This window comes from Cobetia sp. Dlab-2-AX, assembly GCF_024124625.1.
GTDB lineage: Bacteria > Pseudomonadota > Gammaproteobacteria > Pseudomonadales > Halomonadaceae > Cobetia.
Genome location: NZ_JAMXRV010000012.1, coordinates 1 through 111,218, shown reverse-complemented (window position 1 = coordinate 111,218; position 111,218 = coordinate 1). Strand labels below are relative to the sequence as shown.

At 61.4% G+C, this 111,218-nt stretch carries 87 protein-coding genes, 1 tRNA gene and 3 pseudogenes; 48 read left to right on the top strand and 43 right to left on the bottom strand.

What is annotated here, in order from left to right; translation table 11 throughout:
- Window positions 1-16 precede the first annotated feature (16 nt).
- Complete coding sequence (locus NH396_RS16000) at window positions 17-850, bottom strand: hypothetical protein (protein ID WP_253064869.1); 834 nt, start codon at window positions 848-850, stop codon at window positions 17-19.
- A gap of 175 nt (window positions 851-1,025) precedes the next feature.
- Window positions 1,026-1,691 (bottom strand): GntR family transcriptional regulator, encoded by a 666-nt coding sequence (locus NH396_RS15995; RefSeq protein ID WP_253064867.1) that lies wholly within the window; start codon window positions 1,689-1,691, stop codon window positions 1,026-1,028.
- Window positions 1,692-2,091: 400 nt separating this feature from the next.
- On the opposite strand from NH396_RS15995, the gene NH396_RS15990 reads away from it, so the two are divergent.
- The 4 genes from NH396_RS15990 to madM all read left to right on the top strand — a co-directional run bounded on the left by NH396_RS15990 (window position 2,092) and on the right by madM (window position 6,739).
- A complete protein-coding gene (locus NH396_RS15990) occupies window positions 2,092-3,561 on the top strand; it encodes a malonyl-CoA decarboxylase (RefSeq protein ID WP_290441818.1) in 1,470 nt (489 codons plus the stop codon).
- Between the two features lie 100 nt (window positions 3,562-3,661).
- A complete protein-coding gene (locus tag NH396_RS15985) occupies window positions 3,662-5,221 on the top strand; it encodes a malonyl-CoA synthase (protein WP_253064865.1) in 1,560 nt (519 codons plus the stop codon).
- A 263-nt stretch (window positions 5,222-5,484) separates the two neighbouring features.
- The gene (madL, locus tag NH396_RS15980) at window positions 5,485-5,967 is read left to right on the top strand and encodes a malonate transporter subunit MadL (RefSeq protein ID WP_176677216.1); all 483 of its coding nucleotides are present in this window, start codon (window positions 5,485-5,487) and stop codon (window positions 5,965-5,967) included.
- Between the two features lie 10 nt (window positions 5,968-5,977).
- Window positions 5,978-6,739, top strand: a complete 762-nt coding sequence (gene madM / locus NH396_RS15975; RefSeq protein ID WP_176677217.1) for a malonate transporter subunit MadM — start codon at window positions 5,978-5,980, stop codon at window positions 6,737-6,739.
- Between the two features lie 288 nt (window positions 6,740-7,027).
- On the opposite strand, the gene NH396_RS15970 is transcribed toward madM, so the two are convergent.
- Window positions 7,028-7,534 (bottom strand): OsmC family protein, encoded by a 507-nt coding sequence (locus tag NH396_RS15970; protein ID WP_253064863.1) that lies wholly within the window; start codon window positions 7,532-7,534, stop codon window positions 7,028-7,030.
- A 289-nt stretch (window positions 7,535-7,823) separates the two neighbouring features.
- On the opposite strand from NH396_RS15970, the gene NH396_RS15965 reads away from it, so the two are divergent.
- Window positions 7,824-8,846 (top strand): hypothetical protein, encoded by a 1,023-nt coding sequence (locus NH396_RS15965; protein ID WP_253064861.1) that lies wholly within the window; start codon window positions 7,824-7,826, stop codon window positions 8,844-8,846.
- Window positions 8,847-8,891: 45 nt separating this feature from the next.
- Here the strand turns inward: NH396_RS15965 and NH396_RS15960 are convergent.
- Window positions 8,892-9,071: pseudogene (locus NH396_RS15960) on the bottom strand (IS481 family transposase); the annotation flags it as partial.
- 9 nt (window positions 9,072-9,080) lie between these two features.
- Window positions 9,081-10,258: pseudogene (locus NH396_RS15955) on the bottom strand (IS3 family transposase).
- 70 nt (window positions 10,259-10,328) lie between these two features.
- Between NH396_RS15955 and NH396_RS17220 the strand changes: the two are divergent.
- The 9 genes and pseudogenes from NH396_RS17220 to NH396_RS15920 all read left to right on the top strand — a co-directional run.
- Window positions 10,329-10,439 (top strand): annotated as a pseudogene (locus NH396_RS17220) (IS3 family transposase); the annotation flags it as partial.
- 173 nt (window positions 10,440-10,612) lie between these two features.
- Entirely contained in the window at window positions 10,613-11,896 is a 1,284-nt protein-coding gene (locus tag NH396_RS15950) for a hypothetical protein (RefSeq protein ID WP_253064859.1), read from the top strand.
- Between the two features lie 85 nt (window positions 11,897-11,981).
- A complete protein-coding gene (locus NH396_RS17215) occupies window positions 11,982-12,200 on the top strand; it encodes a transposase (protein ID WP_366071753.1) in 219 nt (72 codons plus the stop codon).
- Window positions 12,201-12,345: 145 nt separating this feature from the next.
- On the top strand, window positions 12,346-12,681 hold the full coding sequence (gene tnpB, locus NH396_RS15945; protein ID WP_253064857.1) for an IS66 family insertion sequence element accessory protein TnpB: 336 nt from the start codon (window positions 12,346-12,348) through the stop codon (window positions 12,679-12,681).
- A gap of 80 nt (window positions 12,682-12,761) precedes the next feature.
- Window positions 12,762-14,291: an IS66 family transposase gene (locus tag NH396_RS15940; protein ID WP_253064877.1), complete on the top strand. Its 1,530-nt coding sequence runs from the start codon at window positions 12,762-12,764 to the stop codon at window positions 14,289-14,291.
- A 166-nt stretch (window positions 14,292-14,457) separates the two neighbouring features.
- On the top strand, window positions 14,458-18,240 hold the full coding sequence (locus tag NH396_RS15935; protein WP_253064855.1) for an ATP-binding protein: 3,783 nt from the start codon (window positions 14,458-14,460) through the stop codon (window positions 18,238-18,240).
- Window positions 18,237-18,899 (top strand): hypothetical protein, encoded by a 663-nt coding sequence (locus NH396_RS15930; RefSeq protein WP_253064853.1) that lies wholly within the window; start codon window positions 18,237-18,239, stop codon window positions 18,897-18,899. Before NH396_RS15935 ends, NH396_RS15930 begins: the two co-directional genes overlap by 4 nt.
- On the top strand, window positions 18,886-20,151 hold the full coding sequence (locus NH396_RS15925) for a hypothetical protein (protein WP_253064851.1): 1,266 nt from the start codon (window positions 18,886-18,888) through the stop codon (window positions 20,149-20,151). The genes NH396_RS15930 and NH396_RS15925 overlap by 14 nt, the downstream gene beginning before the upstream one ends.
- Window positions 20,148-21,044, top strand: a complete 897-nt coding sequence (locus tag NH396_RS15920) for a DUF2399 domain-containing protein (RefSeq protein WP_253064849.1) — start codon at window positions 20,148-20,150, stop codon at window positions 21,042-21,044. The genes NH396_RS15925 and NH396_RS15920 overlap by 4 nt, the downstream gene beginning before the upstream one ends.
- Before the next feature lie 462 nt (window positions 21,045-21,506).
- Here the strand turns inward: NH396_RS15920 and NH396_RS15915 are convergent, their stop codons facing one another.
- Entirely contained in the window at window positions 21,507-23,174 is a 1,668-nt protein-coding gene (locus NH396_RS15915; protein ID WP_253064847.1) for a sigma 54-interacting transcriptional regulator, read from the bottom strand.
- A 374-nt stretch (window positions 23,175-23,548) separates the two neighbouring features.
- On the opposite strand from NH396_RS15915, the gene speB reads away from it, so the two are divergent.
- The 7 genes from speB to NH396_RS15880 all read left to right on the top strand — a co-directional run bounded on the left by speB (window position 23,549) and on the right by NH396_RS15880 (window position 32,417).
- Window positions 23,549-24,499, top strand: a complete 951-nt coding sequence (gene speB / locus NH396_RS15910; RefSeq protein WP_253064845.1) for an agmatinase — start codon at window positions 23,549-23,551, stop codon at window positions 24,497-24,499.
- 160 nt (window positions 24,500-24,659) lie between these two features.
- Entirely contained in the window at window positions 24,660-26,126 is a 1,467-nt protein-coding gene (locus NH396_RS15905; protein ID WP_253064843.1) for a YjiH family protein, read from the top strand.
- A gap of 75 nt (window positions 26,127-26,201) precedes the next feature.
- Window positions 26,202-27,878: a 5-guanidino-2-oxopentanoate decarboxylase gene (locus NH396_RS15900; RefSeq protein WP_253064841.1), complete on the top strand. Its 1,677-nt coding sequence runs from the start codon at window positions 26,202-26,204 to the stop codon at window positions 27,876-27,878.
- A gap of 146 nt (window positions 27,879-28,024) precedes the next feature.
- Window positions 28,025-29,389, top strand: coding sequence for a cytosine permease (locus tag NH396_RS15895; protein WP_253064839.1), 1,365 nt, complete (start codon window positions 28,025-28,027; stop codon window positions 29,387-29,389).
- Window positions 29,386-30,162, top strand: coding sequence for a carbon-nitrogen hydrolase family protein (locus tag NH396_RS15890; protein WP_253064837.1), 777 nt, complete (start codon window positions 29,386-29,388; stop codon window positions 30,160-30,162). The genes NH396_RS15895 and NH396_RS15890 overlap by 4 nt, the downstream gene beginning before the upstream one ends.
- On the top strand, window positions 30,159-30,902 hold the full coding sequence (locus NH396_RS15885; protein WP_253064835.1) for an MBL fold metallo-hydrolase: 744 nt from the start codon (window positions 30,159-30,161) through the stop codon (window positions 30,900-30,902). The genes NH396_RS15890 and NH396_RS15885 overlap by 4 nt, the downstream gene beginning before the upstream one ends.
- 63 nt (window positions 30,903-30,965) lie before the next feature.
- Window positions 30,966-32,417, top strand: a complete 1,452-nt coding sequence (locus NH396_RS15880) for an aldehyde dehydrogenase family protein (RefSeq protein ID WP_253064833.1) — start codon at window positions 30,966-30,968, stop codon at window positions 32,415-32,417.
- A 113-nt stretch (window positions 32,418-32,530) separates the two neighbouring features.
- On the opposite strand, the gene sulP is transcribed toward NH396_RS15880, so the two are convergent.
- The 3 genes from sulP to NH396_RS15865 all read right to left on the bottom strand — a co-directional run bounded on the left by sulP (window position 32,531) and on the right by NH396_RS15865 (window position 36,696).
- The gene (sulP, locus tag NH396_RS15875; RefSeq protein ID WP_253064831.1) at window positions 32,531-34,345 is read right to left on the bottom strand and encodes a sulfate permease; all 1,815 of its coding nucleotides are present in this window, start codon (window positions 34,343-34,345) and stop codon (window positions 32,531-32,533) included.
- The gene (locus tag NH396_RS15870; protein ID WP_253064829.1) at window positions 34,338-35,693 is read right to left on the bottom strand and encodes an FAD/NAD(P)-binding oxidoreductase; all 1,356 of its coding nucleotides are present in this window, start codon (window positions 35,691-35,693) and stop codon (window positions 34,338-34,340) included. Before NH396_RS15870 ends, sulP begins: the two co-directional genes overlap by 8 nt.
- Before the next feature lie 100 nt (window positions 35,694-35,793).
- Window positions 35,794-36,696 carry an MBL fold metallo-hydrolase gene (locus NH396_RS15865; protein ID WP_253064827.1) on the bottom strand — a complete coding sequence of 301 codons (903 nt, stop codon included), beginning with the start codon at window positions 36,694-36,696 and terminating at the stop codon, window positions 35,794-35,796.
- A gap of 201 nt (window positions 36,697-36,897) precedes the next feature.
- Between NH396_RS15865 and NH396_RS15860 the strand changes: the two genes are divergently transcribed.
- From NH396_RS15860 to NH396_RS15810, 11 genes are all read left to right on the top strand, one after another.
- On the top strand, window positions 36,898-38,412 hold the full coding sequence (locus tag NH396_RS15860) for a sugar porter family MFS transporter (protein WP_290441817.1): 1,515 nt from the start codon (window positions 36,898-36,900) through the stop codon (window positions 38,410-38,412).
- A gap of 412 nt (window positions 38,413-38,824) precedes the next feature.
- Complete coding sequence (locus tag NH396_RS15855) at window positions 38,825-39,826, top strand: substrate-binding domain-containing protein (RefSeq protein ID WP_253064825.1); 1,002 nt, start codon at window positions 38,825-38,827, stop codon at window positions 39,824-39,826.
- A 97-nt stretch (window positions 39,827-39,923) separates the two neighbouring features.
- A complete protein-coding gene (locus NH396_RS15850; protein ID WP_253064824.1) occupies window positions 39,924-41,192 on the top strand; it encodes an ABC transporter substrate-binding protein in 1,269 nt (422 codons plus the stop codon).
- Between the two features lie 202 nt (window positions 41,193-41,394).
- Window positions 41,395-42,243 carry a sugar ABC transporter permease gene (locus tag NH396_RS15845; RefSeq protein WP_253064823.1) on the top strand — a complete coding sequence of 283 codons (849 nt, stop codon included), beginning with the start codon at window positions 41,395-41,397 and terminating at the stop codon, window positions 42,241-42,243.
- Window positions 42,243-43,160, top strand: a complete 918-nt coding sequence (locus NH396_RS15840; RefSeq protein ID WP_199852322.1) for a carbohydrate ABC transporter permease — start codon at window positions 42,243-42,245, stop codon at window positions 43,158-43,160. Before NH396_RS15845 ends, NH396_RS15840 begins: the two co-directional genes overlap by 1 nt.
- Window positions 43,161-43,258: 98 nt before the next feature.
- A complete protein-coding gene (locus tag NH396_RS15835) occupies window positions 43,259-44,293 on the top strand; it encodes an ABC transporter ATP-binding protein (RefSeq protein WP_253064822.1) in 1,035 nt (344 codons plus the stop codon).
- A gap of 67 nt (window positions 44,294-44,360) precedes the next feature.
- Window positions 44,361-45,704, top strand: coding sequence for a trehalase family glycosidase (locus NH396_RS15830; protein WP_253064821.1), 1,344 nt, complete (start codon window positions 44,361-44,363; stop codon window positions 45,702-45,704).
- A 131-nt stretch (window positions 45,705-45,835) separates the two neighbouring features.
- Complete coding sequence (locus tag NH396_RS15825; RefSeq protein WP_253064820.1) at window positions 45,836-47,026, top strand: AGE family epimerase/isomerase; 1,191 nt, start codon at window positions 45,836-45,838, stop codon at window positions 47,024-47,026.
- Window positions 47,027-47,295: 269 nt separating this feature from the next.
- Entirely contained in the window at window positions 47,296-48,591 is a 1,296-nt protein-coding gene (locus NH396_RS15820) for a DUF3100 domain-containing protein (protein WP_253064819.1), read from the top strand.
- A gap of 114 nt (window positions 48,592-48,705) precedes the next feature.
- Window positions 48,706-49,866 carry a M20 aminoacylase family protein gene (locus NH396_RS15815; RefSeq protein ID WP_253064817.1) on the top strand — a complete coding sequence of 387 codons (1,161 nt, stop codon included), beginning with the start codon at window positions 48,706-48,708 and terminating at the stop codon, window positions 49,864-49,866.
- Between the two features lie 25 nt (window positions 49,867-49,891).
- A complete protein-coding gene (locus tag NH396_RS15810) occupies window positions 49,892-50,785 on the top strand; it encodes an NAD-binding protein (protein WP_366071749.1) in 894 nt (297 codons plus the stop codon).
- Between the two features lie 9 nt (window positions 50,786-50,794).
- On the opposite strand, the gene NH396_RS15805 is transcribed toward NH396_RS15810, so the two are convergent.
- Window positions 50,795-51,721 carry a LysR family transcriptional regulator gene (locus tag NH396_RS15805; RefSeq protein ID WP_253064813.1) on the bottom strand — a complete coding sequence of 309 codons (927 nt, stop codon included), beginning with the start codon at window positions 51,719-51,721 and terminating at the stop codon, window positions 50,795-50,797.
- Between the two features lie 403 nt (window positions 51,722-52,124).
- Between NH396_RS15805 and arfB the strand changes: the two genes are divergently transcribed.
- The 4 genes from arfB to NH396_RS15785 all read left to right on the top strand — a co-directional run bounded on the left by arfB (window position 52,125) and on the right by NH396_RS15785 (window position 54,046).
- Window positions 52,125-52,538 carry an alternative ribosome rescue aminoacyl-tRNA hydrolase ArfB gene (arfB, locus tag NH396_RS15800; protein ID WP_253064811.1) on the top strand — a complete coding sequence of 138 codons (414 nt, stop codon included), beginning with the start codon at window positions 52,125-52,127 and terminating at the stop codon, window positions 52,536-52,538.
- A gap of 51 nt (window positions 52,539-52,589) precedes the next feature.
- Window positions 52,590-53,297 carry an SIMPL domain-containing protein gene (locus NH396_RS15795; protein WP_253064809.1) on the top strand — a complete coding sequence of 236 codons (708 nt, stop codon included), beginning with the start codon at window positions 52,590-52,592 and terminating at the stop codon, window positions 53,295-53,297.
- A 41-nt stretch (window positions 53,298-53,338) separates the two neighbouring features.
- Window positions 53,339-53,641, top strand: coding sequence for a winged helix-turn-helix domain-containing protein (locus NH396_RS15790; protein WP_253064807.1), 303 nt, complete (start codon window positions 53,339-53,341; stop codon window positions 53,639-53,641).
- A 102-nt stretch (window positions 53,642-53,743) separates the two neighbouring features.
- The gene (locus NH396_RS15785; protein ID WP_253064805.1) at window positions 53,744-54,046 is read left to right on the top strand and encodes a hypothetical protein; all 303 of its coding nucleotides are present in this window, start codon (window positions 53,744-53,746) and stop codon (window positions 54,044-54,046) included.
- Window positions 54,047-54,140: 94 nt separating this feature from the next.
- Here NH396_RS15785 and NH396_RS15780 read toward each other — a convergent pair whose 3' ends face one another.
- Window positions 54,141-54,425, bottom strand: a complete 285-nt coding sequence (locus NH396_RS15780; RefSeq protein WP_253064803.1) for a hypothetical protein — start codon at window positions 54,423-54,425, stop codon at window positions 54,141-54,143.
- A gap of 478 nt (window positions 54,426-54,903) precedes the next feature.
- A tRNA-Pro gene (locus NH396_RS15775) sits at window positions 54,904-54,980 on the bottom strand.
- Window positions 54,981-55,224: 244 nt separating this feature from the next.
- On the opposite strand from NH396_RS15775, the gene NH396_RS15770 reads away from it, so the two are divergent.
- Both NH396_RS15770 and NH396_RS15765 read left to right on the top strand, forming a co-directional pair.
- Complete coding sequence (locus tag NH396_RS15770; protein ID WP_253064801.1) at window positions 55,225-55,494, top strand: hypothetical protein; 270 nt, start codon at window positions 55,225-55,227, stop codon at window positions 55,492-55,494.
- A gap of 267 nt (window positions 55,495-55,761) precedes the next feature.
- On the top strand, window positions 55,762-56,865 hold the full coding sequence (locus tag NH396_RS15765) for a GGDEF domain-containing protein (RefSeq protein ID WP_253064799.1): 1,104 nt from the start codon (window positions 55,762-55,764) through the stop codon (window positions 56,863-56,865).
- A gap of 127 nt (window positions 56,866-56,992) precedes the next feature.
- On the opposite strand, the gene NH396_RS15760 is transcribed toward NH396_RS15765, so the two are convergent.
- The 4 genes from NH396_RS15760 to NH396_RS15745 all read right to left on the bottom strand — a co-directional run bounded on the left by NH396_RS15760 (window position 56,993) and on the right by NH396_RS15745 (window position 62,358).
- The gene (locus NH396_RS15760) at window positions 56,993-57,532 is read right to left on the bottom strand and encodes a YaeQ family protein (RefSeq protein WP_253064798.1); all 540 of its coding nucleotides are present in this window, start codon (window positions 57,530-57,532) and stop codon (window positions 56,993-56,995) included.
- 182 nt (window positions 57,533-57,714) lie between these two features.
- A complete protein-coding gene (gene mtnK, locus NH396_RS15755; RefSeq protein WP_253064797.1) occupies window positions 57,715-58,965 on the bottom strand; it encodes an S-methyl-5-thioribose kinase in 1,251 nt (416 codons plus the stop codon).
- 243 nt (window positions 58,966-59,208) lie between these two features.
- Entirely contained in the window at window positions 59,209-60,636 is a 1,428-nt protein-coding gene (gene cls / locus NH396_RS15750) for a cardiolipin synthase (RefSeq protein ID WP_253064796.1), read from the bottom strand.
- A 216-nt stretch (window positions 60,637-60,852) separates the two neighbouring features.
- Window positions 60,853-62,358, bottom strand: a complete 1,506-nt coding sequence (locus tag NH396_RS15745; RefSeq protein WP_054556993.1) for a fumarate hydratase — start codon at window positions 62,356-62,358, stop codon at window positions 60,853-60,855.
- 347 nt (window positions 62,359-62,705) lie between these two features.
- Here NH396_RS15745 and NH396_RS15740 point away from each other — a divergent pair, with 347 nt between their 5' ends.
- On the top strand, window positions 62,706-63,719 hold the full coding sequence (locus NH396_RS15740) for an N-acetylmuramoyl-L-alanine amidase (protein WP_253064795.1): 1,014 nt from the start codon (window positions 62,706-62,708) through the stop codon (window positions 63,717-63,719).
- Window positions 63,720-63,938: 219 nt separating this feature from the next.
- Complete coding sequence (locus tag NH396_RS15735; protein ID WP_253064794.1) at window positions 63,939-64,298, top strand: hypothetical protein; 360 nt, start codon at window positions 63,939-63,941, stop codon at window positions 64,296-64,298.
- 142 nt (window positions 64,299-64,440) lie between these two features.
- Here the strand turns inward: NH396_RS15735 and NH396_RS15730 are convergent, their stop codons facing one another.
- From NH396_RS15730 to NH396_RS17210, 8 genes are all read right to left on the bottom strand, one after another.
- On the bottom strand, window positions 64,441-65,142 hold the full coding sequence (locus NH396_RS15730; RefSeq protein WP_043336899.1) for an ABC transporter ATP-binding protein: 702 nt from the start codon (window positions 65,140-65,142) through the stop codon (window positions 64,441-64,443).
- Between the two features lie 74 nt (window positions 65,143-65,216).
- On the bottom strand, window positions 65,217-65,972 hold the full coding sequence (gene livG, locus NH396_RS15725; RefSeq protein WP_290441820.1) for a high-affinity branched-chain amino acid ABC transporter ATP-binding protein LivG: 756 nt from the start codon (window positions 65,970-65,972) through the stop codon (window positions 65,217-65,219).
- A 97-nt stretch (window positions 65,973-66,069) separates the two neighbouring features.
- Entirely contained in the window at window positions 66,070-67,395 is a 1,326-nt protein-coding gene (gene livM, locus NH396_RS15720) for a high-affinity branched-chain amino acid ABC transporter permease LivM (protein WP_176677245.1), read from the bottom strand.
- Entirely contained in the window at window positions 67,395-68,315 is a 921-nt protein-coding gene (livH, locus tag NH396_RS15715; protein ID WP_253064793.1) for a high-affinity branched-chain amino acid ABC transporter permease LivH, read from the bottom strand. Before livH ends, livM begins: the two co-directional genes overlap by 1 nt.
- A 258-nt stretch (window positions 68,316-68,573) precedes the next feature.
- The gene (locus NH396_RS15710; RefSeq protein ID WP_253064792.1) at window positions 68,574-69,677 is read right to left on the bottom strand and encodes a branched-chain amino acid ABC transporter substrate-binding protein; all 1,104 of its coding nucleotides are present in this window, start codon (window positions 69,675-69,677) and stop codon (window positions 68,574-68,576) included.
- A gap of 661 nt (window positions 69,678-70,338) precedes the next feature.
- Window positions 70,339-72,366: an excinuclease ABC subunit UvrB gene (uvrB, locus tag NH396_RS15705; RefSeq protein WP_253064790.1), complete on the bottom strand. Its 2,028-nt coding sequence runs from the start codon at window positions 72,364-72,366 to the stop codon at window positions 70,339-70,341.
- Between the two features lie 66 nt (window positions 72,367-72,432).
- Window positions 72,433-72,867: an OsmC family protein gene (locus NH396_RS15700; protein WP_253064788.1), complete on the bottom strand. Its 435-nt coding sequence runs from the start codon at window positions 72,865-72,867 to the stop codon at window positions 72,433-72,435.
- A gap of 87 nt (window positions 72,868-72,954) precedes the next feature.
- Complete coding sequence (locus NH396_RS17210; protein WP_306424424.1) at window positions 72,955-73,395, bottom strand: hypothetical protein; 441 nt, start codon at window positions 73,393-73,395, stop codon at window positions 72,955-72,957.
- Window positions 73,396-73,430: 35 nt separating this feature from the next.
- On the opposite strand from NH396_RS17210, the gene NH396_RS15690 reads away from it, so the two are divergent.
- On the top strand, window positions 73,431-74,567 hold the full coding sequence (locus NH396_RS15690) for a folate-binding protein (RefSeq protein ID WP_253064786.1): 1,137 nt from the start codon (window positions 73,431-73,433) through the stop codon (window positions 74,565-74,567).
- Between the two features lie 123 nt (window positions 74,568-74,690).
- On the opposite strand, the gene NH396_RS15685 is transcribed toward NH396_RS15690, so the two are convergent.
- From NH396_RS15685 to NH396_RS15665, 5 genes are all read right to left on the bottom strand, one after another.
- Entirely contained in the window at window positions 74,691-77,534 is a 2,844-nt protein-coding gene (locus NH396_RS15685) for a GGDEF domain-containing phosphodiesterase (RefSeq protein WP_253064784.1), read from the bottom strand.
- 74 nt (window positions 77,535-77,608) lie between these two features.
- Window positions 77,609-78,376, bottom strand: a complete 768-nt coding sequence (locus NH396_RS15680; RefSeq protein ID WP_253064783.1) for a TatD family hydrolase — start codon at window positions 78,374-78,376, stop codon at window positions 77,609-77,611.
- Window positions 78,377-78,515: 139 nt separating this feature from the next.
- The gene (gene mscL / locus NH396_RS15675) at window positions 78,516-78,998 is read right to left on the bottom strand and encodes a large conductance mechanosensitive channel protein MscL (RefSeq protein WP_253064782.1); all 483 of its coding nucleotides are present in this window, start codon (window positions 78,996-78,998) and stop codon (window positions 78,516-78,518) included.
- A gap of 389 nt (window positions 78,999-79,387) precedes the next feature.
- Window positions 79,388-80,977: a peptide chain release factor 3 gene (locus NH396_RS15670; protein ID WP_253064780.1), complete on the bottom strand. Its 1,590-nt coding sequence runs from the start codon at window positions 80,975-80,977 to the stop codon at window positions 79,388-79,390.
- Between the two features lie 168 nt (window positions 80,978-81,145).
- Window positions 81,146-81,541: a helix-turn-helix domain-containing protein gene (locus tag NH396_RS15665; RefSeq protein ID WP_253064778.1), complete on the bottom strand. Its 396-nt coding sequence runs from the start codon at window positions 81,539-81,541 to the stop codon at window positions 81,146-81,148.
- 167 nt (window positions 81,542-81,708) lie between these two features.
- Between NH396_RS15665 and NH396_RS15660 the strand changes: the two genes are divergently transcribed.
- Complete coding sequence (locus NH396_RS15660) at window positions 81,709-82,491, top strand: cation diffusion facilitator family transporter (RefSeq protein WP_253064776.1); 783 nt, start codon at window positions 81,709-81,711, stop codon at window positions 82,489-82,491.
- Window positions 82,492-82,565: 74 nt separating this feature from the next.
- On the opposite strand, the gene maiA is transcribed toward NH396_RS15660, so the two are convergent.
- The 3 genes from maiA to hmgA all read right to left on the bottom strand — a co-directional run bounded on the left by maiA (window position 82,566) and on the right by hmgA (window position 85,820).
- Window positions 82,566-83,216: a maleylacetoacetate isomerase gene (gene maiA / locus NH396_RS15655; protein WP_253064872.1), complete on the bottom strand. Its 651-nt coding sequence runs from the start codon at window positions 83,214-83,216 to the stop codon at window positions 82,566-82,568.
- 145 nt (window positions 83,217-83,361) lie between these two features.
- The gene (locus NH396_RS15650) at window positions 83,362-84,381 is read right to left on the bottom strand and encodes a fumarylacetoacetate hydrolase family protein (protein WP_176677257.1); all 1,020 of its coding nucleotides are present in this window, start codon (window positions 84,379-84,381) and stop codon (window positions 83,362-83,364) included.
- A gap of 98 nt (window positions 84,382-84,479) precedes the next feature.
- Complete coding sequence (gene hmgA, locus NH396_RS15645) at window positions 84,480-85,820, bottom strand: homogentisate 1,2-dioxygenase (protein ID WP_253064774.1); 1,341 nt, start codon at window positions 85,818-85,820, stop codon at window positions 84,480-84,482.
- A 248-nt stretch (window positions 85,821-86,068) separates the two neighbouring features.
- On the opposite strand from hmgA, the gene NH396_RS15640 reads away from it, so the two are divergent.
- The 5 genes from NH396_RS15640 (at window position 86,069) to NH396_RS15620 (ending at window position 90,413) form a co-directional block, all read left to right on the top strand.
- On the top strand, window positions 86,069-86,587 hold the full coding sequence (locus NH396_RS15640; protein ID WP_253064772.1) for a MarR family winged helix-turn-helix transcriptional regulator: 519 nt from the start codon (window positions 86,069-86,071) through the stop codon (window positions 86,585-86,587).
- Window positions 86,588-86,650: 63 nt separating this feature from the next.
- Window positions 86,651-86,869: a DUF2256 domain-containing protein gene (locus NH396_RS15635; protein ID WP_366071747.1), complete on the top strand. Its 219-nt coding sequence runs from the start codon at window positions 86,651-86,653 to the stop codon at window positions 86,867-86,869.
- Window positions 86,856-88,403, top strand: a complete 1,548-nt coding sequence (locus NH396_RS15630) for a DASH family cryptochrome (RefSeq protein WP_253064770.1) — start codon at window positions 86,856-86,858, stop codon at window positions 88,401-88,403. Before NH396_RS15635 ends, NH396_RS15630 begins: the two co-directional genes overlap by 14 nt.
- Window positions 88,404-88,572: 169 nt before the next feature.
- Complete coding sequence (locus NH396_RS15625; protein WP_176677262.1) at window positions 88,573-89,844, top strand: ATP-binding protein; 1,272 nt, start codon at window positions 88,573-88,575, stop codon at window positions 89,842-89,844.
- A gap of 32 nt (window positions 89,845-89,876) precedes the next feature.
- A complete protein-coding gene (locus tag NH396_RS15620; protein WP_253064768.1) occupies window positions 89,877-90,413 on the top strand; it encodes a response regulator transcription factor in 537 nt (178 codons plus the stop codon).
- A 150-nt stretch (window positions 90,414-90,563) separates the two neighbouring features.
- On the opposite strand, the gene NH396_RS15615 is transcribed toward NH396_RS15620, so the two are convergent.
- From NH396_RS15615 to NH396_RS15590, 6 genes are all read right to left on the bottom strand, one after another.
- Complete coding sequence (locus tag NH396_RS15615) at window positions 90,564-91,337, bottom strand: 3-hydroxybutyrate dehydrogenase (protein WP_253064766.1); 774 nt, start codon at window positions 91,335-91,337, stop codon at window positions 90,564-90,566.
- Between the two features lie 223 nt (window positions 91,338-91,560).
- Window positions 91,561-92,979, bottom strand: coding sequence for an ATP-binding protein (locus NH396_RS17205; RefSeq protein WP_253064764.1), 1,419 nt, complete (start codon window positions 92,977-92,979; stop codon window positions 91,561-91,563).
- A complete protein-coding gene (locus NH396_RS15605) occupies window positions 92,976-93,638 on the bottom strand; it encodes a response regulator (RefSeq protein WP_253064762.1) in 663 nt (220 codons plus the stop codon). The genes NH396_RS17205 and NH396_RS15605 overlap by 4 nt, the downstream gene beginning before the upstream one ends.
- Before the next feature lie 147 nt (window positions 93,639-93,785).
- On the bottom strand, window positions 93,786-94,391 hold the full coding sequence (locus NH396_RS15600; RefSeq protein WP_253064760.1) for a hypothetical protein: 606 nt from the start codon (window positions 94,389-94,391) through the stop codon (window positions 93,786-93,788).
- Window positions 94,392-94,985: 594 nt separating this feature from the next.
- Window positions 94,986-95,714: an LrgB family protein gene (locus NH396_RS15595; RefSeq protein WP_176677268.1), complete on the bottom strand. Its 729-nt coding sequence runs from the start codon at window positions 95,712-95,714 to the stop codon at window positions 94,986-94,988.
- On the bottom strand, window positions 95,711-96,232 hold the full coding sequence (locus NH396_RS15590; protein WP_253064758.1) for a CidA/LrgA family protein: 522 nt from the start codon (window positions 96,230-96,232) through the stop codon (window positions 95,711-95,713). The genes NH396_RS15595 and NH396_RS15590 overlap by 4 nt, the downstream gene beginning before the upstream one ends.
- 313 nt (window positions 96,233-96,545) lie before the next feature.
- Here NH396_RS15590 and NH396_RS15585 point away from each other — a divergent pair, with 313 nt between their 5' ends.
- Window positions 96,546-99,746 (top strand): EAL domain-containing protein, encoded by a 3,201-nt coding sequence (locus tag NH396_RS15585; RefSeq protein ID WP_253064757.1) that lies wholly within the window; start codon window positions 96,546-96,548, stop codon window positions 99,744-99,746.
- Between the two features lie 286 nt (window positions 99,747-100,032).
- Here NH396_RS15585 and NH396_RS15580 read toward each other — a convergent pair whose 3' ends face one another.
- The 5 genes from NH396_RS15580 to NH396_RS15560 all read right to left on the bottom strand — a co-directional run.
- Complete coding sequence (locus NH396_RS15580) at window positions 100,033-102,135, bottom strand: HlyD family efflux transporter periplasmic adaptor subunit (RefSeq protein WP_253064756.1); 2,103 nt, start codon at window positions 102,133-102,135, stop codon at window positions 100,033-100,035.
- A gap of 3 nt (window positions 102,136-102,138) precedes the next feature.
- Entirely contained in the window at window positions 102,139-103,497 is a 1,359-nt protein-coding gene (locus NH396_RS15575; protein ID WP_176677272.1) for an HlyD family efflux transporter periplasmic adaptor subunit, read from the bottom strand.
- A 14-nt stretch (window positions 103,498-103,511) separates the two neighbouring features.
- Window positions 103,512-104,324: an efflux RND transporter periplasmic adaptor subunit gene (locus NH396_RS15570; protein WP_253064755.1), complete on the bottom strand. Its 813-nt coding sequence runs from the start codon at window positions 104,322-104,324 to the stop codon at window positions 103,512-103,514.
- Between the two features lie 37 nt (window positions 104,325-104,361).
- Window positions 104,362-105,993 (bottom strand): TolC family protein, encoded by a 1,632-nt coding sequence (locus tag NH396_RS15565; RefSeq protein WP_253064754.1) that lies wholly within the window; start codon window positions 105,991-105,993, stop codon window positions 104,362-104,364.
- A gap of 129 nt (window positions 105,994-106,122) precedes the next feature.
- On the bottom strand, window positions 106,123-111,218 hold a 5,096-nt coding region (locus tag NH396_RS15560; protein WP_253064753.1), incomplete at its 5' end, for a VCBS domain-containing protein.

Genomic DNA, 111,218 nt, shown 5'->3' with positions numbered 1-111,218 from the left:
TGTCGTCGTCGCTTGCTTATGCAGCTTGATGTCCATGAAGCTTTTCCTGAATCAATTGCTTGATGAGCTCACGAGAGGCTAACAAAGGATAGCTTCGTTGTGAAATCCGATCATCCGGCACCCTACAATTATGATCAGCTACAAAGTTCCCTGACTCTTCTGCAATTTGTTCTTCAGTAAGCTCATTTTCCGCTTTCATATTTTCATCAGTTGCATTTCTTATCTCGCGAAATTCTCGATCAGCGACCTCAAAAAGAGCAGCCAGTGAATTTATCCTTCTTTTAAGCGAATTAGGAATAGACTTTTTATATTTGATCTTATGATCAAGCACACTCCAAGAATCTTGAATTATAGTTCTAATTTGAACTTCAAAGCTAAAGCCAGAAAAACTCTTGTACTCTGGAAGTTTAGCCCTATCATTGTTTAACTTAAGGTCTAGATGAAGCCCTTTATAGCCAAAGGAATTCTCTGTGCTTTCTATTTCTGAAATTTTGTCCGTTATTTCTATGACATCAAAGTGTTCGCAAAGAATGCACTTGATTTTCTCAATATCATCCTCATAAAGACAAACAATGCGAATACCTATTAAATCCGTAATATGATCCAAAATATCGTAATCTTTTTCATCTAACTCCAAAGCATCACGGTATTTACGACTAAACTTCTTAATACATTCATCTCTATTTTTCACTCTCCCCTCAACTTTGGATATAGCAATGCTACTATCAGATCTTATCAATGATGAAGTAAGCGTGCGAAATGATATTTCGGCATCGTTTAACAGCGTAAAGTTTTCATTGTAATAATCTTTAAACCTACTCTTCACTTTATCATAATCACGTGCTGACATTTTGCATCCCTGCATCTAATTAAAAACCAATTATATCCACCAGCTACAATCTTATAATAGCAGACAGATCCTTAGCTACACTATACGCATAAAACTTAAAGTTTGACACTAATCCGCTACTAAAGCTTCATACTTGGTTGACATCTGAACCATATAATAGATCAAAAAATCTAGCTTATGCAGAATCATGCAATCGCTCAATATTCGCCACTAGATCGGTAAACCTCTCCCCCTGGATATGCACGTGATCCTTCAGTGCCTGTTCTGCAGCAGCGGCGTCGCCAGCTTCGATGGCGGCGACGATGGCTTCGTGTTCGGCGTAGGAGCTGTGCATGCGGTGGCGAACGTGAAGTTGCAGGCGGCGGTAAGGCTTGAGAATGGCATGCAGGCGCGTGGCTTCTTCGGTGAGGAAGGCGTTGTGGCTGGCGCGGTAGAGACAGTGATGAAAGAGGCCGTTCTCGTAGTAGTAGCCATTGGCGTCGTCGGCTTCCAGGCGTTCACGGCAGGCGGCGTGGGCGTCCTTGAGTTCAGAAAGCTCCTGCGGGGTGATGCGCCGTGCGGCGAGTCGGCCGCACATGGCTTCCAGTTCTGCCATGACTTCAAAGCGTTCCACCAGCTCCGACACCCCTAGCTGCGTCACGAAGGTGCCGCGCTTCGGCACCACCTTCACCATGCCGGAGGCGGCCAACTGCTGCAGCGCCTCGCGAATCGGCGTGCGTGAGCATTGGTACTCGCGGCCCAGAGCCTCGGGGTCGAGCTTGGTGCCCGGCGGGAAGCGCCCTTCGACGATGGCATCTTCGAGCAGATCGCGAAGGCGCTGGGTGTGGGACATCTTGATCATCTGCGGCGTCCTTGTACTGATGCGAAGTGCTGGTACGGGTGCGAAGTACTGATACGAAACGCTGGTGCCGATGCCTTGCGGCCCTGTCGCGACAAAGGTTGCGCTGACGATGGCGCCAAATCCTGCCGCCCTTGCCTCAATTCCCTTCACAGACATGCCAACCGGCCTTGAGGCCAGTCGCTGCCTCGTCCCCTTGCCTTCATTGAACAGGGGAAGTGCCCGCGCAGGAAACTGACTTTAGTCGTGTCTGGCATGCCAGGACTTGACGCTAACACACTAGACGCCTATCTGTTGTATACAACAAGACGAAGCCAAATATTCATTCTTCAGACGCCATACTGAGCAATGGATATGCACCAGCCATCACAGCTTCGCGTCTCGCGCCTTGAGGAAGACCGCCATGAACATCAATCTGAGTTTTCTGCAGGATCTGCTGACCCATGTCGGCCAGCGCGCCCGCCAGCAGGTCGGCCTCTCGCCAGGCGCCGGCAATGAAGACACCGCCCTCGCCCGTCTGACCGAGAGCTGCCACAACCTCACCGAGAGCAGCGGTGAGGCCTCGCGCATCATGATGGCCCAGCGGGCGCTGGAGGATTATCAGCAGCTGGACCACGAGCAGCGCCTCGCCTTCTTCCGGGTGCTGGCCGAGCACTACGCCGCCGATGAAGACCGCATCCACGCCGCCTACGCGGCCTATCGTGAATCCCCCGACAACGCCAATCTCAGTGCGCTGTTCGCCGCCAGCGAACCCAGGCGCCAATCGCTGTTGCGCCGTCTGAACCTGTGCCCCGGCGGCACCTATGAAATCGTGCGTATGCGCGCTGACCTGCTCAAGCTCATCAAGCAGAATCCGGAGCTCAAGCCGCTGGATGCCGACTTTGCACACTTGTTCGCCTCCTGGTTCAATCGCGGCTTCCTGATGCTGGAGGCCATCGACTGGAACACCCCCGCGGCGGTGCTGGAGAAGATCATCCGCTATGAGGCGGTGCATGCCATCCAGGACTGGAGCGACCTGCGCGGACGTCTCGACCCCGAAGACCGCCGCTGCTACGCCTTCTTCCACCCGGCCATCGGCGATGAGCCGCTGATCTTCGTCGAGGTGGCGCTGTGCAAGGGCGTGCCCAACAACATCCAGCATCTGCTCGCCAACAGCGGCCAGACCACCGAGCGCGAGGCGGACACCGCCGTCTTCTACAGCATCAGCAATTGCCAGAAGGGCCTGAAAGGCATCTCGTTCGGCAACTTCCTGATCAAGCAGGTCGTGCAGGAGCTGCAACGCGAACTGCCCAACCTCAGCCGCTTCGTCACCCTCTCGCCGGTGCCCGGCTTCAGTCAGTGGCTGGAACGTGCGCGTGACGAGGAAGGCCTGGAAGTCTCCGACCTGCTGGCCCATCACCTTGAGCACGATGACTGGATGAATGACGAGGAAGCCCAGCAGAAGATGGCGCCGGAGCTGCGTGCCCTCGCCGCCCACTATCTGGTCAACGTCAAGCACCGCAGCGGTCAGCCGATGGACCCGGTCGCGCGCTTCCACCTTGGCAACGGTGCCAGCCTGCATCGCCTCAACTGGCCCGGCGATACCTCGCCCAATGGCCGCCAGCAGGCTCACGGCCTGATGGTCAATTACCTCTATGAGCCGCACCGCATCGAGCAGAACCACGAGGCCTTCAGCCGCAACGACAGCGTGGTGTGCAGCAGCGAGGTCAAGAAGGAGTCGAAAGCCAACAAGGAGCTGGCCAAGGCACCCAAGCGCGAGGCCAGAAAAGAAAGTGAGCTTCTGTCATCAAAAGCGCCCGAACAGCCGCCCGTGACCAGATCGGCCACGGATGCCAGCGACAGCAAGCCAGCGCCTGAGTCTTTGGATGAATGAGCCGCTCTAAGAACAAGCCGCTCGAAAAATGATTCGCCCGTCAGGCACGCCGCCTGCCGGAGCACGCCTCACTACAAAAACAATGCCATTGGAGCCAATGATGCCTCACGCCAACCACGACAACCTCTACCTGCAATTCGCGCGCAATTTCGATGAGCGCCCGGATGCCACCTTCCTCGACACCATCGAAGGCCACGGCTACACCTTCGCCGAGACGCGCAGCGCCGCCGGTCAGATGGCCACCGCGCTACGCGAGCTGGGCGTGACACCGGGCGACCGCGTCGCGGTGCAGATCGACAAGAGCTGCGAGACCGTCATCCTGTATCTAGCCTGCCTGCAGGTCGGGGCGGTCTATCTGCCGCTGAATACCGCCTATACCGGCGAGGAGATCCGCTACTTCCTGGGCGACGCCGGGCCGCACCTGTATGTCTGCCAGCCCAGGGTGCTGGAGACGGCGCGCGCACTGGGCAAGGAATGTGGTGTGCCACGTGTCGAGAGTCTGGGCACCGAGCAGGACGGCAGCCTGATGGAGCAGGCACGCCAGTGCAGCGCGAGCCACGAGGTCGAGCCACGCGCCGCCGATGATCTCGCCGCCATTCTGTATACCTCCGGCACCACCGGCCGCAGCAAGGGCGCGATGCTGACCCACGCCAACCTTGCCTCCAACTGCCAGGCACTCGCCGAGACCTGGCGCTTCAGCGCGGACGACCACCTGATCCACGCCCTGCCCATTTTCCATACCCACGGGCTGTTCGTGGCCTGCAATATCGTGCTGACCGTCGGCGCCTCGATGACCTTCCTGCCCAAGTTCGATGCCGAGCAGATTCTGGATCTGATGCCGCGCTCCAGCGTGCTGATGGGCGTGCCGACCTTCTACACGCGCCTGCTGGAATCCGAGCGCCTCAATCGCGAGACGACCGCCGGCATGCGTCTGTTCGTCTCCGGTTCCGCACCGCTGCTCAGCGAGACCCACAGCGAATTCAGCGCACGCACCGGTCACGCGATTCTCGAACGCTACGGCATGACCGAGACCAACATGAACACCTCCAACCCTTACGATGGCGAGCGCCGTCCGGGTACGGTGGGCATGGCGCTGCCCGGCAGCGAGGTGCGCGTCACCGACCGCGAGACAGGCGCCATCCTGCCGCGTGGCGAGACAGGCCTGATCGAGGTGCGCGGTGCCAATGTCTTCAAGGGCTACTGGAAGATGCCGGAGAAGACCGCCAGCGAATTCCGCGAGGATGGCTTCTTCATCACCGGCGATCTCGGCCATATCGATGCCGATGGCTATCTGTGCATCAGCGGTCGCGACAAGGACCTGATCATCTCCGGCGGCTACAACATCTACCCGAAGGAGGTGGAGCTGCTGATCGATGACATGCCCGGCGTCAACGAATCGGCGGTGTTCGGCGTGCCGCATCCTGACTTCGGCGAAGGCGTCTGCGCGGTGGTGGTGATGCAGCCCGGCCACCAGGACAGTCTCGATGAAGCGGCGGTGCTGGTCGCCCTCAGCGACAAGCTGGCCCGCTACAAGCAGCCCAAGCGGGTGTTCTTCATCGACAGCCTGCCACGCAACGTGATGGGCAAGGTGCAGAAGAAACAGCTGCGCGAGGAGTATGCCGAGCTGTTCGCCCCTGAGCCGGCCCGTTCACACGGCTGAGCCACCCCTGACAGGCCTGATACTCGATACATTCGTGCCACCGGCATGACGCCATCACGTCATGCCGGTGGGCTCACTCACCCTCAAGCCCTGCAAAGGACAGACAAAAGACAGGCAAAGGACGCGCAATAGTCAGACACAAGACACGCAACGCCAGGCTAGCCAACTTGGATAAAGAGACAAGTCAGATAGACGACAAGACACCACAATGATTCACCACCACTTCACCACAACTCACCACAACAACAAGAAGGTATTACGCCATGGTGATCTACGGAGTTGCCCTGCTCGCAGGGTGCATGATGGCCGGTCTCGTGATCGGGGATCTGCTTGGAGAAATGCTCAATATCGATTCCAATCTCGGCGGTGTCGGCATCGCCATGCTGCTGCTCATCTTCATCACCGGCGTGCTGAAGGACCGCGGCAAGATGGCCGACAGCACCGCCAGCGGCATCAATTTCTGGAACGCAATGTACATCCCTATAGTGGTCGCGATGGCCGCCAGCCAGAACGTGGTCGCGGCCTTCAGTGGCGGCATGGTCGCGCTGGTGGCGGGCGTGCTGGCCGTGGTACTGGGGCTGGCCCTCGTGCCGCTGCTGACCGGCAAGCGTCCCGAGAATGCGCTGGAAGATGACCCGCTCGCCGGCAAGACCCGCTATACGCCGACCAGAACCTCAGTGACGACGGGTGCACCGGTGCTGGACCGCAACCGCCACGCTTCCTCCACGCCTGCGCACAAACTCTGAGGGCTGAACCATGATCGATTCACTCGTCCAACTGTTCGACAAGTATCATCTGGTCGCTGCCTTTGCCGTGATCGGCCTGGCGATGTATGTCGCCTACTGGATCAGCAACAACCTGACCCACGGCAAGCTGCACGGCTCCGCCATCGCCATCATCCTCGGCCTTGTACTGGCCTATGTGGGCGGCGCGACCACCGGCGGCAGCAAGGGGCTCTCGGATGTCACGCTGTTCTCGGGGCTTGGCCTGATGGGCGGCGGCATGCTGCGTGATCTCGCGATCATCGCCACCGCCTACGGGGTCAATCTCAAGGAAATCCGCCAGACCGGCTTTCGGGGTGTCGTGGCGCTGTTCGTCGGCGTGCTGATCTCCTTTATCGCCGGTGGCGGTGTCGCCATCGCCTTCGGCTATACCGACCCGGTCGATATCACCACCATCGGCGCGGGCGCGGTCACCTACATCGTCGGCCCGGTCACCGGTGCCACCCTGGGGGCCAGCTCCGAGGTGATCGCTCTGTCGATCGCCGCAGGGCTGGTCAAGTCGATCCTGACCATGGTCGCCACGCCGATGACGGCGCGCCTGATCGGGCTCGACAATCCACGCTCAGCGATGATCTTCGGCGGCCTGATCGGCACCACCAGCGGCGTCGCGGCCGGTCTCGCCGCCACCGATGCACGCCTGGTGCCCTACGGCGCGATGACGGCCACCTTCTACACCGGCCTGGGCATTCTGCTCGCCCCGACGGTGCTGTTCCTGGCGGTACGTGCGGTGATGTAACGTTGCTCTGATACAGACCGCTCTGAACAAGCGGCGCAGAAACAAGACGACGGCGGCATCAGCAAGGACAAAACGTCTCACGCTGATGCCGCCGTCGTGTTTTTACTGTCAGTCTGTCCCCTTTTCACGTTCACGCTCTCGCGCAGGCAAGTCTGATCAGCGTGGCTCCATCCCCTCGCTTGATCAGTTCGCAAGACGCTGATTATTTGGAAAGACGCTGAAACCAAAAAAGGCCACCAGATTGCTCTGGTGGCCTTTCAGGTTCTGGCACGTATAGTCTGTCGCGCATCACTGATGGGTGATGTCCGCCTCGCAACTCACCGGAAAATTCAGCGAATTGGCGATGAAGCACAGCGCATGCGCCCGGTGGTGCAGCTCATGGGCGAGCGCGATATCGTCACCGGCGGCCAGCGTGATCTCGGGGCGCAGCACGATGGAGGTGAAGCGTCCCGCCTCGCCCTGGTTCTCTGCCTGAGCCTTGTCATCGGCGGCGGGTGCGCCTTCCTGCATCGTGCCCTCGGCGTGGTCGTGATAGCGCATGACACGAATGCCGGCCTCGGCACACAGATGCAGGTACCACAGCTTGTGGCAGGCCGAGACGGAGGCCACCAGCATGTCTTCGGGGTTCCAGCGGCCAGCGTCGCCCCGAAAGGCGGGGTCGGCGGAGCCTTCCAGGCTCGGCTTGCCACTGACACGGGCCACGAAATTACGCTCGTAGGCGGTGTAATGGCGGGTGCCATCGCCGCGATTGCCGGTCCACTCAAGTTCAACCGAATACTGGTGTCGTCTGGACATCGTTGTCTGCTGCTCTCTGAAGGGAAACCGCGTGCGCCGCATGACACACTGTCTGATACTTCTGTCTGATTAGGCATCTGAACAGCGTCAGCACGCAAGAAGTCATCGTAAGCCGATGATAGGATTGAATTGATCGCACTCTGACAGGATGTCACGTATGGCGTTTGCAGTCGCACGACCCTCTGGAACACGAATCTCTGGAACACAAGGCTCGGACACGAGAACCTCTGGCCCACGCGCCGGGCTGGCCGTCGCCGCCCTGAGGTGGGGGCTCGGCCTGAGCCTGGGGTTGTGTCTATTGTCCCCCGGCGCCTCGGCACGCGCCGAAGCCGCACAGTTTCGCTCCTCACCGCAGGTCATCAATACGCTGAGCAGTACCTATGGCTTCGTCATCGCCCAGGACATCACGCTGTCACGCATCGCCGAGGAATATCCCGGCCTCGCGCCGGATGCCGAGCTGGCCTCCGCCTATTTCGACAACGCCTTCCCGAACATCAGCCATCGCCTGGCGGACAACCTCGTCACCCTGATGGGCCGAGCGCATGCACGCGAAGTGCTGGAGGGCATTCGCCGCGAGATCAAGAAGGAGCTGGATTCCCAGCTGACCACCGACAAACTGACCAGCGACTTCGCCGCCCGCTTCATCGAGGCCATTCATCTGCGCGCCCAGGGGGAATACCTGCCCTCGCCGTTCAAGGAATTTCTGCTGGCGACCAAGTATCAGATCGAGCCGGTATACGAGCTGTACGACGGCTATTTCCAGCAGTTCCACACCAAGGGCCATCCCAAGTCGCTGGGTATCAACCTGGCGCTGCATCTGCCTGCCTCGTGGTCTGCCGCCGAGGGACGCCTGCCGCATATCGTGCAGAAATGGCAGAGTCAGGCGGGCACCGGCACCGACATGATCATCCTCGAGATCTATGATCTGCATGGTGAGACCGTCAGCGACGCGCAGCTCAAGATAATGGCCGCCACAGACCAACTGGCGCAATGGGCGCCCATCAACAGTCAGATGCTCGACTCCGGCCTGACTCAGGTCGATCACCGTCAGGCCTACTGGTTCGATATCGCCATGACACAACGACACCAGGGCATGCCCATCACCTCGCAGACCCGCGAATACGGCCTCTTCCTCGACGACAAGCTGATCCGCCTGCACTGCACCAGCTACCACCCCACCGCCGACGGCACCACCTACGCCAAAGCCAAGACAGACCTCGCCGTCGATGACGGCTTCAGCGAGATCAAGCCAATATGTGAAGGGGTGATGGGGAGCTTGATGGTGATGGAGAGTGAATTGCCAAGCACATGATTTTCTCTAGTGAATGATCCTGCCCAGTGACAGTGGACACCCTATTTAAGGGTCGGGTTTCGCCTGATTGACTACAGCTTGAGTAAACAACTCCGGTCGTTCGACCTGCCATTCCTTTATTGCTGCTATAGGCGCTTTGTGATGTAATGCCTTCTGAGGAATGTGGTGGTTATAGAGCCAGCAATAAGGCTCGAGCGTCTGTTCTAAATCCTCACTTGAGTCATAATGTAGTGGTCAAGTGCTTTTGGCCACCGAGCTTCGAGCATTCCAGTAGTTCTTTTCTGCCAAATTCGGCGGTATCCCATCGTTATGCTTGTGCGGCCGAAGTCTGCTGTAGTAACCGATCATATAATCAGTGACAGATCGCTTCGCCGCAGCAACATCGGGATAGCCGATCTCTGATATCCATTCCGTTTTCAAGCTTCTGAAGAAGCGCTCTGTTGGGGCATTGTCCCAGCAATTGCCACGGCGACTGAGACTCAGTGTCATTCGGTAGCGCCAGAGCATCTGCCGGAATGCCCGGCTGGTGTACTGGCAACCCTGATCCGAATGAAACAGGATATTCCGTGGCTCTCCATGCGATTCTTAGGCCATGGTCAGCGCTTTCTTTACCAGCTCCGTGTTCGGCGATAGGGACAAAGCCCACCCCATGGGTTTACGAGCATACAAGTCGATGACCACTGCCAGATAAGCCCGGCGTGCCCCTGCCCAAATATAGGTAATGTCGCCGGTCCATACCTGATTGGGCTTCTTTACATCGAACTCCCGATCAAGAACATTCGGTATATCCAAGTGTGGCTGATCAGCCTTTTTGTAGGCGTGCCTCGGCGGCTGCGAACTCATCAGCCCCAGCTGCTTCATCCGCCTGCTGGCCCGATAACGACTCAACTGTATTCCTGCCTGCGTGACCATTTTTGCAATGCTGCGAGCGCCGGCAGAGCCGTTACTGACGGTATGCGCCTCGACAACCTGATCCAGCAGCTTCTGCTCAGTCTCACAAGGTCTTCTATCACGACTACGCCAAGCCCGGTAGCTACTGCGATGCACCCCAAACACCTGACACAAGTGCTGCACCGCGTAGCTCTCTTCAAGTCGCTCGATTATCGAGAATTGCTCAGGGAGTCCGACATCAAGAGAGCGGTAGCCTTTTTTAATATTGCCTTCTCTTCTTCCACTCGCCGCAGCTTGCGCTTCAGTTCCTGGATCTCACGCTGTTCCGGCGTCAGAGCCTCACCTTTCAGCGGCGCCTTGCCTGCCCGCTCAGCGCGAAGCCTGCGAACCCAATACTCCATGGTGGATTTGCCAACCCCCATGGCCTCACACGCCGCCTTCAGCGTGTAGCCCTGGTCGACCACGAGCAGGGCCGCTTCCAAGCGAAATTCCGGGCTAAACGTTCTCTTCTTCGTAATCATCTGCACCTGATTGTCTCTTTGAGCCATCATACACTCAAAGTCAGGTGGCCAGATTCACTGTCCAACTACAATGAAACGACAGGCCTTCGAGTATATTGAGTTGGATTACAACCGGCATCGCCGGCACAGTGCCATCGGGATGATCAGCCCAGAGGCCTTCGAAGCCCGAATGATCGCTTAGGTGGGTGTCCATAATTACTGGTTAAGAACACCGGTGGCGAAGACCTGATCGCTGGACTGAGTACCTCAAACGCGTGTGGCTTGGCTCATAGCCACCTCTTCCATTTCGTTTCGGCTTCTGGCAGATATCCGTTAAACTATCGGGATACTCAATTCTAATCAGCAGGAGTCTATGTGGCGCAGTTATCCATTCACTTCACAAGCGACGATCTCTCTATCATAGGCCTTTGCCAGGATTACTGGGCTCTCTCCGATACGGGCAAGTGGCAATACACCGTCGCTGAGATCGCTCGTTTGCATGGCATGAGAGCCCACATAGTTTCTCAGGTGGTGAAAACTTCAGCCTACGTCCTGGTGCCCTCCCAGCGCTGTCGAGAATGCGACGCGCCTTACCAGGCATATGTACGAACCGACTTGCCACAGGGCAATCCAGGCAGCGGTGCCACTAAGCCCTTCGTGTGCGCACAATGCCGGCAGGAAGCCAAGGACCAGGCGGCAGCGCAGCGGAGAGCTGCTCAGGAAGAGGCCACCAAGCAGGTCGAGCTATTTCGGTCGCGGCTGAGGGCGTCCTACGAAGATGAGTTGTCGAATGCTATTCCCGTCAATGCATTGACCGCAGAGCAACGCATAATCCTGCTCGCCTTGTTTAAGCATTCCGGTAGCGAATCTCTCGATGGCATCGAACCTCTCGGTAGCAACAAGGTGGATGTGTTCAGCCCTTCCAACGATATGTCCTGGGAGATGCTCAACCAGCTCCGGAATGCCGCCCTTCTGAGGGTTTCTCATCGAAGCCCCGAGGGGACATTGGTTGTCGATGAGGATGGTGGACGTTTCTTCCCGTTCAACGTGAGGTGGGAGGTGCTGGTTCGTCAGCCCGATGACGAGGGCTGCGTAGGGGAGATCGATCTGCCCGCCACTTTTCACTTGCTCAACCTGCATGTGGCTTCCAGCGAGTTCCGCTCCAAGGCTTGGGGGGGTGTGGAGCGACTGGCTCAAAAGATCGTGCAGGAAGAGGCGCTGGTGTTCCTCAACCTCTCGCTTGAGCGCCGAGGATTCCCTGAGCGTGATGGTGAAAAGACCCTCTCGACACTGGCGGACGCCTTGTGCCACTTCTCGCTATCCCAGGTGTTCTGGATCATCACGAACCAGATTCGGCATGTCTCCGACAAGTATCGTCAGGGGCTATCACAGGGCCGCCCCCACGCCAGTAACCAGGTTATAAGCGGTATCGCGCGATACATCGAGCGCGCACTAGCCAATGAGTGGGACGTTACCCACTTTAAGCGGGACTACGAGCTGCCACAGTCGGTCCTTTCTCGTGTTGTATTCAATCACATTCTGAAAACAGACGATGGCGGGTTCCACACCAATCTCCGTGAGTTGTTCTCGCGCTATGACGACTACACGCAATACCAGGAACAGCTGTTGGCAAAGATGGAGCTGGATTGTCCATTCTAGGGTAAGCGACCAGTGATCCCATCTACCGCAGAGTCCTGAATTCCGTCACGTTAGATGTCCATCTATCAATAAGTGGACACTTATCATGACGGAATCAAACGTGTTGGAAGTCCCTCGCAAACGTCGCCGCTTCACTGCCGCCTTCAAGGCCAGAATCGTCGAAGCGTGTCAGCAACCCGGTGCCTCCGTTGCCGGAGTGGCGTTGGAGCACAGCCTGAACGCCACCTGGTCCACAATTAGATCCGTACCACCCGTCAGCAAACGGCTGTGCCAGAAATACCGGCATTTGTACCGGTGCCCATGACTCGCGAGTTGTCACCGGCCACTCCCCAGCATCAGGTGGCGGACCCTATTCGCCTCACCATCCCGCACCCCAACGGGCCGATGGTCATCGAGTGGCCTGCCTCGGAGGCCGACACCTGTCGATCTCTGATTCGGGAGCTGCTCGCATGATCCGCATCGACGAAATCTGGCTGGCTACCGCCCCCCTGGATGTGCGGGCCGGTCCGGACACTGCGTTGGCCCGAGTGGTGAAGGTCTTCGGCGCGGCTCGCCCGCACTGTGCTTATCTGTTCGCCAACCGGCGTGGCAACCGCATGAAGGTGCTGGTCCACGATGGTCTGGGCGTCTGGCTGTGCGCCCGGCGTCTGAACCAGGGCAAGTTCCACTGGGCCAGTCACTGGCAGGGCGATCGTATCGAGCTTTGCCCCGAGCAGGTCACGGCACTGGTGCAAGGACTGCCCTGGCAGCGTCTCGGCGCCGACGGGGTGATCTCGGTCGTGTGATGAGCGGCACAGACTTGGCGGCCCCGCTATTCGCGGATGCGCTAATCCCGTTCTCGTCGGTGGGCTGGCATACTGGCGGAATGACGACGCCTCCCGACCTGACTCAACTCTCTCCCGATCAGCTCCGCCACTTGGCGGCAACGCTGATGACGCAGGTGGAGGAAAAGGAGAAAGCGCTACGCCACAGCGAGCAGGTCAATCAAAAGCTGACCTATGAAATGGCATTGCTCAAGCGCCACGCCTTCGGCAAGCGCAGCGAGCAGCTCAATGTCCTGCAGATCAGCCTGCTGGAGGAAGGGATGGACGCCGACATTGCTGCCATCGAGACCGAGCTGGAAGAGCTCCACCTCACTGCTGCCACGCCAGAGGCAAGGAAGATGCCCAAGCGCACGCCCTTACCTCCCGAGCTACCGCGCACCGAGATTCATCATGATCCGGAGAATGATCACTGCCGGTGTGGTTATCAGCTGAGGCGGATCGGCGAGGAAATCAGTGAGAAGTTGGATTACAAGCCGGGCGTGTTCCACGTCGAGCGGCATATCCGTGGCAAGTGGGTCTGCGACCAATGCGAGACACTGACCCAGGCACCGATGCCGACGCAGATCATTGACAAGGGCATCCCCACCGCCGGCTTGCTGGCCCAGGTGCTGATCGCCAAATATGCTGATCACCTGCCACTCTATCGCCAGGAGCAGATCTTCGCCCGCGCCGGCGTAGCGATTCCGCGCTCCACCCTGGCCGAGTGGGTCGGCACCTGCGGGGTGCGACTTCAGCCGCTGATCGGTGCACTGCGTGAAGTGTTGCTCAACGAGCCGGTGCTGCATGCCGACGAAACACCGGTACCGATGCTGGCCCCTGGCAAGAAGAAGACGCACCGCGCCTATCTCTGGGCCTACGCCACCACCCCGTATGCCGAGTTGAAGGCCGTAATCTACGACTTCAGCGAGGGACGTGGCGGTCAACATGCCCGCGACTTCCTCGGGAAGTGGCGGGGCAAGCTGGTCTGTGACGACTACAGCGGCTACGAGCAGAGCTTCGCCAACGGTGTTACCGTGATCGGTTGCATGGCCCATGCCCGCCGTAAATTTGTCGATCTGCACGTCGCTGGCAAGAGCCAGATCGCCGGGCAGGCTATCGAACTGATCGGTCAGCTCTACCAGGTGGAGCGTGAGGTAAAGTCACTCAGTGCGGAAGAGCGTCAACAGCTGCGGGAGACGAAAGCAAAGCCCATCGCCGATGCGCTACATCGCTGGATGCTGGCGCATCGCGAGAAGGTCCCGAATGGTTCGGCGACGGCGAAAGCGTTGGATTACAGCCTGAAGCGCTGGGCGGCGTTGACGCGCTACCTAGATGACGGCGCGTTGCCGATCGATAACAACCGGGTGGAGAATCTGATTCGCCCCTGGGCGCTGGGGCGTTCAAACTGGCTGTTCGCCGGATCTCTGCGCAGTGGCCAGCGTGCTGCCACCATCATGAGCCTCATTCAGTGTGCCAAGCTGAACGGCCATGAGCCCTATACCTACCTGAAGAATGTGTTGGAAAGGCTGCCGACCCAAAAGGCTAGCCAAGTGCACGAACTTCTGCCCCATCATTGGCAGCATACTGCGTGATCACTCGCAAGCGGTGATGCCCGAACGCTTACACAAGGTGGTCCAATAGATGGGGTCCACTTCACCCCTCTCGCATCAACAAAGATGGCTCTGACCTCTAGTAAACTGCTATCTAAATGAGTAGATATGTAAGTATATATCCTCACCTGGCGCAGGGATCCCTACAATGTCCGGACTGACTGCCATCATCCTCCACCACTCCATCTTTCACGGGAAGCGTTCCCGGATCGATTGTGATGGCCACACCAACGTGCAGGGAACCAACGGTGCGGGCAAGACCTCGGCCCTGAAATTGATCCCCATCTTTTACGGCCAAGACCCGGGAGCGATGGTCGAGCGGGCGGCGAACAAGGTCAGCTTTGTCGACTACTACCTGCCCAACCACCAGAGCATGGTGGTATTCGAGTATCGCCGGCGCGATGGAGCGCTATGTTGCTCGATCCTGTATCGCCGCGCCGGTGGGCAACTGGCCTACCGGTTCGTGGAGGGGGCCGCCGACGAGACGCTGTTTCATCCCGACCTGAACGAACGCTTTGCTGCCGGCGAGGCGGCCCACAGCATCGTCGGCGATGCTCTGCCTGGCATGGGGTGCGCGGTCAGTTCGCAGATCAATAGCGTCATGGACTATCGCTCCATCATTCAAAACGACGTCCATGCCAGCGGTAAGCGACGCCGGAAGAAGGCCGCCAAGTTCAGCCGTCACGATGATGCAAGACGCTTTAGCCTCGGTGATGGGCTGGGGCGGATGCAGCACATCGAACAACTGACGGCCGTGGTGCTTGACAAGTCGCGCCTTGTGTCGAGTCTCGAGGACATGGTGATCGACACCATGCTGCGCGATCGTATCGATATCAGTGACCCTCCGACCCACCACAAGAATCCCCATCTGTGGCAGAACGTCGAGAGCCTGGAGAGGTTCAAGCAGCATGAGCCGCGACTACGCAAGGCGCTTGAAACCCACCTGGCCCTTCAGGACAGCCGAGAGGCGATCACGAGCACCCTTGGCGGCTTGGAACAAGCGATAGCGCGGACGAAGGAGCGACTCAATACTCTGGAGACTGAACGTCGTGAACTCGACGATAATCTCGAGGAGACCCGTAAGCGCTTCGAGGAACGGCGGGAAGAGCTGAATGGCGTCATCAGCCAGCAGCGCAGCGAGGCCCAGGAGGCCGAACGCTGGCTTCTTGGGCAGGAGAAGGAACAGGAGGCATGGGATGCCAAGGACATCGACACCTGGCAACAGCGCCTCGATGAACTGCCCTCGCTGCGCAAAGCACAGAAGGCAGCGGATGACGCGCTGGCCTACATGTCGGCTTCAGCCACACGGATTGAAGAAACCTACCACGCCCAAGTCAATAAGGTCCGTGAGGAGCATGGCAAGGCACAAGCGGACTTCACCCGGCGTATCGACGCCGCCAGCGCTGAGCTGGAGGCCTTGAACGAGACGCACAATGCCGCGCAGGCTGCCCTCGAGGACGAGATACGCAGAGAGCAGGACGATCTGCGAGCCCGCGATGCGCAGCGAGTGGACGAGCGCCGGGCAGTCATCCAAGACATCCAAGAGCAGCGCGCGACCGCCAAGGACCCCACGCCCGAGGAGGCGGAACGGTTGGCGGAAGCGATATCGAGTATCCAGAGCGCCGAATCTCTGGCCACCAGCCACTTGCAGCAGCTGAACTCGGCCAAGGATGCCGAGGATAAGGAGGCACAGGCCCTCGAGCAGACGGAACGGCTCTTCGCTCAGGCAAAGCGCGACAGAGATCTACAAGCCGATGACGTCGAACGCCTCACGCGACAGGTGTACCCCGCCGACGGAACCCTGTTGGCATTCCTGCGCAATTCTGGGCTCGATTGGCACGATGGGCTTGGCAAACTCATCGATCCGCGTCTTTTGCGGCGGCGTGATTTGCACCCCCGGCTGTCGAGCACCCCCGATCTGTCCCAGGCCTTTGGGTTGGAATTGGATTTGGCTGGTCTGGACCGCCCGGACGACGCGCGGACTATCGAAGAACTCATGGCGCTGCTGGAGCAAGCCACGAACCGACTTGAGGCAGCCAAGAAAGGCGTGGACCGTCAGGAAAAGGCGTGGAAGGAAGCTCAGCAGAAGCATGCGAAAGCGGCCCAGAATGTCATCCTGAGCCGATCGCGCCACAACAACGCAGAGGACCAGCTATCTCAGTGTCGGGCCACCCATCGCGCCATTGAGGCGGAGGTAACAGCCGCCGGGAACCAGCGCTACCAGGCCCTCACCGCCCAGCTGACAGACGCCAACAATCACCTCGAGAAAGAAAAACTAGAAGCCGAGAAGCGCTCCCTTCAACTGCAGCGTGACCACAAGGCGCGGCAACTGCAGCTTAAAGCAGATCAGGGCAGCGAAAAGAACGCAGTGAAGGAGAGGCGAGACCAGATCGTGGAACATCGTGAGGACCACCAGGCCTCGCTCACCTCCCGCCTTAGCGAACTGGAACAGGTCCGCGATCAGGCCCTGGCGGATGAGGGCATCGATATTGCCACGCGGCGGGCGAAAAAAACGGAGGTCGCCCGCTTAACCGACGAGATTGAGGAGGTGGAGACGAAGCGGGATGAGGTCTTCGCCTATCAACAGTGGCGAAACCTCATGATCGAGGAAAAGCCGCGGAAGGAACGCAGCTTCCACGACGCCAAACGCCGGCAGGAGAACGCCGAGCTTGAACTGAGTGACGCCAAGCGTGCCTATGGCACCACGCGGGAACGCCTCGAGGATGAGCGCCAGCAGGTCGCTACGAACATCAGCCGCGCCTCACAAGCGTGTGAGTCCTGGCAACGGCTGTGCCACAACGCCTCTGGCCTGCTGGAGACAATTCCGGTCATCGAGATTTCAGACCGTCAAGCGCTTTCGACCAACAGCGAAGCCCTGAGCGATGAGCAGCTGGCCACCGAGATGCGCCGGTTGATCGAGTTCACAACCTGGCAGAAACAGGTTGTCATCAAGGCCTCGCGCGAAAGCAGCAGCCTCATTGCGCAACACCCCGAGACCCAGATTCACGACACCTGGAACCGCATGAGTGAGGCGCGGCGCATACAATCCGGTCTGCCTGAGGCCACCGAGGCCCTATACATCGTGCTGATGCAGGACCTTCAAGCGCTGGTCGATGAAGCGCTCCCTCAAGTCGAAAGCGCGCTCAACGAAACGATCCACAGTATCGGCGGGCAACTCGCCTACTACCATGAGAACCTCAAAAACCTTGACACAATGACCTCGCGAGTCAGCCGTGAGCTGGAAACACAGCTGAACACGCAACACGAGTTCGCCGAGATCAGTGATGTGAAAATTGTCGTGCGCTCGAACATCCACGAATACGACTTCTGGAAGAACCTCAGCGCCTTTGCCCAGGCATGGAAAGCCTGGGGCCAGCAGAACTTTGCCGGCCTGCCGAGTACCGCCCTGCTTTCCGCGATGAGCCACGTCGACAGAGACCTGAAGGCCGCCAAGATGGCGAGCTTCGACCTCAAGAACCTGGTCAGCATCGAGATTCAATTTCGAGAACAAGGCCGCCTAGTGCCTATCCGCCGTGATGAAGACATGAAGAAGGCCAGCAGTGAGGGGCTGTCCAACATCGCCATTCTGGTCCTGTTCAGCGGACTGACGCGCTACCTATGCCGAGATCCACAGGTCAACATCACCTGGCCCATCGATGAGCTGGGCAAGCTCGACCCGAAGAACGTGGCCAAGATCTTCCGCATGATGGCCGACTACAACATCACACTGATGTGTGCCCAGCCCAAGCTACACAGCGATGTGCAGCGTCATTTCACACAGAAAGTCTCCTTAAGCAAGAGCGGCGGGGTTCGCATCATGCGCCCGCGCGAACATGACAAGGGCCACAACCCGCTGTTGGGCATGGACAGCAGTGATGCCTTGGCGCCGGCGGCCATGGCGCCTCAGGTCGACATGGAGAATCCGCTATGAGCTACGATCCACGTTTCGCCGCCACCATCGAGGGGCTATTGAAGGGCGAGGTGCTGTGCCCCGTCAGTGCCAATGAGGCGCACGATTACCTCAGCACGCTCGAAGGCCAGGACCGGGTCCGCCATTACCTCGCCGAGATCGGCCATGGGCTTGAAAAAACCCGGGATGGCTCAGGGTATTACTGCGTCTACCTGGATACCGAGTCGCGCAGCGTCCGGCATCGGATCCGCCACCAGTTCGAAAGCGCGGTGCGTGACTGGGAAGCCCTCTTGCGCTGGCTGCGCCTGTCTAGACAAGCCTCGCAATCCTCGCAGCCTTTGAAGGTGAAGGATGTCGTGCGCGAGAGTGAGTGGCTCGCTGCCATCGAAAATTCTTCCATGATGCAGGAAGAGCTGGAAGTCATCGCCACCCGCTTTCAGGTGCAGTCTCAGTCACGCGATGCCAAGGTCCGCCTGCGTCACCTGCTCGAGAAGCTGTGCAAGCTCGGCTACCTGGTGGCCATCGATAGTTCCGGCGCCATCTACCAGGCCACCGGCAAGTGGTCCTTGCTCCAGGATCAGCTGGAGTTCGTGATGGAACGCGAAGGCATCGTCGCGGAAGAGCGTGAGGCCGCGCTGAGCGAACCGCAGCAAGAGGGACTATTCCTTGGCACGACTTGATGATGCGCGAAATGCGATGAAGGCCTTGGCCAAACATACCGATGTCTTGGCCGAGGCAACGCTTGAACACGGCGGTGTGATCTATGACACCCCCGATAACCGTGAGCCGATTCAGGCCCTGAATCATCACCAGCTGGTCTTTCACCTCGATGAAGACCTCCCGCACGTCCAGGTCAGTCGTGTGGTTGGGGACCTGATCGCGCATGTGACTCAGAGCTATCAACGTCAGGCGTCTAGTGGTGCCGTCAGTGACTTGGTGCGCGAGCTGGAACACGTCGTGGAAAGCTATTTTGTGGCCCGGGACAAGGGGGCGACCGATGATGCCTCTCGGAAGCTGATCGAGGCCCAGGAAGTCATTGCCAGCCTCATCAACACCCTTCAAGCCATCGTGAACCGCTTCACGCACTATATCCATAATCGCTTTTCAACGGTCTCCGATATTGATCTGCGTATCCTGGAGAACCGCCGTGCATTGGATGAAGCCAGCAACATCAACCGGCTTCTCGATACCCTGACCCCGTCCTACTTAATGCAGCTCGCTCGGTTCAGCCGCGAGCTACAGTATCTATTGACCAAAATCTTGGCGCGAAGCCTCTCGCGCTTGAGGGCGAATTTGGTGGATGCCCTCCACCGGCTCACCGATAACCTGGCCAAGCTGCAGAACGACAAGGAAGTGCAGCGACAGAACCATGTCATCGATGCCTGGCTGCAGCACTACGATAAGAATCCTCGGTATACCCCCACCGAAGATATCCTTGATGAAGCCCATGGCCGGTCGCCTAGCCTCTTCCGAGTAGTGCCTCTTGAGATACGGGCGCACCCGGCCATCGACGACCCTTCGCAGCGTGAGGAGCTTGAAGAGCTCGCGGTGAATGCGTTGCGTCGCCTAGAACCCGGGGCGCTAGCCGATTCAAATGTCGCCACTGAGCGAGTCGAGGTCATCGACCAGCGTGGCGCCGAGGAGGTCGAGCCTGAAGATTCGCTCGAGCAGGCCCTGGAATGGTTCTTTGAGGCCTTGCCGACTCTCGTGACGCAACAGCCAATCTCAGCCATCGACGCCTACTACAAGCTCGATGTCGTGGAGCCCCTCGATTTCTGGATGCTGGCACTATGGGAGAGTTACAACATGCGGCTGGAGAACGGTGAGGACGTAGTGCCGGTCGAGCTGACCGAGCGGCAAATGGGTACTTATGATGGCACCCGCTTAGTGGAGGACATCGTTTTTTCTCTGGAAAGGCATCACGCGGCATGAGGGACACGATCAAGGCACTCCAGCGCGTCCTTCGTCAGCCCACCGACCAGGTGCGACTGGGCCAGGTGTGGCGACACATTCATGAAGAGCATGGCATTGGCACCCCTCAAGGAAGGACGCTGCGGCTACTGGCCCACGACCTCGATCGTATCCGCCGTGTCTATGATCGACTCACCAATAACGCCGGCCTTCACCTCAACCTGGATCAGGATCGGGTGAGCCTGGCGGGTCACCTACCGGACGAGAAGATCTCCACGCACCAGGCCTTCTCTTCCCTCCAGCGTGTTGCGCACACCAAAGGTGAGGTGACCATCCGAGCCGGGGATACTGATCTCCCGCTTCCTTGCCCGCCCGGCGTTCTCCCCGCGGTACTCGGCGACATGCTCATCCTGCCGCCCGAGACCCAGCACGTGCTGGTTGTAGAAAATGGGGCAGTGATGGAGCGCTGGTGGCAGATCATGCCGCTGCTACCAGACGCACTGCGCCACAATACCCTCATTCTCTATCGGGGCCATGACCAAGGCGCCCGCGAGCTGAAAACATTGCTGGCTGATTGGGCCGACAGAATATCGTTGCACTTGTTTGTGGATTTCGACGCGGCGGGCCTTGAGATAGCCCAGGGGGTCTTTGCAGACGTTCCAGCGCGCCAGCAGCAAGTCGTCATCCCCGTCTTCCCCCTCGAGCTCAAGAATTACCGTAAAGAGGGCGAGTATTTCAAGCAGCTTGAACAACTGGCCCGTTTGGAGCGCCAGCAAGGCTTGAGTGCCGAGCTGCGCCAGGCAGTGCAGTTGATGAGGCAGGAACGACTCGCCTTGTCACAAGAAGCGATGCTGGCGCATGGAGCACCAGTGACCAGCATCGCCTATCGTGCTGGCAACCACCATCCTACCTGACCATGAGGTTTGTTTGTGCGACACTACAATCACACTCCCCGAATGGGTAACCACCCTAGAGCAGTTGCTGAGCATCGCAAGGCACGATACCAAGCAGTAGCGCCATGTGACCAATTTTCTGCTCGCGTGGTGGAACGCCGAGGAATGCGGCGGCTTCGATTTCACTGATCTCTGGAGCGTCGATGATCCGGTGGCAGAGGACATGTGTGCATCACCCGAGCTATCGCCGAACTCCACCGGTACCCTAACACACTGGGATACGCCACGAACTTTGAAACGCTGGTGAAGCTCTGGCGTCTGCAGATGCTCCAGTCACCCACTGCATCAATCTAGCTCCATTATTAATCCACCATCTGCGAAGCACACCCCAGATGGCGATCCACATCGAGGTCGGCCGAATGACCGGAGCTGTTTACTCAAGATGCAATCAATCAGGCGGAACCCGATATTTATCCCATAACATTATTTACTCAATAAATAGACCTTGTGTTTTTTTAATAATCTTACTATTGACGGCTGGCTAATTCCTGCCCTCTTGGCTATAGCGTAGGTACTGGGCAATTCGGCAGCCATCTCGCGTAGCCATTGCGCTTCGATACGTGCCAGGCCTTCCTTGAGGGTTTCGTTGGGGCCGAGTTTTGGTATTGGTATGGCTACCGCCCCCTCAGCGGCAGGCTCTGAGAGGGAATTGGGACTATGAGAGTTATCGGCAGTGGTAAAACCATCAATAACGCCTATTCCATTAGATTTGTCATTACTGAAGCCAAATGAATTGCCTAGTCCATTAGCGTTATTCGTGGAACAAGTGTTGAGCAGTGTTTTTACTGAGTCGCTGTCAATGACATCACTGGGGGCGCTGAGCCAGGCGCGTTCCAGCCAGTTTTCCAGTTCGCGGATATTGCCGAGCCAATCCTGGCGGATGAGGATGGGCCATAACGAGGCGTCGAGGAGCTTACGGCGGCCATGACGTTGATTGAGGCGCGAGAGGTGTTGCTCGATGAGGGCGGGAATGTCTTCGCGGCGTTCACGCAGCGGCGGCAGGCTGACGGGAAGCACATTGATGCGGTAGTAGAGGTCGAGGCGGAATTGTCCCTGCTCCACGCGGGCGGCGAGGTCTTGATTGGTAGCGACGACCAGGCGGAAGTCGGCGCGGGTGGTGGTGGTGTCGCCCAGGCGGGTGATCATCCCGTCCTGAATCACCTTGAGCAGCTTGGTCTGGGTAGCCAGCGGCAGCTCACCGATCTCATCGAGGAACAGGGTGCCGCCTTCGGCCTGCTCCATCAGGCCTGCCTTGCCACGGCTGCCCGCGCCGGTGAAGGCACCGGCCTGATAGCCGAACATCTCGGACTCGAACAGGCTCTCGGGGATGGCGCCGCAGTTCACCTCGATGAAGGGGCCGTCGGCGCGTTGGCTCCAGCGATGCAGTTGATGGGCGAAGGCCGTCTTGCCGACCCCGGATTCGCCCAGCATCAATACCGTGGCGTTGGTGGGCGCGACCCGCTTGAGCAGCAGCGCTATCTCGCGCATCACCGGGCTTCTGACCTGCAGCTCGCCCAGCTCCAGCGCGGCGTCTTCGCACTCGGCCTGCTCTCGCGCTAATTGTTCAGCCTGGCTCTTTGCATGTTGCTCCGTGGCTTGTTGGCCTGATTGGTCTGATTGCCCTGCCCCAGCCGTTGCCCGATCGCTTTCTGCCTGGCTGACGCCGCCCAGCTCGCCGCCGCGTGAATTGCGGCGCAGGTGATCACTGAAGCGCTGCTGGAGCACCGCGTATTCCTGCTGCAACAGCTGGATATCGGTGAGATCCATCGAGCGGCTGACCACGCACTCGAGCTTGCCCGCGACGAACACCGGATGCGCCTGCGCCACCACCCGCCGCCCGGTGGCGGTGAGCTGCATCATCTGCAGCGTGCGCCCCGTGCGCAGCACCTCCAGGCTGATAGAGGGCTTGAGCACCCCGCTGGCTTCCAGGTCATGCACGTTGGCGGCACACAGCTCCTCGCGTGTCATGCCATAGACCGCCGCGGCGCCGGGGCTGACATCCATCACCTGGCCATCCGCATTGACCACGAAGTAGTGATCGTGAGCGGTGTCGATGATGGTCTTGAGAATCTGACGGTCGAGCTCTGACATGGCGGGCACCTCATGGTCGAGCCTGTGAATCGGGCGGGGCTTTTTATCAAGTCTTTCCAGCAGGTCTTTCTCGCACTGCGCTGAAGACACTCTCGATGATGCCTGAATGTGATCCACAAATGAATCACCGATCCATTTGTGAATCATCAATGGCGCACGAGTGATCCATAAATGAATCACTCGGCGACCACTTTCAATTAAAACCCAACAAAATCAATCGACTAAAAATTGGCATGGTTACTGCAACGCTGGGGTATGCGCCAAGGAAGATCGCCGGCTTTCATACAACTATCCGGCAGGCGGTCAGGCGAACAATCACAATACCCCGCTCGCCGTCACGCTAGCGCGAGCGACTCAAGACCCTGGAGAGACAGATGAGCGAGTTCAATCAGCCGCTGGGCGGCAACGACATGCCACGTTTCGGCGGCCCGGCCACCATGATGCGTCTGCCGGCTCAGGAAACCGCGGAAGGCCTGGACGCCGCCTTCATCGGCATTCCGCTGGACATCGGTACCTCCAACCGTCCGGGCGCACGTCTTGGCCCGCGCCAGATCCGTGATGAATCGCGCATGCTGCGCCCCTACAACATGGCCACCCGCGCCGCGCCCTTCGATAGCCTGCAGGTGGCGGACATCGGCGATGTGCCGATCAACACCTTCCATCTGCCCAAGAGCATGAACATCATCGAGCAGTTCTACGATGAGGTGCTGCGCCACGACTGCGTACCGCTGACGCTGGGCGGCGATCACACCGTCACCCTGCCGGTGCTGCGTGCCATCGCCAAGAAGCACGGCCCGGTCGGCCTGATCCATATCGATGCCCACGCCGACGTGAATGACCACATGTTCGGCGAGCCCATCGCCCACGGCACACCGATCCGTCGTGCCCAAGAAGAAGGCCTGCTCGACAGCAACCGCGTGGTGCAGATCGGCCTGCGTGGTACCGGCTACTCCGCCGATGACTTCGACTGGTGTCGTCAGCAGGGCTTCCGTGTGGAAACCGCCGAGATGTGCTGGTTCAAGTCCCTCGCGCCGCTGATGGCCGAAGTGCGTGACATGATGGGCGACCGCCCGGTGTACATCACCTTCGACATCGATGGCCTGGACCCCTCCGTCGCCCCCGGTACCGGCACCGTGGAAGCCGGCGGCCTGACCATGCCCCAGGGCATGGAAATCGTGCGCGGCACGCGTGGCCTCAATATCGTCGGCGGCGACCTGATGGAAGTCTCCCCGCCCTATGACCCCAGCGGCAACACCGCGCTGATGGGCGCGACCCTGCTCTACGAGATGCTCTGCGTACTGCCGGGCGTGCAACAGCGCGACTGATCCACGAACGACCCACGAATGACCCGCTGTCCTGCTGTACCCGCGCCGGGGGCCCGTCCCGCCCTCGGCGCACACAGAATCACCCGACACGATACGGCATGATGCATCACACGATGCACGGCTATAGCCTGACCATTACAACAAGATCTAGGTGACCCGAATGACAACCAGCATCGACCCGACGGCGGATCACACGCCGTCCCGCTCCAGCTCAAGCGCCGATTCACCTTCAGACAAGGTGCACAAGGGTAAGAAGGCTCAGAAAGACCTCATCGCCACCCGCCCCGTGCCGCTCACGGCCAGGGGGCTGATGAAATTCCTGGTACCGTCACTGCTCGGCGTCAGCTTCTTCCTGGTGCCGTTCAGTGTCGGCGACACCATCAATATCGGCATGGGCCTGATGGCCGATTGGCTCAAGGCCACGCTCGGCAGCGCCTTGCCCGCCATCGCCGTCGCGGTGCTGTGTCTGTCGGTGATCCTCACCGCCTTCGTCAAGCTCGCCAAGCCGAACTGGGCGCGCCACGGCGCAGCGCATGAGCTGTTCGATGTCGCCCCAGTGTGGTTTGCCATGCGCGCCCTCGGCGCCATCTTCGCGTTGATGACCTACTTCCAGTGGGGCCCCACTCAAGTGACGGCGGCCTTCACCGGCGGCGTGATGCTCAATGATCTCGCGCCGGTGCTGCTGACCTTCTTCTTCTTCGCGGCCATTCTGCTGCCGCTGCTGGTCGACTTCGGCTTCATGGAATTCATCGGCAGCCTGGTGCGTCGCCCGTTCCGCACCATCTTCAACCTGCCCGGGCGCAGCGCCATCGATGCCACCGCCTCATGGATGGGGTCCGGCACCGTCGGCGTGCTGATCACCACCCAGCAGTACGAGCAGGGCTTCTACAGCAAGCGTGAAGCGGCAGTGATCGCCACCAACTTCTCGGTGGTCTCGATTGCCTTCGCGTTGCTGGTCACCAGCTTCATGAACATCAATCACCTGTTCGTGCCCTTCTATCTGATCGTCGTCATCGCGGGCCTGATCGCCGCCGTCATCGTGCCGCGCCTGCCGCCGCTGTCACGCAAGCGTGATGATTATCATGAGCCGGTCGGCTGTCAGATCAGTGAAGAGAACCAGAGCGACTGTGGCGTGCTGCGCTACTCACTGGGCATGGCCGTCGCACGCGCCGAGCATGCACCGGGCCCGCTCAAGCTGGTGAAATCGGCCTGCTTCAACGTGGCGGACATCTTCCTCGGTCTGCTGCCGGTGGTGATCGCCATCGGTACCGTGGCACTGATGCTGGCCGAGTTCACGCCAGTGTTCACCTGGCTCTCCTACCCGATGATTCCGCTGCTGGAACTGCTGCAGATTCCCCACGCGGCAGAGGCAGCCCCGGCGACGCTGGTCGGCTTTGCCGACATGTTCCTGCCGGCGGTGCTGGCCAAGGACATCGACAGCGAACTGACCCGCTTCGTGATCGCCTGCCTGTCACTGACCCAGTTGATCTACATGTCCGAGATCGGTGCCCTGCTGCTCAAGTCGAAGATTCCGCTCAAGATCTGGGAGCTGGTAGCCATCTTCGTGCTGCGCACGCTGATCACCCTGCCGATCATTGCCGGTATCGCGCATCTGTTCGTGTTCTGAGCCAAGCGGGCACTCAACGTGTTTCTCATCTCATACGGGAGTACCACGGTGCTCCCGTCACTGGAATAACCTGCCATGACCTGTGCTGAACTCCTCATCCGCCTGCTGCGTGACACCTACGACGTGGATACCGTCTTCGGTATTCCCGGCGTGCATACCGTCGAGCTCTACCGTGGCCTGGAGCCGGATGCCGCCCCCGCCGCGCGCAGCATTCGCCACGTCACCCCGCGCCATGAACAAGGCGCCGGATTCATGGCCGATGGCTATGCCCGCAGCACCGGCAAGCCCGGGGTGTGCTTCATCATCACCGGCCCGGGGATGACCAACATCACCACCGCGATGGGCCAGGCACTGGCCGACTCCATCCCGATGCTGGTGATCTCCAGCGTCAATCGCACCGACACCCTCGGCCGTGGCCAGGGGCGTCTGCACGAGCTGCCCAGCCAGCAGCATCTGGTGTCAGGCGTGGCGCGCTTCAGCCACACGCTGCTCGACCCGTCCGCGCTGCCGGAAGTGCTGGCCCGCGCCTTCGCGCTGTTCGAGGGCGCCCGCCCGGGCCCCGTGCATATCGAGATTCCCATTGACCTGTTCAATGCCGAGATCCCACCGCACGCCGGTCGCACCACGCATGATTTCACGCGTCCGCGCATCGGCCGCCTCGCGCCGGACCCGGCCCTGCTCGCTGAGGCCCTGAATATGCTGCAGGGCGCCGAGCGGCCGCTGGTGCTGCTGGGCGGTGGCTGTGTCGCTGCGCCTGAGGCGGCCCGCCAGCTGGTGGAGGCGCTCGATGCCCCCACCGTCACCACCATCAATGCCAAGGGTCTGCTGGGCAGCGCCCACCCGCTGGATCTCGGCGCCAACGCCGCACTGCCTGCGGTACGCGAACTGGCGCGCGACGCCGATGTGGTGCTGGCGATCGGTACCGAACTTGGCGAGACCGACTACGACGTGGTGTTCGATGATGGCTTCGTGATCGGTGGCCAGCTGATCCGCATCGATATCGACCCCGGACAGCTGGCGCGCAACCAGCAGGCGACACTCGCCATCGTCGCCGACGCCGGTCTGGCGCTGGAGACCCTTGCCGCGCGTGTTGCTGATGGCCTGGGCGAAACCTATGACAAGACGGCTGACGCAAAGGCAGGCAAGACACGCGGTGCGCAGATCACCGCCGCCACGCTTGACGCCCTCGCACTGCCGACTGACCCGGCCTTCGCGCCCTACGTGCCGCTGTTCGATACTCTCCAGCAAGTGCTGCCGGAGGCGATCTGGGTCGGCGATTCCTGCGCGACCGTCTACGCCGCCAATCATCTGCTCAGCCGGCCGGCGCCACGCCGTTACTTCAATGCCTCCACCGGCTACGGCACGCTCGGCTACGGCCTGCCCGCCGCGATGGGCGCGACCCTGGGTCGCCCGGACCTGCCGGTGATCGCGCTGGTCGGCGATGGCGGCATCATGTTCACGCTGTCCGAACTCGCCTGCGCGGTGGAAGAACAGCTGCCGGTGGTGATCGTGCTGTGGCACAACCAGGGCTATGAAGAGATTCGCCGCTTCATGGACAACGCTGGCGTCACGCGGCTGGGCGTCGACATCCAGGCCCCCGACTTCCAGCTGCTCGCTCAGGGCTTCGGCTGCGCCGCCGTGGCGATCGACTCCCCCAGTGAGCTGGCGACCGCGATCAGCGAGCGCGACGCAAGCGCCCCGCTGCTGGTGGAAATCGATGCGGCAGGATGGAATGCCAAAGTCTCTCACTGATAACGCCTGAGGCTGGCCTGGGACACATTTCAAGAGATCAGCCTCAACAAAAGCCTCCATTAGAAAGCGCTTACGCTCATGCGAGCCTGTACGACAGATAGTCACTCACCAGCGAGATCAACAAGAACAAACAAGAGGGCTCTGGTATGTCGATACTTGAAGGATTCATTGGAAAAGACACACTCAACCATCAACAACATAAAAGCATGGGCGCCATCGGTACCCTGGCATTGTGGCTAGGGGCCAATGTAGTCGTAACTACCATCCTGACAGGGATGCTACTGGTACCTGATCTGGCCTTCTCGACGGCTATCGGAAGCATCGTGGTGGGCTCCTTGATAGGTGCTATCCCCCTGTTACTGGTCGGGCTGATGGGCCAACGCACCGGCCTGCCGAGCATGGTGTTGACGAGGCGAGCCTACGGCGCCCTCGGAAGCAAGCTCATCTCGATTATCAATATGATGGTGCTGATCGCCTGGAGCTGGATTCAGGCGTTGCTGGCCGGCATGAGCCTGGACTATGCCATCAGTGAGGTGACGGGATATTCCAACCTGCCACTGATGACCATTCTGTGCGAGGTCATAGTCGTGATGATTGTTTTGCGCGGTCATCTTGGTATCGAGCGAGTAGAGCGCTGGGCCGCACTGGCAATGGGTGGTTTGGCCGCCTTGGTTATCTACCAGCTGAACAGCCACTACGATCTGACCACGCTGATCGACATTCCGCAGGAAGCACGCAATGGAGTCACCCTGGGGATTGCCTTCGATATCGTGATTGCCACGGCCTTCTCTTGGATCTCCACTTCTGCTGACTACAACCGTAACTGCAAGAGTGGTGCGATCGCGGTATGGGGCACCTATGCCGGTTACGTGCTGGCAGCATTGATTGCAATGGGCCTGGGAGCGGCTGTTTCTGGGCTCTCCGTTCTCAACGGTATGGAACAGACCTATGACCCGACTCGCCTCCTCTCCGGTTTCGGATTCGGGCTACCGGCAGCACTGGTCATCTTCTTCTCTGTCATGACAACCAACGTGATGGCGGTGTACAGCGCGACCCTGTCCTGCATGAACGTCGCTCCCAAGATGAGCTTCTGGAAGCCAGCACTGATCATAGGTGTCGTAACCGTATTCGGCGCATTGATTCCGGGCATTCTGGATCAATTCCAGAACTTCCTGCTCATCATCGGCGCACTGTTCATTCCAGCATTTGCGGTCATGATCGTGGACTACTACCTGGTGGGAACTCAGGGCTATGACGAGTCGCTTCTGGAAGGGACCGAGCAAGTGGGGCGCAAGACATCAGGAGTCGCGATCGGGGCCTATCTGATGGGAGCTGCACTTGCCGCTTACTGGACATTGTTCTCCCCGTTAGCCTTCGGTGCCTCCTTGCCAGTCTTCCTGATCACGGGGGGGCTCTACTGGCTGGGCACAATGGTACTGGCGCAAGACAGGGATGCCACCGCCAGCATGGATTCCAAGCCCTCCAGTATCAGTACGGACCGCGCGGCATGAGACTATTGATCGCACAGACAAATCCGATACGCGGCGATATCAAACACAATCTGGATACCCTAGACCGCCTGTGCGAGCAGGCGGTACTTGCCGGGGTGGATATCGTGGCACTTCCCGAACTCGCATTGACGGGCTACAACATCTTCGGGCAGCTCGAAGCGCTGGCTGACGACGGGCCTCTGCAGCACCAGGTGGCCGCACTGGCACACCGCCACGGCCTATTTATCCTGTTTGGCGTGGCGCAGCGGCAGGCTGACGGCTGCTTGAGAAATTCAGCGGTGCTGATCGGGGAAGATGGCAAGACACTGGCCAGCTATCACAAGCGCCACCTGTGGGATGAAGAGACACGCCACTTCACCCCGGGAGAGGCATTATGCGTCGTGGAGACACGTCTGGGCCGACTGGGACTGATGATCTGCTACGACAATGAATTCCCGGAGATGGCACGAGCACTGGCACAGTCGGGAGCCGAGGTAATCCTTTCACCGACGGCCAACATGCTGCCGAATGCCGAGCGCCAGATACTGCAGATACGTGCCCGCGCAATGGATAACCAATGCTTCGTCGCTTGTATCAATCGCTCAGGCAGCGAGGACGCCCTCCACTATTGCGGACACAGCCTGGTGGCTGGTCCTGATGGTGAGATCATCGGTCAGTTAGGTTCTCAGGCCGGTTCACTGGTGATCGATATCGATCTGGAGCGGATTTCCGAAAGTCAGCGACATCAGAACTATCTCAAGGATTTGCGACCACCAGTGAGATTAGTCCCATGACACAGCTCTCCCTCCCCCGAGGTACTGACGGGCAATGGTATCGAACCCGCCGCCTGAGTGATGACATCACGCTGATTGATGAACCGGGCATCAAACCTTTCTATCGCTGCAACATCTGGCACGTCCGCGGCCGAGAACGCGATCTTGTCGTGGACTTCGGGCTGGGGGCAGTGCCATTGAGGCGGCAGGTCGCCCTGCTGGCAGAACGAGAGATCACGGCAATCGCCAGCCACTGCCATTTCGACCACATCGGTGCTGCCCATGAGTTCGAGTGCTGCCATGTGCACTCTGCGGAAGCCAGTATTTTGGCCGCGCCTGATAACCAGCGCACCTTGGCAAACCTGTTCCTGAACGATGAGATGTTCGATGTTCTGCCACCTGCCCCCTACACGCACACCGGATATCACATCACATCCCCCGCCAAGATTGCCGAAGTGGAAGATGGTGACGTAATTGATCTGGGAAATCGCTCTTTCACGGTATTGCATACTCCAGGGCATTCACCGGGTGGATTGTCACTCTGGGAATCACGCACTGGTACCCTGATATCGGGCGACGTCATCTATGACGGTGAGCTTATCGAGGATGCCTACCACAGCGATCTGGATGATTACACATCCAGTCTCAGACGCTTGCGAGAATTACCAATAAGAACTGTGCATGGCGGCCACTTCCCGAGTTTCTCGGGAAAACACCTGCGCGCACTCATTGATCAGTGGCTTCGGGCCCATCAGCGCTAAGCCGACCTAGCTTCACGAAATCTCACATTACTCATGCCAGAAACTCACATGTCAGGAACGTCCATGCACAAGCTCGATCATCAGTTCATCAACAACGAGTGGGTCAAGTCTCACGGCGAGCGTCGTCTGGCGGTCACCAACCCCTTCGAGGAGACCGTCATCGCCGAGGTGACGGCGGGTGACGCGCGTGATGTACAGGCCGCCGTCGCGGCCGCCGCCGAGGCCTTCGAGGGTTGGCAGTCACTGAGTGGCGCCGAGCGTGCGGTCTATCTGGAGGCCTTCGCCGAGGGGCTGACGTCACGCCGGGAAGCGCTGGTGGAGATGTCGTGTCGCAACAACGGCAAGATTCGCGCCGAGGCCGAGATCGATCTCGATGACGCCATCGGTTGCTACCGCTTTTACGCCGCCCAGGCACGCGCGCTGGATGCGCGTCAGGGCGTGGAAGTCGCGCATGATGTCGAAGGCTATGCCGCGCACACCTATCACGAACCGGCAGGCGTGGTGGGACTGATCACGCCGTGGAACTTCCCGCTGGTCACCAGCGCCTGGAAGGTCGCGCCGGCGCTCGCCGCGGGCTGCACCCTGGTGATCAAGCCGTCTGAAGTGACGCCGCTGCCGGAGCAGGTGATGGCCGAAATCGCGCTGGAAGCCGGACTTCCGGCAGGCGTTTTCAACCTGCTGCACGGCGATGGCGAGGGCATCGGCGCACCGCTGACCCGTCATCCGCGCATCGACAAGATTTCCTTCACCGGCAGCAATGTGGTCGGCGAGAAAGTCATGCAGGCCGCGGCCGGCGGCACGCGCGGCGTGTCGCTTGAGCTTGGCGGCAAGTCTGCGATCCTCGTGCTCGAAGATGCCGACGTCGAGGAGGCCGCCGATTGGGTGATGGCGGGCATCTACTTCAATGCCGGTCAGATCTGCTCTGCCACCTCGCGCCTGCTGGTGCACGAGGCTATCGCCGATGAGCTGCACGCCGCACTGGCCAGCCGCATCGATGCGCTGGTGCTGGGTGACCCGCTGGACGCCGCGACCCAGATGGGCCCGATGACCAGCGCCCGCCAGCGCGATACCGTGCTGGGCTATCTCAATGTGGCGCGCGAGGAGGGCCTGACGACGCTGCGCGATGGCACCCATCGCAGCCTGCCGAGCAAGGGCTACTTCGTGGCGCCGACCCTTTACACCGATGTGCCGGTGACAAGCCGTCTGTGGCGCGAGGAGATCTTCGGGCCGGTGCTGTGCTCGCGCCGCGTCGCCGATGAGGCCGAGGCGATCCGCCTCGCCAATGACTGTGATTTCGGGCTGGTGGCCACGGTAGTCAGCGGCGATGCCAAGCGCGCCCAGCAGCTCGGCCGTCGCCTGCGCGCCGGGGTGGTGTGGTACAACAGTGAGCAGCTGCCGCTGGTGCAGGCCAGCTGGGGTGGCTTCAAGCGTAGCGGCATCGGCCGTGAGCTGGGGCCGTGGGGCCTGGCAGGCTATCTGGAGGTCAAGCACATCATCGGCCCAGTACTTGACTGAACGTATTAACTGAGCATCTTGTGTGACCAGATAAGAAAACGCCCCGCCTCGGCAAGCACCGAGGCGGGGCGTTTTCGTTTACGGCTCTTTCTTGAAACCAGCCCCTTCTCCTGTCAGCCAACCGCCGCCGTCTGGCTGATGCCGTCGCGCGCGCAGGACTGGTCGCAATGGCTGCCGTGAATGCTCAGCGCCTGCCAGGCATCGAAGGTGCTGAGATAGATGTCGCCACCCAGATTGGCCGGCAGCTCCGAGCACTTGAGGCGGTCCATCACCGGGCCCTTCACTTCACTCAGATGCAGTTGCACGCCAGCGGCGCTCAAGCGCTCATTGATGACTTCCAGGCTTTCAAGCGCCGAGGCATCGATCAGGTTGACCGCCTGACAGGACAGCACCAGATGCTTGAGCGAGGGACGTTCGGCCATCAGCGCCAGCACCGTGTCTTCCAGATAGCGTGCATTGGCGAAATACAGGCTCTCGTCGATGCGCAGGATCGCCAGTTCGGGGTCGGTCTCCACCTCATGACGCTCGACATTGCGAAAGTGCTCGCTGCCCGGCACGCGCCCGACCAGCGCACTGTGCGGCTGGCTGGTGCGCTTGAGATAGAGCCCCAACGACACGACGATGCCGACGATGATGCCGCTCTCCACCCCATGCGCAAGGGTGATGATCAGCGTGATCATCAGCGCCGCACCGTCACCCTTCGAGTAGCGGAAGGTGCGCTTGACCGCCGCGATGTCGATCAGGCTGGTGGTGGCGACGATGATGATCGCCGCCAGCGTCGCGCGCGGCAGCCAGGCCAACCAGTCGGTCAGCCACAGGCTGGCGAGCAGAATGCCGATGGCGGTAAAGGCCCCCGCCAAGGGCGTGGCGGCGCCGGCATCGAAGTTGACGACTGAGCGCGACAGCCCGCCCGAGATCGGCATGCCACCGCTGACGCCTGCGCCCATGTTGGAGACGCCCAGCGCGATCAGCTCCTTGTCGGGGTCGATGCGCTGACGGCGCCGCGCGGCGAGGGTCTGGGCCAGCGCCAGCGATTCGACGAAGCCGACCACGCTGATCAGCAGTGCCGAGAGCAGAAGGCCCGACCAGTCATGGCTGACGAAGGACGGCAGGCTCAGGGTGGGCAAGCCGCCGGGCACGCTGCCGACCAGCGCCATGCCCTGTTCACCAAGTTGCAGCCCCCAGGCCAGCAGGCTGGCGAGGATGACAGCGAGAATCGGCGTGGTCTTGCACAGCATGCCCGCCGCGCTCTCTCGCATCCCGAGAGCCATCAGGATCTGCTTGAGATGTCGGCGTGCCAGAATCAACCCCGCCAGACAGCCCAGCCCGATGACGAGTGTCGGCCAGTGCAGCCCTTGCGCGCCTGACGATAGCGATTCGCCCATCGCGATCAGATTGCCGCCGCTGAGGCTCAGGCCAGTGATGGGCCCGAGCTGACTGGCGATGATCAGGATGCCCGAGGCAGTCATGAAGCCCGAGATCACCGGGTGGCTGATGAAATTCACCAGCACTCCCAGGCGCAACAGCCCCATGGCGATCAGCATCGCGCCGGAGAGAAAGGCCAGCAGCAGCGCGGCGGCCAGCATCTCGGGCGTGGAGAGCGCCGCGCCATCCGCGCCGCTCATGCCCGCGATCGCCGAGGCCGTCATCAGCGAGATGATCGCCACCGGCCCCACCGCCAGGGTGCTGCTGGTGCCGAACAACGCATACAGCACCAGCGGCAACATGCTGGCATAAAGACCGACCTGCGCCGGCAGCCCCGCCAGCAACGCATAGGCCAGCGCCTGAGGCACCAGCATGACGCTGACGATCACCGCCGCCAGCAGGTCACGCCCGAGACTGTGGCGGTCGTAATGGGCAAGCCAACCCGCCAGCGGCAGCCAGCGGCCAAGCGACGTCCCCTTTGCCTCTCGAACCGGCTCAGACATCGCGTGACGCCGGACGCGCCAGCCATTCATGGCCCTTGAGCATCAGGTTCCAGTAGATGAACGGCAGCCCCCGCGCCTTGAGCTGCCAGGCCAGGCGTGTCGGGCGCGTGCCGTCATTGACCCACTTGGGGAAGGTGGGCTGCAGTTCACCGCCATAGCCGAATTCCGCCAACACGATGCGGCCGTTCTCCACCGTCAGCGGGCAGGAGCCATAGCCTCGATAGCCTGCGGTGAGCGCGCCACCGGTCAGCGTGGCCAGCAGGTTCTCGACCACCACGGGGGACTGCTTGCGCACCGCTGCGGCGGTCTTGGCATTCGAGGTACCGCTGACATCGCCCAGCCCGAAGATGTCGGGATGGCTCATGTGCTGCAGTGTCTCGGGTTCGAGATCCAGCCAGCCAGCGGCATTGGCCAGCCCGGATTGGGCGATCAACGCCGGTGCCTTCTGCGGCGGCACCACATGCAGCATGTCGAAGGACTGCTCGACGATCTGCGGCTCGCCGCCCTCCTCGGCTGCCGGCACCTCGAAGCGTGCCGTCTGCGTCTCGCCATCCACCGCGACCAGCCGCTGTTGGAACCTGACGTCGATGCCATAGCCCGCGACCGCCTCTTCCAGCGCTGGCACGTAGGCCGGCACGCCGAACATCACGCCGCCGGCGTTGTAGAAGCTGACCTCGAGCTGCGACAGCACGTTCTCGCGCTGCCAGTGATCGCAGGCCAGGTACATCGCCTTCTGCGGCGCACCGGCGCACTTGATGGGCATCGGCGGCTGGGTGAACAGCGCCTTGCCGCCCTTGAGGGTCTGCACCAGCTGCCAGGTATAGGGCGCGAGATCATAGCGATAGTTGGAGGTGACGCCATTTTCGCCCAGCGTCTCCGTGAGCCCGTCGATGGCGCCCCAGTCCAGCTCCAGCCCGATGGCGATCACCAGACGCTCGTAGCGCAGGCGATGGCCATTGCCAAGCGTGACTTCGTGCGCCTCGGCATCGATGCCGGTGGCCGTATCGCGATACCAGTGCACGCCCTTGGGCATCACCGAGTGCATCGGCTTGCGCGTGAATTCCGGCGTGAAGATGCCGCCACCGACCATCGTCCAGCCCGGCTGATAGCTGTGCTGCTCAGCGGGTTCGACGATGGCGATGTCCATGCCCGGCTGACGCTTGAGCAGGCTGGCCGCCACCGCGATACCGCCGGCCCCGCCACCGATGATCACCACCTTGTGGGCGTTGGGTGACAGGCGCAGATTGGCGGCGCGAGTCGCCTGCGAGTCCGAATCAGCCCCCTGATTGTCACAAGGCGTCGTTGCAGAATCCGAAACTGGCGGGGTCTCTGACGTGCTCTGGCTCATCGATAAGGCTCCCATCGCGGTAATTCGTCCATTTGAGTCACAAAATTACGTAAGCAAGTTACAGAGGCAAAGCACTTCAGCAAAGCCGACATGGCGGCCATCACAGCTGACCAAACGGCAGATTGAGCGGAATCTTGAGATAGGCGCGCCCGTTGTCTTCCGCCGGCGGCATCTGGCCGGCGCGCATGTTCACCTGCACCGCCGGCAGCATCAGGCGCGGCATGCCAAGCCCGGCGTCACGCTGGGTGCGCATATCGACGAAGACCTGCTCATCGATGCCGTCATGCACATGGATATTGTGCTCACGCTGCTCACCCACCGACGTCTGGCAGCAGAAGCCTTCGCGTCCTTCAGCCGAATAATCATGGCACAGGAAGATGCGCGTGCTGGCAGGTAGCGAGAGCACCTTGTGGATCGAGCGATACAGCGTACGCGCATCGCCGCCGGGGAAATCGCAGCGCGCGGTGCCGTAATCGGGCATGAACAGGGTATCGCCGACGAAGACGGCGTCGCCGATCACGTAGCTGACGCAGGCCGGCGTATGACCCGGCGTATGCAGCACGCGGCATTCAAGCCCGCCGATGGCCAGGCTGTCGCCCTCTTCCAACAGGCGATCAAACTGGCGGCCATCACGCGCGAAACCCGCCTCGGCGGCGAAGATATCGGCAAAGATGTCCTGCACTTCGCGTATGCGCGCCCCGATCGCCAGTTGGCAACCCAGCTTGCCTTTCAGGTAGGCGGCCGCCGACAGGTGATCGGCGTGAACGTGGGTCTCGAGAATCCATGCCACCTCGAGGGACTCGGCGTCGATATGCGCAAGCAAGGCATCCGCAGAGCGGGTGCTGGTGTGGCCTGCGGGATAATCAAAGTCGAGCACGGGATCGACGATCGCGCACTGGCGGGACTGCGGGTCGCGCACCAAGTACGTGAAGGTGTTGCTGTCTTCGTCGAAGAAGCTTTCGACCCGGGGGTTGAGGGTTGAGTCTGGGGTTGAGGTTGGCATGTCGCGACCTCCTGTTTCGCTCAAGGATTGATGCCTCAAGCCTACGCCTGCAGCGGAAACAACGCAAAAACGAATAACGTTAAAACCCTAAAGAATAACAATAAGGCGATATCAATAACCTGCTGTTCTAGCGAGGGAATTTCTGAGTCGAAGCCGAGGAAGTGCGGCTGCCGGGGTGGCTCTCCCCCTAAGGTATAGCGGATGGCGCGCCGCAGGGCAGATAGGCTGAAATTGCCAGGTGACACGATTCACCTTTACACTCTTGAACGATTAACCTCCGCGAATCGCTGTCTTTCCTTCACGCCTCATCGGATGAGCTACGCCATGCCACGCATTCTTCAATGGTCGATCACGGTTGCCCTCGCCGGCTTCCTGTTCGGTTTCGATACCGCCGTCATCTCGGGGGCGGATACCTCACTGCAGAGCCAATGGGGGCTGAGCGATCTCAACCACGGCCTCATCATCATGTCGATGGCCCTGTGGGGCACGGTGATCGGCGCCATCTTCGGCAACTGGCCGACCGATCGCTTCGGGCGCCGTGCCACGCTGATCGGCATCGGTATCCTCTACCTCGTCTCTGCGCTGGGGTCGGCGCTGGCCACTGACCCTTATGTGTTCTCGTTCTTCCGTCTGCTGGGGGGGCTAGGTGTCGGCGCGTCTTCCGTGGCAGCGCCTATCTACATCTCCGAGATCGCCCCCCGCGAGCGCCGGGGCTCGCTGGTCGGGCTCTACCAGTTCAACGTGGTATTCGGGATCGTGATCGCCTTCGTGTCCAACTACTTCATCGGCTTCATGGACGGCGAGAACTGGCGCTGGATGCTGGGCGTGGAAGCCGTGCCGGCCGCGCTCTATCTGTTGATGATCTGCAAGGTGCCGCGCAGCCCGCGCTGGTTGATTCTCAAACGCAACGATGAAGCGGCAGCGGCGGAGGTGATCAAACAGATCAACCCCAAGGCCGACATCGCAGAAGAAATTGCCATTATCCGGGGTACGGAAAGCAAAGAGAGCGCCAAGCAACATACCCGTCTGTTCGCCTGGCGCTATCGCTTGCCGGTGCTGTTCGCCTTCCTGATCGCGGCCTTCAATCAGCTGTCCGGCATCAACTTCATCATCTACTATGCGCCGCGCATTCTGGCCGAGGCGCAGCTTGAATCCAGTGCTGCCCTGCTCTCTACGGCAGGCATCGGGGTCATCAATCTCGCCTTCACGATGCTGGGCATGTCCTTGATCGACAAGCTGGGGCGCCGCACCTTGATCCTGATCGGCTCTGCCGGTTATCTGCTGTCGCTGTGCCTGATTTCCTGGGCCTTCTACCTCAAGGACTTCAGTGCCCTGGGCGGTTATGGGGTCCCGATCCTGATGGCTGTCTTCATTGCGGCGCATGCCATGAGCCAGGGTACGGTGATCTGGGTGTTCATCTCCGAGATATTCCCCAACAAGGTACGCGCCATGGGACAGTCCTTCGGCAGCTCCGTGCACTGGGTCTTCGCGGCATTGATCGCGCTGCTGATGCCGACCATCCTCAGCCACTTCAGTGGCGGACCGGTGTTCGCCTTCTTCGCCCTGATGATGCTGCTGCAGTTGGTCTTCGTGCTGTTCTTCATGCCCGAGACCAAAGGTGTCTCGCTTGAGGAACTCCAGGGCCGACTGATCCGCCCTTCGCGCAAGGAGAAGGAGCAGGAACAGGCCGCGGCACTCGCGTCACAGGGCAACTAAGGCTCTTGACGATCGAGCTTTGAAGCCCGACTCGAATAACGCTCTCCAGACGCCGACACCCCGCCCTGTGCGGGGTGTCGGCGTTTATGGCTCTGGCAGCCATGCCCGTCAGGAGCCCCCGCCGAGCGTCGCCACACGACATGAGAGCGGCTCCGCTACCCACAACGCACATGGCTTGCTGCCCTACTCCTGCGCTGACACGCGCCAGATCGCTACGTGCAAATAGCGTGGTATCGTCGCCGGCTCAATCGCCAGCCTGAGCGGCGATTTTCAGCGCCATATGTCCGGATTATTACGGATATATTCTTTGGTCTCGTCATTCTTGCCAAGCTAATCAAAACAGTGAAAAGATCGTTTCCGAAACGTTTCGGGTAACGGTTTCCGCTCACAGTTACCGCAAAGGAAAAGTGCCATGCCGCCGAACATCACACTCAAGCATCTCGCCAGCCAGCTGGGCCTGTCGGTCACGACGGTCTCGCGGGCATTGGGCGGATTCGAGGATGTCAGCGCCACGACCCGTGAGCGGGTGCAGGCCTATGCCAGTGAAGTGGGCTACAAGCCCAATCAGAGCGCACGCCGCCTGAAGACAGGCCGCACCTCCTCGGTGGGCTACATCATGAACGGCGCCCAGGGCGACTTTCGTGATCAGTTCAACACCCGCCTGCTGGTCGCGCTGGGCCAGGCGCTGCACGACGCCGCACCGGAACATGACCTCATCGTCACCACGGTGCCCGAGGACCGCGACGAGCTGGACACCTACAAGCGTTTCATCGATGGCGGCAAGGTCGATTCCTTCGTGGTGGCCCGTACCCGCATTCAGGACCCGCGCGTCGACTTCCTGCTCGACAGCGGCATCCCCTTCGTCACCCACGGTCGTACCGGCCGCGCCAGTGAACACGACTGGGTCGACATCAATGCCGCCGACGGTTTCCTGCGCGCCACCCGCCATCTGATTGGCCTGGGCCATCGCAACATCCTGTTCCTCAACTTCTTCAGCGACCTCTACACCGCCGTCGAACGTGAAACCGGCTATCTGCAGGCGATGCACGACGCCGGCCTCACGCCCAGCTCGCGCCATTGCCCCCACGGTTACGCCAGCGCCTATCAGGTCGCCCATGAAGCGCTGTCCGGGGCCAAGGCCCCTACTGCCTTCGTGTGTGCCAGTGACATCTTCGCCTACGGCGTGATGGAAGCGGTCAGCGCCTGTGGCCTCACGCCCGGCAAGGACATCGCCATCATCGGCGCCGACAACCTGCCGCCGCAGATGTATCGCCAGCCCAGCCTCAGCACCCTGGATATCTCGTTCGAGACCGTCAGTCAGGCGCTGATCGAACTGGTGCTGGCACCGCAGAATGGCGCGCCACGCCATCGCTGCTTCGATTACGACCTGCTGCTGCGCGATACCACTGCCTGACCATCGAAACAGGTGCCAGAAACCTGGTATCAGGCGACAGGTGCCAGACACGATCGGTACGACGCCAGAAAAACAACACCCGACCGGGGAGACCTCCATGCGCAAGACGCCAACCGCCCTCGCCCTGCTGGCACTGCTGGGCAGTAGCTCTGCCCTCGCTGACATCACCTTCTTTAGCACCCAGGCCAGACCGCTGGAAGAAGCCCAGCAGATGCGCGAGATCGCGCTGGCACCCTACGCCGAGGCCATCAATTACATGCCGCAGGAGACGGGCACCTTCCTGTCGCGCCTCGAGGCAGAGAAGGCAAGCCCCGAAGGGGCGCTGGATCTGCTCGGCGGGCTGCACGGCGAACTGGGGTCGCTGACTCCCGGCATTCTGGCGCCACAGGACGCGCTGGCCGTGTCGCTCGCGGACAAGGGCATCAGCCAGCAGTACATGGCGCTGGGCAAGCTGGGCGGCGAAAAGCAGCGTTACATTCCGTGGATGCAGGCGACCTACATCATGGCCGCCAACCGCAAGGCACTGCCCTACCTGCCCGAAGGCGCTGACCTGAACGCACTGAGCTATGACGAGCTGCTGGCCTGGGGCCGCAACATGCAGGAGGCCACCGGCAGCCCCAAGCTGGGCTTCCCGGCCGGTCGCAAGGGGCTGATCCACCGCTTCCTGGAAGGCTATCTCTACCCGTCCTTCACCCACTCGGTGGTGCGCGAATTCCGCAGCGATGACGCCGTGGCCATGTGGCAGAAGTTCCGCGAGATCTGGGCGGTGACCAATCCGCGCTCCACCGCCTACGGCTTCATGCAGGAACCGCTGCTCAATGGCGAGGTATGGGTCGCGTTCGATCACACCGCGCGCCTCAAGGATGCCTTCAACAAGCAGCCGGATCAGTACGTGGCCTTCCCGGCCCCTGCCGGCCCCAGCGGGCGCGGCTACATGCCGGTCATCGCTGGCCTGGCAGTGCCCGCCAATGCCCCGAACCCTGACGCCTCGCGCAAGCTGATCCGCTATCTGATGACGCCGGAAGCCCAGATTCGCACCCTGCGGGCCACCAACTTCTTCCCGGTGGTGGAGTCAGAGCTTCCCGATGACCTGCCCGCCAGCATTCGCATGTCCGGCAAGGCGGTCGCGGCCCAGTCCTCCGCCGATGACGCCGTGCTCTCGCTGCTGCCCAGCGGCCTGGGCCAGCAGTCGGGCCTGTTCAACAAGATCTACCGCGATGCTTTCGTGCAGATCGTACTGCGCGACGCCGACATCGAGGAGACGCTGGATATCCTCGCCCCGCGCCTGCAGACGCTGATCAACACCTCAGGCGCAGGCTGCTGGCTCCCGGATACGCCCAGCGACGGCCCCTGCCCGGTCAAGTAAGTCGCTGGCGCCAGACCGCAACACTCAAGAACGCAACACTTACAGCACTCGCATCACTCGCATCACTCGCATCACTCGCAACACAGCAGCAGCAACTGCCCCCGACGGGTCGCCATGACGGTACGCCAACCCCTGTCATGCCGACCCGGTGCCACCAAACCATTCCGACAAGCCATCACAACAACGCCAAAGGTGAGCAAAGATGAAGCACGATCGCTGGCTACCTTATTACCTGATCGCCCCCAGCCTGCTGTTCATGGGTGCCTTCTTTCTCTATCCGTTCATCCAGATCTTCGCCGAGGCCTTCACCAGCAGTGACGGCAACGTGGGCCTGGCCAACTTCACGCGCATCTATCAGGACTTCAACTTCTGGCCGTCACTCAAGAACACCCTGCTGCTGACCGGGGTCGTGGTGCCGGTGCAGCTGGTGCTGGCCATCGGCATGGCGCTGATGGTCACCAAGATGAACAAGGGGCGCGACAGCATCCTCTACATCTGGACCATCCCGCTGGGCATCTCCGATCTGGCCGCCGGCATCATCTGGCTGGCGATCCTCGAGCAGTTCGGCTTCCTCAACAGCTTCCTGAGTGCGGTCAGCGTGATCGATGCGCCGGCGTCCTGGCTCAACTATCAGAATGCCTTCGCGCTGTTCCTGGCTGTGGTGGTCGCCGAGATCTGGCGCGGTACCGCCATCGTGCTGGTCATCCTGGTATCGGGCATGGGGCTGATCCCCAAGGAATATGACGAGGCCGGTCAGGTGTTCGGCGCCAGCTACTGGCAGCGCCTGTGGAAGATCACCCTGCCGATGCTGCGACCCAGCATCCAGTCGGCGCTGATTCTGCGCACCCTGCTGGCACTCGAGGTCTTCGCGGTGGTGATGATGCTGGGCGGCAGTGACATGCCGGTACTGATGAGCGAGACCTTCGACTGGCAGTTCCTCTACCAGCAGACGGGTGCCGCTGCAGCCTACGCGGTGTTGATCATGCTGATCTCGGTCGTGATCACCGGCTTCTACATCAAGTTCCTCAATGTGCCGAAGGAGGCCCGCTGATGAAATCCTCTTCTTCCGAGGCCGTCATGCCGTCATCGCTTTCGTCACGCGCAAGCGCCTCCTCAGCCGACTCCTCAAACCAGGTGGCGCAGACCGCCCACAAGCCTCGTCGCAATGACATGGCCTGGAAATGGCTGTTCCGGGCTGGTGTCTCGATCCTGGTGCTGTGGGTGCTGGTGCCCATCGCCCTGCTGATGCTCAACAGCGTCAGCACGCCGGAGCAGATCACCGGCTGGCCCAAGACCCTGACCCCGGCGCTGAGCTTCGAGACCCTCGACTTCTTCTGGCACTACCAGGGCGTGATCAGCGCGCTGGGCAACTCGCTGCTGGCCGCCGTCTTCACCATGGTGATCGCCATCGTGCTCGGCGCACCGGCAGGCTATGCGCTGGCCCGCTTCGTGTTCCCGGGCATGAATGCCTACCGCATGATCATCATCCTGTCGCGGGCCTTCCCGATGCCGCTGCTGGCGCTGCCGCTGGCCGTCATCTTCATCCAGGTCGGCATCGATGACTCCATCCTGGGTCTGGCGATGGTGCACGCCACCCTGGCACTGCCGTTTGCGGTGCTGATCACCTCCAGCCTGTTCATGGGCATTCCGGTGGAGCTCGAGGAAGCCGCCTGGCTGATGGGCTGCAACCGCTGGCAGGCCTTCCGCCGCGTGGTGCTGCCGCTGGCCGCGCCGGGCATCACCGCCTCGGCCGTGTTCGCCTTCGTGATCTCGTGGAACGAGGTGTTCGCCTCGGCAATTCTCACCGTCGAGAACCGCACCCTGACCGCCTTCCTGGTGCAGAGCCTTTCCGAGTCACCTGCCGAGATCAAGTATGCCGGTGGTCTGATTCTGGTCGTCCCGGCGCTGCTGTTCCTGTTCGCGATCAGGAAGTACCTATTCAGCATGTGGGGCATTTCCAACCGCTAACGTACGCCCGCTCATCAGGCCAATGACCGGCGGCGATCTTCATCGTCTCGCTGCGAGTTCACTTCCTCGCCGCCGCTCTCGATCAAAGGAGTCAGACCATGTCAGCCATCCACATCAGCGCCGTACGCAAGCAGTTCGGCAAGCAGGAAATCCTCAAGTCCATCGACCTCGAGATCCGCGACAAGGAATTCACCGTGCTGCTCGGCCCGTCCGGCTGCGGCAAGTCCACCCTGCTGCGCATCATCGCGGGGCTGGAATACGAGAGCAGCGGCTCGATCCGCATCGGCGAGCGCGAGATCACCTCGCTGGCACCGCGCGATCGTCGCATCGCGATGGTGTTCCAGAACTACGCCGTCTTCCCGCACATGACCGTGGCGGAGAACATCGCCTTCGGCCTGCGCGTGCGCAAGGACAGCGAGGCGCATATCCAGCGCAAGGTGAAGGAAACCGCCGCACTGATGCATATCGAGGACCGCCTCGATCACTACTCCGGTCAGCTCTCTGGGGGGCAGCGTCAGCGTGTCGCGGTCGCGCGCGCCCTGGCGATGGAGCCGGAGGTGCTGTTGATGGATGAGCCGCTGTCGAATCTGGATGCCCTGCTGCGTCTGGAGATGCGCGCCGAGCTCAAGACGATCCTCGCCGCCTCCGACACCACCACCATCTACGTGACCCACGACCAGGTCGAGGCCATGAGCCTGGCGGACCGCATCGCGGTGATGAAGGGTGGCCAGATCGAGCAGTACGCGCCGCCTTCCGAGATCTACCACTATCCGGCCACCGAGTTCGTCGGCAGCTTCATCGGCAACCCGCCGATGAACTTCATCGTCCCAGACGCGCGCTGGCAGCAGGCAAGCCTCGCCGGGACATCAGACGCGCAGGTACACAGGTGCGGTATCCGCCCCGAGGACTTTGAGGTGCGCTTCGAGCCCACCGAGAACTTCGCGCCGGTGCGCGTGCTGGTCTCGGAGCTGCTGGGGTCCCACAAGCAGCTGACCGCACGCTTCGGCGACGAGATGATTCGCGTCAATGTGCCGAGTGATCTCGATGTCGGCAATGGCAGCGACATCCACATCCGCCCGCTGGCCGAGAAGGTGCGCTTCTACGACCACAGCGGCCACCTGATGTCGGCGTAAGGCACCCCGCCCCCTCTCTACCCAACCTTTCAGCCCAAACCTTTCATCCCGAACGGAGCCGACTTACATGAATGCCAAGCTCGACGCGCTCAGCGCTCACGACGTTCTCAAGCTCAACGACCTGGGCGGCTACACCGTGCCCACGCGTGGCCTCTACCCCTTCCAGTGGAACTGGGACGCCGCCATCACCGCGCTGGGCTGGCTGGCCGCCGGTGACGAAGCACGTGCCTGGCGTGAGGTCGAGCGCCTGCTGGAAGGTCAGTGGGACAACGGCATGGTGCCGCACATCGTCTTCCACGGTGACGCCGAAACCTACTTCCCGGGGCCGGAAGTCTGGGGCGTCAAGCACAGCCCGTCGACCAGCGCCATCTCCCAGCCGCCGGTGCTGGCCAGCGTCATGAAGCTGCTGTTCGAGGAAGGCCGTGATCGCCGGCTTGCCGAGGAAAAGCTGGCCGCCACCCTGCCCGGCGTCATCCGCTACCACCTGTGGTTCTATCGCGATCGTGATCCGGAACACACCGGCCGGGTGTGCAGCTATCACCCGTGGGAATCGGGCATGGACAACAGCCCCCAGTGGGATGGCCCGCTGGCTGGCGTGCCGCCGGTCGATGCCGAATACGTGCGTCGCGATACCGGGCTGGTCGACCCCTCCGAGCGTCCGCACAAGTACGAATATGATCGCTACATCTATCTGGTGAAGTTCTTCCAGCAGAACGAGCATGACGCCGAGGTGCTGTATCGCGACTGCCCGTACCGGGTCGAGGACATCAGCCTGATCGCCATCCTCCACCGTGGCACGCGCGACCTGATCGCGCTGTGCGAAGAGGATGCCGCCGGTCTGGGCCTGGTCAACACCCACGGCGAGGCGCTCTTCAGCCTCAAGCAGTCGCTGGCGCGCACCGAGGAAGGCGTGCAGGCGCTCTGGAGCGAAGAGCTGGGCTGTTTCCTGAGCCGCGATGCGCGTGCCGACGTGCTGCTGGAGCACGTCACCACCGCCGGCATTCTGCCGCTGTTCGCCGGTGTCTCCAGCGGCGCCCAGGCGCAGCGCATGGGCGGTCTGCTCGAGGAATGGCTGGAACAGGCGCCCTTCGGTGTCGCCTCCACCCATCCGGAAAGCACCCGCTTCGAGCCGAAGCGTTACTGGCGCGGACCGAGCTGGTTGCACATCAACTGGATGCTGGCCATCGGCTGCGAGGAATATGGCATGTCCCGCGAGGCCGACCAGATCAAGCAGGCCAGCCAGAAGTGCATCGAGGCCGCCGGCTACTACGAGTACTTCAACTCGGTGACCGGCGAGGGCTGTGGCGGTCGCGACTTCTCCTGGACCGCGGCGATGGACCTCTACTGGCTCAACCCGCTGGAGAGCTTCACCGCCAGCAAGGCGGCAGCCGGCGTCGTGGAGGCTTCCTGATGACTCAGCACGCCTCTCAGCAACAGTCTCAGCAACTGTCCCAAAAACAGTCCCAACAACGGTCTCGACAAGCCTCACCACTGGCGCAGGCAGCGCAGAAGGCACCGCTGTCACGCCAGGCGGTACCGCCCATGCCGGCGACTTTCGCCAGCCGCGGCTTTCTGGGCGAGCATATCCGCTCGATCATGGACTTCTATCTGCCCAAGGCGATGGATCATGAGCGCGGTGGCTACTTCCAGGCCTGGCGCGACGACGGCACGGTGTATGCGCCCGCGGCGCGTCATCTGGTCAGCAGCACGCGGATGGTCTTCAACTTCGCAATGGAGTATCTGCGCAGCGGTGATGAGCAGTGTCTGGCCGCGACCCGTCACGGCATCGATTACCTGCGCGATGTCCATCTCGATCCGCAGACCGGAGGTTACCTGTGGTCGCTGAGCGAGCAAGGCGAGGCGGACCACACCAACCAGTGCTACGGCCTGGCGTTCGTGATGCTGGCCTATGCGACCGCCTGGCGCGCCGGTATCGAGGAGGCCCGCGGCTGGCTCGAGGAGACCCGCGCGCTGATGGAAGACAAGTTCTGGTCGCCCCAGGCGGGGCTCTATGCCGACGAGGCCAGCGCCGATTGGCAGACGCTGTCCGACTACCGTGGCCAGAACGCCAACATGCATGCCTGTGAAGCCATGCTGGCCGCCTTCGAGGCCACCGACGAGTCGCACTATCTGGAGCGGGCCATGACCCTGGCCAGCAACATCTGCCAGCGTCAGGCTGCCAAGGCCGATGGCCTGATCTGGGAGCATTACGATCGCGACTGGAACGTCGACTGGGACTACAACCGAGACGACCCCAAGAACCTCTACCGGCCGTGGGGCTTCCAGCCGGGGCATCTGACAGAGTGGGCCAAGCTGCTGCTGATGCTCAGGCGTCACCGCGATGACGCCTGGCTGCTGCCGACCGCACAGCGCCTGTTCGATACCGCGATGGATCTAGCCTGGGACAGCGAACGCGGCGGCATCTACTACGGTTTCGCGCCGGATGGCACCATCTGCGACGACGACAAGTACTTCTGGGTGCAGGCCGAGAGCCTGGTGGCTGCGGCGCTGCTGCACGAGGCCACCGGTGATTCACACTACGTCGAGTGGTATGAGCGCCTGTGGGGCTACGCCTGGCAGCACTTCATCGACCACCAGTACGGTGCCTGGTATCGCCTGCTGAATGCGGACAACCAGCGCTTCGATGACCTGAAGAGCTCGCCCGGCGCCAAGTGTGACTACCACAGCCTGGGCGCCTGCCATGAGCTGTTGCGCGTGATCACCGGCGACTGAGCCCTGTCGCACTGCCGATCGCACCACCCGACACCCCGCCTTGTGCGGGGTGTCGGCGTCTGGAGACCTTCACTGCCTGTCATCGCCCGCCAGCCCACTCTATTTATTCGTACACCCATCATGTTTCTTTAGAGCACCGCTCCTGACAATACTGATCGCGCTGACCGCCCCGGCAGAGGGCGGCAGCCGACAGCCGCGGGCATGCCCCGAGGCGCTGCATCCAGCCGTTTCAAAAGCCCAAGACACTACAATAACAAGCGGAGTCCCACATGCCTCTTTCTCAACTCCTGGACTGGCGGTTGCACCTGCTGGTCGTGGTGCTGTCCCTCGGCGCCGAACTGATCGGTATTCTCAAGTTTCCGCTCGGCCCCGGCACCTTGCTGCTGTTGCCGCTGTTCTATGCCTTCATTGCCGCCGTACTGTGCAATCCGCACCTGTTCAGTGGTACCAGGCGCTTCATCCCGCCGGTGGTCAGCGCGGCGGCAGGGCCGGTCATCCTGCTGTCGATCATGCCGTTCATCGCCCGCTTCGGTTCCACCATCGGCCCGGCCATCGAGCAGCTGATCTCGGCGGGTCCGGCGCTGATCCTGCAGGAGCTGGGCAATCTGGGCACCATGCTGATCGCGATGCCGATCGCGGTGGTGGTGCTCAAGATGGGCCGCGAGGCGATCGGTGCGACCTACTCCATCGCGCGTGAACCCAATATCGCGATCATCTCCGACAAGTACGGCCTCAAGGGCCCGGAAGGCGTCGGCGTGATGGGCGTCTATGTGGTGGGCACCATGTTCGGCACCCTGTGGTTCGCGCTGATGGCGGGCTACCTGACCTCACTGGACATCTTCGACCCGCGTGCACTGGCCATGGCCTGCGGTGTCGGCAGCGGCAGCATGGTGGCGGCGTGTTCCGGCGCCATCGCCGGTGCCCTGCCGGAGATGGGCGAAGAGCTGCTGGCCTTCGCCGGCGCCAGCAACCTGCTGACCTATGCCACCGGCCTCTACGTCTCGCTGTTCATCGCCCTGCCGGTCGCCGAGCGCCTGTTCCGCTTCTTCAGCCGCAAGCGGGCCGGAAGCGATGACGCCATGAATGACGAGGAAGCCAAGCTCGCCTCAGACGCGCTGGTTGAAGATCGCCCGGAGAACCAGCTGGGCAAGACGGCCATGGTCGTCGCGGCTGTCTGCGGTGTCGGCTGGGTGGTCAACACCATCAATGGTGCCAGCCTGAGCGACGCCGCCCCCGGCATGCTGATCCTGTACGTGATGACCATGCTGGGTCTGCTGGTCGCCCGCGTCATGCCCTTCTATCTGCCGGCCATCGCCTGGGTGTCGCTGGTCAGCATCCTGATGACGCTGCCGTGGTTCCCGGGCAGCGGCTGGATCACCGAGCAGCTGGGCTTAGTCAACTTCCTCGCCATCGTCACGCCGGTGCTCGGCTATGCGGGTCTGGCACTCAGCAAGCGCGAGTTCAGCATGTTCCGCCAGGCAGGCTGGAAGCTGGTGATCATCTCGCTGCTGGTCTTCACCGGCACCTATATCGGCTCGGCCGTCGTGGCGCAGGCACTGCTCTGATCACACGGGCTTCGGGCTTTACCTTTCGCATTACCTTCGCTTCTCACTTTGCTACCCCCTTCTCATCACTTTTACGCCGGCACTCCAGGGTGCCGGTTTCTACAGGAATTCAGCATGCAACTACCCGACAAGATCGACGAGGCACTGCTGCGCAGCTGGCGTCATGAGTTTCATCAGCATCCCGAGACAGCCTTCGAAGAACATCGCACCTCGGCGCGCGTCGCCGAGATCCTGCGTGCAGCAGGTCTGGAAGTCACCACGGGGCTTGCCGAGACCGGCGTGATCGCGGTACTCGACGGCAAGCTGGGCAAGGGCCAGACCATCGGACTGCGCGCCGACATGGATGCGCTGGATGTCACCGAGGCCAACGCCGTCTCACATTGCTCGCACACACCGGGCAAGATGCATGCCTGCGGCCATGATGGCCATACCACCATGCTGCTGGGCGCGGCCTGTGAACTGGCGCGCGATCCGGACTTTGCCGGCCGCGTGGTGTTCGTGTTCCAGCCGGCCGAGGAGAACGAAGGCGGCGGGCGCCGCATGGTCGAGGACGGCCTGTTCGAGCAGTTCCCGATGGATGCCATCTACGGCCTGCACAACTGGCCGGGGCTGGCACTCGGCGAGGCGGCGGTGCATGAAGAGGCGGTGATGGCGGCCTTCGATGTCTTCACCCTGACCCTGAGCGGTCACGGCTGCCACGCTGCCATGCCGCATCTGGGCAAGGACACCATCCTGGCGGCCTGTCAGCTGGTGACCCAGTTGCAGGGGCTGATCAGCCGCGAGACTCCGGCGCACCAGACCGCGATTCTCAGCATCACCCAGTTCCATGCCGGCGATGCCTTCAACGTGATGCCAGAAGAAGTCGAACTGCGCGGCACCCTGCGCTGCTTCGACCCGACACTGCGCGCGCATCTGCAGCAGCGCTTCCATGACGCCGTCGATGCCATGGCGACCTTCCACGGTCTCAAGGTCAACTTCGACTATCAGCCGCGCTATCCCGCAACCCTGAACGCGCCGGGCCATGCCGAGCGCTGCGCCAGGGTTCTCGAGCAGCTGCCGAGCATCCAGCGGATCCATCGTGATCTGCCGCCCTCGATGGCCTCGGAAGACTTCGCCTATCTGCTGCAGGAATGCCCGGGCGCCTATATCTGGCTGGGCAACGGTGAAGACAGCGCCTCGCTGCACAATCCGCACTACGACTTCAATGATGCTGCCACGCCCATCGGCGTCAGCTACTGGACGTCGCTGGTACGTCAGCTGCTGGCCGCCGCCTGAGGCCAGGTGAACACACCCTCGAGGGATGCTCAGCATGAAGATCTGCGTGATTGGCGATGCGCCAATTGGCACTCGGGCCATACAGGCGCTTGCGCATGCCGGAGCCGAGGGCGTCATGGCAGTGGCAGCGCCCGAGGGGCAAGTCGCGAGTCATTCGCCCTTCCGCGCCGAGATCTACCTGATGGCGCTGGCCACATCGCAACAGGTGCAGAAGGTACTGACAGGCAGGCAAGGCCTGCTGCGCAGGGCGCCGCCAGGCAGTACCGTGATCGATCTATGCAGTGGTGACGTCACGCTCAGCCGCGAACTGGCCGTGCAGACACGCCTCGCCGGCCATCACTGGCTGGAAGCGGCCACCAGTCGCAATCCCGCCGATGAAGCGAATGACAGCCTGACGCTGTTGATCGGCAGTGATGAGGCGACAGTGACGCGCATGACAACGCTGCTCGACGCCATCTGCACGCAGCATCTGCACGTCGGGGATGCCGGCTGTGGCCATGCTGCCGCCCTGGCCAGCGACTATCTGCATGCCGCGCACCTGATCACCACTGCCGAGGCGGTCGCCATGGCCTACCGTGCGGGCGTGACACCCCAGGCGTGCATCGATGCCATCAATCTGGGCGCCGGGCGCAGCGCCGTGAGCGAGGTGAATTTTCCGCGCTGGGTGCTGCCGGGCCGCTATGACTCGGGCATCTCCACCGGTCAGCTGCGCCGCGACCTGCGCCTGGCGCGCAGTTTCGTCACCACGCTCAACCTGCCGGAAGGCTTGATGAAGGCGGTCTTCGAGCGCTGTCAGCCGCCGGAGCTGTGTCCGGCGGACGAGGATGATCTCCATCATCTGTGTGATCGCTGGCTGAGCAAGGTGCCTGCCCAGCTGCGCCCGCCTCGCCTGACCGAAATCAGAGCCCCTGGATCATGAGACCCACGATCAGCGCGCTGCCTGACGCGGACCGCTGAATGCCGCGATCCAGCGTTCGAGATGACGCAGCAATTGCAGGCTGGCACGCGGCATGCGCCGCCCGACCCGCGTGATGATATGCGCGCGGGCCTGGCGGAAGCTGGCACATTCCACATCCCGCGCGATCAACACGCCCTCCTGAAGCTCACGGGCCGCGGCGAAGGCCGGCAACAGCGTGATGCACAGTTCGGACCGCGCCGCCTGCTTGAGCACCTCCATGGAATTGGTCTGCACCACCATATGCGGGCGCACCCCTGCCTCATGAAATCCATCGTCCATCAGCTGACGCACGCCGTGACTCGGCCCCCACAGCGCCATGGGATGTTGTGCCACTTCCTCGAGCGTCAGCGCATGGGACTCGCTCGCCAGCGGATGCTCCGGCGACATGATGGCCACCAGCGGCTGCGGGCTTGAATGCCAGAAGCGCAGCTGGGGATGGACCCGCTCGTGATACATCAGGCCGATATCCGCCTCATCCTCGATCACGCTGTCGATGATGCTCTGCATGCTGCCGGTATCGACCTTGAGCGTGATGCCGGGGTACTGCTTGCGAAAGGCACGCAGCGGGCTGTTGATGATGTCGCCGACGAAGCCTTCGCCGATGATCAGGCGTATTTCTCCGGTTTCCAGCCGCTGATAGGCGTCGAGGCGCTCGCCGAGGTGCTGATCGAGCGTCTCTCGCTCACGGATGTAATCCAGCAGCATCTCGCCGACCCGCGTCGGCTGCACGCCGTCACGGGTGCGCTCGATGAGCGAGGCGGCCATGGCCTCTTCGAGCAGACCTATCTGACGACTGACAGCCGAGGGGGCGATGTTCAGACGCGCGGCGGCACGCCGGATGGAGCCGGCTTCGACGGTGACCTGAAAATAGACAAGACGCTGATGCGGGATATCCATGAGGCGCTCTGCAGAGGATGGGAGAGGGAATTACATAAGTGCCAGGAAAAGTGCTGCCAAGAATGTCTGAAAAACTGGACAGTCTTCACACAAGACGCAGCCAGCAGAGTACCCGATATTCTGATGTCTCGGGCAGCATGCGGTTGAACTCCCCCATCCTCAACGCCATATCAGAATAAATCGTCGCCTAGCCTCCTCGCCTCGCCTCCTCTTCACGACAGTTCTCGCGGCTCTCTGCGCTGTGACACGAAGGCAGACGAATAGCGTCGCAAGCCGGCCGAATGGAGAAGCAGACGCACCCGACATTCTGAAGCCAGTGCGCGAATAGGCTAAGATGGACCATCGCTTCACTGACTGTGCCTGCGTGACGAACCACACAGTCCCCATGACAAGGAGATTCAATATGCTGACCATCTCCAATTCGGTAGCGCTGGCCGACTGGGAAATCGACCTCACCCAGATTCGCGCCCAGGGCAATGGCGGCCAGAACGTCAACAAGGTCGCCTCCGCCGTTCACCTGCGCTTCGATGTTCAGCGCTCGACGCTGCCCGGCTTCTACAAGGAGCGCCTGATGCAGCTGTCGGATCAGCGCATCAGCAAGGAAGGCGTCATCATCATCAAGGCGCAGAGCCATCGCACCCTCGAGTTGAACAAGGAAGATGCGCTGGCGCGTCTCAAGGCGATGATTCTGGAAGCCGTCAAGGTACAGAGAGCACGCCGTGCGACAGCGCCCAGCAAGGGCGCCAAGCGTCGCCGCGTCGACAGCAAGACGCGCAAGGGCAAGATCAAGGCCATGCGCGGCAAGGTACAGGTCTGACCCCGCCGAGGGCGGCGGTCAGCTCACAGCTCACGTCAGGGACGACAATTCATGCGCAACATCATCAGCTCGGCCGTGCTGGGCGGCCTGTTGGCCGTGGGAATGGTCTGGAGTGGCAGCTATCTCAAGCAGGCCGCACAGGTGTGGGAGTCTTCCAGCCGCGTAGTGACGGTCAAGGGGCTCGCGGAGCGCGAGGTCAAGGCCGACCTGGCCCTCTGGCCGCTGCACTTCAGCGTCAATGCCAATCAGCTGACCGGGCTTCATGAGGCGCTGGCCAATGATGAGCGCAAGATTCGCGCCTTTCTCACCGCCCGCGGCTTCCCCGCCGACCAGGTCAGCGTGACCTCTCCCCAGGTGACTGACCTCTACGCCAACAGCTACAACGCCCAGCGTCCGGATGAGCGCTATCGCGCCGAAGCCACGGTGCTGGTGCGCTCGCCCAAGGTCGACCTCGTCAAGCAGAGTGCCTCACTGACCGGTGAGCTGGTGCGCGAGGGTATTCTGCTCTCGGCTGACTATGCCTATCGCACCGAATTCCTGTTCACGGGGCTTGAGGCCATCAAGCCCGACATGATCGCGACCGCGACCGCGGATGCCCGGCGCGCCGCCCAGCAGTTCGCGGAGGATTCCGGCAGCACGGTCGGCCACATCAAGCATGCCAGCCAGGGCTATTTCTCTATCTCGGACCTCGACAGCTACACCCCTGACATCAAGAAGGTCAGAGTCGTGACCACCATCGACTACACCCTGAGCCACTGATCACCTCTCGACAGCCCCCTTCTTCGCCGTATGGAGCCCCCATGTCCGACACCCCGCTGAGCAAGACCCAGACGAGCTTCTATCGACGCCTGTTCGTGGCCCACCTCATCGCGCATGACATCGCCAGTGTACCGGCCATCATCTCCGCGACCGGCATGCCGCGGCGTACTGCCCAAGACACCATTACCGCCTTGAGCGAGCTCGAGATCGTCTGTGAATTCCAGCGCGAGGAAGGTCAGCGCAACAATATCGGCCATTACGTGATTCGTGACTGGGGGCCGATCAATGCCCAGTGGGTCGCCGACAACGCCGAACGTCTGCAGAAAGCGCTGGGCTATGCGTGAGGGGCATGAACTTGATCGAACAAGGAGGGCCGAGAAATGGGGGTGAGATGGCTTTCGAGAATGAGCTCTCAAGCACGAGGCCTCAAGCATGATGGCTGACCCATGACGGCCGAGATTCTGGGCAGTGCCGTTCAGCACGGCGTGATTGTCGTGCTGATCCAGCTGGCGCTGTGGCCGCTGTTTGGCGTGTGGTCGGCAGGTGCCATCGCCGTCGCCCTCTTTCTGGGCCGTGAGATCGCTCAGCATGAATACAAGGGCGATGGACCCAAGGCAGAGAACTGGGATTATGGCCTGCTGCAACACTGGAATCTGGATACCTGTCTCGATGTCGCCCTGCCGCTGCTCTGCTGTGTGAGCCTCGCCAGTACGGTCTGGGCGTTCAGGCGCTACCTGGCCCAGGCGTGATCCTGCGCTCGCCTGTCTCTTGCTTGCACCTGGCCTGATTTTCACCTCAGCACGGCGCAACGACATTCGCTGAAAAACGTTGCCTCAAGCATCATCAGCCAACGGCAATACTGGTGACACTGCGCCGTGCGGCGCCCGACCCAGTGGCGGAAGGCGCAGAGGCTGCGCGACGACGCAGTGGCTGTCGGGCGCGATCCTGCAGGTAGGCCGAGAGCGTTTCCGGGCGAATGCCGGGATGCTGGAAGACGTAATCCTCGGTGATGATCGACAGAAATTCAGCACTGCGTGCGCCCGCGACCTCAAATCCCAGGATGAAGCGGCGCGACTGAGAGACCTCGAAGCAATAGTTCTCGGCGGCCACGGCGCAGGTCTGCACCACGTAGCCTCCGCCCAGCTGTTCTCTGAGGATGGATCGTTCGGGATTGAATCGAGATGCCGTGTAAATGTCTATGATTTTCATTATCACCCCCAATATCGACTGGTGCAGTATATACGAAAACACTAATACTTACATGCTTAGAGAACTCATCCTGCCTACCCTGGCCTTCGAACCGGCAGTCAATTAACCCAGATCAATTCAAGCAGCAGCGCTTTCAGGACCAGATGTCAGTGGCGTCTGCATGGATCAATAGAAAAGCGCTTGCGCGAGCACAATGCTGATTGAGCTGAGGGGCCTGGAAAGTGAGCAATACGTGCTAAGGCGAGATGCGTGAGGCAGGCTGGTGGTCGCAAGAAGGGAAATGAACTAGGGAAATGAAAAGAAGAGCGCAGAGCGAACAGTGAAGAAGCTGGTATCTTTCGGGCATGCGGAAACGCAAAAAGGCCATCCGTTTCCGGATGGCCTTTTCACTTGAATCTGGTCGGGACGACAGGATTCGAACCTGCGACCTCTGCAACCCCATTGCAGCGCGCTACCAAGCTGCGCCACGTCCCGACAGTGTCCGGAAGAGCTTCCCCCTCAAGACGAGACGTAATGTACCGCATTGATCTCAAAAAGAAAAGCAGGAATCTCACATTTCTTTACCTGCATCGTGATCTGGTGTCGCAGTGCCCCCTGAATCCGCTGTCGGCATTGCAAAATGCCCGGGTGCGACGCATGTTCATGAAGCAGGCATTCATTGCGCACCTTCGAATGCAACGCCCCATGAACGACAATCGTCCAGAGGAGTTCGCGACTGATGATCCAATTCACGCTTACCACCACGCTCAAGGGCGGCACCAGTGTCAGCGGAGACCCCATAAAGGTCAGCGCCGACAGCGCCCCCGCCGCCGGCAGCCAGATCACCAAGGGGCAATGGCCGGCACTGGATGCCCTGTCACCCAACTTTCCGGTGACAGTGACGGGAGTCGAAGAGACCGAGGATGGCAACACCCTGGTGCGCCTCAAGGAAGCCGACAGCCCGGATGCCAACGACCCCGACAGTTACCGCTACACGCCCTGGAAGTAAGCGAGCGGCGGCGTAAATCAGTGGGAAGGCATCAGGGGTTATCGCGCCAGCATCGAACAGGCAATATATTGCGTATCAGGCGCAATACTTCCTCATGTCATTGCACACAATGGAAAGTGAGGCATTTTTTGACTTTCACTGCGTTAGCATAGGGTTTGTGAACCTTTCGTTGGCTCTGGTGAGCTGTGGCTCATGATGAGGTGATGTATCATCTAGCTTTCCCGGTTAGTGCCTGGCGTGCACTGACATCTCGATGCCCGAGGTCACATGGTCAGCCCATTGAAATTGATAGTTACCTCCTGGCGTTGGCTGGTCGGCAAGACCGGCTCCGCCCGCGAGATACTCCATCATGGCTTTCTCGTTTCCGCTGTCTTCATCGGGTTGATTTCGGCCCTCTTCAACTCCCTGTTTGACCTCACCCTGCCGGCGTACAATATCGTGCTGGTCATCATCAGCGCGTTCATCGCCCTGATGTGGTATCGCTCGCGCTTTCATGGCGAGTTCCAGCGGATGGCCTGGCTGTTCTGTGCGCTGGTCACCTTCGTGATGCTGCCCGGCAACTGGCTGTTCAATCATGGCGCGACCGGCCCGACCCTGCTGTTCTATCTGATGGCGTCGGCCTATGTGCTGGCGGTTCTGCCCCCCAATCCCAAACGCCGAGGCATCATCATCATCGGCCTGATGTTCATGCCGTGGGCACTGCTGGCCTTTGAACACGCAAGGCCGGGGCTAGTCAGCGGATATGCCTCCGAAGGCATGCGTTTTCTCGATATGGGCTTCAGCTACACGCTGGCCTTCGGGCTGCTCAGCGTGGTGATCGCAGGCTACGCCCGACGTATCCATGAAGAGCGCGATATCGCCAATGCCTATGCCGCGCGCCTCGAGCGCCTCAGCCTGCTGGACAGTCTGACCGGCCTCTACAATCACCGCGCCATCCATGAACAGGCCGAAGCCTGGATCAGGCGTTCACAAAGTGCCTGTCTGCTGATCTGCGATCTGGATCACTTCAAGATGATCAATGACAATCACGGGCATCCGTATGGCGACACGGTACTGGAAGAGTTCTCACGCCATGTCAGCCAGTTGACCCGGGAGTTCTCGGGAGAAGCCGGACGCTATGGCGGCGAGGAGTTCATGATCCTGATTCCCGGCACCCTGGCGACGGCTCGCCAGTTCGACAGATGCCTGCGGGAGCGCTGCGAAGCCTCGCCCCTGCTGCACGGCGTGATCCTCTTCAGCACCGGCGCCAGCGAATTGCACCCCGACGACACCCTGTCGAGCTGGGTCAAGCGCAGCGATGACGCCCTCTACCACGCCAAGGAAAATGGCCGAGGCCGCCTGATGGTCGACAAGGACCTGAGCGTCATCTGAGCCGCGGCCGGACCGAAACAGCCTCGATCACGTCAGCCGCTCCGGCTGAGCCATCCCCAACGACATCGCCCCCGCAAGCCATGCTTGCGGGGGCGATGTGTCTGGGCCGGTGCGAGGCTGATGTCGCTCAGCGCTCGCCCTTCAGCCACTCGAGATTGATCTCGTGCTGGCCGTTGTCATCGGTGAGGAAGATGGTGCCTTCGGAAATCATCACGGTCCACTTGATGTTGCGTGGCAGCGACTCGGTGATGGCGTCCAGCGACCCTTCCGGCACGGCCGCGATGTTGAGGTTGGAGAGCCCCGCGACCGCCGGCACGACCTTGGTTTCCCACACGCGCAGGCTGCCATAGGCCAGCAGCGAGGTACGCTCGGTGCGTCGCGAGCACCAGGTCAGGCGCTCGGCATCCGGCTGACCGACTTCGATCCAGTGCAGGATACGGCCATCGAGGCTCTTTTCCCACAACGCCGGCTCATCGACATCGGACAGGCCGCGACCGAACGCAATGTTCTCGCTGTACCAAAGGGCGTGGCCCAGCAGACGCACGCACAGGCGCAGTTCGGTTTCGGAGGGATGACGAGCCACGGTGAAGCGCAGGGTCTCGTAGACGCCGCGATCCAGGTCGGTCAGCGACAGATCCACCTTGTAAGGCGTGGAAGACAGGGCCATGAAAATCTCTTCTTGAAAAGGCAGACGTCTTGGAAAGGCGATGGCAGGCAGTCACTCTCCTGATAAAGCACCATGCTCCTCGACTGAACCAGGCGCGTGACAGGGCAAGCGCGTGGATACGGAGCGCAGAGTCTACCCTAGCCGGGCCCTGAACGCCCGACTCCTGCCTGGCATGCCCGCCCTCAGGCGAGGTGACGCGCCACCAGGGCATCGATGGCATCGATATCGCTCAGGCTTTCGCGCGCCATGATCAACTCGCGCCCGAGTGCCAGCGCCCGCCGCTCGGCACGCGCGCGGGTGGTCTCATCGCTGATGGATTCGAGTTCCAGAATATGCGCCAGCCCCACAGTGCGGCGAATCAGCTCACAGCCGGCGTAGCCGAGTGCGTCACGCAACATGCGCGACAACAGACGCTCTGCCACGCCCGGCGCAGCGAAGCTGGCATCCGGCGAGTGGGCGGCCTGCTCACGATACTCACGAGCGAAGCTTTCCCAACTGGCGACCGCCTGGGCACGCAGCTTTGCCAGGTAGTCACGCTTGTCGCCCTGCTCGCCCTCAAGTTCGGTATGCGCACAGGCCGCCAGCCACAGTGCCGCCAGCCAGCTGCCGATATCGAAGCCCGCCGGGCCGAAGAAGCCGAATTCCGGATCGATGACCTTGGTACTGTCTTCCCGCACGAAGATCGAGCCGGCATGCAGATCGCCATGCAGCAATGCTTCGGGCGCGGACAGAAAACGCTGCTTGAGCTCGGCCACTTCGACCTTGAGGGCGGCGTCCTGCCACAGGGCTTCGGCATCCGCACGCAGCGCCGGATTGATGCTGTTGCGTTCGTGATCGCAAAACGGATCGATGAAGAACAGGTCTTCGGTGATCTTGCACTGATCGGGATTGATGAAGCGGGCGACGCGCGCCTTCTTGTCGTGGGCATCGAGTGCCAGGTCGCTGCTGAGATACAGTGTGGTGGCCAGAAAACGCCCCATCTGCTCGCCCAGCCGCGGCAATGACGTGCGCTCCAGGAAGGCATGGCGCAGATTGCGGTGATCACCGATATCTTCCATCACGATCGCCGAGCGAGCTTCATCGAAGTGATGAAGCGCCGGTACCAGGTCGGGCGCACAGTCGGCCTCGAACCGCAGGGTTTCCGCCTCGATGCGCACACGCACCAGCGACAGCGGCCAGCTTTCGCCGATGATGCGCACCCAGGGCAGTCCCTGCTTGACGATCACCGAGGCGGAGCGGTCCGGCGTGCAGACGCGATAGACATAGTTGATGTTACCGTCGCCGATCTCTTCGACCTGAAGTTCTTCAGCGGTCGCGAAGGCCGGATAGCGTGCGCCGACGTGCTGGCGCGCGAAGGCGATCACATCCGCATTATCGCGAAACTGATAGTCGATGGAGGGCGCAGTGCTAGCGGTGGAGTCTTGAGCAGTCATGGCAGGTCTCAGCGCTGAGTCATGAAGTCGCCGGCCTCGGTGTCGCTTGGCGTGCGTGGCACGTGAAGCACCTCAAGGCTCTCACTTTATTCCAGATAGAAATAAGAAGGCGATCAGTTATAGCGAGAAGATGCCTGCTGGCGCGACGATTGGCAAGACCTGCCGAGTGAGTTTTGCTCAGCTCGGCAGGCGCTTGTCGCATGCAGGGCTTTGCATGTAGGACTTCGCATGCAGGATGCTGCATTACTGGATGGGTGCCAGCAGATAGGCCGCGCGCGAGACCAGCTTGCGCCACATCGGCCGCGCATCCAGCTCTTCGCAGCTGATTTCACGACAGTGACGGAAATCTTCCTCGAGCATCGCCTCCACTTCCGAGGCGAACTGGTGATCAGGCACGAACGCCGTGATCTCGAAGTTGAGTCGGAAGGAGCGATTGTCGAGATTGACAGTGCCGATGGTCGCCGTATGGCTGTCCATCAACATTACCTTCTGATGCAGGAAGCCGGGCTGATAGCGGAAGACACGCACACCGGAGCGAATCATCTCGGACAGGAACGAGAACGCCGACAGGAATACCAGCAGGTGATCGGGACGCTCAGGAATCATCACCCGCACATCCACACCACGTAACGCTGCGATCTTGAGCGCATCCTGCACGCCCTGGTCCGGCACGAAATAGGGGCTGGTGATCCAGATGCGACTGACCGAGGAGTGAATCGCCTGCTGCACCAGCAGACTGGCCGTCTCGCGGCGATCCGCCGGGCCGGAAGGCACGATTACCACATGCTGACACTCGTCACAGCTGATCTGCGGCTGCCATTCGAGCGACAGCACCTCACTGGTCGCCCAGTGCCAGTCTTCCCAGAAGGCTTCCTGCAGCCCCATCACGCTGGGCCCCTCAAGCTTGAGGTGGGTATCGCGCCAGGCGCCATAGCGCTCGGAATGGCCCAGATATTCATTGCCGACATTCAGCCCGCCGACGAAGCCGACGCGGCCATCGATGACGGTGATCTTGCGGTGATTGCGGAAATTGATCTGGAAGCGATGGCGCCAGCCACGCGAGGAGTTGAAGGCGCTGACCTCACACCCCGACTCCAGCAGATCATTCAGATAGCCGTCGGGCAGCTTGCGCGAGCCGATCTCGTCATACAGGAAACAGACCCGCACGCCGCGTTCGGCGCGGTGCATCAACTTCTGCTTGAGACGCACCCCCAGCTCATCGTTACGCACGATGAAGAACTGGATCAGGATGTAATCCTCGGCGGCGTCGATGGCATGAAACAGCGCATCGAAGGTGTGCTCGCCATTGATCAGCAGCTTGGCGCGGTTGCCGGTGGTGACCGGCATCATTGCCAGACGCTCGATGGCATCCAGATGGGTGGGGTTGCCGCCCAGCGGGCGTGACAGCCACGGCGATAGCTTAGGCCGAAAGCGCATCAGCACGCGGCGCATGGTCGAATCGCGCTCCTCACGAGCGCTAACATAACCATAGAAGCGTGGGCGTCCGAACACCCAGTACAGCGGCAGCGCCACGTAGGGGAACGTCAGCAGGCACAGAATCCAGGCGATCGCCCCTTGAGAAGTGCGGCTCGACATCAGTGCCATAACGGCGGACATGGCACCGAGGATATGACTGGTCAGCAGTAGAAAGCCGAGTAGCCAGGCGGTCATTGCAACTCCATTGCAGACGTCAGGTTGCCAGAGTATGCCACAGCAGCGCGCGCAACGATGCCGTTGCATTGGCGCTCGTGAAGATGTCTTGAGCGCCACAAAGCCAAGAACCCCGCCGATGACTGATCACGGGCGGGGTTCTTCATCTCATATCACAAGGACGCATGTCACAAGGACGCATGCCACAGGACGTGACGACTCATCACTCGGCCGCCATCAGGCGCGGCTGGCGATGATTTCCTTCCACTTGGCCGGGCCCGTCTGGTGCACGGAGACGCCCGCGCTGTCGACGGCCACAGTCACCGGCATGTCTTCGACCTCGAATTCGTAGATCGCTTCCATGCCCAGGTCTTCAAACGCCAGCACGCGTGACTTCTTGATCGCCTGGGCGACCAGGTAGGCAGCGCCGCCGACGGCCATCAGGTAGCTGGACTTGTTGTCACGGATGGCGTCGATCGCGGTCGGGCCACGCTCTGCCTTGCCGACCATACCCAGGAGGCCGGTCTCTTCCAGCAGCGTGCGCGTGAACTTGTCCATGCGGGTCGCGGTGGTCGGGCCAGCCGGGCCGACGACTTCGTCACGGATTGGATCGACCGGGCCGACGTAGTAGATGAAGCGCCCCTTGAGGTCGACCGGCAGCTGCTCGCCACGTGCCAACATCTCGGTCATGCGCTTGTGGGCCGCATCACGGCCGGTCAGCAGCTTGCCGTTGAGCAGCAGCGTGTCGCCCGGCTGCCAGCTCTGAACTTCCTCGGGCGTCACGGTGTCGAGGTTGACACGCTTGACGCTGTCGCCCGCTTCACGGGTGATTTCCGGCCAGTCCTCGAGCTTGGGTGCCGGCAGTTCTGCCACGCCGCTGCCATCCAGGGTGAAGTGCACGTGGCGGGTCGCCGCGCAGTTCGGGATGATCGCCACCGGCTTGTTGGCCGCGTGGGTCGGGTAATCCATGACCTTGATGTCGAGCACGGTGGTCAGACCGCCGAGGCCCTGGGCGCCGACACCAGTCGCATTGACCTTCTCGAACAGCTCGAGACGGATCTCTTCGGCACGGTTGGAGGCACCACGCGCCTGCAGCTCCTGGATATCGATCGGCTCGAGCAGGGACTCCTTGGCCAGCTGCATCGCCTTCTCGGCGGTACCGCCAATGCCGATGCCCAGCATGCCGGGCGGACACCAGCCAGCACCCATCTTCGGAATCTGCTCCAGCACCCAGTCGACCACGGAGTCGGACGGGTTGAGCATCGCGAACTTGGACTTGGCTTCGCTGCCGCCACCCTTGGCCGCGACGTGGATCTCGACGCTGTCACCCGGCACCAGCTTGTGATGGATGATGGCCGGCGTGTTGTCCTTGGTATTGGCACGCTTGCCGTCCGGGTCTGCCAGCACGGAGGCGCGCAGCACGTTGTCCGGCAGCAGGTAGGCGCGACGCACGCCTTCGTTGACCATGTCGTCGAGACTCATGTCGGCCTCGAAGCGCACGTTCATACCGACATGAACGAAGACGGTGACGATACCGGTGTCCTGACAGATGGGACGATGACCCAGGGCACACATCCGGGAGTTGATCAGGATCTGCGCGATGGCATCCTTGGCGGCAGGATTCTCTTCACGCTCGTACGCCGCGTTCATGGCGTCGATGAAATCCTTCGGATGGTAGTAGGAGATGTACTGCAGCGCGTCGGCGACGCTCTGGATCAGGTCATCCTGGCGGATCACGGTCATCAGGATCGGCTCCTCAAGGGCAAGCGATGGGAAAGACAGACACACTGGCGCGCAGGGCACAGAGGCGATTACTGTTGTCAGGCACGGCAATCGCGCCGCCACGGGGCGAGCGTCAGGTCAGGTGCGCAGGATTATACCTCATGCGAGCACGCGGCGGCAGAGCGAATCCTGCAACCCGCAAGTCATGAGAATTCAGCAGGTTACAGCCCAGAATACGTGAGACTCTCCCGCCCGGAGCCGCCTGCTTCGCTGCCGGCAGTCGGGTGCATCGCAAGGCGACTGACGCCGTCCCGTTGCGGTACCGTCCTGTCATGCAGACTCCCTTTATTAACCACGATGACCACTCAATGACGCCACGCAACTGTTCCTCACGCCCCTATTCATCACGCCCCTATTCATCACCCCCCTATTCACCACGTCCCTGCTCGCCACGCTTCTTCTCGTTACGCGCCTTTTCGGGACGTCTGCTGTCACTGGCCGCTGCTGCGCTCACCTTATTGCTGGCAGGCTGTGGCACTCAGCCGGGTTCCGCCGCCGATGACGGAAGCGATACCTTCGACTGGGTAACATCTTCTCCCCCAGGCAAGAGCAATTCGCGGATTCGCCATCTAGTGCTGCACTACACCGATGATGATCTGCGCGGCTCCCTGATCAGCCTGACCGGCTCTCAGGTCAGCGCGCATTATCTGCTGTCGGCGCCGATGCCCGAGACCGGCCTGCCGCGCGTCTATCCGCTGGTGCCGGAAGCGCGCCGCGCCTGGCATGCCGGCGTCAGTCAGTGGGGTGAACGCAGCAACCTCAATGACACCTCCATCGGCATCGAGATCGTCAATGCCGGGCCGCTGGCACTGGTGCCAATGCAGACAAGCGAGCAGGAAGATGCCAGGGCGGCGGTCGCCAGACGCTGGTCCCCCTCGCGTGACTTCGCGCCGTGGAGCGAGGCGCAGATCAGCGCACTGATCACGCTGCTCAAGCCCATCATCGCGCACCATGGCATCAAGGCGGTGGATGTCGTCGGGCATTCGGACATCGCCCCTGAGCGCAAGACCGACCCCGGCCCGCGCTTCCCCTGGCAACGCCTGCATGACGCCGGCATCGGTGCCTGGCCACGCACCTCTGACGTGCTGTGCTTCCAGCGCCAGCTGGCAAGCGAGGGTCTGCCATCACATGAGGATCTGCTCACGGCGCTCACGCATTACGGCTATCCGGTGGACCATGCGCGTCCCGAATTGGCGATTGCCGCGTTCCAGGCACATTTTCGCCCCGGGGCGATCAGCGGAACCTTCGATGCCGAGAGTGTCGCGATATTGCTGGCGCTCAACGCACGTTACCGTCAGTCACTGGGCTGCCTGCCATCTTGAAATCGCCAGTTGCGAGACCTTCGCAGTCATCTGAACGACACTTATCTGTCACATTTCTGACGCAGCATCGGTTCGTCCTTGAAGCGTTAAACAGGTTTGCATGGCAGTTTGACGACCGCCGTCTACTCTGGGGTGAGGCATGACCAGAGAGGATCATGGACAGACAAGCTAGCGACTGGCTCGGAGAAGCCGGCACACCCCATCACAATGAGGTTCATCATGGCTGACAACATTCTCAGTGCGGTATCTGATACGGCAGCAGACATGACAACACCCGCCACATCCCCCGGCGCTCTCGGATTCGTCGTCTGTGATGACAATCGCATCTATGGAGCGGGCATGAGCGAAGAAGACTGCCTTGACAACACCCTGGAGTGCCTATGTGGTTTCTGTGAGCGCAGCGCGCTCAAGAAGATGCTGGAATTGTGCCAGGCCGGCGTGCGCTACCCCCTGCGCCAGCTTCCCGCCAGCCAGGCATGCGTCAACAGCTGCCAGGCCTCGGGCCCCACCGATCATTTCCGCATTCATGACGGCGTCGCCTATGCTCCGGAAGAGTTCGTGACACCTCTCACGGCATAAGCCATTCACGCCACTTTTACCCGCCCCCTGCATCGCATCCTCAAGAAAGCGCCCCTGCCACCGAGGTTTCAGTGACAGGGGCGCGCTCTGTTGCATTGCCTTCCTCTGGTGAGGCGCGGCAGCGAATCACGTGCCAGGCCTCTCAACCGCCGAGATAGGCGCGGCGTACATCGTCATTGGCCAGCAGCGCCTTGCCGCTGTCCGCCAGCACCACGCGACCATGCTCCAGCACGTATCCGCGATCGGCGATCGACAGGGCACGATGGGCGTTCTGCTCCACCAGGAAGATGGTGGTGCCCTGCTCGCGCAGCTGCTCGACGATCTCGAAGATCTGCCCGATCACGATGGGTGCCAGCCCCAGCGATGGCTCATCGAGCAACAGCAGCCGCGGCCGACTCATCAGGGCGCGCCCGATGGCCAGCATCTGCTGCTCTCCGCCGGACATGGTGCCGCCGCGCTGCTGGAAGCGCTCCTTGAGACGCGGGAAGAGCCCCAGCACGTGCTCGATGCTGCGCTCGTTCTCCTCCTTGCTCTGGTAATAGCCGCCCATGGCCAGGTTTTCCTCCACCGTCATGCCGGTGAAGATGCGACGACCTTCCGGTACCACCGACAGCCCACCGCGCATCACGCGTGCCGTAGGCGTGCCGGTGATCTCCTCGCCCTCGAACCACACCCGCCCGCTGGTTGGACGCGGATCGCCACAGATCGACATCAGAAGCGTCGTCTTGCCGGCACCGTTGGCACCGATCAGCGTCACGATCTCACCCTGGCCGACGGCCAGCGAGACATCATTGAGCGCCTGCACCGGCCCGTAGTGGGTGGTCAGATGCTCGAGTGCCAGCATGGCCTCCCGGGGCGCGAGTTCCTCATCGCCAAGCGTGGCCTCGGGCGTCACGTCTTCGACATGCTCACTCATGATCACTCTTCCCCCAGATAGGCCTTGATCACGGCATCGTTGCGCCGTATGTCCTCCGGACTGCCATCCGAAAGCGGCTGGCCCTGATTGACCACGTAGATGTGGTCCGAGATGCCCATCACCAGACTCATGTCATGCTCGATCAACAGTACCGAGATGCCCTCATCGCGTGTCAGGCTGACGATCAGATCATCCAGGTCCCGTGTCTCGTTGGGATTGAGGCCCGCCGCCGGCTCATCCAGCATCAGCAGCCGCGGCCTGGCGACCATGCAACGCGCGATCTCGAGTCGACGCTGCTGGCCATAGGCCAGATTGCCGGCCTCGCGATTGGCGAATTCGAGCAGACCGACTCGCTCCAGCCAATCGCCGGCATGCTGCATCAGCGCCTTTTCACTGCGTCGATAGCCCGGCGTCTTGAACAGTCCCTTGAGAAGATTGCGTTCGGCGTGCATGTGCTGCGCCACCAGCAGGTTCTCGATGACAGTCATCTCCTTGAATAGCCGCACGTTCTGGAAGGTGCGCACCATGCCGGCCTGGGCGATGCGATAGCCCGGCAGGCGATGCATGGCGCGGTTCTGGAAATACACCTCGCCACCGGTGGGCTGATAGAAGCCTGAGATGCAGTTGAAGACGGTGGTCTTGCCCGCACCATTCGGTCCGATGACCGACACCACCTCCCCCGGATGTACCTGAAGCGTCACCCCATCCACGGCCTTGAGGCCACCGAACTGCATGGTGAGATCGCGCACATCCAGCAATGGCACCCCACCCTCGGCGCGCGTCTGACGATGTGAGGAGGTGGCTGGTGCTGCCTTGTCAAAGCCTTGCCTGTCGCGGACCTGCTTGTCATATATGTCAGCCACGGTCGAGCTCCATCTGCGGTCGTTTGAGCGGCACCAGGCCCTGAGGACGCCACACCATCATCAGCACCATCATCAGTCCGAACAGCAGCATGCGATATTCATTGAATTCGCGTGCCAGCTCCGGCAGTAACGTCATGGCGATCGCGGCAAGAATAACACCCAGCTGCGAGCCCATTCCCCCCAGCACCACGATTGCCAGAATGATCGCCGACTCGATGAAGGTGAAGGACTCGGGACTGATGAAGCCCTGCCGCGCGGCGAAGAAGGCGCCGGCGAAACCGGCGAAGCTCGCACCGATCGTGAAGGCCGAGAGCTTGATGCCGGTGGGGTTCATGCCCAGCGAGCGACAGGCGATGTCATCCTCGCGCAACGCCTCCCACGCCCGCCCAATGGGCATGCGCAGCAAGCGGTAGATCACGAACAGCGTGATCAGCACCAGAATCAAGGCCAGCAGATACAGGTAGATCACCTTGAGGGCCGGGTCATAGTCGATGCCGAAGAACTCATGGAAGGCGATGTTGCCCTCGTCGGCTCTCCGCGAGAACTCGAGATTGAACAAGGTCGGCTTGGGAATGCGCGCGATGCCATTCGGGCCGCCGGTCAGCTCGGTCCAGTTGTTGAGCAGGATGCGGATGATCTCGCCGAAGCCCAGCGTCACGATGGCCAGGTAGTCACCACGCAGCCTTAGCACGGGGAAGCCAAGCAGATAGCCGAACAGCGCCGTCATCAATCCGGCGATGGGCAATGCCTCCCAGAAGCTGAAGCCCAGATAGCTGTTGAGCAACGCATAGGTATAGGCCCCGACGGCGTAGAAGCCCACGTAGCCGAGATCCAGCAGCCCGGCAAGGCCCACTACCACGTTGAGCCCCAGGCCCAACATGATGTAGATCAGCGTCAGAGTGGCGAGGTCCACCGCCGATCGGTTGGAGAGGAACGGGAAGATCAGCAACGCACCGATGGCCAGCATGATCCACAGCTGACGCTTCTGACCGCTCATCACATCCGGGACGCTGAAACGTGAAGGTTTGCGCGTGCGTGCGCGCCACTCCTCGATCTGCGGACGTACCAGCTGATGCAGGAAGACGGCCAGCGCGGCGGCCAGCAACCATCCCCAGGTGTCCATGCCCATCAAGCGTACCGTGGTGGTGATACCGGTGGACTCGAGCTGCACACCCAGTACCGATCCCCCCAGCACGAGGGTCAGCACCGCGGCCGCAAGTGCCGACCACCAGGGCCGCCGATAGGAAGGCTGTGGCGGAATCGTCTCGGCGGGCGAGGTACCCGCTGTCTTCAGCGTCTGTTTCGCAAGCTTGGGCATCAGATCTTCTCCACTTCGGGCTTGCCGAGAATCCCGGAGGGACGGAACAGCAGAATCAGGATCAGCAGCCCGAAGGCCACCACGTCCTTGTATTCAGTCGACAGGTAACCGCCGGTCAGCGCCTCCGCGACGCCCAGCAGCAGCCCCCCCAGCATGGCGCCGGGGATGCTGCCGATACCGCCCAGCACCGCTGCCGTGAACGCCTTGAGGCCGGCCAGGAAGCCGATGTAGGGATTGACCACGCCGTAGTACATGCCGAGCAGCAGGCCCGCCACGGCGGCAAGCGCCGCCCCGATCACGAAGGTCATCGAGATGATCATGTCGGTATTGATGCCCAGCAGACGCGCCATGCCAGCATCCTGCGAGCAGGCACGGCAGGCACGCCCCAGGCGCGAGCGCGAGATGAAGGACGACAGCAGCAGCATGCACACCAGGGTGACGCTGAAGATGATCACCTGCATGTAGGAGAGATTGACTGCGAAGCTCTCGATGCCGAATTCCCAGCCGCCCGGGATCAGGCTGGAGATCGCCATGTCACGCGACCCCTGGGCCAGACGCATGTAGTTCTGCAGGAAGATCGACATGCCGATCGCCGAGATCAGCGCGATCAGACGCTTTGAGCCACGTACCGGGCGATAGGCCACCCGCTCCACGGCAAAGCCGTAGGCACAGGACACCAGCACCGCCACCAGCAAGGCGGCCGCCATCAGAAAGAAGGGGTTGGCGATACCCAGCATGCCCAGCGCCGCGATGACGATGAAGGTCACATAGGTGCCGATCATGTAGATCTCGCCGTGGGCGAAATTGATCATGCCGATGATGCCATAGACCATCGTGTAGCCGATGGCGATCAAGGCATAGGTACTGCCGATGGTCAGGCCATTGATGACCTGTTGCAGGAAGTAGAGGATGTCTTCCATTGGAACGACCCTTGGCCGCGACTGTCGTCGGCTTGTGGCCGGTGACCGTCAGGGAAAATGCCGCATGCGCGGCGACAACGGGAAGGCACGGCGATATTGCATCACCGTGGACTCGACCGAACGGAGCAGCCCGCCATGCCAGGTGGCATGACGGGAAGCGTCTCGGGGGTGATCCACCACGACCACATGAGGTCTCGAATGAGATGTCACATGGCCGTGGCGAAGGCTGGGCTCAGACGAGCAGAGGCCAGCCGATGATCAATGTGCCGCTTCGGTCTTGGTTCCGTCGGCGTGCCAGTTGTAGACGACGAAGTTGAAGTCCTTCAGATCGCCCTTCTCGTCGTATTCGACCTTGCCGATGGGCGTGTCGAAGCTGTTGGCGCGCAGATATTCGGCAACGTCATAGGGATCGGTGGAGTCGGCGCCCTTGATGCCATCGGCGATCAGTTCCACCGCGGTGTAGGCCGGCATGACGAACGGGCCGGAGGGGTCCTGATCCTTGTCCTTGAAGGCTGCGACCAGATCGGCGTTCTTCGGGTCTGTCTCGAAGGCCGGCGGCAGCGTCACGTAAAGCCCTTCGGAGGCCTGACCGGCGATCTTGGAAATATCCGGGTTACCGACCCCTTCCGGGCCCATAAAGGGGGCATCGAAGCCCAGCTCACGTGACTGACGCAGCAAGAGGCCCAGTTCCGGGTGATAGCCGCCGTAGTAGACGAAGTCGACATTCTCCTTCTTGAGCTTGGAGATCAGCGCCGAGAAATCCTTGTCGCCTGCCGTGATGCCCTCGAACAGCACCACATCGATGCCCGCCTCCTCGACGGTGTCGCGCACGCCGGTGGCGATGCCTTCCCCGTACTGCTGCTTGTCGTGGATCACGGCCATGTGCGTGGGCTTGACCGTCTCGGCGATATAGCGCCCGGCGACCGGCCCCTGCAGGGAATCCAGGCCGATGGTGCGGAAGACCAGCTCATAGCCCTGCTCGGTGATGGTCGGGCTGGTGGACGCCGCCGTGATCATCATCACACCTTCCTCGGCGTAGATGTCCGAGGCCGGCTGGGTCGCGCTGGAGCACAGGTGGCCGATTACGTACTGGACACCGTCATTGACGATCTGGTTGGCCACCGCCACCGCCTGCTTGGGGTCACAGGCGTCGTCGTATTTGACGCCCTTGAGCATCTCGCCGTCGACGCCACCGGCGGCATTGATCCGCTCGATGGCCATCTCGGCACCGATGAACTGCATGTCACCGTACTGGGCGACCGGCCCCGTGACTGGGCCTGCCATGGCGATGGTGATATCGGCCTGAGCCTGGGTGGACATCGCCGCGGCGATACCGAGAGCGAGAAGAGACCTGCGCATCATGATGAAAATTCCTGTTCCCGATTATTGTTGTACTACTGTTGTTGCACTACGGCCGGGCAGCCCTGACTGACGCCTGGTGGCAGCGCTGGGCTGACCGAAAAAGGCTGGCGACAGTGTCTGTCATTCGCTGACCTTGTGCGCCGCTGCCAGCCTGCAGGCAGGGGATCGACACGTCAGGAATGCCTTGAAAGCATTATTGGCAGCAGCGAATACGCATGTAAAGTGACCGTTTGGGCGCTCATGGATGCGGCTCGGCAACCTGCCAATAGCGAAAAGCACCACGCTTTCCATGGTGGCCAGACAATCCTCGGAAATCCTGATCAAATCCAGTCATTGGCACATGCCAATACGCAGACAACAGGATTTCCCTCTCCTCTTGCACCATCAAAAGGCACTGCAGGCCCCCGCTCGGCTACGCCCAAGGTTGTAAGAGAAGCAATCCTGCTGCCCTCCCCGAGCAACCGGTTGGTCCTGAGCCATGCATTGAGCTGCAATGTGATGATCAGCAACGCATAGACAAGATAACGGGATAACTTGTTGATGGCGCTTCCCCGACAGATACCCGCCACCCTGAACGCCACGCGCCCGACGATGTCTCCCATCGTCGGGCGCGCAGGGTCATGCCTTTAGTAACGCGGATGCTGAGGGATGGAGAATAGCGTCAGCCCAGCGCGATCAGGCGATTGCGAACGTCGTTGATCTGGTCGCGTAGTCGACCGGCTTCCTCGAACTCGAGGTTCTTGGCCGCGGCAAACATGGCATCTTCGAGACGGCTGATCTCCTTCTCGAGCGCCTGAGGCCCTTCGGCTGCCAGCGCGGCGTAGTCCGGCGTCTCTTCCGCCACCTGACGCTCGCTGCCCTTGCGACGGCTGTTCTTGCGGCCCGGCGCCTGGGCACCTTCCATGATATCCGCCACCGACTTGGTGATGGTGCGTGGCGTGATGCCGTGCTCGTCATTGAAGGCCATCTGCTTCTCGCGACGGCGTTCGGTCTCGGCGATGGCCCGCTGCATGGAATCGGTGATGCGATCCCCGTACAGGATGGCCTTGCCGTTGGCGTTACGCGCCGCGCGGCCGATGGTCTGGATCAGGGAGCGCTCCGAGCGCAGGAAGCCCTCCTTGTCGGCATCCAGGATCGCCACCAGCGAGACCTCCGGTATATCGAGCCCCTCACGCAGCAGGTTGATGCCGACCAGCACATCGAACTTGCCCAGACGCAGATCACGAATGATCTCGACCCGCTCGACGGTGTCGATATCGGAGTGCAGATAGCGTACCCGCACGTCGTGCTCGCCCAGATACTCGGTCAGGTCTTCCGACATGCGCTTGGTCAGCGTGGTGATCAGCACGCGCTCGCCCACCTGGGTACGCGCCTTGATCTCGGAGAGCACATCATCGACCTGAGTCGAGGCCGAACGCACCTCGATGACCGGATCAAGCAGCCCGGTGGGACGCACCACCTGCTCCACCACCTGGCCGGCATGCTCTTCTTCGTAGGGGCCAGGCGTCGCAGAGACGAAGACAGTCTGCGGCAGGATGCTCTCCCACTCCTCGAATTTCATCGGACGGTTGTCCAGCGCAGACGGCAGACGGAAGCCGTACTCCACCAGCGTTTCCTTGCGCGAACGGTCACCGCGGTACATGCCGCCGACCTGCGGCACGCTGACGTGGGACTCATCGATGAACACCAGCGCGTCCTTGGGCAGGTAATCGAAGAAGGTCGGCGGCGCATTGCCGGGATCACGCCCCGACAGATAGCGCGAGTAGTTCTCGATGCCGTTGCAGTAGCCCAGCTCCATCATCATCTCGATGTCATAGAGGGTACGCTGCTCTAGGCGCTGGGCCTCGACCAGCTTGTCGTGCTTGCGCAGGTAATCGAGGCGCTCGACCAGCTCTTCCTTGATGCGATCGACCGCGGCGACGATGGTCTCGCGCGGCGTCACGTAGTGACTCTTGGGATAGATGGTCATACGCGGCACCGACTCGGCCACTTCACCGGTCAGCGGATCGAACAGCCGGATTGAATCGATCTCATCATCGAACAGCTCCACACGCACCGCCTGCTCTTCGGAGTCGGCCGGGAAGATGTCGATCACATCGCCGCGCACCCGATAGGTACCGCGCCGGAAATCCATGTCGTTGCGGGTGTACTGCAGCTCCGCCAGACGCCTGAGAAAGCCGCGCTGATCGATCTGTTCGCCACGATTAAAGTGCAAGCGCATCTTCAGATATTGATCCGGGTCACCCAGGCCATAGATGGCCGAGACGGAGACCACGATGATCGCATCGCGGCGTTCCAAGAGCGCCTTGGTCGCCGATAGACGCATCTGCTCGATGTGGTCATTGATCGAGGCATCCTTCTCGATGAAGGTATCAGAGGAAGCGACGTAGGCTTCGGGCTGATAGTAATCGTAATAGGAGACGAAATATTCGACGGCATTGTCGGGGAAGAACGACTTGAACTCGCCGTACAACTGTGCCGCCAGCGTCTTGTTGGGGGCCATGACGATAGCCGGGCGCTGCAGACGCTCCACGATGTTGGCCACCGTGAAGGTCTTGCCGGAGCCGGTCACGCCCAGGAGGGTCTGATGCGCCAAGCCCGCGTCCAGGCCGGTGATCAGCTTCTCGATGGCCGCCGGTTGGTCACCGGCCGGCTGGAACTTGGAATCGATGCGAAATGATTTGCTCATGCGCTCTCAATGGTGGCAGTCAGTCGGGTCTTCAACTGACGACAGGCAGATGATTGCCCGGCGGCATCATTCGCTCGCGGGCGCTTCTTGACTGGTCACCGAGACCCGGGTGCTGGTCATCAGGCGATGGATGGGGCAACGCTCGGAGATCTCGATCAGACGCGCGCGCGTCTCGGCGTCCAGCTCATGGCCCTCCTCGGCCAGAAACTGCATGCTGACCGTGAGGCGATATTCGCTGTGGCTGCCACGGCGCTCGTCGCTGTCGTCCCGGTCCACCGTGGTGGTGATCCCCGCCAGCGGCAAGCCCTTGCGCCGAGCGTACATCTGCACGGTGATCGACTTGCAGGCCCCCAGCGACAGGTCGAAGTAGTCATGCGGGTCCGGGGCGCTCTCGTCACCACCGACCACCGCCGGCACATCGACCAGCAACTCATCAAAGCTTGCGACCTGTACCCGCTGCACGAAACTGCCTGACCGACGGCTGATTACCTCAATACTCATTCGTCACCTCCCTGTCGCTGATCTGTCCGTGACCCCGCTCGTGAGACGTTGCCTGTTTCCCGCCTGTCCAGCGTCACCGCACCGCGGTCACTTGACCTTGTAACCGGCCTTCTCGATCGTCTTGACCAGCGCGTCATAACGCACCTGACCGTCGACTTCGGCAAAGCCACGCCCGACCTCGGCTTCCTTGACGCCATCCATCATCATCAGCGCCGTGGTGACCTTGTTGACGTCCTTGACGCTCTCGACGCCGATCAAAGTTAGAGAAAAGCTGGCCATCGTGTCATTCCTGTCATGCAGTAAAAAAGGGGCGCCGCGGCGCATTGCAGCCGTCAAGAATAGCACGGTTGCCTGACAATCAGCGCGCGTCAGACTCGTCGCGAACTGGGCCACAGAAATGCCTGACGTAACAAGAACACTGATTTGCGCGTTCTTTTGCTGCCAGTCGGGGCACAAGGGGCTGACAGCCGCCAGCTGGCGCGTAACAATGCGGGCATCCGACATGCCGCCTGGTTGCCAGTGCGCCACCGGCAGTTCACTCCTTCGCAACAGGATGGTGGTAGATGAATCCCTTGAAGACCCTGATGCAAGACCACGGCTACCAGCTCGGCGAGGACGGCCGCCTAACGCTGGGTGAGCCAGCTGACGCCTCCATGCCACTCGCTGACATGCCTCACGCTGGCGTAGCCGACCGTGCCTTGGCCGAGAATGTACTGACCCCGCTGGGCAATTTCGAGGTACTCGAGGTCTGCGGCAAGGATGGCGGACGCTTTCTGCAGGGACAGACCTCACAGCAGCTGAGTCTGGTCGATGGCGAGCTGGCGCCGCTGACGACCTTCTGCACCCCGAAGGGACGCATTCTGGCCATGGCCCAGCTGCTGCGCGTCAGCGAAGAACGCCTGTGGCTCGTGATGCCAGCTGACACCGCTGAACCGCTACGTGCCCATCTGGCCAAGTTCGCGCCCTTCTACAAGGTGACGCTGGAGGTATCGAGTGAGCTGAGTGTGCTCGGCCTGCTCGGCGAGCAGGCTCTGGCGGCCAGTGCCGACGCCCTCGAAGTACCTGCGCTGGCCGAGCATGACCTGGCGATGCGCTCGGTCCTCCCGTCGCCCATGCAGTCGAGCGAGGAAGCAGGACCACAGACCTGCGCGCTGGCGCGCCAGCCGTCAGGCAGTACCCCGCGCGCGATACTGGTTGGCCCGCATGCCGCGCTGGCAGATCTCGCGACGACGCTTTTCGCGCGCGATGTGGCCGCCAACGACGACACCCGCTGGGGCCTGGAAGATATCCGCTCCGGTCTGCAGTGGGTCACCTCCGCGCAGACTGACAGCTGGCTGCCGCAGATGCTCAATCTGGAAGCCCTCGCCGCGATCAGCTTCAAGAAAGGCTGCTATACCGGCCAGGAAGTCGTGGCCCGCGCCCACTTCCGCGGCCAGGTCAAGAAACGTCTGCAACGCCTGACGACAGCGCAGCCGGCCGACTTGCCGGCGGTGGGCAGCAAGGTCACAAGCCCCGACGGCAAGTCTCTCGGCGAAGTGCTGCAGGCAGCCCATGATGAGCAGGGTCGCCTGGAGCTGCTGGCCGTGATCAGCCTGCGCGATGAAGAGATCGCGTTGGCATTGGAAGATGGCACCCAGCTTGAACGCAGAGCGCTGCCCTATGCCGTCGAGCGTCGCGATCCGGAGCAGCTCAAGGACTGAAGGGTACGGTTTGATGCACTGATCGCTTCACAGACACCAAAAGAAAGCCCCGCGCGTACCAACGTGCGGGGCTTTTGACTGTCGGGATTGCTGATGTCAGGCACCTGCCGGGGCTCACAGCCCTTACAACCCTTCCGGCAGCCAGCCATCCCCTGCGACCAGGTGCTCGATCAGCTCCTGTACCGGCATCGGTCGTGCATAGAGATAGCCCTGATGCAGCGAACAGCCATGTGCGAGCAATTCCGCTCGCTGCTCTGGCGTCTCGATACCTTCTGCTACCACCGCAAGATGGAAAGCCTCCGCCAGGCCCAGCATTGCTTCGATCATGGCCTGCCCCTTGCTGGAGCCAAGCGCCATCACGAACTGCCGATCGATCTTGAGCTTGTCGAACGGCAACTGCTGAAGCTGTGACAGCGAGGAGTAGCCCGTGCCGAAATCGTCCAATGCCAACGCCACGCCGTGAGCCCGAATGGTCTGGAAAAGCACGGCGAGGGCCTGGATGTCATCCGGCAGCTGGCTCTCGACCAGTTCAAGCGTCAGGCGCTCACACAGCTCCGGATACCGGAACAACATTTCCAGGTCTGACAGGAAGCGCTTGTCCATCATGTGGCGCACGGTCACGTTGACGCTCATATGCAGCTCATGTCCGCTTTCGTGGACGCGAATCAAGGTCGCGATGCTCTCCTTGAGCACCCAGCGCCCCAACGCGACATCCAGGCGGGCGGACTCGACGATGGCCATGAAGTCCGCCGAGCCCATCAAGCCATGTTCGGGGTGCTGCCAGCGAATCAGCGCCTCCGACAGCTGCAAGCGGCCGCTACGCCCATCGACGATCGGCTGCACGAAGAGCCTGAGCTGATTCTCGCGCAGCGCGACGGTGAACTCGGCCTCCAGCTGCTTGAGGCGACGCAACTCACGCTCCGCTTCCTCATCGAAGAAATGCCACTCGCGTTGGCATTGCTGGGTATCGTGCAGGGCACGTTCGGCGCGATAGACCAGCGCATCCACCTGATGGCCATCCTCGGGATAGCGCGTGATGCCCAGACTCGGCTGCAGATAGATCACCTCATCATTGAGCGTGACCTTGTCGCGCACGGCGTTCAGCAGGTTGTCCAGCCAGCCGCTGATACCGCCACGCGTCGCTTCCAACAGCCGGCGCTGGACCATGATCAGCAGCCTGTCGGTCTCAAGGCGCGCCACATCGCCGGAATTGCCAAGCAAGGGAGCGATGCGTTTCTGGACCTGCTCCAGCTGGTGATTGCCCGGTTCGGCGCCGGCATGATCGAAGAGCACCTGCAAGCCGCCAATTCGCAGTGCTATCAGCACGAAGCCCTCCATCGGCGCGACCTCGCCCAGCTGGTCAATCCGCACCTTGATCAGCCGCAGCATGCCTTCACGACTGAGCAAACCGGTATCGAGATCCATCTCGCGCTCTTCGAGTAACTGGTGCTGGAGCAGCACGCGTTCCTGCTCCAGCCCTCTTACCACCAGCGTATCGAGGGTCATGTCCAGCAACGGCATCATCTCGGTGGCGTTGAGTCGATGACCGCGACTGGCCACCAGCAGCAATTCGCTGCGCCCGGGATGTGGCGAGATCGAATAGCCCATCAACTGGCTGGCGCCCAGTCGCTGACACAGCAGCAGGGCGCGATCTTCCTGCTCATCGACACTCCTGTCGACATCCCCATCGCCATCTCGTCGCGAGCGATCACCGGCTGACACACACACGCGCCCTACCGGCAGGCGCCAGAGAGTATCACGCCGCAACGATGCCTCACTCAACCACTCACGCTCATCGTGACTCTGCAGAATCAGGTAGCCGGCGTTGGGATTGCCCACCTCACGCCGATAGATGATGATCTCTGCCCCCAGCATCTCGCGCACGCGCTGCAGGTAGCGGGTGAGAGACGCACGCGCATTCTGCGGCGTGTGGGTTTCATAGGGGACGCTCAGGAATTGCTGGTTGAGGATGCTGTGGCGCTGGTATTGATGCTCGAGATAGGCGCCATAGGCCCGGCTCGCCCTGCGGCGCCGATTGTCGCGCACCTGCATGCCGATGGTCCCCATGCCCGCCAGCAAAATGATCAACAGCAGCACCGCCAGCGGAGTGCCCATCTTCTGCACCAGCTGAGCGACGCGATTTTCATCCTGCCAGCAGGCCTTGGCATGGTTGTAACGATCGGCCCGGGCGGATGCCGGCAAGGCCACGCAGACCTGCTGCGTCGCGACAGGCTGTGGCATGGCGTTGCTGACCACCTGCAGGCCCTTCAAGCCCAGCACGGCCGCCTGCTCATCCAGCAGGTCTGTCGTGAGCGGCATGCCCAGTATCAACAGCCCCTGCTCGTCCTGCGGTGGCAAGGCCTCCTCATCCTCGTAGAGGCCCTGCATGCCGATCAGCCATGGCTGGTTGTCGACGATCAACCAGGCCAGCTGAGGTTGTGTCGGTGACTGGCGGGCAGCCTGCATGACGGGGGCGAGCGCGCGTCGCCAGCTCACTGGCTGCTTGCCCAGCCAGTCGGCCCCCGGGGACCCGGCGTTGTGCTGCACCCAGGCTGCCACCTGCCCATCGCCACGCACGGCAGAGATCAGATAGATGCCGGTATTGATGGCGAACTCAGGGCCATACATGTACTCGAGCCAGGTCGTGTCCAGCTCGGGCTCGCGTAGAAACCTGTTCACGGCTTCTTCCCAGTAGCCGTTTTCGTGCAACTGTCCCGCGAGCAGGCGCTGTTCACTCTTGACCCACAAGGCCAGCCGCTGCCTGTCGGATTCACGATCCGCCTCGCGGGATTGCGTGATCTGACTGGCCGTCAACCAGCCGGTGGCCAGCAATGCCGCCAGCAACAGCAGCGGCAGCAGATACATCCGATAGCGGGGGCCAGCAGGCAGAGAAGTGTGCGGGAAGACAGCAGAAAACTCGTGTGCCGGCACACGAGAAGAGGAACGCGATGGTGAAGAATCTGACATTGATTTACCGATGATGAGGCGACCTCCTGAACCGGGTCGGCAGGCTGTCGCCTGACCTTTGAGGTCAGTCTAGATCAGACGTTCAGTTGAAGAATACGCTGCACATTCGTCGTGGTAGATAACGCGATATCGTGGCGACTGCTCGAGCGGAGTTCCGCCACCACGTCCGCGACCTTGGCCACTCGCGATGGCTCATTGCGCTGCCCCTGAAACCCGTACAGCGGCATGTCGGGGCTATCAGTTTCGAGCACGAAGCCATCGTCTGGCAGTGACGCCACCACTTTGCGCAGCTTGTTGGCACGCGGGTAGGTCACGCTGCCGCCCAACCCCAGCACGAAGCCAAGCTCGAGAAAGCGCTGTGCCTGCACCTGACTGCCCGCGAAGGCGTGGATGATACCGCCACGGGTGAGTCGTGCCTGCTTGAGTCGTTTGGCCACTTCGTCATTGGCGCGCACGCAGTGCACGATGACAGGCAGGGAGAATTCGCGTGCCATGCTCAGCTGGGCCTCGAACAACTGCCATTGGGCGTCATGATCGGCCAGTCGCGCATCAAAGCCACATTCCCCCAACGCGACGACATGATCAGCATGCTGATCGAGGGTCTGATGAAGCGCCGCCAGCGCGTCATCACCATGCTCGGAAAGAAAATAGGGATGCAACCCCAAGGCACCGAATATACCCGCCGATGAACCCGCCAGCGCCAGCACTGCAGGAAAGCTTACCACCGTAGTGGCGGGCACCACGAAGGCCGAGACGCCTTCCTGCTCGGCACGCGCGATGACCGCCTCACTATCCGGCGTGAAGTCAGCGAAATCCAGATGGCAATGGCTGTCGATCAGCATGGAATCTCTCGGTGATGGTAGAACTGCCATCGTGCTATATCAGCGAGTGACAGACAAACGAAGGGACCGACCTGGTGGCCGGTCCCTTGAGGATGAGTGTCGATATTTCTTGTCAGTCGTCGTGCCCGACGCAGATGGCCTAGGCCGCCTCCACCGGCGCTGCCGGCGCAAGCTCCGAGGTGCAATGACCACAACGGGTCGCTGCCAGCGGCACCTTGGATAGACAATACGGACAATCCTTGTCGGTGACCTCCTCCGGCACTTCCTCGGCCTCCTTCTTCAGCTTGTTGATCTGACGAATCAATACGAAGACTGCCAGCGCCACCAAGGCAAAGCTGATGATGGCATTGATGAACAAGCCATAGTTCAGCGTCACGGCCCCCGCTTCCTTCGCGGCATCCAGGCTGGCATAGGGGGCCGCCTGGGCACCTTCCTTGAGCACGATGAAGAAGCTGGAGAAATCGACTCCCCCGATCAGCAGCCCGATCAGCGGGTTGAGCATGTCACCCACCAGACTCTTGACGATCAGGGTGAATGCCCCGCCGATGATGATGCCGACTGCCATGTCGACGACATTTCCCTTGACGGCAAAATCACGAAATTCCTGCATGAATCCGGACATCTGTCACCTCCTGTCACTCGCTAACCATCCGGTGGATTACCACGCATCAAGCGTGGCCCGCACTGAGACATATCCCACGCCATTGTTGTTGTCATTGTCTGCGCCCTACCGACCTTCGCCCCAGCAAGCTTCATCACAGGGATGCCAGCAAGACAACATGACCCGAGCATTATGCCGTGCTGATGCCACGCCACAGGTCGGCTGTGTAAACGTAGGGTTACACGCTTGTCTGGACACAAAAAACGCCACCTTTATCCGGGCATAAAAAAACGCCACCCCCGAGGGGTGGCGTTTTTTTATGCCCGGATCGACAGTCTCGCTATCGCAGCGTCGCTGTGGCAGCACCATTACTACATCGCCGCTGCGGCAACGCCGTTGTGGCAACTGTCTCAGTGCTCACGGGTCGCGCGGAAGGTGATGTCCGGCCAGCGTTCCTGGGTCAGCTGCAGGTTGACGCGGGTCGGCGCGATGTAGGTCAGCCAGCCACCGCCGTCGTAGGCCAGGTTGGCACTGGCCTTGCGCTTGAAATCTTCCAGCATCTTGGTGTCATCGCAGTAAATCCAGCGCGCGGTCTGCACGTTGATCGCCTCATAGATGCACTCGACCTTGTACTCTTCCTTCAGGCGATGAGCGACCACGTCAAACTGCAGTGTACCGACGGCACCGACGATCAGGTCGTTGTTGTCGAACGGCTGGAAGACCTGGGTCGCGCCCTCTTCGGAGAGCTGCTGCAGACCTTTCTGCAACGCCTTCATCTTCAGCGGGTCCTTCAGGCGCACGCGCTTGAACAGTTCCGGCGCGAAGTGCGGAATGCCAGTGAAGCGCATGTCCTCGCCGATGGTGAAGGTGTCGCCGATCTGGATGGTGCCGTGGTTGTGCAGTCCGATGATATCGCCCGGCCAGGCCTCTTCCACGTGGGAGCGGTCCGCCGCCATGAAGGTCAGGGCGTCAGGAATCTTGACGTCCTTGTTGATGCGTACGTGGCGCATCTTCATGTTCTTCTCGTACTTGCCGGAGCAGACACGCAGGAAGGCGACACGGTCACGGTGCTTCGGGTCCATGTTGGCCTGGATCTTGAACACGAAGCCGGTGAAGCGCTCATCGTGGGCAGTGACTTCGCGGGTATCGGTATCGCGCGGCTGGGGCGGCGGCGCGTATTCGACGAAGCCGTCGAGCATCTCACGCACGCCGAAGTTGCCCATGGCGGTACCGAAGTAGACCGGCGTCAGCTCACCACGACGATAGGCCTCGAGATCGAACTCGTGAGAGGCGCCGCGCACCAGCTCGACTTCCATGCTCAGCTCTTCGATCAAGCCCTCACCCAGCGCTTCAATGGCTTCAGGGCTGTCGAGGCCCTTGATGCGTACGTCATCGGGGATGCGGTTGCCCTGGCCCTGCTTGTAGAGATGGATCTCGTCATTGAGCAGGTGATAGACGCCCTTGAAGCCCTTGCCGACACCGATCGGCCAGGTAATCGGCGCGCACTGGATGTTGAGGACCGTCTCGACTTCGTCCATCACCTCGATGGGGTCACGCGTCTCACGGTCCATCTTGTTGACGAAGGTCAGGATCGGCGTGGTGCGCAGACGGCAGACTTCCATCAGCTTGATGGTGCGGTCCTCGACACCCTTGGCACCATCGATGACCATCAGCGCCGAGTCGACGGCCGTCAGCGTCCGGTAGGTATCCTCGGAGAAATCCTCGTGCCCGGGGGTATCCAGCAGGTTGACCATGCGGTCCTTGTAGGGGAACTGCATCACGGAGGTGGTCACGGAGATGCCACGCTCCTGCTCCATCTTCATCCAGTCAGAGGTCGCGTGACGATCGGCCCGCTTGCTCTTGACCGAGCCGGCCATCTGGATGGCATTCCCGAACAGCAGCAGCTTCTCGGTAATGGTGGTCTTACCGGCATCCGGGTGAGAGATGATGGCGAATGTACGGCGCACATCCGCCGCCTTGGCAATCTGGGAATCTGACATGAGCTGAAAGGCATCCGGCCCGGCGTGAGACACGCCGCGCGCACTGTTGGGTGAATAGCAGAACAAGACGAATGGCGCGCATTGTAGCGGCTGGCGCGGCGCGGCAACAGAGGCGAGCGCGATCAGCGGCCTTCAGTCATCCTTGCGCGCGCAAAAAATGCCAGGGCCTTACTCCTCGACCTCGGACAGTGTCTCGACGATATGGCACTGCGCCACCACCCCGCCGGCACAGCAGTGTGTCAGGCGCTGCAACTCCTCCTCCATGACAGCGAGGTCGCGCTGACGCTTGCGCACCTCGGCCAGCTGCGCCTCGATTCGCGCGTCTATCTGATCGCACGGCAACGCCTGCTGATCCGCCAGCCCAAGCAAGGCGCGGATATCATCCAGCGAGAACCCCAGACGTCGACAACGGCGGATGAAGGTCAACCGGCGCAGTTGTGCATTGCCATATTTACGATAGCCGTTGGCCGCACGCCGCTGCGGTGCCAACAGACCCTGCTTCTCGTAGTAGCGGATCGTCACCGCCTGGACGTCTGAGGCCTTGGCCAGCTGGCCGATGCTCATCGCCCCTGTGACAGCCTCTGTGTCAGACCCTGTGCAAGCCGCTGATCTTTGCGGGTCTTGCGCTGCTGTCCCCGGTTCGCGCTCGGTTCCTTGTGTCATGAGACTTGACCTTATAGTGACTATAACCTCCATGCTGTCAGCAATACGACAGGAGGCCAAGACCCCTTATGAAAAGCTGTTGCGAAAGCAAGTCTGGCGAGCTGGCAGAGCTCAGAGCCTCTCAGGGCAAGGTACTCAAGATATTGCTGGCACTGAATGCCAGCATGTTCTTCATCGAATTCACCGCAGCCTGGTGGCTGGGCTCCACCGCACTGCTGGGGGATTCACTCGACATGTTCGGCGATGCCAGCGTCTACGCCCTGACCCTCTACGTCCTGCACCGCAGCGTGCGTGAACGTGCGTTGAGCGCGCTGGTGAAAGGCATCGTGATGCTGGCGCTGGGCGTGATTGTCCTTGGCGAGGCGGGCTATCAGGCCCTCCATGGCGTCGCCCCCGCCGCACACGGCATGGGCGCCTTCGCCCTGCTGGCACTGGCCGTCAATCTGGTCTGCTTCGGCCTGCTGTGGCGCTTCAAATCGGATGATCTGAACATGCGCTCCACCTGGCTGTGTTCACGCAATGACATCATCGCCAATGCCTCGGTCTTCGGCGCAGCACTCCTGGTCGGCTGGACAGGTTCCCGCTGGCCGGATGTACTGCTGGGGGCGGCGATTGCAGCACTCTTCCTGCAGTCCGCCTGGCAGGTGATACGCGATGCGCGAGTTGAGCTTGGCGAGGCCAAGCAGGCCGAAAGCGTGCAAGCTGCGCATGAGCAAGACGCAAGCTCCCAAGCCCCTGACGCTCCGCCATCATCCTGCGCCACCCGCAGTTGTTGCGCGCCATCCACGGCTGCCGTAGCGGTCGAGCAGACACCCGCCAGCGGCGACAGCTCCAGCAAGTGCTGTCGTTGAGACGATGACCTGAGACATGGAAGCGCCCCACCGTTTCGGGTGGGGCGCTGCTTGCTGCCTTGAAGCCATGCGCGTCAGGCCGCCGGACAATCTGGCTGACGCTCGGGGTGGGCCTGCTGGAAGGCTTCCAGTGACTGACAGGCCGCCTCGATGGCCAGAATCCTCGGGTAGTCCTCGAGTTCACACTCGAAGCGGCGCGCATTGTAGAGCTGGGGCATCAGGCAGGCATCCGCCATGCCCGGGCTATCGCCATGACAGAAGCGCCCTGCACTTTCCGCCAGCATCACTTCCAGACGCGCGAAGCCCTCGGCGACCCAGTGTTGGTACCACTCAAGGCGCTTCTCCTGGGAGACCTCAAGCTGATCGGTCAGATAATTGAGCACGCGCGGATTGTTGAGCGGATGCATCTCACAGGCCATGAACTGGCATAGTGCGCGCACCTTCGCACGCGCTTCCGGCGCTGAGGGCAACAGCGCCGGGGTGGGCCAGCGCTCCTCCAGATATTCCATGATCGCGAGCGACTGGGTCAGGGCCACAGGTGCCGGGGTATCTCCCACCATCAGGGTCGGCACCAGTCCCTGGGGATTGATGGCCAGATAGTCCTCGCTGCGCTGTTCGCCCTTGAGCAGATTGACCGGCACCTGAGCGACCTCAACTCCCTTGAGCGCCAGCGCGATTCTTACCCGATAGCTGGTAGATGAACGGTAATAGCCATACAGGCTCATTGAACTCATGCTGCACTCCCCTGTGACGCGGTTGAATGCCGGCCGCCCCTTCGCACTGCCTCGCACCCTGTTGGCTTGAGGCTTACCGGAGCACGACGTCTTCCCGAGACGTGTCTCTGAGAAGTTCTACCTCACGACGCCGCCCTCAGGCGTCCAACTGCGTCACCTGCTGATCAATGGCGCCGAAGATGCTCTGACCATCGCGATCGAACATCTCGATGCGAATGCGATCACCGAAACGCATGAAGGGCGTGCGAATCTCATCGAACAGGATCTTCTCGACCATGCGCACTTCGGCCAGACAGCTGTAGCCCACGCCCCCTTCGCTGATCGGTTTGCCGGGGCCGCCATCCTTGCCGGGATTGGATACGGTGCCTGAACCGATGATCGCGCCGGCGCCCAGGGGGCGAGTCTTCGCGGCATGTGCCACCAGCTGCGGGAAGCTGAAGATCATGTCTGGCCCGGACTCTGGCTCACCGAACTTTTCACCATTGAGATGCACGCTCAACGGCAGATGCACGCGACCCTGCTGCCAGGCATCCCCCAGCTCGTCCGGCGTCACGGCGATGGGCGAGAAGCTTGACGACGGCTTGGCCTGGAAGAAGCCGAAGCCCTTGGCCAGCTCGCCGGGGATCAGCCCACGCAGACTGACGTCATTGACCAGCATCAACAGGCGAATGTGGTCCTCGGCCTGCTCCGGACTGACGTGCATCGGCACATCATCGGTGATGACGGCGATCTCGCCTTCGAAATCGATGCCATGCTCCTCACTGACGCATACGATATCGGCGTTGGGGGCCAGGAAGCTGTCGCTGCCACCCTGATACATCAGCGGGTCATGCCAGAAGGTCTCGGGCATCTCGGCGCCACGTGCCTGGCGCACCAGCTGGACATGGTTCAGATACGCGGAGCCGTCTGCCCACTGATAACTGCGCGGCAGCGGGGAATGAAGCGCCTGGCTTTCCAGCGCAAAGGCGTCCGCCAGCGTGCCTTCATTGAGCGCCGCGTAGCGTTGCTCGAGCCCGGGCGCCAGCGACGTCCAGTCCTCCAGCAGCGCCTGCAGGGTCGTTGCGACATCCGCGACCTTGACGGCGCGGGTCAGGTCACGGGAGACCAGCAGCAGTGTTCCATCGCGGGAACCATCCTGATAGGTAGCGAATTTCATGGGTGCCTCCTTGGTGAGCAACGTAAGCAGTAGCCTGGGATCAGGTGAAGATGAACAGTCAAAGGTCATCGCTGATGCAGGGTGAGTTAAGGAGTGAATCAAGGAATGGATCGTGGCGTGGCGTGGGGCGTAGTAAGCGGCGTGAAGTGAGACGCGAGCCCCTGCCATACCGAGCCGTAGTCGCGCTGACGAGCGCTCGACGACAGGGCCTGCGAGGTGGTCTGGAACAGATAGCGACTCTCGAACATGAAGGCGAGCGTATTGCCCTGATACCGGGGGGCGAGCTCTGCCTGACTGGCAGCCTCGAAGGTGGCAGCGTCAGGGCCATGCGGGGTCATGGCGTTGTGCAGACTCGCGCCGCCCGGACGGAAGCCTTCGCGCTTGGCGTCATATTCGCCATGGATCAGCCCCATCAACTCGCTCATCAGGTTGCGATGGAAATACGGCGGTCGAAAGGTGTTCTCGGCGACCATCCAGCGCGGCGGGAAGATCACGAAGTCGAGATTGGCGACCCCGGCGGTGTCCGACGGTGATGTCAGCACGGTGAAGATCGAGGGGTCAGGATGATCGAAGCTGACCGTATTGATCGTATTGAAGGTCGCCAGATCATATTTGTAGGGCGCGTAGTTGCCGTGCCAGGCCACGACATCCAGCGGTGAATGATCCAGGCTCGCGCGCCAGAAGCGTCCGCCGAACTTGGCCACCAGGGTGAAGTCACCGGCTTCGTCCTCGAAACGTGCCGATGGCGCGAGAAAGTCACGCGGATTGGCCAGTCCATTGCTGCCGATGGGCCCCAGCGAGGGCAGCTCGAGAGGCGCGCCATAGTTCTCGGCCACATAGCCTCGACAGCCCTCCGCGTGCCCCGCCAGCGGATTGAGCTGGAACTTGATACCACGCGGAATCACGACGATCTCGCCGCTGGTGACTTCCAGCAGGCCCAGCTCGCTGCGCACCTCGATGGCACCCTGCTGCGGCACGATCAACAATTCGCCATCAGCATTGTAGAAAAAGCGCTGCTGCATGCCGCGAGAGAAGGCGTAGAGATGCGTGGCACAGCCCTGCTGCGCCTGGGCATCCCCATTGACCGCCAGCGTGATCAGGCCTTCCAGAAAATCGCCAGCACAGAACGCGATGGGGTCCCAGCGCATCGGGTTGGGATCCGGCATTCCCTCGGCCAGCGGTGCGGTAGCGACCTGCGGCATCTCCATGGGCTGATAGGCGCCCTGCACCACCGAGGGCCGAATGCGGTAAAGCCAGCTGCGCAGATTGTGGCTACGCGGCGCGGTGAAGGCCGAGCCGCTCAACTGCTCCGCGTACAGGCCATAGGGGCAACACTGGGGAGAGTTCTGGCCCTGCGGCAAGGCGCCAGGCAACGCCTCGCTGGACACATGATTTCGAAAACCGGCGTGATAATGACACTCAGCGTTGCGCTCGCGCATGACGATTCATCTCCTTGTGGGCTCGCGGCTCCTGATAACCCGGTGCATCCACGGCAAGACATGCCGCCACCGCCCTCAAATAGTTACATATGAAACCATATAGACAGATTCATACCTTGACAATCGCTCAAGTGCTCGACTTTTGTCTTGCTCGCTGTCGAAAGTGGTAACATCGGTAACCTAACCCAACCGCCATGCACTGTCGTGACAACGCTGGTCAGCCCTCTCACCGAGACAGGTAACTCTCGATGCAACGCACTGATGACACTCCCGAAGCGCGCGATGCCCTTGATGGGGAAGCCTCACAGGACACGCCCCGTTACGAGCTGGATCTTGACCAGTTCCTGCCCTATCGCCTCAACCGACTGGCCGAGCGTACCAGTGAGGCGATGTTCGCCCGCTATGGCGAGCGCTTCGCCATCAATGTCGCCGAGTGGCGTCTGCTGGCCTGGTTGAACCGTGGCGTGCCGATGACAGCGCGGGAAATCAGCCTGCGCACCCACATGGACAAGGTACGCGTCTCGCGCGCCGTCAAATCACTGGAGAGCCGAGAACTGATCCTGCGTCGTCCGAGCGATCAGGACCAGCGTGCGCAGTTGCTCGTTCTCACCGCCGAGGGCGAGGCCATGCTCGCCGAGCTGATTCCCGAAGCGCGGCGTTTCGAGGATGAGCTGCTCGGCGCCGTCAATGCACGCCAATACCGTGATCTGCTGCTCACCATGCAGACTCTGGAGCGACAACTGGAACAACTGCCGGGCAGCGACTGAAACAGGCACACAAGGCGCTCATCGACTGCATTGCAGGGGATTTCCAGACCGCCATTTCGCACGATGTACAATTATGGTATAGGTTATGTATTGTTTTTAAGGAGCCTTGCCAGCATGCATCGCAAACCGCACCTGCCCAGCAAAATGTGCCAGACCTGCCAGCGCCCCTTCACGTGGCGCAAGAAGTGGCAGCACTGTTGGGACGACGTACGCCATTGCAGTCAGCGCTGTCGTCGCAACGCACGCCAGCTGGCAAGGGAGGCGCGCGATGACGTCCACTGATCCTTGGCTTTTATGGCTCAACGAGGACCTGCGCCTCGATGACAACCCGTTGTGGCAAGCCGCGCTCGAAGAACGAGCCTCCCACCTGCTGGTTGTGCATGTGGTGGCGGAGACGGCCTTTCAACCCTTCGGCAGCGTCAACCCCGGGGAGCCACGCCTGCAGCCGCTCAGCACGGGACGGCAACATGCCCTGCTCGGGAGCCTGGAATCGTTGCGCACGCGACTTCAGGCGCTGGGCAGTGACCTGCTGATCCTCCACGGCGACGCGGCACAGCTGATTGGGCAGCTGGCAAGGCAATATGGCTGCCGGGGCGTCATCACGCGCCGCGCCACGGGCGTGGTGGAACAACGCCAACAACGCGCGGTGGCAAGCCAGTGTCGCCTGAGGCAATTGAACAGTGGCTTGCTGCTGGACGAAGACGAGCTGCCGGAACCACTCGCCGCACTCCCCAAGAGCTTCAGTGCCTTCCGGCGCAAGCTGGAGAAGGCCCGCCCGAGCCTCACCGACATGCCTGCCCCGCTGGACGCGCCATCCACGCTCCCCGGTTGGCCAGAGGACGCCCCTCGTGGCTTTCAGGGCGCGGCCAGGCAACTGCTCGAGGCTCGCCACTGGCAGGCCGACACCCGCGGAGAATACACCTTTGCCACCGGAGAGCCCGCCGGTTTGCAGCGCCTGCAGGATTACCTGAGCCCGACCTTCGCCGGTCAGTACAAAACCACCCGCAATCGCCTCAGCGGTGCGGATTTCTCGACCCGCTTTTCCGTGTGGCTGGCACTGGGCTGTCTGTCGCCGCGGCGGATACTGGACGCGCTGCACCGTTTTCAGGCCACGCTGCCCGAGCACTGCGCGCATCCGCAGGCTGCCTTCAAGGACAGCGACTGGATCCGCGTCGAGCTTTTATGGCGTGAGTACTTCCACTGGGATGCACGGCGGCTGGGCAGACACACCTTCACGGGCGAGTCCCCAGACCACGACGCGGCTCAGCCGCGCAGCCATGTGCAGACCTCGGAAGCGCTTGAACGCTGGCAGGCCGGAATGACCGGGATACCGTGGGTCGATGCCGGTATGCGCGAACTGGCGGCTACCGGCTGGTTGAGCAACCGCATGCGCCAGAACGTGGCGAGCTTTCTGGTCAAGGACCTTGGCGTGGACTGGCGCCAGGGAGCGGCCTGGTTCGAGCATCAGCTACTGGATCACGACGTCGCCTCCAACTGGGGAAACTGGCGCTATCTGGCGGGTATCGGACGCGATCCGCGCGGGGATCGCCACTTCAACATGATGAAGCAGGCACGCCAGCATGACCCTCTCGGTCATTACGTCAGCCGCTGGATACCGGAGCTTGCGACACTGCCCGCCGGCATGCAGCGCCATGCGCCCTGGCTCGCCTGGTCAAGCAGCGCAGGGCGCAACGGATCACCGGGCCAGTACCCGCGCCAGCCTCTCACGCATGTCAAGGGCTGGGAGGCCCACCTGGCCGACGTCACACCGACACGCGTGACGCCCTGGCTGAGTGGCTCCTTCGAGCGAGGCTGACAAGAGTTGAACCACGAAGAGAGCGCCACAAAGCGAGCACAACGAAGAGGGTGCAAGGCAGAGGAAGCAACGCAGGGGATTGCATGACGCCTTGGCGCTAACTGACCGTCAGGGCTGCACTTTATGAGCCTTATTCACTATCATGGCCGCATTCCTCGCAGGAGTCGTCATGAATCAGCCGCTACCGCCACCACTGTCCACGCCGCACCGCAATCTCATTCGTCTGACCATCGCGCGCGGCATCACCTGGACCGGCTTTCTCATCCTGATCATCTTTGGGCTCGAGATCATCGGCTTTCAGCTCAATGTGCTGCCCGTCATCTCGATCATCATCGCGATGGGGCTGGTCAATGTCGCGACCTGGTGGCGCCTCGGGCAATCACACCCTGTCACCGACACCGAGAACCTGATTCACCTGCTGGTGGATATCGCCGGTCTGACGATGCTGTTCTTCCATACCGGTGGCTCCACCAACCCCTTCGTGCCCTACTATCTGGTGCCGGTGACCATGGCGGCCGCAACGCTCCCGTGGCGTTATGCCTGGGTGATTGCCGCGGTCGGCATGGGCTGTTACAGCTTCCTGATGGTGTTCTATGAGCCGGTGCCACAGCTGGCGACCTACGAGCTGGGCGGACGCATCAGCCTGCATGTCATCGGCATGTGGCTGAACTTCGGCCTGTCGGCGTCGCTGGTGACCTACTTCATCTACAAGATGGCCCATGCCCTGCGCACCCGGGATCAGGCGCTGTCCACCACGCGTGAGGCTGCCCTGCGCAGCGAGCAGGTATTGGCGGTGGCCAGCCAGGCCGCCGGCACCGCGCATGAGCTGGGCACCCCGCTCTCCACCATGGCGGTGCTGCTGAGCGAGATGCGCGAGGATGCCAAGGACAGGAATGACCCTCAACTGGAGGATGATCTCGCCCTGCTGCGCAGTCAGGTCGACACCTGCAAGCAACGCCTGCAGGCGATGGTAGCCGCGGCCGACCGCCGCCGCATGGAGCAGCCCCAACCCATCAACGCTGCCCAGTGGCTGGAGGAAATCGTGCAGCGCTGGCTGGTGGTGCGCCCGGATGTACAGCATAGCGTCGAGGTGACGCCCGGCGCTGAACAGGCCTCCATGCTGGTGGATACCACGCTTGAGCAGGCGCTGATGAACCTGCTCAACAATGCCGCTGACGCCTGCCCGGATGATATCGAGATCACCCTGGAGCAACGCGATCAGGAAGTGCTGATCGACATCCGCGATCATGGCGATGGTGTGCCCATGGCGGTGGCGGATCAGCTCGGCGAGACCTTCATCTCCACCAAATCCAAGGGCATGGGCATCGGCCTGTTCCTCACGCATGCCACCATCAATCGGTTCGGTGGCGGCGTCAGTCTGTACAACCACGAAGATGGCGGCACCTTGACGGAAGTGCGCCTCCCCCTTCATCTGACATGATGGCGGCAAAGACCGCCCAAGCGAGAACCCTGATGAGAGATGCAACCCGACTGCTGATCATCGACGATGATGAATTCTTCTGCCAGGTCACGGCGCGCGCCATGACGCGTCGCGGCTATGAAGTGGAAGTGGCCCGTGATGAAGCCCAGGCACTCAGCGTGGCACGCAGCCACCGCCCGGAGCTGATCACGCTCGACCTGAAGCTCGAGCAGAGTTCCGGCCTCAAGCTGCTGCCAGAACTGATCGCCCTGCTACCTGACGCGCGTATCGTGGTGCTGACCGGCTATTCCAGCATCGCCACCGCGGTGGAAGCCATCAAGCTCGGAGCGGTCAACTACCTGTGCAAGCCTGCCGATGCCGACGAGATTCTCAACGCCTTCAACCGCGAAGGCGGCGACCCTGCCGCCGAGATCTCCGACAACCCGCCGTCGGTCAACCGCCTGACCTGGGAGCATATCCAGAAGGTGCTCAACGAGCACGATGGCAACATCTCCTCCACGGCCCGCGCCCTGGGCATGCACCGCCGTACCCTGCAACGCAAGCTGCAGAAGCGCCCGGTCAAGCGCTGAGATAGCGCCGCTGCCCTGGCCTGCGTCCCAGGCGACATCTTGTTGCCGAGCAAGTAAAAGCCCTCACCATGGATTCGCGCTTGCACGCAAGGATGGTGAGGGCTTGGTGTCTCTTTACAGCCTGGAATGAGTCGACACTCAGGTACGTCGTTACTGCGCCGTCCACCCCAGGTCCATGTTGAAACTGGAGCCGGTTACCGAGCCTGCCTTGTCAGATGCCAGCCATACCGCCATGCCCGCCACTTCGGAGGGATCGATCATGTGCTTGATCGCTGCGCCCTTGAGCATGATCTTCTCGATCACTTCATCCTCGGGCATGTCATTGAGCTTGGCCTGCTCGGCAATCTGCTTGTCGACCAGCGGCGTGCGCACGTAGGCCGGGCAAATGGCATTAGCGGTGATCCCACTTTCCCCACCCTCGAGCGCAGCGGTCTTGGTCAGGCCCATCAGGCCATGCTTGGCGCTGACGTAGGCCGCCTTGCCCGGTGACGCGACGTGCGCATGGATGGATGCCATGTTGACGATGCGCCCATACCCATTCTTCTCCATGTGCGGCCAGGCTGCCTGGATCAGCGTGAACGGCGCACTCAGCATCAAGGCGATGATCTGATTCCACTTGGCTTCGGGGAAGTCCTTGATGCGCTCGACATGCTGAATGCCGGCATTGTTGACCAGGATATCGAGGCGTCCGAAACGGGATACGGCGTCTTCCACCGCCGCGCGACATTGCTCGGCGTCCGTCAGGTCGGCCTTGAAGAAGGCAGCCCCTGCCTTGTCGGCGACCTCTGCCCCCTCATCACTGAAATCGACCGCCAGCACCTGATGCCCGGCATCGCACATCGCCTGCATGATGGCGGCACCGATACCACTGGCGGTGCCGGTCACCAGTGCAACGCGGACAGGGGAAGACTGTTGTTCACTCATGCGAATCTCCTGACAGAGGGGAATGTCATGCTGCTCTGCAACATATCATGAAGATAGCGCTAATCTAGCCGCCTTTACCACCCGACCATCGCCGAGTTGCACTCCCCCCTGGCATTATCGAGCGCCAGCCAGTATCACAGCCGCATGATGCATTCGACGCAATCGTTGCATCCGCTGACGCAACCCGTCCGCCAGGCGCTATTCACGACGAGAAGTGGGCCGGCTATGACGGAAAGCGAACCTGCACCAGCAGCCCCGGGGCCTGCGGCGTTCCCAAGGGACTCTCCTTCAGCGCCAGCGCTGCGCCTAGACGTTCAGCGAGCTCGCGCACGATGGAAAGGCCCAGCCCGGAACCTTGAGTCTTCTGGCCGGCCAGACGCACGAAGCGCTCAAAGACGCGCTCGCGTTCACGCAGCGGGATTCCGGGGCCCGTATCGGCCACTTCCAGACGCCATCCATCGTCGTCGCGGCGGTTATCCAGACGCACCTCTCCGCCTTCTGGCGTATAGCGCAGCGCATTGTCGAGCAGATTGCGCAGCAGCACGTAGAGGCCGTTCTCGTGACTGACCAGCTGCGCGCCGGGTGCAACCTCGATATGCAGCTTGATGCCTCGCTGGCGTGCCATGGGGCCCAAGTCCCGCGCCAGCTCATTGGTCAGCTGGGCGAGATCGACGGAGCGACGCGGTGCCTCTGCCCCGCTTTCCAGTCGTGACAGGGTCAACAGCTGCTCCACTACCCGTGTCATGCGATTGACGCCATCCACGATCATGCGTGCCGAGCGCCGCGAGGCCTCATCCCTGGCATCGGCCTCCAGATTCTGGGCATGCACCTTGATGCCCGCCAGGGGAGTCCGCAATTCATGGGCCGCATTGGCCGTGAAGCGCCGCTCCTTGTCAAGGGTGTCCGCCAGGCGCACCAGCAGCCCATTGAGGGCATCCACCATGCCGCGTATCTCGTCAGGTGCCTCGCTGGCATCCAGCGGCTCAAGGTATCCGGGTTGACGGGCCGTGATCTGATGACTGATGCGCAGTACGGGACGAAACCCCCGCGAGACCGCCACACCGATCAGCAAGGCGATCATGAGCAGCCCGACCACCAGCGCCAGCACGTTGTGCAACGCAATCTGGCCAGTCAGTTCATCGCGCACATCTTCACGCTGGGCCGCTGTGACCCAGATGCCACTCTCGGGGAAATACAGCGTGAAGGTGAACCAGTCATGGTGATTGTCATGCTGCATGCCATAGCCAGGCACCGGCAGGTAATCCAGCGCCACGGAGCGTGACGAGAGGCCAAGCAACGGCTGGCCCAGCGCATCCCACATCTGGAAGATCAGTTTGTCTTCATAGACATGTCCCAGCGGGGATTTCTCATGGCCATCGGCAGAGCTCAAGGAGGGCGGGCGCAGGCTGAACTGGCCCGATGTCATCTGCTGCAACGTTTCCTGACGCGCGTCTGGTGTCAACGACGCGAGTCGGGACTGATAGAGTCGCCCCAGCATGCGTGCATTCTGGGCCAGCTCAGCGTCGAACAGCTCATCAATCTGCTCGCGGGAATCAAAATAGCTCCAGGCGGCGGCCGTCCCCAGCACGACCACGACGCCACCGATCAGGTTGCGCCGCAGGAAACTGCGGATGGATTTCACGTGAGTTCCCCCAGCCGATACCCCACGCCGCGCACGGTCTTGACCACCCCGGTGCCGAACTTGCGGCGCAGATGGTGCACATGTACCTCGATGACATTGCTCTCGACATCGCCATCCCAGCCATAGAGCTGCTCGACGAGCTGATCCCGGCTGAAGACACGACTGGGGTGCAGCAGCAGGAACTCCAGCAGATCAAATTCGCGCCGCCCCAGCGCAACTTCGCTACCGGCGAGCGTGACAATGCGGCCAGCCTGATCAATGCGCAATGGCCCCAGCTGCAGGCAACCGCTGGGCTGCCCGGCATGGCGCCTGACCAGCGCACGCAGACGCGCTACCAGCTCGGCAATGTCGAATGGCTTGACCAGATAGTCGTCCGCGCCGCCGTCCAGACCACGCACCCGGTCACTGATGTCATCACGTGCCGTCAGGATCAATACCGGCAACGTCTGGCCCTGACGGCGCAAGTGACTCAAGACCTGCAGACCGTCGAGATCCGGCAGGCCAAGGTCCAGCACCAGCACATCAAAGGGCGAATGCTTGAGCGTGGCGGCAACGTTGGCGCCCTCCTTCAACCATTCAGTGCTCATGCCTTCGCGGCGCAGGGTATGGCTGACCCCCTCGCCCAACAACGGATCATCCTCGACGAGCAGAACTCGCATCTGGACTCCTTGGAATCGTTCTGATTCTGCCATGTCATATCGGGACATGAGAGGTCATGAGACAAGACGTCCGCCACCGATGGGTGGCGAACGTTGGAAGCATACTGCGGAATAGCACATCGCCGGTGTCGATGGATCAGCCAGTCATCACACACCGCTGCGTGCGCGACGCCCCGGGTGTCGAGCATGGCGCCACCTGGCCAGACGCGCCGTCAGCAGCATTTTCTGCTCACGCAGCCCGAGCGCGCCACGCTCCAGCATGCGGCGCGGCCCTCCGATGACACGCCGCAACGCCTCACCCGCCACCAACCAGCCATACGCGAGCGGGTGCCCGGCTCGCGCCAGACGCAATCGGAAGATCAGCTCGCGCGCCTGACGCGCCACACTGACAGGATGGTTGCCCTGATGACGCGCCAGGCGCATCAACAGAGGGTCCTCTTCGCCGGTGATCAGCGCCGGGGTATGCAACCTGATACGTGAGTGCTTCGCTGTCGCCAGCGGAACGAAAAAGTCGCCATCTGCCTGCACGATCAGCTCCAGCAGCGGGCGTCGACTATCCGCCGAGTCATGCAGCTCAAGACACTCCAGTACCTTGGCACGCATCTCGGCCGGCCAACCCCCACGCTCGAGCACATGCCAGGCGCGGCCACTCTCCAGGTGCCAGCGGCCATCGCCCGGCAGGCTCAGCAAGGTATCGGGGCGCTCCGAAGCCGGGATGTTGCGCAGTTGCGTGCATAGCGCTTCACCCCTCATATCTGCGTGCGTCAGTGAGAGGCGGCGATGTTGCTGGCCTCTCGGGGTGGGCAACAACCTGCACAGCAAGGCAAGGTCATCCCCCTCTCGCTCGACCAGAGTCAATGCAGCCCCTGCTGCCGCCAGCTGCCAACAGAACTCTCGACAGCTGGAGGCCATCGGCGCCTCGACCAGGACCCGATGCCCGGCAAGGCCAGCGGGCTTGAGATTTGCAGCGGTGCGGGCAAGACCAATGCGGGCAAGAACTGTGCGTGCAAGAGAAGTGAACATGAGGGCTTTCCTTGGGTCGAGGCATTGCCAGACACAGAGGCGCGAGTGGATGCCACGTCTTGTGGACCTGTGTAGGAGCATGATCGATCAGCTCACTGACAGACATGTGGCAACGAGGTGACATCTCCACAAGACGTGCTGGCGATTGCCATGGCCAACACGCAAGCGCTGAGCTGAACCATGGAGTGATCACCAGCATGAATGGCTGCGCTTAACGCAAACTTAAGCCCTCACAGGACGATGCCACGGAAGCGCTGGCCTTCCTGCTTCTTGCTCGCCGCTTGCTCACCTCCAGCTCGACTCTCCACCAATGCCCTCTCATGCTCAGACGCCGAACAGCCTGACGATAGGCGGCACGATGAAGGCGGTCAGCAGACCGGTCAGCCCCATCGACATGCCAGCGAAGGCGCCCGCCAGCGTGCTCACCGACGAGAAGCAGAAGGCGGTACCGATACCATGCGCTGACAAGCCCATGGTGAAGCCCTTGACGGTATCGTCTCGCGCCCCTGCCAACCGCATGACAACGGGGCCTACCACACAGCCCAGGGTGCCAGTCAGCAGCACCAGCCCTGCCGTCAGCGAGGGAATACCGCCCAGTTTTTCGGCGATCCCCATCGCGATCGGCGATGTGACGGATTTGGGCGCCAGGCTCAAGGCTACCTGGGTATGTGCCCCCAGTGCCAGCGCCAGACCCAGGGTGGTGGTCACGGCAGTGACGATTCCGACGCAACAGGCCGTCAGCAGTGGCCACAGCATCTGCTTGACGCGATCGAGATGGTCAAACAGCGGTACCGCCAACGCGACGGTGGCCGGCCCGAGCAGGAAGTGGATGAACTGGGCCCCTTCGAAGTAGGTGGGATAGTCGGTGTCCGTCAGCCACAGAAACCCGATGATCAGCGCGATGGAGACCAGCACCGGATGCGCCAGCGATGCGCCCCGGGCCAGACGATTGATCGCCGTCGCCAGCAGAAAGGCCACCAGCGTCAGCAGCAGATGCAGCAATGGAGAAGCGCTCAGGTACACCCACAGGGCATCAAGCGGGGCCAGATTCATGAAGACACCTTATCGGCGCTGGGTGACTTGCCCCCTGCTCCACTCGGTGTCGCAGAACCTCGATCGATCAAGCGCTGCAATAGCCACGCCGTGACGAACTGGGTGACCGCGATCGACGCGACCAGCGTGATGGCGATGGCGGTGAGATCACGTGCGATGAGCTCGAAATGGACCATCACGCCGACACCCGCAGGCACGAACAGCAGCGACAGATGCGAGAGCAGGCCATTGCTGGCAAGCCTGAGACTGGCAGGCACGCGCTCCCGCAGCAGCGCTCGGGCCAGCTGACGCTGACCGAGGTCTCGATCCGCATTCTCGTCAACACGCAGCACTCCTTCCCCCTCTCTGTCCGGGGCAGGCAACAACCGTTTGCGCAGCCGCCCTCGCAACATCAACCCCAGCAGCAGGAACAACATTCCCAGTACTGGCCCCGGCACCGGAAGCAACAATGCACGCCCCGTCACCTCGCCGAGAAACTGGCAAAGCAGCAAGATGCAGAACCCCTTGATCAACGCCATTTCCTTACAGACTCCTCTTGACCGTGTCAGCCCGTCAGGCCGCCATGCTGACAATTATGTCACAGCCATCCCTGACGCCCTTGCCTCTCCCTCCCGGCATCCTCATGACCCCAGCGCCCTTGATGCCCTCAGTGCTCTCAACCCCAACAACGGTGAGGCAACGCTTTACTGTGATAGTCTGCGATCTTAATCCCCCATCACCGTTACAGACAGGGAAGGCTGCGACACGATGCCAGATTCTCTCGGGCTTGATACATCCATTATTCCCAATTGGATCAAGACATTGCGGCATGAAGAGGATCATCAGGCCCTGATGATCCTTGAGCTGGCTGCCGACCTGGCTGGCGCTCCCATGGCGATGATCAACCTGCGTGATGGCGAGCAGCTCAAGCGCTGGTTGAGTCTGGACGACAACGTGCATGAGTCCGTCCCCATCAACGATGCGCTGTGTGGCGTGGCGGTACTGCAAGCCAGCCCCCTCATCACGTGTGACGCCCGTCGACAACCGGAACTCGCCGATTGCAGTTCGGTTCTTGCCGACGGCATTCGTTATTACATCGGCCTGCCTATCAAGGCAGACAATGGCGAGATAATCGGCTGCATGAGCTTGGCGGACGCTGAGCCGCGGCAACACTTGCCCAGCCCGGACGTCCTCGCACGACTGGGCAAGCTCGCGAGCTTGGCAACCGAGGCGCTGAAACGCCAAGTCAATCAAAGCTACCTCAATGCAGAGTTCGCAGACAGTCAGTCTCGCGCCAGCTGGATATTGCGCAGCATTTCCGATGGCATCATCGAATGGAAAACAGGTAACGAGAGGTTGACCATCTCTACCCGTCTGGAAAACCAGTTGGGGTATGAAGCCGGCACACTCGACACTGCACTCGGGGCGCTGCATGAGAGAGTCGCACCCGACATGCGTGACGACTTCAAGGCCTTGATCAATGCCAAGCGACTGAGCGGGACGCCTTTCAATTGTGAGTTGCTGATCCGCACTCAGCAGGGAGATCATCGCTGGTTTGAGCTGCGCGCTCAATTCGAGGTTAGAAACGGCGCGCCCTACCGCTTCATCGGCTCATTGCTGGATATCCATCAGCAGCATCTGGCCAAGGATGCCCAGGCCGACAAGCTGCGCCGCTATGAACGTCAGCAGGCGGCCTTGATCGAGCTCGGCAACACACGCCACGATGAGAGCGCGCAGCTCGACAGCCTGCTGCCGTGGTTATGTGAGCAAGTTGCCAAGGGCCTGCAGATACGCAAGGTAAGCTTCTGGTACATGAATGACGACCGTGACTGTCTTTCGCTTGCCCATGTCCATGATGCGTGGGTCCCACCGCCGCACGATGCCACGCATGACACAGTCCCCACTCGCCTCACCCGCACCCAGAACCGGGTCTATTTCGAGGCTCTGGATGCCGGTCATGCGCTCGCCCTGGCCGATGTGACCAAGGCCAACCAGGAATTGCTGTTTGATGGCACCTTCCGCTGCAGCGTGAAGGCCATCATCGACAGCCCGATCCGTGTGGCGGGCCAAGTGGTGGCCGTCATCTGCTGCACGGAAAGCAATGCCCCGCGCGAATGGGCAGAGGATGAGCAGGCGTTTCTGGCCTCGGTGGCGGATCACGTCTCACAGCTCATGACTGAATTCGAGCAACAGGCCTCTCAGAAGCGCCTACGAGCCAGCGAGCGACGCTACCGCGCCACCTTTGAGCACTCCGCTGTCGGCATGGCGCACCTGAGCACCAGTGGCCAGCTGTTGCGCGTCAATCAACGACTCGAGAGCATCCTGGGCTACACCGCCGCCACCTTGTCGCAGAGTGTGATACGCGAACTGATCGAGCCGGAAGACCTGGAAAGCTTCCTGCAGCAACATCAGGCGCTGATCGAGCAGCGCAAGGACTTCTTTACCCAGCAATGCCGCTTCATCCATGCCTCCGGCAACTCGGTGCATGCAGAGATCAGTGTCTCTGCGGTAGAGGCGACGCCAGACCAGGATGGCTATACGCTGCTGGCGCTGATCGACAATACGCTCAATCACACCATGTCGCAGCGCATGGCTCACGAGGCCAATCACGACAGCCTGACGGGCTTGCTCAATCGCGGCGCCTTCAAGCGTGAACTGACGACACTTTGCGATGATGCACGCGCCACTCACACGCTACATTGTCTCGCCTACATCGATCTGGACCAGTTCAAGGTCGTCAATGACACCTGCGGCCACTCGGCCGGCGATGCGCTATTGATCCAGCTGGTCGACGTGATTGCCGCCGACTTGCGCAAGCAAGATCGTCTCGCGCGCCTGGGAGGGGATGAATTCGGCTTATTGATGCCAGACATGTCGCTGGAGGCCGCCGAGGCACTGCTCGAAGAGATGCGCCAGTCCGTCACCAACTTCCGGTTCATGTGGGGAGACAAGCTGTTCACCATCAGTACCAGCATTGGCCTGGTGAGAATCGACAGCAATCACAACGACCCGCACCAACTGCTGAGTGCCGCCGATGCTGCCTGTTATGAAGCCAAGGATGCCGGGCGTAACCGCATTCATCGCCACAGTGAATCCGGTGACGAGGTAGCTCGGCGCATGCAGGAAATGCACTGGCTGACAGAAATCACCGCGGCCATCGAAGAACAGCGCCTGGTGCTTTACCAACAGTCGATTGTCAGCACTCTCGCCACTGCACAAGCTGACAACGCAGAGCCTAGCAACGCAGAGCTTGGCAACGACCCGCACTGCAAGCCGCTCAGCGAGCTACATTACGAAGTGCTGGTGCGATTGAAAGGCCGAGATGGCACCATCATTGCCCCTGGCGCCTTCCTTCCTGCGGCGGAGCGTTATGGCCTGTCAGCCGCCATCGATGAACATGTCATTCGCCAATACCTGAGCTGGCTGGCAGCGCACCCTGCGCATGCCCAGCGACTGACCATGGTGTCTCTCAATCTCTCTGGGCACTCCATCAGCAGCCCGAGCTTTCGTGACCTGCTGGTCACGTTGGTCCGCGACAGTGGCATCCCGGGTGACAAGCTATGTTTCGAGATCACCGAATCCGTCGCCATCACGCGGCTGGGCGACGCTCGTGCCTTCTTCGAGGCACTCGGCGCACTCGGTTGTTCCTTCGCGCTGGATGACTTCGGGAGTGGCGTGTCATCATTTGGCTACCTGAAAAACCTGCCCGTCGACTTCCTGAAGATCGATGGCGCCTTCATTCGCGACATGGACACCAACCGCGTCTCCTACTCCATCGCCCGCGCCATTGCCGAGGTGGCGCGTGAAATGGGCATGAAGACCGTGGCGGAATTCGTGGGGAGTGCGCAAGTGCTCGCCTCCGTCGCCACCATCGGCGCCGACTATGTGCAGGGCTACGCGCTGGGCATGCCGGAGCCACTCGAGACACTCGCCATCTGCTCCAATACCGATGACAGACACGGCAAGAGGCATACCGGCGACACAGACTCCAGCCCGATCTCACGAGTCAACGACGCTCGGGTGGCGCAGCCTCTTGCTCCCAAGGCTGGCTAAATCAGCTGGCTTATCCAGAGCAAGCTGAGCCAAGGGCTTACCGATTCAAGGCGGAGCGCCCCATAGAGCAGAGCGCGGCACCTCCTCGAAACCACACAAAGCCCTCTTTCCAACAGCGCTCTCCATAAGCCCTGTCTTCAAAAGCCCTGCCTCCACAAGTCCGCTCTCCAGAACCAGACCACAGAAGCCCAGCCTCCGAGCGGCAAACGCCACCAAGAGGCTGGGCTTCTGTGCTCTTTTTTAGAAGGCAGGATGAAGGATGCAGGAAGCGGGAAGAGTAGCGGTGTCAGAAACCGGATTCGCGACGCCAGACCCCCACCACTTCGCGCCAGGTTCGGCTCAACAGGCTGCGCGGCTCAGTCTCGACGTTGACCATGCCGCGCCGGCCGGGCATCGAGAGTACCAGCGCCTGCGAGAAGTCCACCGGCTCAAGCGTGACACGATAGAGGCTACGCATCAGTTCCAGCTGCCCTTCCTCGCCCTCGCGAACCTTCAACTCCCCACCATAGGGCGCGGCCATTTCCGGCTGCTCAAGTACTGCGACTGCCTGTGGTTCGACGCTGACCACGCGCATTTCCAGCGGCTTGCCTACCGGTGCCAGCGGATAGAACCAGGCAGTGGCACCTTCATCGACGCGCAGCACCTCTTCCTCTTCCACCCAGGCCGTCAGGGTCACCTGCTGGGGATTACGCAGCGTCATCACCCACTCACCTTCACCGACCCAGCCCCCTTCTCGCAAGGCAGGGTTGAGCGAGTGCACCTTGCCGAGGAATGCCGCCTCCAGCTGCCCGGTCGCCTGCTCGGCTTGCAGCGCGCTGACCCGTTGACGCTGCACGTCAAGATCAGCCTGTACCACCGGGCTATCCTGCAGCAGCCTGCGATCCAGGCCACTGGCGGAGCGACGCCAGTCCAGCTGCTCCACGCGACGCTCGGCACTGGCAAGCCGCTGGGCGACTTCCGGGGCACTGATGGTCGCCAGCGCTTGACCGGCGCTCACCTCGTCGCCTTGGGCGACATCGAGATGCAGCCGGCCACCGAAAGGGGCTTCGAGACGGGCCGAGGGTTGCTCAAGCCATCCCGGCAGACGTAGCTCGCTCTGCCAGGGCCAGACCAGCAAGGCCCCCAGTGCCACGATGATCATCCCGGTACGAAGCAGCGCCAGATTGGCGCGTGGCTTGCGACCTTCACTGAACCAGCGCCGAATTTCATTCACGATTGGCCGCATGATGAAGTACCAGATCTCGACGGCGAACAGCACGATGCCGAGAAGCTTGAAGAAGAAGTGATAGACCGCCAGGGCGATCCCGAGAAACAGCAGCAGGCGATATACCCAGACGCCGAACGCGAACAGTACCAGAGCACGCTGCGGACGCTCAGGCGGCGCTTCCTTGAAGGCGAACAGCCATTCACGTAGCTGCCAACGCGCCAGCGCCTGGGAGCGCGGTTCAAGATTGGGCTGTCGCCAGGCATCCGACAGCAGGTAATAGCCATCGAAGCGCATTAGAGGATTGAAGTTGACCAGCGCCGACATGATCCAGGTCGTCGTCGCCAACCAGAAACACAGGGTGCGCAGCAGACCTTCCGGCAACAGATGCCAGCTCAGTAACGCCAGTACCGCGATAGAGAGCTCGACCGCGACACCCGCGATATCGACGTCAACTCTGTCCCGAGCCCGGGTGAGTCGCCAGGTATCACTGGTATCGGTATAGAGCACCGGCCAGCCAACAATGAAGGCCACTCCGATGGTCGGGACGCGCGCGCCCTTGGCCTTGGCAACGAAAGCGTGCCCCAGCTCATGCAGTATCTTGACGAAGACCAGCGCCAGCCCCAACGTCAGCCAGCCGCCGACAGCGCCGAGTGCCGCGAAGCTCGCGATGAAGGTATCCAGCTGGCGTACCGTCAGCCATAGGCCCACCAGAAACATGACCGCCAGGCTCCAGAAGAAGCCCCGGCTACCCAGCCAGCGTACCTTGTTGACGTGCCGGCTCAGCCAGCGATCCGGATTGGCCAGTGGAATGCGCACGAAGAGATAGTGATGCATCAACCACTTGAGCCCGGTGGGGCGCGACTCAAGGCGGCGTTGGTAGCGCTCCTGCTGACCGGGATCCCCGCGCACCAGATCATGCTGACGCAGAAATTCCGACAAGGCGCGCAACTGCTCGCCAGGCACTTCACGACCAAGACTGGCACTCGCCTGTTTGGCGGCTGCCGCTTCCTGACCACCGCGAATGAAGGGCAGCAATTCGATGGCGGCCTCGCCCAGTCGGTAGAAGCGCTGGGCGACCGGATCATGCAGCAACCAGCGCCGCTTACCATCGCGATCCTGCTCGACGGGGTGCAACTTGAGGTCTTCGCGCAGTACGGCCAGCGGGGGAGTCTGTGAGATCATGCTTTACCACCCGGTCCAGCTGCGCAGTGTGGCCCACGGGCGACGGAACAAGTAATAACCCAGCGTGACCTGTTCTCCCTCTACCTTGGCCGTACCCCGCCAGCCGACGCGCGGCAGATTCTCGGCATCGCTCAACACGGCGTGCGCGCGGTAAGCGAGCTCGCCATCCGGCGCCAGCTCGGCCCGATAATTGACGTGCGTCAGGCGTGCTTCACGAACCTGTGAGGGGTCGACATTCAAGAACAACGAGACCGCGGCACCTTCCGGCAGCGGAATGTTGTCGGCACTCGGCAGCCAGATTTCCACCTCGGCGCCCCGGGTGTCGGCCACTTCCAGTAGACGCTCACCCAGCCTGACCGGACGCCCTGCCCAATCGCTGGTATCGCCGAGGATCGCGACCCCCTCACGCGGCGCTTCGACACGCACACGCGTCAGTTGTGTTTCAAGGAAATCGACATCGGCACGCGCCTGGTCCACCCGCGCCCTCAACAGCGGCACCTCGGCACTGGCCTCACGCTCGGTGAAGGAGCGTTGCCGGGCACGTGCATATTCCGCCTGCGCCACCGCCAGAGCCTGGTTGGCTTCGGCCAGCCGCCCCTTGAGCTCGGCATCATCGAGACTCGCCAGCAACTGCCCCTTCTCCACCACCTGATTGGGTGCCACCGACAGGTCCTTGAGCACGCCATCCAGGGGCGAGCGGATGATACTGCTGACCTCGGGCACCACTTCCGCCTGCCCCAGCACGGAAAGGCGTACCGGCACCAACATCAGCAGACCGATTACCACCAGGGCCGCGCCCCACAGCAGACGTTTGCCCACCGGCTGGCGCTTGCGCCCCGAATGACGTGCCAGCACGTTCTCGGCACCTTGCACCCAATGGGTCAGCAGGCGTTGCTCGGCTTCATTCCAGGGCTTCTCGCGCAACAACAGCAAGCCACCCTCGATACGGCCTCGCCATACCATGGGCACCCAGAGCCCTTCACGCGGCCAATACTCACTCCAGTCTTCGGCAAGAGACGCATCGCGTTCCTTGAGACGCTCCGGCGTCAGTGACATGACCTGCTCAGGCCTGGTCGCCCGTGAGTCACCTGCCTTGTCGGAGACGACCTGACGATCCAGATCAAACGCCTTGATGACGCGTCTTGCCCAGTGCAGATAGGGGCTCTGCTGCTCGACATCGGTGGCACCGGAATGTGACGAAAGCTTGCCATTGCTGACCAGCAACATCTGGCGCGCGGGAAAGAGGTAGCCTGTGTCATTGACCAGCACATACTCGGCTTCCTTGCGTCCCTTGGCGCTCATCAAACGCTTCTGCAGGGTGATGAGGCCCGCCAGGCGATCTGTCGTGACGTTGCCTGGCATTTCGACCCGCCGATTCATTGTGCCGACTCTCCACTATCCACCTCATCGAGGGTGGAAGGACTCAGAGAGGGAAACCGGACCTCGCCACTCATGCCGGGCTTGATGCCGCCATCCGGCGTGGCATCCGGCCGCGCGATCACCTTGAGGGTCTGGCTGACCGGATCAATGTTGTCGACGACGCGTATGATCTTGCCGGCCAGTTCCGCCCCCGTGGCATCTGCGGTGAAGGTCATCGGGGTGTCCGCGCCAACCTGCCCCAGCCACATGGCGGGAATGACGGCCTCGATCTCGAGCTCGTCGGAACTCACCAGCTCCAGCATCGGCTCGCCGTTGGAGACGAACTGATGAGGATTGACGGCACGCGAGACCACTTCCGCATCGAAGGGTGCCGTGATGGTGCAATCGCTGAGATAGACATCCGACAGCTTGACCGAGGAACTGGCCTCATTGACCGCCGCTCGCGACAGATCCACGTCCAGCTGGCTGACATTGTCATAGCGCGCCAGCTGCTTGTTGACCTTGTACTGGGAGCTTGCACCGGACAGACGCGCACTGGCGACTGCCCGCTCCGCCTTGAGCGAACGGCAGTCGAAGCGCACCAGTACATCGCCCTTGTTGACCTCTTCCCCGACACGCCGATTGACTTCCAGCAGGCGCCCCGACAGGGGCGCCGCCAGAATGGTGGAATGGACAGCACTGACCTGACCGCGAACGGTCGGTTGATCCGCCCCGTGCGCGACATTCATCAGCCCGGGCAGCATGGCGACCATCAGGGTTCCCCCCAACCTCGCCATGCGGCGATTGATACCTTTACCAGCGATCATCATCGTCAGCATCCCTGTTGAAATATGGCGGGAGGCTAGCTTACAGACTGGCCTGACCGTCCTGTGCTTGGGTTGTCTCGGACTGGGCTTCCAGCCAGAGTGCCGGGTCCTGCAGTGGCAGGCTGCCGCCTGACCACTGGCGGAAGGAGGCATCCAGGTTGCTGGCCAGCGTATCGACGTCGTAACGCTGATAATCCTCGGGGACCGGATTGAAGCCCAGGCTGAACAGGAAGCCACCATAGGCGTCCTGTGCATCGGCGTAGGCCAATGAATTGCTCAGCACGGAGTTCAAGGCCTTGGCCTGGTTGAGCAGGGATTGCGTCCCCGAGATAGCCTGGCTTGCCCGCGCCTGCTTGCTGAAGTCCGCGATCTGCTCATCCAATGCCTGGAAGCGCTGCGCGATCGCCAGGCTGTCCAGCGAGTTGTGGTACTGCTGCCAGCCCAGATTCACCCGTGCCAGCGTCGCCATGTTGCTGGCGAGGCGACGCGCTTCGACCATCTGGTCACGCGCCTCGTTCTGAGCCTTGATCTCATCGATCGCGAACAGACGGAAGATGTTCCAGCTGACCCGCACCCCCGCCTGTGCCCAAGTGTCGTTGTAGAGATAGCTGTTGCTGTCGTAATTTGCGCTGTAGGAGAACTCCAGCCCCGGCAACAATCGCACCATGCTCTTGCGCGCTTCACGTTGCGCGATGCGCGCATTGTAGAGCTGACCGACGTATTCCCCGCTGTTGGCCAGCGCGACACGCTCAAGCACATCCAGGTCATTGGAAGGTAACGGAGGAAGTTCCGGCAGCTCACTTGGCGCCTGCAAGGGGATCTCGACATTGGGGGCCTGATTGATCAGGCTCGCCAGTTCGATCTGGGAGGTCTCGACGGAACGCTGCAAACTCTTGAGGTTGCGCATGATGGAGAGCAGCTGGCGCTGCTCCTGCAGGACATCCAACGGTGCCCGCAGTCGTTCGCGCTGGATCTGATCCAGCTTCGCAAGCGCCTTTTCGGTGTCTACCAGCAAGGCATCGATGCGCGGCTTCAACTTCTGCGTCACTGCAGCCTTCCAATAGGCGCTGCGCGTCTGCTGAAGCAGCTTCGCCATGATGTCACGCCGGGCGTTCTTGACGATCAGGAAGCGGTCCGCTTCCTGCTTGGCCTTCAGGTAGCTGACACCGAAATCCAGCACGTTCCAGGAAAGGCGCAGATCTGCATCGGTGCGGTCCTTGTCGACAGAGGTCGACTGCGCCAGGCTCTGCACGCCGGTACGGACGTTTTCGCTGGAGGAGGCATCTTCATTGTTGCGACTGGTGAACCCGGCATTCGCGGCCAGCACCGGCAGCATGTCCATCTTGGCCAAATTGAAGCTCTGCTCGGCCAACGCCTGCTCCATCAGCTTGACGCGATTGTCGAGGTTGTACTTCAGCGCGCGCGCCATCGCCTGATTGAGATCCAGCGGCTCGGTGATGACCGGTGTCATCTGCTCGAAGAGCACCTCATCGCTCTGGATGGCGGTCGCGATATCCTGACGATCCAGAGGCTCAGGTTGCACAGTGCCACATGCCGACAAGGCAATACCCGCGGCGCTGATGGCAGCCATCGTCGTCAGTGTCTTGAGACGACCCCGCCCACGCGACTCAGGCAACGCTCGGGCGGTTTCCGTTTTTTCGTTTCCCGTCATGATATTGCCTCGTTCCCTTGCTCTTGTTCACCCGCCCCCCTTGGTGTGGGGCAGGCGGACACCTTGTATTGGATAAGCTCAATTTTTACGCTATAGAGAGCTCGTTTCGGTTTATTCTATTAACGTTAATCAAGAAATGTCTGAATCGTCATTCAACAACGCCATCAAATCGGCAAGCACATCGGCATGGTCGTGACTGAACCCGTCACGTCCGGCCACTTTGAGCATCTCGGAGAGTGGCACAGCACCAAGTGCCGCGGTCTCTTCTTCAGCCGCCTGCTCTTGCTCGGTGGCCTCGTCCTGCTCATCTCCTTCACCCTGTTCACCTCCCTCGCTTCCAATCGCGGGAGCCGCATCAGATGATGGCGCCGTTGCGTTGCCATCGAAGAAGACTTCGCTTTCCTGCTCATCTTCCTGTTCAGGGGTGAGGTAGATGACGAAAGTGGTGCTCGCTTCGTTTCCGGATTCGTCACGACCGATCACCTTGACGTCGATGCGCTCGACGCCAAGGGACAAGGCCAGAGCACGATTGACGCGATAGGTCAGCGAATCGCTGTCGAAGACCACATAATCCGGCAGCGGGCTGCCATCGGTACGGGTCGACTCAACCTTGATCTCTTCATTGTTGGTACTTTCAAATGCGCCCGCCGGCAGCGCAAATTCATATACAGCTTCATTGGCCACGACATCACGCAAGATGATGGTCAACTGCACCGGCTGAATGCTCGGGATATCCAGCAAGGTGGAATCGCTGAGCGGTTCGAAGAGCTCCTCATCAACTTCCGGAAGGAAGCCTGCTTCACCCTCATCAGATCCAGCATTTGCTCCACCCGCCGGGGAACCATTACCGGAGGAGCCTTCGACTGGGGTCACAGGCACAACGGGTTCCGGAACAACGTTGTCGCTGAGACCAGCCACCCGGATCGTCAACTCACCGACTGCCGTCCCCCCTTCTCCATCACTGACCACGAAGCTGAAGTCATCCGTCACCTGCTGGCCATCGCCGAGGGACTGAACGGCATCACCGTCGTTGTCCAGCACATAGTTCCAGGTGCCATCGGCAGCGATGATCAGCTGACCGTAAGCACCCTGGATCACGGTGTCGCTGTCAATGACGGCCTGATCATTGACGCTCGCGATGAGCAGTGAATCGCCATCGCCATCGACAGTTACCGGCACGCCATCAGCATCGACCAGCAGGCTGCCCTCAGCTGTCGTCACGCCGTCCTCGGAGACGTCCGCACTCTGATCCAATGCCTGCGGCGCCGGATTCCCTACCTCGAAGGTGAAGGTCGTGGTGACACCCAAGCCATTCTCGTCGGTGCCCGTCAGCGTGACGGTGTAGATGCCGTCATTGTTATCACCGCCGGTGGAGGCATCCGGTGACAGCGTGCCGCTGATCTCGCCGGTGGTCGGGTCAATCACCAGGCCATCCGGCAGATTCTCGACGCTATAGGTCAGATCCGCACCCTCGTCGACGTCGGTGAAGGCGTCGGCAATAGTGAACGGTGTAATCGCGTCGCCGTCATTGGCAGTCTGATCGGCCGGCTGAGCCCCATCGACCAGCACCGGTGCATCGTTGGTGCCGTTGATGGTGACGGTGAGCAGTGCCGTGTCGGTGCCACCCTGACCATCAGAGATCTCGTAGGTAAAGGTCTCGGTGATCACCTCGCCTTCGGCCAGCGCCTGCACCGCCGCGTTGCTGTTATCCAGCGCGTAGGTGTAGCTGCCGTCTTCAGCAATGGTGACGCTGCCGTAGGTACCGGTAACCGGCGTACCCGCGGCGGTGTCAGTCCCAGCGTTGGCACCAGCACCGATGCCACTGACGATCAGCGCATCCGTGTCGTTGCCACCATCGGTGTCGGTATCGGGCTGCGCATCGCTGAGCACGTTGCCAGTCGTGGTGCTGGTGTCGCTGGTCGCAACGCCCTCATCTAGTTCGGCGGTGTTGTCGAAGGCTTCCGGCGCAACGTTAACGACAAAGAAGTTCAACGTGACGTCAGCCGATTGGCCTTGTTCATCCGAGGCTGTCACGGTCACGGTGTAGCGACCGTCCGTCGTGTTGTTGCCTGACTGAGAGGCATCGTCGGCAAGTGTGCCGCTGATGACGCCCGTCACCGGATCAATGACCAGACCATCTGGCAGGTTCTCGGCCGTATATCTCAGCTGAGCGCCGCTATCGACGTCCTGGAAGGCATCTTGGAGGCTGATCGGTGCAATCTCTTCCCCGTCACTTCCCGTCTCCACCTGTGGAGCCCGAAGAGTCGCGATTGGCGCATCATTGGTGCCGTTGATGGTGACGGTGAGCAGTGCCGTATCGGTGCCACCCTGACCATCGGAGATCTCGTAGGTGAAGGTCTCGGTGATCGCCTCGCCTTCGGCCAGCGCCTGCACCGCCGCGTTGCTGTTATCCAGCCCGTAGGTGTAGCTGCCATCTTCGGCGATGGTGACGCTGCCATAGGTGCCGGTGACCGGGGTACCTGCGGCGGTGTCAGTGCCGGCATTGGCACCAGCACCGATACCGCTGACGACCAGAGCATCCGTGTCGTTGCCACCGTCGGCATCGACGTCACCATTGGTGTCGCCATCACTGAGCACATTGCCAGTTGTGGTGCTGGTGTCGCTGGCCGCGACGCCCTCATCCAGTTCGGCGGTGTTGTCGAAGGCCTCGGGGGCAACGTTGGCCACGGTCCAGGTGAAGGTCGTGGTGACATCCGAGCCATTCTCGTCGGTGCCCGTCAGCGTGACGGTGTAGATGCCGTCATTGTTGTCACCTCCGGTGGAGGCCTCCGGTGACAGCGTGCCGCTGATCTCGCCGGTAGTCGGGTCAATCACCAGGCCGTCCGGCAGATTCTCGACGCTATAGGTCAGCTCCGCACCCTCGTCGACGTCGGTGAAGGCGTCGGCAATGGTGAACGGTGTGATCTCGTCGCCGTCATTGGCAGTCTGATCGGCCGGCTGCGCCCCATCGACCAGCACCGGTGCATCGTTGGTGCCATTGATGGTGACTGTGAGCAGTGCCGTGTCGGTGCCACCCTGACCATCAGAGATCTCGTAGGTGAAGGTCTCGGTGATCACCTCGCCTTCGGCCAGCGCCTGCACCGCTGCGTTGCTGTTGTCCAGCGCGTAGGTGTAGCTGCCATCTTCGGCGATGGTGACGCTACCGTAGGTGCCGGTGACCGGCGTACCTGCAGCGGTGTCAGTGCCAGCATTGGCACCAGCACCGATACCGCTGACGACCAGAGCATCCGTGTCGTTGCCACCGTCGACATCGACGTCACCATTGGTGTCGCCATCACTGAGCACATTGCCAGTTGTGGTGCTGGTGTCGCTGGTGGCGACGCCCTCATCTAGCTCGGCAGTGTTGTCGAAGGCCTCGGGGGCAACGTTGGCCACGGTCCAGGTGAAGGTCGTGGTGACATCCGAGCCATTCTCGTCGGTGCCCGTCAGAGTGACGGTGTAGATGCCGTCATTGTTGTCACCGCCGGTGGAGGCATCCGGTGACAGCGTGCCGCTGATCTCGCCGGTGGTCGGGTCAATCACCAGGCCTTGCGGCAGATTGTCGACGCTGTAAGTCAGCTCCGCACCCTCGTCGACGTCAGTGAAGGCGTCAGCAACACTGAACGGCGTGATGGAGTCACCATCGTTACCGTTTTGGTCAACCGGCTGGGCATTATCCACCAGCACCGGTGCGTCATTGGTGCCGTTGATGGTGATCTGGACGACCTGCTCAGCGGTCGCGCCCTGGCTGTCGGTGACGACCACGGTGTAGTCGAGCACCAGGCTTTCGCCCACGGCCAGATGATCGAAGGCTTCACCCTCGACGCTGGAACTATCGAAGGTCCAGTTCAGGGTGCCGTCGTTGTTGGCACCATCGATGATGGCGTCGGCATCGACGGAGAGCATGCCCAGCAGCTCGGCATTGCTCAGGCCATCGGTGTCACCAGTGGCGTTCACCGCGGTGACACTCGGTGTCACGTCGTCGGTGGTGTCCAGATCACTGACGGACAGCGTGCCGGAGGTCGCAAGCGTGTCGTCCGTCTCGGTCAGCGACTCGCTCGCGCTGTCGTCGCCTTCGATGGCGATGACCGGCGTGTCATTGGTGCCGTTGATGGTGATCTGGACGACCTGTTCTGCGGTCGCGCCCTGGCTGTCGGTGACGACTACGGTGTAGTCGAGCACCAGGCTTTCGCCCACTGCCAGATGATCGAAGGCTTCACCCTCGACGCTGGAACTATCGAAGGTCCAGTTCAGAGTGCCGTCGTTGTTGGCACCATCGATGATGGCGTCGGCATCGACGGACAGCATGCCCAGCAGCTCGGCATTGCTCAGGCCATCGGTGTCACCAGTGGCGTTCACCGCGGTGACACTCGGCGTGACTTCGTCAGTGGTATCCAGGTCGCTCACGGAGAGCGTGCCGGAGGTGGTCAGCGTGTCGTCGGTCTCGGTCAGCGACTCGGCGGCGCTGTCGTCGCCTTCAATGGCAATGACAGGTGCATCGTTGCTGCCATTGATGGTGATCGAGACGACCTGCTCGGCAGTGGCGCCCTGGCCATCGGTGACGACCACGGTGTAGTCGAGCACCAGGCTTTCGCCCGCTGCCAGATGATCGAAGGCTTCACCCTCGACGCTGGAACTATCGAAGGTCCAGTTCAGGGTACCGTCATTGTTGGCACCATCGATGATGGCGTCGGCATCGACGGAGAGCATGCCCAGCAGCTCGGCATTGCTCAGGCCATCGGTGTCACCAGTGGCGTTCACCGCGGTGACACTCGGCGTGACTTCGTCGGTGGTATCCAGATCACTGACGGACAGCGTGCCGGAGGTCGCAAGCGTGTCGTCCGTCTCGGTCAGCGACTCGCTCGCGCTGTCGTCGCCTTCAATGGCGATGACCGGCGTGTCATTGGTGCCGTTGATGGTGATCTGGACGACCTGTTCTGCGGTCGCGCCCTGGCTGTCGGTGACGACTACGGTGTAGTCGAGCACCAGGCTTTCGCCCACTGCCAGATGATCGAAGGCTTCACCCTCGACGCTGGAACTGTCGAAGGTCCAGTTCAGCGTACCGTCGTTGCTGACACCATCGATGATGGCATCGGCGTCGACGGAGAGCATGCCCAGCAGCTCGGCATTGCTCAGGCCATCGGTGTCACCAGTGGCGTTCACCGCGGTGACACTCGGCGTGACTTCGTCGGTGGTATCCAGATCACTGACGGACAGCGTGCCGG

What these genes read in the sequence shown, in the direction of transcription:
- NH396_RS15635 (WP_366071747.1), top strand. Translation starts at nt 86,651, where the DNA reads ATGTACAATTATGGTATAGGTTATGTATTGTTTTTAAGGAGCCTTGCC.
- NH396_RS15790 (WP_253064807.1), top strand. Translation starts at nt 53,339, where the DNA reads ATGTCCGACACCCCGCTGAGCAAGACCCAGACGAGCTTCTATCGACGC.
- uvrB (WP_253064790.1), bottom strand. Translation starts at nt 72,366, where the DNA reads ATGAGCAAATCATTTCGCATCGATTCCAAGTTCCAGCCGGCCGGTGAC.
- NH396_RS15620 (WP_253064768.1), top strand. Translation starts at nt 89,877, where the DNA reads ATGAGAGATGCAACCCGACTGCTGATCATCGACGATGATGAATTCTTC.
- NH396_RS15700 (WP_253064788.1), bottom strand. Translation starts at nt 72,867, where the DNA reads ATGAGTATTGAGGTAATCAGCCGTCGGTCAGGCAGTTTCGTGCAGCGG.
- livH (WP_253064793.1), bottom strand. Translation starts at nt 68,315, where the DNA reads ATGGAAGACATCCTCTACTTCCTGCAACAGGTCATCAATGGCCTGACC.
- NH396_RS15600 (WP_253064760.1), bottom strand. Translation starts at nt 94,391, where the DNA reads ATGAGGGGTGAAGCGCTATGCACGCAACTGCGCAACATCCCGGCTTCG.
- NH396_RS15630 (WP_253064770.1), top strand. Translation starts at nt 86,856, where the DNA reads ATGACGTCCACTGATCCTTGGCTTTTATGGCTCAACGAGGACCTGCGC.
- NH396_RS15770 (WP_253064801.1), top strand. Translation starts at nt 55,225, where the DNA reads ATGATCCAATTCACGCTTACCACCACGCTCAAGGGCGGCACCAGTGTC.
- NH396_RS15710 (WP_253064792.1), bottom strand. Translation starts at nt 69,677, where the DNA reads ATGATGCGCAGGTCTCTTCTCGCTCTCGGTATCGCCGCGGCGATGTCC.
- cls (WP_253064796.1), bottom strand. Translation starts at nt 60,636, where the DNA reads ATGACCGCCTGGCTACTCGGCTTTCTACTGCTGACCAGTCATATCCTC.
- NH396_RS15825 (WP_253064820.1), top strand. Translation starts at nt 45,836, where the DNA reads ATGCCGGCGACTTTCGCCAGCCGCGGCTTTCTGGGCGAGCATATCCGC.
- NH396_RS15615 (WP_253064766.1), bottom strand. Translation starts at nt 91,337, where the DNA reads ATGAGTGAACAACAGTCTTCCCCTGTCCGCGTTGCACTGGTGACCGGC.
- NH396_RS15605 (WP_253064762.1), bottom strand. Translation starts at nt 93,638, where the DNA reads ATGCGAGTTCTGCTCGTCGAGGATGATCCGTTGTTGGGCGAGGGGGTC.
- NH396_RS15570 (WP_253064755.1), bottom strand. Translation starts at nt 104,324, where the DNA reads ATGATGATCGCTGGTAAAGGTATCAATCGCCGCATGGCGAGGTTGGGG.
- NH396_RS15805 (WP_253064813.1), bottom strand. Translation starts at nt 51,721, where the DNA reads ATGGATATCCCGCATCAGCGTCTTGTCTATTTTCAGGTCACCGTCGAA.
- NH396_RS15930 (WP_253064853.1), top strand. Translation starts at nt 18,237, where the DNA reads ATGAGCTACGATCCACGTTTCGCCGCCACCATCGAGGGGCTATTGAAG.
- NH396_RS15870 (WP_253064829.1), bottom strand. Translation starts at nt 35,693, where the DNA reads ATGAGCCAGAGCACGTCAGAGACCCCGCCAGTTTCGGATTCTGCAACG.
- NH396_RS15660 (WP_253064776.1), top strand. Translation starts at nt 81,709, where the DNA reads ATGAAAAGCTGTTGCGAAAGCAAGTCTGGCGAGCTGGCAGAGCTCAGA.
- NH396_RS15995 (WP_253064867.1), bottom strand. Translation starts at nt 1,691, where the DNA reads ATGATCAAGATGTCCCACACCCAGCGCCTTCGCGATCTGCTCGAAGAT.
- NH396_RS15905 (WP_253064843.1), top strand. Translation starts at nt 24,660, where the DNA reads ATGACAACCAGCATCGACCCGACGGCGGATCACACGCCGTCCCGCTCC.
- NH396_RS15565 (WP_253064754.1), bottom strand. Translation starts at nt 105,993, where the DNA reads ATGACGGGAAACGAAAAAACGGAAACCGCCCGAGCGTTGCCTGAGTCG.
- NH396_RS15580 (WP_253064756.1), bottom strand. Translation starts at nt 102,135, where the DNA reads ATGATCTCACAGACTCCCCCGCTGGCCGTACTGCGCGAAGACCTCAAG.
- NH396_RS15625 (WP_176677262.1), top strand. Translation starts at nt 88,573, where the DNA reads ATGAATCAGCCGCTACCGCCACCACTGTCCACGCCGCACCGCAATCTC.
- NH396_RS15650 (WP_176677257.1), bottom strand. Translation starts at nt 84,381, where the DNA reads ATGAAATTCGCTACCTATCAGGATGGTTCCCGCGATGGAACACTGCTG.
- maiA (WP_253064872.1), bottom strand. Translation starts at nt 83,216, where the DNA reads ATGAGCCTGTATGGCTATTACCGTTCATCTACCAGCTATCGGGTAAGA.
- NH396_RS15640 (WP_253064772.1), top strand. Translation starts at nt 86,069, where the DNA reads ATGCAACGCACTGATGACACTCCCGAAGCGCGCGATGCCCTTGATGGG.
- NH396_RS15820 (WP_253064819.1), top strand. Translation starts at nt 47,296, where the DNA reads ATGCCTCTTTCTCAACTCCTGGACTGGCGGTTGCACCTGCTGGTCGTG.
- NH396_RS15835 (WP_253064822.1), top strand. Translation starts at nt 43,259, where the DNA reads ATGTCAGCCATCCACATCAGCGCCGTACGCAAGCAGTTCGGCAAGCAG.
- NH396_RS15830 (WP_253064821.1), top strand. Translation starts at nt 44,361, where the DNA reads ATGAATGCCAAGCTCGACGCGCTCAGCGCTCACGACGTTCTCAAGCTC.
- mscL (WP_253064782.1), bottom strand. Translation starts at nt 78,998, where the DNA reads ATGTCCGGATTCATGCAGGAATTTCGTGATTTTGCCGTCAAGGGAAAT.
- livM (WP_176677245.1), bottom strand. Translation starts at nt 67,395, where the DNA reads ATGCCCAAGCTTGCGAAACAGACGCTGAAGACAGCGGGTACCTCGCCC.
- NH396_RS15940 (WP_253064877.1), top strand. Translation starts at nt 12,762, where the DNA reads ATGACGACGCCTCCCGACCTGACTCAACTCTCTCCCGATCAGCTCCGC.
- hmgA (WP_253064774.1), bottom strand. Translation starts at nt 85,820, where the DNA reads ATGCGCGAGCGCAACGCTGAGTGTCATTATCACGCCGGTTTTCGAAAT.
- NH396_RS15760 (WP_253064798.1), bottom strand. Translation starts at nt 57,532, where the DNA reads ATGGCCCTGTCTTCCACGCCTTACAAGGTGGATCTGTCGCTGACCGAC.
- NH396_RS15865 (WP_253064827.1), bottom strand. Translation starts at nt 36,696, where the DNA reads ATGCCAACCTCAACCCCAGACTCAACCCTCAACCCCCGGGTCGAAAGC.
- NH396_RS15920 (WP_253064849.1), top strand. Translation starts at nt 20,148, where the DNA reads ATGAGGGACACGATCAAGGCACTCCAGCGCGTCCTTCGTCAGCCCACC.
- NH396_RS15590 (WP_253064758.1), bottom strand. Translation starts at nt 96,232, where the DNA reads ATGGCGTTGATCAAGGGGTTCTGCATCTTGCTGCTTTGCCAGTTTCTC.
- NH396_RS15890 (WP_253064837.1), top strand. Translation starts at nt 29,386, where the DNA reads ATGAGACTATTGATCGCACAGACAAATCCGATACGCGGCGATATCAAA.
- NH396_RS15985 (WP_253064865.1), top strand. Translation starts at nt 3,662, where the DNA reads ATGCCTCACGCCAACCACGACAACCTCTACCTGCAATTCGCGCGCAAT.
- madL (WP_176677216.1), top strand. Translation starts at nt 5,485, where the DNA reads ATGGTGATCTACGGAGTTGCCCTGCTCGCAGGGTGCATGATGGCCGGT.
- NH396_RS15575 (WP_176677272.1), bottom strand. Translation starts at nt 103,497, where the DNA reads ATGCCAGGCAACGTCACGACAGATCGCCTGGCGGGCCTCATCACCCTG.
- NH396_RS15855 (WP_253064825.1), top strand. Translation starts at nt 38,825, where the DNA reads ATGCCGCCGAACATCACACTCAAGCATCTCGCCAGCCAGCTGGGCCTG.
- madM (WP_176677217.1), top strand. Translation starts at nt 5,978, where the DNA reads ATGATCGATTCACTCGTCCAACTGTTCGACAAGTATCATCTGGTCGCT.
- arfB (WP_253064811.1), top strand. Translation starts at nt 52,125, where the DNA reads ATGCTGACCATCTCCAATTCGGTAGCGCTGGCCGACTGGGAAATCGAC.
- NH396_RS15765 (WP_253064799.1), top strand. Translation starts at nt 55,762, where the DNA reads ATGGTCAGCCCATTGAAATTGATAGTTACCTCCTGGCGTTGGCTGGTC.
- NH396_RS15795 (WP_253064809.1), top strand. Translation starts at nt 52,590, where the DNA reads ATGCGCAACATCATCAGCTCGGCCGTGCTGGGCGGCCTGTTGGCCGTG.
- NH396_RS15810 (WP_366071749.1), top strand. Translation starts at nt 49,892, where the DNA reads ATGCTCAGCATGAAGATCTGCGTGATTGGCGATGCGCCAATTGGCACT.
- NH396_RS15740 (WP_253064795.1), top strand. Translation starts at nt 62,706, where the DNA reads ATGACGCCACGCAACTGTTCCTCACGCCCCTATTCATCACGCCCCTAT.
- NH396_RS17215 (WP_366071753.1), top strand. Translation starts at nt 11,982, where the DNA reads ATGACGGAATCAAACGTGTTGGAAGTCCCTCGCAAACGTCGCCGCTTC.
- NH396_RS15730 (WP_043336899.1), bottom strand. Translation starts at nt 65,142, where the DNA reads ATGCTGGCACTCGAGCATCTGACCACCCACTACGGGCCGGTGCAGGCG.
- NH396_RS15595 (WP_176677268.1), bottom strand. Translation starts at nt 95,714, where the DNA reads ATGAATCTGGCCCCGCTTGATGCCCTGTGGGTGTACCTGAGCGCTTCT.
- NH396_RS15900 (WP_253064841.1), top strand. Translation starts at nt 26,202, where the DNA reads ATGACCTGTGCTGAACTCCTCATCCGCCTGCTGCGTGACACCTACGAC.
- NH396_RS15585 (WP_253064757.1), top strand. Translation starts at nt 96,546, where the DNA reads ATGATCCTTGAGCTGGCTGCCGACCTGGCTGGCGCTCCCATGGCGATG.
- NH396_RS15685 (WP_253064784.1), bottom strand. Translation starts at nt 77,534, where the DNA reads ATGTCAGATTCTTCACCATCGCGTTCCTCTTCTCGTGTGCCGGCACAC.
- NH396_RS15815 (WP_253064817.1), top strand. Translation starts at nt 48,706, where the DNA reads ATGCAACTACCCGACAAGATCGACGAGGCACTGCTGCGCAGCTGGCGT.
- NH396_RS15850 (WP_253064824.1), top strand. Translation starts at nt 39,924, where the DNA reads ATGCGCAAGACGCCAACCGCCCTCGCCCTGCTGGCACTGCTGGGCAGT.
- NH396_RS15845 (WP_253064823.1), top strand. Translation starts at nt 41,395, where the DNA reads ATGAAGCACGATCGCTGGCTACCTTATTACCTGATCGCCCCCAGCCTG.
- NH396_RS15735 (WP_253064794.1), top strand. Translation starts at nt 63,939, where the DNA reads ATGGCTGACAACATTCTCAGTGCGGTATCTGATACGGCAGCAGACATG.
- NH396_RS15690 (WP_253064786.1), top strand. Translation starts at nt 73,431, where the DNA reads ATGAATCCCTTGAAGACCCTGATGCAAGACCACGGCTACCAGCTCGGC.
- NH396_RS15895 (WP_253064839.1), top strand. Translation starts at nt 28,025, where the DNA reads ATGTCGATACTTGAAGGATTCATTGGAAAAGACACACTCAACCATCAA.
- NH396_RS15665 (WP_253064778.1), bottom strand. Translation starts at nt 81,541, where the DNA reads ATGAGCATCGGCCAGCTGGCCAAGGCCTCAGACGTCCAGGCGGTGACG.
- NH396_RS15860 (WP_290441817.1), top strand. Translation starts at nt 36,898, where the DNA reads ATGGCGCGCCGCAGGGCAGATAGGCTGAAATTGCCAGGTGACACGATT.
- NH396_RS15670 (WP_253064780.1), bottom strand. Translation starts at nt 80,977, where the DNA reads ATGTCAGATTCCCAGATTGCCAAGGCGGCGGATGTGCGCCGTACATTC.
- NH396_RS15840 (WP_199852322.1), top strand. Translation starts at nt 42,243, where the DNA reads ATGAAATCCTCTTCTTCCGAGGCCGTCATGCCGTCATCGCTTTCGTCA.
- NH396_RS15885 (WP_253064835.1), top strand. Translation starts at nt 30,159, where the DNA reads ATGACACAGCTCTCCCTCCCCCGAGGTACTGACGGGCAATGGTATCGA.
- speB (WP_253064845.1), top strand. Translation starts at nt 23,549, where the DNA reads ATGAGCGAGTTCAATCAGCCGCTGGGCGGCAACGACATGCCACGTTTC.
- sulP (WP_253064831.1), bottom strand. Translation starts at nt 34,345, where the DNA reads ATGTCTGAGCCGGTTCGAGAGGCAAAGGGGACGTCGCTTGGCCGCTGG.
- NH396_RS15745 (WP_054556993.1), bottom strand. Translation starts at nt 62,358, where the DNA reads ATGACCGTGATCCGCCAGGATGACCTGATCCAGAGCGTCGCCGACGCG.
- NH396_RS15970 (WP_253064863.1), bottom strand. Translation starts at nt 7,534, where the DNA reads ATGTCCAGACGACACCAGTATTCGGTTGAACTTGAGTGGACCGGCAAT.
- NH396_RS15785 (WP_253064805.1), top strand. Translation starts at nt 53,744, where the DNA reads ATGACGGCCGAGATTCTGGGCAGTGCCGTTCAGCACGGCGTGATTGTC.
- NH396_RS15990 (WP_290441818.1), top strand. Translation starts at nt 2,092, where the DNA reads ATGAACATCAATCTGAGTTTTCTGCAGGATCTGCTGACCCATGTCGGC.
- NH396_RS15680 (WP_253064783.1), bottom strand. Translation starts at nt 78,376, where the DNA reads ATGCTGATCGACAGCCATTGCCATCTGGATTTCGCTGACTTCACGCCG.
- NH396_RS16000 (WP_253064869.1), bottom strand. Translation starts at nt 850, where the DNA reads ATGTCAGCACGTGATTATGATAAAGTGAAGAGTAGGTTTAAAGATTAT.
- tnpB (WP_253064857.1), top strand. Translation starts at nt 12,346, where the DNA reads ATGATCCGCATCGACGAAATCTGGCTGGCTACCGCCCCCCTGGATGTG.
- NH396_RS15880 (WP_253064833.1), top strand. Translation starts at nt 30,966, where the DNA reads ATGCACAAGCTCGATCATCAGTTCATCAACAACGAGTGGGTCAAGTCT.
- mtnK (WP_253064797.1), bottom strand. Translation starts at nt 58,965, where the DNA reads ATGACTGCTCAAGACTCCACCGCTAGCACTGCGCCCTCCATCGACTAT.
- NH396_RS15935 (WP_253064855.1), top strand. Translation starts at nt 14,458, where the DNA reads ATGTCCGGACTGACTGCCATCATCCTCCACCACTCCATCTTTCACGGG.
- NH396_RS15915 (WP_253064847.1), bottom strand. Translation starts at nt 23,174, where the DNA reads ATGTCAGAGCTCGACCGTCAGATTCTCAAGACCATCATCGACACCGCT.